Genomic DNA, 102,900 nt, shown 5'->3' with positions numbered 1-102,900 from the left:
CGCTTGTTTGATTTTTCTAGAATCTATCACTCTATGAATCACTAGTTAAGAGCAATTGCATCAAAGCTAATAAACGGTCTAAGTTAATGGGCTTGCTGAGATAATCTGTTGCTCCCGCTTGTAAGATTTTCGCCTTATCTTCCTTCAGCGCTTTCGCAGTCAGCGCAATAATTGGAATTTCCTTCTTTGTTGGTATTTCTCTGATTCGATTGATAGCCTCATAGCCGTTCATTACCGGCATCATGATATCCATAAGAACGATGTCTATGGATGCAGATTGCTCCAGCGCATGTATGCCTCTCTCTCCATCCGCAGCTGTAGTCACTTGCAGTCCACGCTTCCTTAACATGTTAGACAGCGCGAACAGATTCCGCTCATCATCATCCACAATTAGAACATGCTTATGATTTAGCGAGGTGAAATCGCTACTAATATTCTCACTGGTTGCAGCGGCAAGAGCAACCGAACCTTCTTCCTCATGACTAAGATCTACTACTTTCTCAGTGGTTTCTTCAAGACTAGGATTATCCTGAAGCTTCAATGGCAAATACACCGTAAAGACACTACCCATTCCTACCTGACTCTCCACTGTAATTCTACCGCCGAGCAGTATTGCCAGTTCTCTGGATATGGATAACCCAAGCCCAGTTCCACCATATTGACGTTCTGTATTTCCATCCGCCTGTTGAAAAGCTTCGAAAATAATAGACTGCTTCGCATAGGGGATCCCAATTCCAGTATCTTTGATGGCGAAAGCAATAAATAACCCTGTTTCCAAATTGCCTAATTTCACTAACTCGTCTTTAGTCGCTAAGCGTATTTCAAGAATTACTGAGCCTTTAGCTGTAAACTTAAACGCATTGGACAGCAGATTTATAATAATTTGCCGTACCCTTTGAGCATCCGAATAAAATAGTGTAGGCAAGCCCTCCCCGATTTGTATATGGAAAGGAATCTCTTTTTTTCGAGAAAGCCGGTTGAAGCTCTGAAGCATTGCCTCCGGGATCTCCGTTAGATTTATTGCTTCAATTTCAATATTCAGCTTCCCTGCCTCAACCTTGGACAAATCCAAAATATCGTTAATCAGCCTCAGCAGATCTTGTCCAGAAGAATGTATAGCTTGTGAAAATTCAATATCCTCCTCGCTTAAAGCTCCCGACTGATTCTCCATGAGAAATTCGGAGAGTAACAATATGCCGTTAAGCGGGGTTCGGAGTTCATGAGACATATTGGCCAAGAACTCCGATTTATATTGAGAGCTTTGCCGCAATAACTCCGCAGATTGAGCAAGCTCGATTTGAGCTTGTTCAGCCTCAAATGACTTTCGCTCGGCTAAGAGGTTCTTCTCCTCCAACTTTCTATTCGTTGCATGTAGCGACTCTGTCTGGATTTGCAGCTCCTCAGATTGGGTTTGTAATTCTTCGGTATACACCTGAAGTTCTTCATTTAAGCGCTGGGATTGTTCCAGAAGCTGATCAATCCTCATACTGCTGATCGTACTGTTGATTGCAGCGCCGAATGCATCTGAAATAGAATCCAAAAATTCAATCTGCCGCTCCGTAAGAGGAGAGAAGGTCGCAATTTCCACCACAGCAACTACTTCATCTGAAAAAGAAACCGGAAATAATAAAAGAGATTTCGGCGCAGAAACGCCCAGCCCAGACTGAATATTGATATAATTCTCCGGAAGATCCTGTATATGCATCAAGCGCGCCTCTTTAGCGCATTGACCAACCAAACCTTCTCCGATTTGAAATGTCCGATGATCTGTAATGTTGCTGCTTCCACCAAACGTGGAGGTTCTATTTAACAAGTCTTGATCATGTTCTTGTGTCCGTATATATAAGGCACTGTATGGATAATCAATAACTTCTGCCGTTTTACTTAAAAAAATGTCCCCCAGTTGTGAGACAAGTGTGATGCCCTGATACCTTGACAATAAATCGTTAGCATGATCCTGAATCCATATCCGCTCTTGTTGCATATCTATCAGATGATTCGTAGCGACGCTGAGATCCCTGATTTCATCATTCGTGGTAATCTCCACTCTTGTCTTCATATCAACAGAGGAATCTAAGCCAGCAATCGTATGGGTAACCTTGCGAATCGTACTAACGATAGCACGTGAAATGATCCACGAAGCGACCACGGAGGTAATAGCAATAATCGCCCAAGCAATATAAAGGAACTCTAGCAGCAATTTGTTTCGATCTGCCTGTTCAGCTATCAGAGTATTAGTGTTCTCATTCATCGTCTCACGGTAAGTACTGAACTGACTACGAATCTGGTCCATTTGATCCTTGCCATCATCCGAATTGAAATATCGTAAGATTTCCGCTTCCTGTCCCTCTTTTTTCAATTCTATTACATAATCCCCGGATTGCTTGATCCAATGCTGGATACTATTTTCGATGTCCACCAGACGCTGGAGTTGCAAGGAATCATTAGCATTCAGCAAAGAGAGCTTATCATAGCTCGCCTTCCATTGTGCTTTTCCCAAATCATAGGGCTCCAGATATTTGTCATCGCCGGTGATAATATAACCTCGTTGTCCTGTTTCCATATCAAGAATGTTCTTCTCGATCTTGTTAGCCAAACTAGCTATCTCTCGGTCCTGATGGGAAATAAAGCTGGTTTCCCGCTGTAGCGTATTAATTCTATCATGCATGATCATAACAAATCCTAATAGACAGATCACAATCAACACTGTAACGGATAGTATTTTATACTGCAAAGTAAATCGGTGCTTTTTCACAAAGTGCCTCCGTCCTGTCATCTAACTAGCTCTTTGCCTAAATCCTTGTATTAATAGCTCTTTCTCCTGCTCCAATACCCTATCGAGACATCTATGTGAATTTTTACTGCTTGTAAATTAAACACTTTTGGATACCGTTGAAACACTTTTTATTTGCCATAAAAAGCCTCCAAGTTCACTCGCTCCTCAATAGAATATGAGGGGAAATGGAGTGACTACTTGAAGGCGATACTACACTAGCTATATTAACAAATACAAGTCTTCTTCTTCACACCAAGCTTTCCAGCCTGTTCAACCTTAGCAATATAATCTACAGCCAGCGGTACTTTACATGCGGTTTGTCCCATTTGTACCTGGACCTTTCCAATGCTTGCAGCAATCTGCGTTGCCTCATCATGCAGTTCGGTTACGCTGCTGCCGGCAATAATTACAAACATATTCATAGTGTAACGAACTCGATTCTGTTCCTGATGAATGGTAGATTGTATTTGTTGTAGCAGCTCTCTAATCTCAGCAATATCTAGCAGATCATCCGGCGTAACTGAAATGTAATTCCCATAAGTACTCCAGCCACAGGCGGCCACCATTTCATCTGATGAAGAAATCCATTCTCTTGCAAGTTCTAGAGCGTAAGGGCTCTCTGCAGCGACAGACGCTACCGTATATTCCGCCAAAGCATAACAGTAAGCCGCTGACACCCAGTTCTGAAGCTCTTCCTTCGTAAGATGCTTAGGATCAACCGTAATTCCTGCCAGATACATTGCATCATAATTCCCCGTCTGGTACAAAGCCTTAACCAGACTCTGGTCTTTCTTCACGATCTTAACCAGCTTCTTCAGATCGCCTACCTTCACTCCGAATAAAGGCTCCTCAGCACCATGTCGTACGAAGGTGCGTTTCGTCTGCTCTGTACCCATCTCTTCAAGCTTACTCATCACTTCATCAATTGTCAGATTCATTAGAACACCTCTTTATCCCTTCACCGCTTCTCTTAAAATGGGCTCACGACCCAGCGTTACTCTATTCTTGCCCGATTTCTTGGAACGATATAACGCTTCATCCGCTTCCCGATACAAATCCTCGAAAGTCACCTCTCTACGCATTGTAAAAGAAATTCCGATGCTAGCGGTAAGCTGAATGCTATCGTGTTCATTCAAAATTATTTTATAATCACTCATCGTAGTGCGAAAACCCTCTGCTTCCATCAAGGCTGCACGTTTATCCTCAGCAAAAAAGCATACAGCAAACTCCTCGCCCCCGACTCTTCCGGCAATGCCCTTGTTTTGGTACACCTGAAGTATTTTATTCGAGAAATCAACTAATGCCTGATCTCCTGCTAAATGACCATAGGTATCATTAATTAACTTAAAGTCATCGATATCAAATAACAACAGTGCCAGTCCTAGTCCGTCCGGAATCGTTTGATTTTGCACCATTTGCATAAAATGCCTGCGATTATAAAGTCCCGTCAAATCATCTATCGTTGCTTGATAGACCAATTCACGTTCATACCGCTTCTTTTCACTATGATCACTAAAAACAATTAGCATCCCCTTGTTCTCTGTTGCGTGAAGTTCAGTCGCTATCAAGGAAACCCCATAACAAACCTCTCTTATTCCAGTACATACAATCTCAAACTGTCCTTCTGTCCTTTGACTATAATGAGCACCAATGTCCTTGTGAAGCCTCATAAAAAGATCAATATTTTTCCCCATCCAGGTCTCATTCGGTATCCCGGTAATCTCAAATAAAATGGAGGTTGCAGCCTCATTTATACCAATGATTCTATCATTCCGGTCTGTCAAAACTACGCCGTCTTTCATATGCTCCAGGATTTTGATTTTAGTTAAAGGATAGATCGTAGATTTGGAGTCAATGAATAAACACAAATAAGCCGCTATAATTGCGGGTAGATAAGTGAAGGCCGTAAAGCCTGTAAGCGTAATCTTCAACAAGGGAAGTAAAAAAACAGAGATGACCGGAACAAGCAGCCCAGCAAACAGTAAGAAAGCACGTCGTAAAAAAGCTCTCGGTCTATTCATTAAGGAAACAGCTAGCAAGCAGACCGCATAAAGACCAAATAGCTGATCATAAGCAATAAAAGCCATGCTAAGAAGCGTAGGCTTTACAGTAATTCCACTAATACCCGCAACAGTGGCCATGCCCACTTCACTACGCATTAGATGATGATAAGTATCCGTAAAAATAAGCAGTACGTCCAAAGCAATTGGAATCGAGAAAATAGCAAGCTTTACTGGCAGACGCTCCGCGGAAGGAGACACATATTCTTTAACGACAGCATAAGTAAATAACGCACTTAAAAAAAGCGGAGCCTGCTGCATATTCTTCCACCACAGCTTAGCCTGAAAAGAGGATGACAAAATCTCTCCCGCTGTTGCAATAAATATGAGGCTGACCAGCAGCATTAAGATCCATAAATAGCGTCTTCCTGCCGACTTTCGATGTCGATAGGAGCTGATGCCCATGTAAAAGCTTAGAACACTACCCATTAATAAGTAATACGGATATCCTTGAATCCACGGCATGCCATATTTCTCCTATTTTTCAAGTCGCTCCTATCATTATATCCTAATCAATCCTACAAATGAATCAACAAATACCAGTACATCTGTACACCTTACGATTTGAACTTCACTCGATGGGAGAACATATATTTTCTGGCTAAGTCCTTAAACGCTGTTTTATCTTGTACCGACTGAAAGTAACGTTTAGGGATAATCAGTGCTCTATTGGAAGACACAAAAAAAACGAACAAGTTCATTGTTTCACCTATTTTATGTATCTCTTCCCATTTCACTTGCCCGGAACCTGCCTCGGATACGTATTTTATGCCCTCATCTGATATGGAATAACTCTGAGGCTGCTGAGCCAGGCTGTCTGTAGCGAAGGCTTTTTTAGATTTTTTGGTCAAGCTTGATTTGGTCATATACCATAAAACAGCGGCAAGAATCACAGCAGTCCCAGCAAGGATTGAAATACTTGTAGTACTGTAATCCTTAGTAATTAACAGTAAAATCACAAAATAAGCAACCACACTGAAAGAGTTAAGTATAATTCGGCTATTTAAGCTAAACCATAGGTTAAACTCCAGAACGTCCTCGCTCTTCAGGACGGTATCTACTTTTATTTCATTTTCCACTACTGATCGCTCCCCTGCCACTATCGAAATTTATCAATGCCATTTCATTTTAACATGCCTGAACACAAAAAAGGGACATCCCTGAAGCGATCGCTTCTAAATGGGTTGTCCCTTTTTAAACCGTATGAATGCTTATTTCTTTTGTGCAAGACGTTGTTTGAACTTGTCAACACGGCCGCCTTGTTCTGTATCTCTTTGTTTACCAGTGTAAAATGGGTGGGATGCGGAACTTGCGTCCACGCGGATAACAGGATAAGTGTTACCATCTTCCCATTCCATTGTTTCATTGGATGATTTTGTAGATGCACTCAAGAATTTGAAGCCTACGCTTGCATCCATGAAAATAACCTTGTTGAACTTTGGATGTATGCCTTCTCTCATTCTGATCGTCCTCCTTCTGAACAAATTAGTGGAGCCTTTATGGTAAATTAACCAAATGATCTGTAGGTTTATCTATAAGTATAACCTAATAAACGTAGGAAAATTCGTAAATCTTACGATTTAGACCACCACTCCATCATACGTGAAATCGACATGTAAAGTCAACTAATATCCGATATTCCTTATATTCCCTTACGTTCAACTGACTTATACATCATACTCTAATTGTTTTTTAGCCTGAACAATAAAATCTAACGGGTTCTCAATAGTGCTGGCTTGATATTCTACAGCACCTATTTTGAGACCAAGGCTGACTTTATACTTTTTGACAAATTCAGTGTCATTAAGCTCTTGAAGCTTCAATTTAATCCGCTCAATTACAATTTTTGCTCCATCGCTGTCGGTGAACAGCAGAAGGCCCCATGTTGCGTCATCTTTGTCCAGTAAATACAATGCATCATTGGTACGAATGCTGGCCTGACTGAGCTGAGATACGTCATGAATGGCCTCAGCCAGCTTATCTTCGGGAATAATACGTCTAATCTCATTCCAGTATTTCACTTTCACTACAAGCAGTGTGAGCGGAATCTGATATCGAGTCGAAATGCCTGTAAATAAGGCAGCATCCTTCTGAAAAGAAATACTGTTACGCAGATCTGTGTTCTCGTCGATGATGGCCATATTGGCAGTCTTTTTCTCCAAACGCTGATTCTCAGCCTGCAGCTCACGATTACTTAGTGTAAATATCCACAGTACCACTGTTAACAATGGGGTCATAATTAGCCAGAAGTAAGTATTCAGTCCAATTGTCTCTCCCAAAGATATCGTCTGATACATCGTGTAGAAGCCGTAAGTAAATATAAACACCAGGTTCAAGACCAGCCCTGCAGTTACCGTTGTAAAGTAGGTAACAATCGCCAGAATAAAGGCCACATTTAAAATGATAATATTCTGGATATAATCATCGGGTGCCCCTGAAATGAAGACAATACAAATAAAAAGAAGCACCAGGAACGATAAGAGAGCGATATCTGAAACTAACCCGCTGCGATTACGTCTCACGCTTATCACCACGTTTCTTCATATGTTTACGAAGCAGCAGGATCAGCGATAGAATCACCAGTGCCAGAACCAGCATAATTACGATTATGAAACTCAGCACGTCCGTTCGTTCCGTTATTTTTTTGACCACGGAATCCTCTGCTGCTCCAGTAATGATCTTGAAACGGTGCGCATTGACATTACCGTCCTTATCAACGATTACCCCATCGCCAAACACCTTCCATTTGTCCCGCTCTGTTGCAATCAACTTCGACGCCAAATAGTACTCTTCAGAGCCCACTCCCGTAACAGCAAGCAGCCCCCGTCCCGCCTCAAATGGCGATTCAATCAGCTGCAGTGTACCGATTTGAGCACCGTAATGATCTTCAATACTCATCTTCTCATTGGAGCGAATCGCTGTTCCGTTCCCGTTATATTGAAAATAGAGCTTATCATTATGATCACGGATGATCTTATTATTCTTATACGTGCCTATGGCGATAACATTATTATTCTTCAAATGATCCGCGCTAATGTTATCCGTGTAGAACTGAATGTTGCCTATATTTCCGCTAGCGTATTTTCCCAGAAGATTAAATACATTAGCTAAACTCAAATATGCGTAATCATCCATTTCTTGCGGCAGCACAACTGCTACTTGATTGTAAAGCCCGTCGCGTATGAACGGATACGGATAGTTATTAAACAAAAGATCCGTACGATCCTTAGTATTAAGACGCATCACAGAATCTTTACTGATATACGCCCACGGCATTTGTTCCTTATCTAAAGTACATTCGGCTCCCTTCAGCTCCAAATCAAAGGCTACAGTTACCGTGAAATTACCAGAGATATTCAAGCTTTGGGGAACTGGAAGATCCAGCTTATCGCCATTCGCCAGCTCTTTGGTCAGCTTCTTGCTGCCAATGGGTGTGTTGTTGATGCTGACAGTCACTAATGAACGGTCGAAATCTAAATTCTGTGCATAACGGAAATCCAATCTGATTCTGCCTGAATCTGCAACCGAGCGGTTAGAGGGCAGTGAAACAAAGTATGTCTGCTCCTGATGACGTGCCCCAGTGAGTTTATCACCCGTTTCTGTAAACGTAATATTGGAGCTAATCGAAAGGGGGGGTGCAGATACTTCTGTAGCATCATCGACCACCTTTAAATCACTGCTGATTTGACCCAATAACTCTTCATTCGCAACAAAACGGCCTGCTTTAATCAGTAAGTTCTCATCCTTCGAGGTTACGACAAGTGTGGGCTGAGTATCCTTATTCACTAGCTGCAGCAATGCGTGTGTACTTAGATCTTCAGCGGTGCTTAGCTGAGCCTTAAGCTTACTTGGTACTCGATCATACATAGCTACCAGTACAACCGCAGCCTTATTCTTCACCGCGTCTGACCGGTAGGGAAGCATTGGAATCGTTCTATTGTCCAATGTATTCCCCTTCACAAGCCCGGAGAGCGCATAAGTAGCCGACTCCAATTCTGCCCCTGTGCTTTTATCCGGTACGGTCAGAACACTATGATTCTTCGTTAAAGTATCAACGCCAGAGAAGCGCTCGCTAAAGTCACTAATCCCCCCAGTCAAAGGCTTCGGCGTATACATCACATTAATACTGGATGTATTAAACAGATGCAGCCAATTATCAAAATCATAATCGACAGAACAAGATTGTTCATCTGTATAGTTTGACTGCAAATACCCCTGAATCCCAAGCGTATTGGTTCCTTTTTTTAGAAACCCTTTAGGTGCCTGAAGGACCAGCTGTTGTTCCCCATTATCTTTTAGAGAAGGTCTAAATGTGTAGAATGGGCTGCCATTTAGCGTTAAGGTAACGCTAGACATCTGCTCCTTGGTAATTTGCGAAATTTGAAAGTGCAGGTTAATTCTGATCTCATTCACATTCCAATAATCCATGACCTCAAAATATTGCTGCTGGGCACTTGAACCCTTTAACGCAGTATCTGTTCCTGTGAAAGAGGTTGTGTAGGTTAATCTAGTATCCTGAGACGGAGCCTCGGCGGCTGCAACATTCAATTGAATTAGAAAAAGAGAGAGGCAGGTTAACAGTATAACCATTTGTTTTTTCATCATCATGTTCTGTTTCTCCTGTGATCACATATTTCTCATAGTACTTCTTTGTTCGTTATTAATAGCGTTCAGTCTTATACCACTTTGCTTCTCTTTTGAAGATGAGATCTTTGGCGTAAAGATATAATCCGTAAGCCGCGACAACCATCCACAGCTGACAATAAGAGACGTACATCAACATTACGATCCATAAATTGGACAAGCTCATCTCGCCCTTCTCTGTCGTCAGCGTTATGAAAGTACCTACAACGAACAGAATGATGGCGAGCAGCCAGAGAAAATTGCTAAGCCCAGCAATAGTAGTATGTACATAGCCCAAAGCATGCAGGATGAGCAGCACATCCGAGGTGATTAATGACATCAGCAATAAGAAATAAATAGCTAAAAAATAAAGAATATCGAACCGGACTTTTGCGGCGGATTTATCGAACAGCAGGGGGATATTTTTGACAATGACATAAATGTTGCCCTTAGCCCAGCGCGTTCGCTGCTTGAACCAGACTTTTAAGGTCTGTGGCTCTTGCTCCCATGTGACCGATTTCGGCTGGAACTTGATCCGATAACCCATCATATATATTCTGAAGCTGATTTCTGTATCTTCGGCTATCGCTTTAACATCCCAGCCACCGATACTTTCTACGATAGACCTGCGCATAATAAAATTAGTGCCGGGAATGGTGCATAACTTGAACAGCTTCCAGCGTCCCGCTTGTGCCATCCATTGAAAGGACAACGTCTCAATATTAATAAACCGGGTAAGCAGGCTTGCGTTACGGTTACGGGTTCTAAACTTACCGATTACTGCACCTAGGCTAGAATCATTCATGATCTCAGCGACCAGATAACGTAAAGCCGTTTTTTCAGGCGTGTTGTCTGCATCATAAATCGCAATGAACTGCCCTTTGCAATGGGTGAAGCCTATATTCAGCGCATTCGATTTCCCTTTGCCACCAGTAATCGCATCCGTATTAATGACGATCAGCTGACGCCCCGGATTTCGGTTTTGGATACCGGCCAGCAGTTCAGCACTGTTATCAGAGGAATTATCATTAATCACAATAATCTCATATCGATCTTCCGGATAATCAAGCGCTAGCAGAGACTCCACCGTCTTACAGATTACTACCCCCTCATTGTGAGCAGGAACCATAATTGAAACCAAAGGATATTCGCCCTCTATCTCTGGTATGTCCTCATTTTCAGATTTAATGTAATATAAATAGCCTGCGATAATGAGGGTTACATTCACCAGCAATAAAGACCAGATACAGATCACTGCAATTACCATCAGTATGTCTGAAATCGTCATAGGATCCTCCAAATCACGATTAGTTGTCTCATTTCAAATACTTTTTCCTATACATTCGGTATCCGATGATCATTAATCCGCCAAATAGCAACAGAGAAATCATTATCGCAACTATAAAGAACTGATTCTGTATATTAAAAAGCGTCGTAAAGCTCTTCTTCTGCTCTTCTGTATACCGATAATCGCTATTCACTGTTTCTGGCGTATAATTCAGACTCAGGGGTTGTCCATTGATAGAAATCACTCCTTCTGATGAAGTGATCGTATTGACGTCTGTAACAACCTCATGCCTTTCTTGTTTATAATCTGCAAAAGAAACCCAGTATTGTTCCAACGTCTTCAGCAGTGCCTCAAGTTCTTCCTTATCCTTAGGCATATCCACAGTGATTACCGTGTCCATCGGCAGTTCTGGCATCACATTATTGGATGTTTGCAAATCCTGCAAAAAATTAATCGGCACACTATATAAAGAGGATGGAAAGGACTTGGAGGTGTCGCTCTGCTCCATATAATCAACATTTTCATCCGGATACAGGATCACAGAATCGAAAAACCCCATCCCCGCCTCCGAGTATTCCTTGTCATACGCCCAGTGCATTTGTGCTCCGATTCCAAGCGGCCCAATCTTGTTGTGCACCAGCAGATTAATGAACGCGTCCATCTTCGCCTGAAGTGAATGATCCTTATTACTAGTACTCGTTGAATGCATCGCAATAGGGGCATTGACCAGAATGCTGCCATTATTCGATTGCACTCTTTTGATGGCTATCAGATAACGCTGCATGGCCGGATAATCGGTATTGCTGAACACTGGCCGCACACTTGCGAGAAAAGGAACCCCCATTTGATACAGCCGCTCCGCAGTCTCTGTCAGCAATCCCAGATCAGAGAAGGGATAGATCTCTTTGATCGCAAGATACACTTTAGGCGTTGCGTTGATATGAAGCCAATCCTTCAAAACATACCCCATCGCTAGTGCACTGACATTGCCTTGTTCAAAATACGGAACATAAGCAGCACCCTCTTTACTCACTGCATAAGGTGCTTGCAGGCTATCATCCTGGAAGGTCAGCTTTCCAAGGGACTGGGTTCCCTGACTTCCGGCTATATAGAGCATATCCTGTACCTGAACTGAAATTCCCGAGAACTGTCCGATCTGGATAGATGGATTCGCGTCATACATGACATCTGTGGTTAACTGTAGTTTCTTTTTCAGCGAGGCTGGAGGGCTGTACCCGATGTGCAAATACTGTCCCTGATAATGCTCCCAATCCTCATCATAGATTGGATTAGTCATCACAATGTCCGCTGCATTACGGACCATAATCACCTTGGAGTAATGCCCCAGCATCCCTTGCTCATATTGATCCAGACTTCTAAGTGTGACCTTCATGGAATAGGCCGCCAGCAGTCGCTGGAGTTCAATCACATTGCCTTCCTTCGTTGTCCCCTTAGCGAGGCTGTCATAAAGTAGTAGAACCTGCTGTGGAGAAGCAGCAGATTGGACAGGTGTGACGGGAATCAGAAGGGCCGTTAGGGTCAACGTCAGTAGCAATATACCGTTTAATACTCCTCTGATACTCACACACTCACATCCTTTTGAGGCTTTGTATACGGGCTAGAAGGGGTACTTTTTCTAACCTGCTTAACCTGATTACTGTTTTTAGAAACTCTACGCCCAATCACACTGGATAGGGTCAGAAAAGTGACCAAGTCAAAGGATAATGTAAATAAGAACTCATGCTTGGAAATATCGGCATCGCCTGCCCCGATAATCGATACAAAAATACCCGAAAGCCCAATGCCAATCGAAGCGACAATCAATACCATTCGCTGCATACCTCTGAAATCACGGGACTTGATCGCTTTTACAAAGGAAGGCATGTAGAGACCGATGACAAGCACCATCCAGAGAAAGATGAACCCGAATGTTCGCGGGGCCAGCGTTTGTTTCAGTTGGCTGTATCCGGTGAAAAAGTGACTCTGTGCTCGAAACTCCTTACCAACGGAATACTCAAAATTCCCCATAGCCGCAGGCTTAATCGAGAATGCACTTTGAGCAGCTACATTAAGAATCGAATTAAGCTGGTCTGGGTTCGTTAAATAATATTTAAGGATGGATACAAATCCATAACGACTGTAGAAATTCTCCTCGAGAAGTGGTGAATTCACGTCTATAGTCACGTACTTCTCATAGTGAATGCTGTTCTTCAGAATGGCGAATTGCTCATCCATCCCTAACGCTTTTAAAGCTGCTTCTGGATCAGGCGATTCCTTCAGCACCCCTCGGGTCATGGCATGAAACTGGTTAATGTTTACGAACTCGTTTGAGATATTCAAATACGTAAACACACCTGCGAACAGCATTAGAGCAAGAGACGCCATTGTCAGGATCCGAAATATCCTGTCTCTACGAATCCAAAGCAGTGAACATGCCAGAACAGCAATGATCATCCCCACTGGCGCATTCTGCTGCTTAGAAGTAGTCAGGATCAGCGTGCTAATTACGAATATGGCCAGCATCGCGTAGTCATTGAATCTTTTTCGATATAACATCAGCCATGAAGCGAACATGAAGATCGTCGTAATCATCACAACGCTCTCGCCGTAAAAGGAGTTAAAATAAGCCGTATACCCGGTATCTCCGAATATAAAAACGGCAACACCTGCAATGATGAATCCCTGTGTTCGGGACATCTTCCATGTAATAGCCTCTATTAATAAGTAAATTGCGATTACATATAGAATCGTATAAATTGCCGCTTGAAAGCGGATGTCGAATACCTCACTACTGAAGAACAACTTGTTAAGTCCTATAGCCAGCTTGATAAATAAGGACTGAGAGGAAAATAACATTGCACCATTCTCATTAAAATATTGAAAGATCCCATATTGCTTCACAAAATAACCAAAGTACTGACTATCATAATCCGGCAGATTGAAATAGAGTCCATTACTATAAATGCTACGGAAAAAGTCACCGTTATCCGCCACTCCGACATACGGAGCTGTGAACAGCGCGATGATGGTAATAAGCAGCACTCCAAATGCAGCAAGAAATGCAGGAGAAACCGATAAATTAGCAAGAGTTAACTCCTGCCTTAGAGGTGTTTTTACCGTGTTGTCCATCATGCAGGTTCACCTTCAATACATTAAGTTTAAGTTAATAGACATAGGCCAGTAATGCCATCAGGTTGTCAAAAGAATAAGCTTGGCCGCTAGCCACATCACCGAATCCTCCGTACAGTGGGCTATCCACATCTGTTACTCTGAACTCGTTCATTCTTTCAATGCTTTTGTGGTGGAGAGATTCATCGCCGATTTCTGCGCCGATCATAGCCGTAATGGCATAAATGGCTGTGGACCGGATATCGCTCAGTGGCTTACCTTCTCTCGAATATTGCCCATACAACGTTCCAGCTTCGACCTGCCTTTTGATAAAATCAATGCTGGTGGCTTTCTGCTGGCCCACCTCAGCTAAGGCTAGAATGGATAAAAGCGACTCTACTGTATTGATGTTTTCCGAACTATATTTTCCGGTCTCATAATTAAACCGTGTCTCATAAAAGGGGAATTCATCCGATAAATATCCGTTTTCCAATATTACGTTCATATCATTCGTCAGTTTCTTACTAAATTGGCTAGGAATCGACAATTTTCGCAAAGTGCCCAAATTAATATAACACAAAGTGACGAATGTGTTTGTTGAAGAATATTCCATATCGTAGAAATCATAAAGTTTTCCGTCTTTTACATTATAATCATAAAATCTTTGGCCATATTTATCCGCTTCAGCTGTATAGCGTTTATCGCCGAACTTCTCCCCTGCCTCATAAAGAGCTTGAATCATGCGCAAATCATCAACGGCAGCATTCAAGGGGTATAGCTTCTGCTGTTTAGGACTATAACGGTAGCTGAAACCGCTCTTGATATCAAAGGTTTGCTTGGCTAGTTGCCATTGTTCTGCAAATCTCTCTTGTTGGCCGCTACGCACAGCTGCCAGCATCCGGAGAGATGCCGATTCACTCAGAACTTCGTATCCACTCGCCGCTTCCGCCGACTGATCTGTTTCAATATGATTAGTATATAAACCGTGCTCACCTGTGAGTTTCGAGGTAATAAACTGCTCTAAGTCAGTTACTTCCTGCGTCTGGGTTACCTTGGTATCATTTTCTGAATCTACTGGTGCTGGAGAATTAGTATGAGCACTATTGGACGGATTCGGTGCTGCCGTTTTTTCGCATGCCGTTAACCCTATAATGCCTGCAAATATCGCTAGTGCAGCAATGATTATTTTCCTCAAGTGATCACCTCCTTTTAATATTCTCCTATTCTGTTTACTGCCTAGTATTATCTATAACGGTAATATACAACAAAATGTTAAATCAACTGTGAGCGTTATGTATCTATTCTTGGACAAAAAAGAGATATCCTTACGCCTTTGGCGAACGGGATATCCCCTCTGTATCAGTTATTTATTCAATCATACGTTCCCAAAAACGATGGGCAGTAATTGCCGCGACAAGGCTGGCAGCAAACACCTCTCCGCCATCTCCAATGATTACACCCGGACTGCTTCTATGCTCGGCCGTTTCAAGTAGTTTAGCATTCTCAGTAGTCACTGCGATGGGCTTAAAGTGAGAATAGGCTTGGTTCAGGAATTGCGCCGTATCCTTATGGAATTTCTTACGTTCCGAATTTCCACCAGCTGCATAAATCGCATCAAAGAGGACCGAATCTGTCGTGGATAAGGTATGAATGACTTCAAGCTCTGTCCCCTTTGAGCCTTTAATAAATCCAAGCTTATCGCTAATTATTTCCGGCTGGATCCCGGCTCTCATAAGCGTATCCAGGACAGGCATCACCAAGACTTCATCAAATTCGTCGCCTATAATCACCCCTATTTTACGTGTGTTTGGGTGCTTCTTCGTATTTACCTGACTTAGTGCCGGGGAGGCTTGAGTCACCTCGGAACCGCCTGTTATCGGAGGCTTCGCCCCAATAGCCTTTGCTACAGGCACAGCAAGCTCTAACGTAACGTTCCCCAGCATATCTACAACCTGCTGCCGGACTGACTTACTCTTTACCTTCCCGAGCTCGAATGAATAGGCTTCAATAATATGCGTTTTTTCTGGAGTACTCATGCTGTTCCAGAACAGCTTGGCTTGTGAAAAATGGTCTTCAAAGCTTTTGCTCCGGCTACGCACCTTACGACCTTCCACCTTCTCCTGATAATGTACATAACCACCTTCAGCCTCTGTTGCAGGTGCGGGCGTATTGTTAGCAAGCGAATTATTATGATAGCTCACTGAACCCTGATTAATCGTCTGCCGTCCATACCCGTCACGCTGGTTGTTATGGAAAGGACATACCGGTCTATTGATCGGCAACTCATGGAAGTTCGGGCCGCCAAGCCGAATTAGCTGAGTATCCGTATAAGAGAACAATCTGCCCTGAAGCAGTGGATCATTGGTGAAATCGATGCCTGGAACCACATGTCCAGGGTGGAAAGCTACCTGCTCCGTTTCGGCGAAAACATTATCCACGTTGCGGTTCAAGGTCATTTTCCCAACAATCTGTACAGGTACATCTTCCTCTGGCCATAGCTTTGTAGGATCCAGCACGTCAAATTCAAACTTAAATTCATCTTCTTCACTTAGAAGCTGAATGCCCAGCTCATATTCCGGAAAGTTGCCGGCTTCAATCGATTCCCATAAATCACGGCGATGAAAGTCAGGGTCCGCACCCGATATTTTCTGAGCTTCGTCCCACACCAAAGAGTGTACACCGAGCACCGGTTTCCAGTGGAATTTAACAAAATGGGCTTTTCCTTGCTCATTAATCAACCTGAAAGTATGCACCCCAAACCCTTCCATCATTCTGAAGCTACGTGGAATAGCACGGTCCGACATCAGCCACATTGCCATATGGGCCGATTCTTGGTTATTGGCTATGAAATCCCAAAAGGTATCGTGAGCCGATGCGGCCTGAGGCATTTCATTGTGCGGCTCAGGCTTAAGCGCATGTACTAAATCTGGGAACTTGATCGCATCCTGGATAAAAAAGACGGGCATATTATTTCCGACTAGATCGTAATTCCCTTCCTCAGTATAAAATTTGGTAGAGAATCCGCGGGCATCCCGCACTGTCTCAGCTGATCCCCGTGATCCGGCTACCGTCGAGAACCGGACAAACACCGGTGTCTTCACGGAGGGATCTTGAAGGAATTTCGCCTTCGTATATTCTTTCAGTGATTTATATAATTCAAACTCACCATGAGCAGCAAATCCACGTGCATGCACGATTCGCTCAGGGATTCGTTCATGATCGAAATGCGTCATTTTTTCCCGGAAATGAAAGTCTTCCAATAAGGTTGGGCCCCGATCACCCGCTTTTAAGGAGAACTCGTCCTCTGATACTTTTAAACCCTGGTTCGTTGTTAAGGTGTGACCTTCATCCTTACTGCGAAACTGTTCCAATTGCTCATTCTTGCTGTTTCCGTTCACTTTTTGATGTTCACTCATTAACAATGGCTCCTTCCAAAGGTAAAGTAGATATTATCATGTATCTCTTACCCTTAAGGAAAGATTGGCAAACAAAAAAAGACAGAATTCCGCGAAGCCTCAGCTCCCGAAAATCCGCCTATTCCATCTAATTCTGACCTAACCCTTAATCCTACGATACGTCGCTTCATCGGAAACAACATACAATCTAGCATCCTTAGGAATAACCTGATCCAGCTTTCGATTGATACTTAGATCGCTACGATCCGCCAATAAGGTTGCACCTTGCAGAAGCAGGTTCTGAAACGCGTCCCCATAAGTCTTCCACGTAGTATTCACTGGAATCTCATAAATATCATCACCATATTTACGGCTCAGCAGCTGCGTTATCACCTCAGAGTTGCCCTCTTGCAGTGCAGAACGAACAGCCAGTCTGGAGATGGCATCATGCGAAAGAACGAACTCGTTTACCTGAACATGCCTGAAATTCTGTATATTCTTCTCTTGCATTATTTCTACAGTCGTATGTACTTGTGACGCAATGCGCTCAATGCTAGAGGCTATTAATAAAGATTTGCCGTCGATCAGCGATGCTTCATCAATCCTTGTATCCCCGAACACAATGGCCGCTCTTGCTTCATGGATGTTAGCCTTAAGCAGAATGTCATCACTGGAGGCATCACCACTTATAAAGTGGACTTGCTCCATATGCTCCAAGGGATGCGCGCCTACCTCATCAATGATAACAATATGGCATTTCGGCGAATAGCATAGAATCTCCTCTACGGCAGCTTGTGCTTTCTTACTCCAATTAATTAGAATCACATGATCCTTTCCCCGAAAGCTCAACGTTCCCGCTCCTCTCCTTCTCTGCACCTCCGCAATGGAGTCAATGACCTTACCAATAACCAAGCTGAGGAGACCGATACCAAAGATATATAGAAACATGGTAAACAGCTTTCCAACTACGGTCTCTGCAAAATAATCCCCATACCCTACAGTCGCCATCGTTGTCATGACCCAATAAAATGCATTAAACCAACTATGAAACGTACCCGGTTCGATCAGGTAAGCAATCGACGCACTAAGAATTATAAAGATCAGAATGATTAACCCTATCGTCCGTTTACGTAACCGCATCATCTTGGTGGAAATTCTCAGAAACAGATGCATCTGCCACCCCTTCTTCACATCAAGCTAACACGCCTTCGGCGTCCTTCAAGGACTTAAGCAAGCGTTTATGCGAGAAATATAGGCTGCCTCTCGACGGATGGATCGGGGCAACCTATGTCATTATCCCTTTTCAAGTTGAAACTAAACAATCAAACTGCTAATCGCAAATGCAGTCCCAATAAATACCAAGCAAAGCATAGTGCCTACAGCCACATTCCCTTTCTCCAGATGCTCTGAAATCTTAAAGGTTGGGGTTGCCAATTCAAAGATCCAATAAGCCGCTATCAAGCACACATAACCTACCGCAAACCAAATGATCATGTGCAGAATGGAGGTATTCGTATACGCCGCTACACCAATAATAATGGCTGTTGCCAGAAACTTGCCGCCTAAAGCCAAAGCTACAGCCACATTGCCTTTCTTCAGCTCCTCCATATCTTTAAACGGAGTCATCAAACCAAAGATCACCATGCCTAACACTTGCAAAAGAATAATCACAAACACACTCACTACCAAATTAACCACCATCGTCACTTCGCCCACCCCCGAAATTTCGCATACGCCGAATCATAATCGGCAAAATCATGTACTTCCTCAAGGACTACGGAAGCGGTCTTCTTTTTCTCTAATGCAGTATAGCGTTCATCATCAATCGGCTGCTTAATCCGATTACCTGAAGGGAGCTCAAGCACCGCAAAGTTTCTTGTCTTATCCTTATACTTAGTCTTGTATACTCCTACAAGATCAACATCAGTGGTTACCGATACTTTAAGATTAGTAAGATCCTCTGCTGCCGTTTTTTCATCTGCATAAGACTTAATCGTGCTCCATGAAGACAGGCGAACTTCATTCTTCTGATCAGCATCCGTGATTAACTCGGCGTCCATGAACTGAAGTGTCCAAATTTTATCGCCAGTAGCATAATTCCCATCATTCGGGAGCAGTTCATTATCCGGCAAAACCGTCATGTCACTCCCAATTAAATCCCCTACGGTACTCTCTACCACCCGATAGTCCCACGGTACCCGTGCTACACTATCTGAGGTTCCAGCTGTTCCTGAATCAAATACACTGCCCTGATTACTGGAACATGCGCTTAGTAACAGTACCGTCAAAAGCATCATACAGAAGACTCCGATTCGGGCTTTCTTGCTCTTATCCAATTATCTCACTCCCAACGCAATAAAATGACTGGCATTGCCTGTAATCAATCCGCCCGCTCGGCCGAGCAACCCACAAGGCTCCCCGTTAATCACGAACATGCCTGTCAGCAGATGAAATTCACCCTTTGAAGTCGTTATCCGTGCTAAATCGGCTCTTTTTTGATACACAGTGGGGAAGAGCTGACTACTGTCATAACCGTCTTCATCTTCAAGCTCTAGCGCACCGCTATCATCAAACATGCGCACCGAACCCCCTTCACGACCAAAAACAGATTTGGACACAAAGTTCCCTGAGAATACAGGCTTATTATAAGTAGGTAAAATATAGCGCGAGATCGTCTCCCGCTCTTCCTTGTCGAATAACAGGCCCAGCTCATACATTCCCCACACCGCTGCAACCAGCCCCTTGGATTGGAGCAATATACTGTGAGGACCATTAAAGAGCTGAAGATTTCCTTGCTCTACCGCATAGGCGAGGGCATCCCCGCCTTCATCAACAGCCATCCACTCTTTAGGATATAAGGCGAACATCCGCTCAATCACGCGGTCTTCCCCATCCTTGAGAATTCCATTATCGACCCATAAATCAAGGCAATCCACACACTGGATATCGAGACCACTGTGAATCACTAATGCTTCGATCGTACCTGAATCTTCAAGATGAGACCCATAAGCGACACAAGCTGCCGTATCCGGACGTTCCTCCTGCCAGGCTGCCGCAACCTGTTCCTTCATCCCTTGATTAGGACTCTGCATTCCAGCTTGCTCACAGATCCATGGTGTAGCTATCGAGGCTTCCACATAACCTGTTGGGGTATCCGCATTCAGTTCGAGCAACTTAATCGTCCCGTCATGGGCTATGGCAAAGTCGAATCTGGCATACCGACTAATGAATCCTTCTTCTGGCATCGGACAATCGTCAAGCATCTCCCAAAGTACAGGGGGAATCCCAAGCAGTTCATACAAATCGCGCTTTAGATGAACATAGCGAACCGCTTTATCGAGGATATCCCAAAGTTTTGATGAGGCTTCTTCAAGCTCCTTATAAGTGTCCCTGTGCATTAGAGCAATCGCATCCAACCAGTACTCTTCATCCTCAAGATCCGCCCAAGTGAACCCAAGCTCATACAACGCTTTGACCCGCGGACCTCTTTCAAGCTCAGACTGATCTAGAATTTCAAATACACTCTGCTGCTCACTCATCCGCCAAAACCACTCTTACTTGAGCCTGATCTCGAAGAGGACTTCGATCCTGAGCTGGATTTAGAGTTCTTCGATGAGTTTAATCCGCTGGAAGTGCCACCGATTCCATTTTTTGAAGAAGAACCTCTTCTCGTAATGGAGCCTGTGGAGGAAGTCGATGTTTTGGGCTTTACAACAGAACCCGGAACCTTCTTATTCTGGAACTTCTCACTGTTATAGGTAGGTGGCTTATAAGTTGTTCTCGTGCCTCCATAATAAGTTGGGCGGTCCTTAGACCATCCTCTGGAAGAGTAATTGCCACCACTGTTAAACAGCATGTGATACAGCAGCAAGTCATCCCATCCAAAACCTGAATGATATCCACCATAGTTATTCACTACCGTCGTTCCATTATTGGTTACAACACCTTGGCCTTCCTGTTCTACCTCTTGTGCACCTTCCGGATATGGAATATTCCAATCCACATTTTTGTCAAAATAGGCTTTAACCTCTTCGGTAGACCAGGACACTAGCTGTGGTTCATCTCCAGAAGTATTTGCGCTAGCCCCTGCGCCGCCAGGAATAAACATAGCATTCGCTAACAAAGCTATGCCTAGCGAAGTAGATAATACTCGAATGGGCTTACCCTCAGAGGTGAATAATTTGGATACCGCTAATTCCTTATCCTTTTCATCTTTAGACATCGTAAGGTTCTCCTTCCCTTATCTCAATCATTCGTTGTGCATCGGAACAAGTAAAAGCTCCAGCTTACCTTCATCTACATTCAGCCGTCCTTCAACCGTTTCATATTCAACACTGCCAACCACAATATAATTGACATGCTCTAGTGCTGCGATCATATTCATGCTCCACGTGCGTTCCTCAATGACTCGCAGCCCGCCTTCCGGCATTTTTTCAAATAAGATTACATTCATCCCATTGTCCATTATTACCATTCCTTCCTTAGTTCTGCTATAGCATCTGATACGTCTTTATTACCTTTTCGTTTCAGTTCTAGGCGTGCGTAGACTGCCCAGCCTTAATCTTGGCGTTAGAACGTCTATATAAAAGAAGAATTCCTAACGAGCACAAGCTAACGAGGAACAACACGCCGTATACATGCTGATATGCTTTTGCAGGGGAGATATCACGCTGAGCATGCAGTAAAAGCCCGCAGACTGCAACAGATACAGAGCCTCCGAAGAATTGAACCAGTTGTAAAAGCCCCATGCCAGAACCAATCCAAGTCCTCGGAAGAACGATAGAAGCTTCATTATTTAAGGATGCCATCGTAGCTGAGAAGGCGGGAGAGAAACATAGATAACCTAGCAGTAGTACTTTAGGTGATACAGAAAGATTCATAGCAAACACAGCCATAACGACTGCAAGTATACAATGTCCAATCAATAAGAAGCGGATATTACCGTAACGATCAATAAAACGTCCCACATACCGGGTCAGAAATGCAGATAATAGCGCTCCCGGTGCGATATACAAACCAATCATCAGCGCTGATTTACCGAACAGATTAGCGAGCGCTAGCGGCATCAGGAACAGGTTCCCCAGGTTCAGCACCAGAATACAAAAGCCTACGGCAACCAGTTTCAAGTAACCTGGCATGGCAAGCAGCTGCGGATTAATGAATGATTCCTTGGCCTTCTTCAGATGTACGGCATGCACGATAATAGACGCTACACCCACCGCTAGCCATACAAGCGACTGGGTAGTTACAGCTACCAGTAAACTTGCCGCATTTACAACGGTCAGCGCAGCTCCCAGGATGTCAAAGCTTGCAGGCTGTGGCTTTTCCTTAGGCAATAACCGCAGCAGCACCGGCAGCACGATAAGCACTAGGCAAGTAATTCCGAACAATCCATTCCAGCCAAAGTACTGGCTGATCACGCCTCCGACAATAGGACCTAAACCAAAGGCCATTGCACTACCCGCCGAGATCATCGCAATAGCAGCGCCGCGTCTTTCAATCGGAACATAGCGGCTGGCCAGTACAAGCCCCAATCCTGCCATAGATCCGGCGCCTGCAGATTGCACGATTCTCGTAATTAATAGCATATTAAAGTCATGTGCGAACAATCCAAACACTGATGCCGTCCCAAGCGTAATTAAACCAATGGTCAAGAGCTTGCGAACCGGCACCAAGTCGGATAACCGGCTATAAATCACCGTCGACAACGCATATCCAATCGAATAGCTGGAAATGACCCATGAGCCTAGGTCAGCAGAAATTTGGAGATCCTGAATAATAGATGGAAGCGATACATTAAACATCGTTGTGTTCATCACTACAATAAAGAGGCACATCGTCCATAATGGCATGACAATTTTATCATTCATTACTACTTTCTCATTCATTCCTACTCCATCCCTGTCCTAATTTATCTATACCTGCTCAACTAATTTTATGCCTATAAAAAGAGGTTGGCAATTAGAATAGGGGTTTATTTCCGCCACATCATTCCACATACCAGTTCGATTATGATCTCCATTCTCCGCAATATATACTAGTAGTGTTTCAATCAAGCTCATCTTGTGCTAATGATAAGATCTTAAAGGTATATTATATCGCGCATGAAATTAACAAGGACTCGCATAGAGACTTTCTAAATAGGGGGTAGTAGCCATGAGGGGCTTGACCAAAGAAATCGCGATGGAAATTGTTCGACGTACGATGCATGTGATTGGGTACAACGTCAATGTTATGGACAAGCGAGGACGAATTATTGGATCTGGAGATGGTAAGCGATTAGGGCAATCACATGAGGGAGCATTACTCGCGATCGAGCGTCGTGGCAGATTCGAGATTGATCAGGAGAGCGCTGCTAGATTGCAGGGGGTATTGCCTGGAACGAACCTGGTTATTGAGTTTGAGAATGAGATTGTTGGTGTTATCGGGATTACAGGGGACCCCAAAGAAGTGACGAAGTATGGTGAATTGGTGAAGATGACGGCAGAAATGTATCTTGAGCATATGAAGCTGTTAGAGCAGGCACAATGGGACAAACGAATGAAGGAGAATTTCCTGCTCGCGGTGATGAATGGCGCTGAGGCGAACGTGCAGAACTTGCGACATCAAGCACAGCAGATTGATTTTCAAGTGGATAAGCCACATATCGCATGCATCATTGAATTCATTGATCGTAATGAAGAGGAGCTCATGGTGACAATGAAGCGGGTAGCTGATGTATTGGAAGGACGCCCGGCTGTTCAATTGATTACCATTCGTAATGCCAGACAAGTTATTCTGATCAAGGACCATCTCCACGAGCGGAAGCCACATACAGATATATGTGAAGGCATTCACCAGATAAGACGTTGGTTAGATGTAAAGGAGATTTCTCCACTACGTATCGCTGTAGGCAAACCTTTTACAGGGATTCAAGGGATGATGAAGTCCATTCAATCCGCAGAAGATACGATGCGTGCAGGCTATGCAATATATCCGGATGAGCCGGTTTATTATGCAACGGATCTGCAACTGGAGACGATGGCCGTTCCAAGTGTGCAGAATTGGATGTCGGAGGAGCTGCTGCAGCTATGGGCGCATTTTATGGAGGAGGATCGTAGTGGCGAGCTTCAGCAGACATTAGTTCTATTTTACCTCGAAAATGGAGAGCAACAGCATATAGCTGAACGACTGCGTATTCATCGGAATACCTTACGTTACCGACTCCAGCGTATAACCGAGCTCACAGGGAAAGATCCAAGAAATTATCAGGAGCTATTCCTACTCATGAGTGCGCGTTGGTTATATTTGTTGGATCATTCTGGTATGTCCCGTGATGAATAGGAGGTAATATGTTCATTTGCACAAAAAAAGACATTAACCATTGCGAAATGTTTATTTGTCCGCCTAATGAAACGCTTACAAAATATCGCTAAAGTATAGGTATGAGCTCAAACCACATATCTACCTATACATTCTGTGTAAAACTGGGAGGAATTACTCATGACAGTGAGTGTAAGCGTTTTAGGTGCTTTAGCTGCATTGGTTGTGGCAATCGTTCTAATATTGAAAAAAGTACCGCCAGCCTACGGCATGATGATTGGTGCGCTAGTAGGTGGTTTAATCGGCGGTGTGAGTATGGTGGATACCATTACGCTGATGATGGATGGTGCCAAAGGGATGATTCCTGCCGTGCTTCGTATCTTGGCAGCAGGTGTGTTAGCAGGTGTATTGATTGAATCAGGCGCGGCGAAAAAGATTGCAGAAACGCTGGTTCAGAAGGCCGGCGAGACACGAGCATTACTCGCATTAGCCTTAGCAACAATGGTTCTTACAGCGGTCGGTGTATTCGTGGATGTAGCAGTTATTACTGTAGCGCCCATTGCATTAGCTATTGCACAACGTGCAAATCTTTCGAAATTGGCAATCCTGATCGCTATGATTGGTGGCGGGAAGGCCGGTAACATCATGTCACCAAACCCGAATGCAATTGCAGCATCAGATGCACTTCACATTCCATTAACCTCGTTGATGGTAGCAGGTATAATTCCAGCCGTGTTCGGAATTATCGTAACGTACTTCATCGCAAAGCGTTTAAACAATAAAGGTAGTAAGGTCGAAGCCTCTGAGGTGACGAATAATCCGAATGAGCAGCTTCCAAGCTTCTTCACAGCCTTTCTAGCTCCACTTGTAGCCATTATCTTGTTATCCCTTCGTCCAATTGCAGGCATCGTCATCGATCCAGTAATCGCACTTCCAGTTGGAGGTATCATAGGCGCCATTGCAATGGGAAGATTTAAGAAGTTAAATGAGTTTGCTATATTTGGTCTTGGTAAAATGACTGGTGTAGCCATCATGTTAATCGGAACAGGTACACTAGCTGGTATCATTGCGAATTCGCAATTGAAGGATGTTATTATCGATGGTCTTACGGCATCTGGCCTACCGGCATATTTGCTTGCTCCAATCAGTGGTGCATTAATGTCTCTTGCAACAGCATCGACAACAGCAGGTACAGCCGTAGCGAGCTCTGTGTTCGGCTCCACCATCATGGGACTTGGCGTAGCTTCGCTAGGAGCGGGGGCAATGATTCACGCGGGTGCGACTGTATTCGACCATATGCCTCACGGTAGCTTCTTCCATGCAACAGGTGGTAGTGTGAACATGCAGATGAAAGAACGTCTCAAATTGATTCCCTATGAAACTGCAGTTGGTCTAACACTAGCCATCGTATCGACATTAGTATTCGGTGTATTCCAATGGTTTGTATAACAAGTATTGGAGCATGAACAACACAAAAGGAAGTGGAGAGCATGAAGTTTGTATTGGCGCCAGATTCATTTAAAGAAAGTATGACCGCAATGGAAGCCTGTGAGGCCATAGAACGAGGACTCCGCTCCTCTTTTCCCGATGCAGAATATATTAAGGTTCCGATGGCGGATGGCGGCGAAGGTACGGTTCAATCGCTCGTCGATGCGACAGGCGGACGAATTGTACAATGTAACGTAACAGGGCCGCTTGGTCACCCTGTGAATGCATTTTATGGCATTATGGGAGATGGAAAAACCGCGATTATCGAAATGGCAGCTGCTTCTGGACTTGAACTTGTAGCGAAGGAAGATCGTAATCCGTTGATCACCACAACAAAGGGTACCGGGGAGCTCATCGTTCATGCGCTGAATGCAGGCGTACGTTCCATTATTATGGGTCTCGGTGGCAGTGCGACGAATGATGGTGGTGTAGGCATGGCACAAGCACTTGGATTCCGCTTCTTGCGAGAAGATGGAACGGAGATTGGATATGGTGGAGGGTCGCTGAGTGAAGTTACTCGTATTGATAGTGCTCATATAGATCCGAGGCTTCAAGGTCTCCAGGTAGTAGCTGCATGTGATGTGGACAATCCGTTAACTGGGGAGCGTGGAGCATCCGCCATCTTCGGCCCGCAAAAGGGGGCAACACCTGAGATGGTGAAGCAATTGGATGCAAATCTTGCACATTTCGCAAACATCATTGCACGCGATCTCGGTAAAGAAGTGAACGATACAGCAGGTGCCGGTGCAGCAGGTGGACTAGGTGCTGGCGTGATGGCCTTCCTAGGAGCCCAGTTGAAGCGAGGCGTAAACATCGTCGTCGATGCCATGAATCTTGCGGATAAAGTGAAAGATGCGGATTATGTCATCACAGGTGAAGGTGGGATGGATAGCCAAACCGTCTATGGCAAAACACCGATTGGTGTTGCCAAGGTAGCACAAGCCGCTGGTGTACCTGTTATTGCCTTAGCGGGTTCTCTAGGTACTGGCGTAGAAGCTGTGTACGAGCATGGTATTGATATGTTCTTCTCCATCGTTCCAGGGGTTTGTACGCTTGATAAAGCGCTCACCGATGCTTCCTTCAACATGGAGCGCACCGCGCGTAATATAGGGATATTAATCAAACATAGTAACCGTTAATCGTTTCTGGAGAAAATATAAGGATTTTTTTAAGCGTGGAATAATATATTATTATATTTAAAAAAAGATCTGACCCGTGCATGAAGCCGGGTCAGATCTTTTATTTCGTTTTTGCAGGTAGTCTAGGTTTGTACTTCACCTAGTCTGAGCCTTTTCATCAATCCAATAAAGTTTAGGAGACTTGAGACTCCTTAGTAAGAACGGGTACGGTGTTATCCTTTACCTGCACATCATCCTTTGTCTTCGAGAGGAAGATGTTCAGCACAATCGCTGTAAGCGAACCAGAAACGATACCGTTTTGCAGAAGCATCCGAGCGAATTCAGGCAATTGGTCGAACATCGCAGGCACAGTTGCTGAACCCAAACCAACAGCGATACTACAAGCGGCAATTAGCAGATTGCCATCCTTACGCAGATCTACCTCTGACAGAATCGACATACCGGAGACAGCAACCGATCCGAACATCACGATCATCGCTCCACCCAGAACGGCATCAGGGATAACCGTCGTCAGAGCCGCCAATTTAGGCAACAATCCCAGTACAACCATAATCCCGCCAGCGGCAAAAATAACATTACGAGTTTTGACCCGAGTTAGTGAAACCAAACCTACATTTTGCGAAAATGCTGTGTACGGAAATGCATTAAAGATCCCGCCCAGCATAATCGCCAATCCTTCCGAACGCAGGCCGTTTACGATCTGCTTTTGTTCCACTTTCTGATCCGTCACTTTACCAATCGCAAAGTAAACACCTGTGGACTCCACCATACTAACAATATTAACAATGATCATAGTAAAAATAGCCGTAAGATTGAACTGAGGCCATCCGAAGTAGAACGGCTGTGCAACACTTACCCAAGAGGCTCCACCTACTGTAGAGAAACTAACAATGCCCATTCCGTAAGCAATTATTGTGCCGACTAAAAGACCTATCAAAACAGAGACCGAGCGAAGAAATCCTGTAGTAAAACGGTTAACCGCTAGAATGACCAGTAGCGTGATCAGTGCAAGCAACAAATTGCGCGGATTTCCAAAATCAGCATTGCCTTCTCCACCAGCTACGCTATTCATAGCTACTGGAATAAGAGATAACCCAATAATGGTCACGACTGAGCCCGTTACTATCGTTGGGAAGAACCTCAGCAGCTTCCCGTAAAGCGGGGCCGCCAGTACCACGAATAGACCAGATAAAATAATTGCTCCGTACACAGTTGCCAGATTGTTGGCACTGCCAATAGCGATGATCGGGCCTACTGCCGTAAAGGTACATCCAAGAATAACTGGTAACCTGCTGCCAAAATACTTAGTACCCATAATCTGCAGCAAAGTAGCTAACCCGCAAGTAAACAAATCAGCTGCGATAAGATAGGCCATTTGAGTGGCATTCAGGTTCAGTGCGTTCCCTACGATCAGAGGAACAATAACTGCTCCGGCATACATCGCCAATACATGCTGAAATCCTAACGCAAATACTTTTTTCTTGCTTAACATCCCGCACTCTCCTTGATTTTCTCTAATGAGCTTTCATTATCAATGAAGTGAATTTCACCTGGTGACATAGATGCAATACGGGCCAAGGCATGGACTTCTATGCCTCTGTTCTCCAGAAGGCTCCGGCCTTCTTGGAAGCTCTTTTCAATCACACAACCGACACCAAGGAGCTCTGCTCCAGCCTCTTTCACGATATCAACCAGTCCTACAAGTGCAGCACCAGTAGCGAGGAAATCATCCACAATAAGCACTTTGTCATCCGGTCCAAGATATTTCTGAGAGACGCTGACCAGATAGTCCTCTTGGCGTGTAAAGGAATGTACAGGCGCTGAATAGACCGCCTCCGCGAGGGTGACTGCTTTCTTTTTCTTCGCATAAATAAACGGTACACCTAATGCAATCGCAGTAGCCATGGCGAACTGAATTCCACTAGCTTCAATAGTAATTACTTTTGTGATCGGTTGATGACCGAACAATTTTTTGAACTCTTGACCGATTTGCAGCGCAAGCTCCGTATCGACCTGATGATTCAGAAATGAATCTACCTTTAGTACCGTATCTGATAAAATAAGACCCTCTTGTCTAATGCGCTCTTGAAGTACTTTCATCGTGAACTGATCTCTCCTTCTTCATTAAAAAAACAAAAAAAGGACAAATCCCTTGAGTCGTTTCTCTCAAGTGAATCTGTCCTTCTGGGCTTTTGTCCCTTAGTGGTGTAACACTGCATAGTGTCCGCATCGCTCGGTCCAGACCTTTCCTCCAAAGAAGAAAGCGGAACCCTAGATGCGCTATTTCACTCATAGTCGGATAATTACGATGGTTATCCGGTAGAAACTTATGGGCCATATTCCCAAGATTATATGAGTTTGTTGTTAATGTTCGATATGAATACCTTGTATATCTTACACGCTCTGTCGGGTGCTTACAAGCAAAATTTTCAGTATTCCGCATACCATTTTCAGGTTATTTTCACGAAATTCAATGGTTTACATTTAGTAGTGGTTACTCCAAGATCTTCTGCGCCGTCTCTTCAGTTGTTACGAGTACATTCATATACCCGCCATTCAGCGCGCCCAAGATCCCCGAGACTTTCTCTAGCGATTCCGCTACACCAATAGCGTACCTCGCCCGCTTAATCTGCTCCAGCTCTATGGTCAGCGTTCGATCCGATATTGCTGTACGCACAGGCAATCCATTGCCATCATAGAAACGTGAGCAAATATCACCTGCTACTCTCCCGCTCTCCAGCTCATCAATCACAGCATCGCCATAAAATCCACGCCAAGCCTCTTCACCTTTAATTTCCGGTGATCCAATGCCGAATACAGCGATGTCCAGCTGATCCCATGCCTTGGCAATGGTCTGGTAATACTGCGAACGCATCAACTGATCCCGGGTCTCCTTTTGCTCCGTGATAGCTGGGACGTCAATCATTAATGAGCGTGCACCCCACTTTAAAGCTGCTTGATAGCAGATATTATTTACATGGTATCCGCTCTCCATCTTTCCAGATGGACCGCCCACCGTAGGTACACAGGTTACAAAAGGTCTCTGTGCGAGGGTCAGATTCTCTACAACCGCAGCTAAGCTGCTTCCCCAAGAGAAGCCTATCATATCTTTTGGTTGAAGCACTTTCTCCAGCCATTTTGCACAAGCCCGTCCAATAGCTTTGCGTTTGATCACCCCGGATTGGGCTGGATCTACCTCTACAACAATGGCTTCCTTCAGCCCGAATCGTTCTTTCAGTTCCTGCTCCAGTGTACAATGATCGCCGATATCATAATTGATGGTGATCGTAACGATACCTTCTTCACGGACTCTCTTCAGCATCCTACTAATGGTAGTGCGATATATGCCAAGTTTATTCGAAATTTCACTTTGCGTTAAATTCTGCTCATAATACATTTGTGCAATCTTAATGAGCAGCTTCTTGTCCTCTTTTCGATCCATGATAGTACTCCCCGCTTTCTACAAGGATTTGACGGATTCAGAACCCCTCGTTATACTGTAGACGATTATTTTTGCACACTTTTTATTATATTGCACAAATGTGCTATATATCAATTTTTTAATCAAACAATCAAAACAGGAGAGGTGCTATCCATGAACAATCTGAAATGGGCCATCATCGGCCCGGGAAGTATCGCTACTGAATTTGCGGCTGCTCTAAATGACATCGGTGGAACTTTATATGCGGTAGGATCACGGACCTTAGAGAAAGCCCAAGCGTTCGCAAGCCAATATGGAGCGGAGAAGGCTTATGGCAATTACAGCGAAATGCTGCAAGATCCTGAAATTGATGTCGTCTACATCTCAACACCACATAGTAACCACTACGAATACATCATAGAAAGCTTGCAGAATAACAAACATGTCCTCTGTGAAAAGGCGATCACCGTAAATAGCAAACAACTACAGGAAATCGCCGAGCTTGCTAAACAAAAAAGCTTAGTCGTCGCAGAGGCGATGACCATCTACCATATGCCACTGTACAAAAAGCTACGGCTAATCATGGATGAAGGTAAGATCGGACGCCTCAAAATGGTGCAGGTCTCCTTTGGCAGCCATAAAGAATATGATGTGAACAACCGTTTCTTTAGCAAAGATCTGGCGGGCGGAGCACTGCTGGATATTGGGACGTATGCCTTATCCTTCACAAGATTCTTTCTGTCCAAACAGCCATATGAGATTCTTACGACGGTGAAACGTTTCGAGACAGGTGTCGATGAACAATCCGGAATCATTCTGAACAATGATGCGGATGAAATGGCAGTCATCTCCCTTACGATGCGCTCCAAAATGCCTAAACGCGGCATCGTTGCTGGAGAACTTGGCTTTATTACCGTAGACAATTTTCCGCGGGCCTCTACAGCTACAATTCAATATTTAGATGGCACCCTAGAAACGATTGAAGCCGGCGATACTTCCAAAGCGCTGCAATACGAAATCGAGGATATGCAGCGCTATATCACGGCAAACGGCAACCAGGAAACCCTCAAGCTCTCCTTAGATGTCATGGAGATTATGAGTAATGTTAGAGAACAATGGGGAATCAAATACAGCTTCGAATAACAAACTGAACACAATAGATCAATCATCAAAGCGTTGGTACTCCCTTCAACTGAAGGAGACCTAACGCTTTTTTGCGGATAATTTCCCAGGAATGGATGACAATATCCTTAGGTGATTTCTTATAGGTACTTTTTAGTACCTATAGCACTTTAAAGTACGTACTATACTTAAATGACTCATGCCTTCATAATTGCACTTACCGGCCGGTGATTATCAGAGTGTAGGAGTGAGAGACATGTTGTTAAACCAAAAAAGAAGTACCCTGGCACTCCTGGCTTTAGCCATTAGCGCCTTTGCGATCGGAACCACCGAGTTTATCAGTGTAGGGCTGCTGCCTTTAATCGCTGATGACCTGAATATACCGCTGACCACAGCTGGATTAACTGTTACTTTGTACGCTTTAGGGGTAACCTTTGGCGCCCCAATCTTAACGTCGCTGACCACCGCGGTATCGCGCAAAACATTATTGCTTATCATTATGATTGTATTTATTATCGGCAATAGCCTTGCCGCGGCTGCCGACAGTATTACAATTCTGCTAATAGCTAGAGTAATATCTGCCCTTTCGCATGGTCTGTTCATGTCGATTGCTTCGACCACTGCCGCCGACCTCGTGCCTGAGAATCGTAAAGCCAGTGCTATTGCGATCATGTTCACAGGACTTACCGTAGCTACTGTTACTGGTGTGCCACTGGGTACCTTTCTAGGGCAACAGTTAGGCTGGAGGGCTGCATTCATTGCCATTATTGCCATCGGTCTTATAGCGCTCATTGGCAACCTGTTCTTGGTCCCTGCCACAGGACTGCGCAAAGGAACCCGAACACCGCTTCGTGAACAAGTCAAACTCGTGACGAACGGACGGTTACTACTCGCCTTCGCAATCACTGCTTTAGGGTATGGAGGTACCTTTGTAGTCTTTACTTATTTATCTCCACTTCTTAATGAAATCAGCGGTTTCAAAGAGAGTACCGTTGCCATCATTCTTCTTGTCTATGGTATAGCGATCGCCATCGGCAACGTCATTGGAGGCAAATTAGCTAACCGTAACCCTATGAATGCCCTGTTCTACATGTTTGCTATACAAGCTGTTGTACTGTTCGTCTTAACCTTTACCGCTCCCTTTAAAGTGGCTGCACTACTTACGATTTTCTTTATGGGTCTGTTAGCCTTCATGAACGTACCTGGGCTACAAGTACACGTAGTTACACTTGCAGATCGATATGTACCGAGTGCGCGAGATGTAGCATCTGCGCTGAATATTGCTGCTTTTAACGCCGGTATTGCCATTGGGGCCTATCTTGGCGGTATCGTCACGGATCATATGGGACTGATTCATACCACCTGGGTGGGTGCTATAATGGTTCTATCCGCTGTATTCCTAACCGCTTGGAGTCGTGCGCTGGAGAAGAAAGATGAGACTCTTCTCCAGTCGGAGGCTGCTTAATCAACCTTGCATTAACATACCAATCAAACTTTTAAATATCTCAGGAGGTAATTTTATTATGGCTCAACATCTACAGGACACAACTACATTACACAACGGGGTAAATATGCCTTGGCTAGGACTCGGCGTATTTAAAGTTGAAGAAGGCTCTGAGCTGATCCAAGCAGTCAAATCTGCTATTGCACATGGCTACCGCAGCATCGACACAGCAGCGATTTACGACAATGAGACTGGCGTAGGTCAAGCAATCAAAGAAGCTTTGCAGGACAACAACCTGTCCAGAGAAGAGCTCTTCGTAACTTCAAAGGTCTGGACTGCAGATATGGGCTACGAAGAAACCATTGCCGCCTACGAGACTAGCCTAGCTAAGCTTGGACTTGAATACCTTGATCTATATCTTATCCACTGGCCTGTAAAAGGAAAATATAAAGAGACATGGAGAGCACTTGAAACCTTGTATAAAGAGGGACGCGTAAAAGCGATTGGGGTCAGCAATTTCCAGATCCATCATCTTGAAGAGTTGATGAAGAATGCGGAAATTAAGCCGATGGTAAACCAAGTAGAGCTCCACCCTTATTTGAGTCAGCAAGCACTCCTTAGCTTCTGCCAGGAACAAGGAATTCAATTGGAGGCTTGGTCTCCATTAATGCAAGGGCAATTGTTGGATCAGCCTGTACTGAAACAAATAGCAGCTAAACACAGTAAATCCGTAGCTCAAGTGATTATCCGTTGGGACCTGCAGCGTGGAATTATTACTATTCCAAAGTCTATTAAAGAGCACCGGATCATCGAAAACGTAGATGTGTTTGATTTTCTGTTAACAGAAGAGGATATGAATCTAATCAACGCCCTGAACCAAGATCAACGGGTAGGTCCTGACCCTGATAACTTCGACTTCTAAGAGATCAACCACTAGGTTAAGTAACAGTAAGAAAGACCCTATCTTTCATTTCTGAAAGATAGGGTCTTTTTTGTCTTTACGCACCTTGCACTAGCACAATAAGGATCGGCAACACAAGAAACGAAGCAAGCGTCGTCCATAAAATACATTTGGATACCAGCTCTGGAGAGGCTTCAAATCGCTCCGCTAATACCACAGCGTTGACGGCAACTGGCATGGAGGCCAGAATCAGCAGTACAGAGAATAAAATACCATCCATATGCAGAATAGATAATCCGAGGTATGCCACTAGTGGAGCTAAGATTAATCGAATGATCATCCCTGTCCAAAAAACAGACTGGCCCTTGCGTTCAGATGGCATGGTTCGTACTTTGACCATCTGTGCTCCCAGAATCGCCAGTACGACTGGTGAATAACCTCCGGCAACCATGGAGACCCCTGTAGCAAGCTCAGAAGGTAAATGCAGGTCAAATATTCTAAGAAAAAGTGCTAGCATAGCTGCATAGATGGCAGGAAGAGAGAACACGGACTTTACAGCATTTTTCACCGAGAACTGCGATCTAGCCGCAAAATAAATGCCCACAGTATTCACGATAATCATCTGCCCAATCACATACACAGAAGCTTTATCGAGCCCAAGCTGTCCGAAAGCCAGCAACACCAAGGGAAGTCCATAATTCACACTATTCGTAAATGTCGAGACCAGAGTCAATCCCGATATTTCAGAGGGGCCGAGCTTCAATAATTTCCCGATGATATTTGCAATCGCCCATAAAAAGCACAGATTTAGCAGCGAAAAGGCTAGCGTCTTGTAAATATCATCCATAGAAATTTCGGCCGTAGCCAGTGTATTAAGAATAATAGCCGGCGTTAAAAAGTATAAATAGAGCGTCAATAACGGCTTGGTATCCAGATTCTTAAACCGTCCAAGCAGTGCACCGACAATGACTGGAATGGATAATGGCACGATGACTTGATACAACGTTGTTAACACGCTCTGGATCATGAACAGTACTCCTCTGCTCTAAGTTAATCTAAACTATAAGCGCACCTTAGCAAGACGTCTAAGATATGAAATCAATATACACAATAGCCATTACCTATAATTAAAAAAATCCCAACCCCTGAGACGGAGTTGAGACTTTTTTATCAAGTGTTACATCATTTTGATTTCAAGCAATTCATATTTGATGATACCCATCGGTGCGTTTACACTAACGATATCCCCGACTTTTTTACCCAGCAATTCCTTGCCCAGCGGACTTTCATAGGAAATCTTGTTGTTTAGGACATCTGCTTCAGCGGCCCCTACAATTCTATATTCAATCTTCTCGGAGTATTCGATATCGTTCAGGGTAACGATACAACCCATACTAACCTTTGACAGATCCATCTGACTCTCATCTACGATCTTGGCTTTGGTCAGCATTTTCTCCAAAATCATAATACGAGTCTCCATGAACGATTGGTCGTCCTTGGCCGAATGGTACTCGCTATTTTCCTTCAAGTCTCCATAGCTGATCGCCAATTTGAGCCGTGCTGCCAATTCCTTGCGCCCTGGGCCCTTCAATTCCTTCAGTTCTTCCTCTAATTGAGCCAATCCTTCTTTGGTCAAGAACACTTCTTCATTAGACATGTATACAACTCCTATTTTGGATGCTTTATAATAGTTTAACCTATATTTCACATTCATGCGACAAGCATAAACGCCTTCGGCGTCCTTGTAAGGACAGCAAGCGTTTAAGCGAGAAATATAAAAATTAAAGTATAGGTGCAAAACCTATACTTTCTTATATTTAAATAAAAATCCCTGCCACAATTGAACATTGGGCAAGGATGTCAATGCTGCATCATTATTCTGGCAAATGCTCTTTACAGAAAAGGAGTAATGCTGCTTCCTCGTCCTCTTCCATATCAAAATCAAGCAACTGACCTGTTGTTGTCTCTTGTAGATCATAACTCACGATGCTTACTTGATCTTCATCCACTTTAATAATCGCCCTAGCAGAAACTCCATTCTCTATAAAGAGCTCATCATCTTCTGGAACATCTAGTTGAACCACGAATTCATACCGTTTACCGGTTAGTATACCAAAAGGATCTTTAACATTCTCCACGTTGTAGCTTGTAAATGTCAACATTGCTCATTCAACCTCTTTTCCTAATACCTGCCACGTCATTGTATCACAAAAAGCTGCGTGAAGGGGTCGCCCCGTCCCTCAAGCCATAGCTTTCGATTTCTTGATCTGTTTGCTTCGCAATTGTCCGCAGGCAGCATCAATATCCACACCATGCTCCAGACGAGTCCTTACGCTGACGCCCTGCTTCTTCAAGGTATCAAAAAAGGCTCGTACGGTCTCCCGCTCACTTCTTTGATATTGACTGTGCTCATCGACTGGATTATAAGGAATCAAGTTCACATTAACGAGCTGGCGCCGGTCGCCGATTAGCTCGGTCAGCTCAAGCGCGTGCTCCTTGCCGTCATTTACATCCTTCATCAGAATGTATTCTAACGTAATTCTGCGATTTGTTTTTTCCAAATAATAATCTATGGACTCCATAAGCTTCTCAATAGGAATGGCCTTGTTAATCTTCATAATCTTCGTCCGCAGCTCATTATTAGGCGCGTGAAGCGAAACTGCCAAGTTCACCTGGGTATTCGCATCGGCAAATTCAACGATTTTGTTAGCAAGCCCACTCGTCGATACAGTAATACCTCTTCCTGCAATGGCTAATCCCTTGTGATCCTTAATAATCGATAAGAAATTGAGCAGGTTCTTGAAGTTGTCGAACGGTTCGCCAATTCCCATGACTACAACGTGACTAACCTTTTGTTCGAGGTTTGCTGCATCCAAATGCTGCTGAACCTTCATAATCTGCTCTACAATCTCACCGCTGCTAAGATCGCGACTCTTCGCTAACAGTCCACTAGCGCAAAAGCTGCAGCCGATATTACATCCAACCTGAGTAGTGACACATACGGACAAACCGTATTTCTGTCTCATGAGTACCGTCTCAATCAGGTTGCCATCCTTCAAACGGAACAGGAACTTAATCGTCCCATCCGCAGACTCCTGCTTCACATGTTCCTCCAACGTGTGGATCACATAGTGCTGCCCCAATAATTCTACACACTCTTTATTTACATCGAGCATTTCCGTGAATTCTGTAATCCGCTTCCGATAAAGCCAATCCCAGACCTGCGTAGCTCGAAATTTTTTATGTCCACGTTCTAACATCCATGCCGCCAGTTGATCAAAAGTTAATCCATAAATGGATTCCATATTCATTCGTTATCCTCTTTTCAAAACATTAAAGTTCAGTCCATCACTACTCATTGTCTCAAATTTTTTTTATTTAAACAAGGGGAGTTGTGGCGAAGCGTCGAAGTTTACATCATTAGAAGTCCGTTCTATGAAATCACATCTGAGGAGAGATCGAATTAAATGAGCTCAACCACAATAAAAATCATCGGTTTTGCCCTTCTAGCTGCCGTCTTAATCTTTGGTGGCTTTTTACTGTATATTACCATTACCGATTATAAGCCGAAGGAGACTACTCCACTAACGGTTAACCATAATCAGGAACAAATGATGAAGCAGGGAGAGCCTTTTGTAATAACAACCTTTAATATTGGCTATGCCGGGCTGGATAGGGGGCAGGATTTCTTTATGGATGGCGGGACCCATTCACGTTCAAGCAGCGAGGAACAAACGAAGACAAATCTTGAGGCAATAGCCTCTCTAATGACCACTTCAGGCTCGGATCTATTCATGTTGCAGGAGGTGGACATCAATTCTTCTCGTAGCAACCACATAGATGAGGTCTCCTTGTTATCGAATACCTTCTCTGATTACAGCAACGTATTCGCAACGAACTACAAGGTGCCTTGGGTACCGATTCCCGTTCTTGATCCGATGGGCTCAGTAAATAGCGGTTTATTAACCTTATCTAAATTCAGTAGCACAAGTAACGTTAGATATGATCTTCCGGGAAAAGAAAGCTGGCCTCGTCAACTGTTTGAACTTGACCGCGCCTTTATGGAGAGCAGATTCCCCGTCGATAACGGGAAAGAACTGATCCTGATCAATCTTCATTTATCAGCCTTTGATCAAGGGGGAACGATTCGTAAGCAGCAATTAGAATATCTTTCTACTTATATTCAGAGAGAGAATGATAAAGGCAATTACCTCATCTTAGGCGGAGACTGGAATCATTCTTTACCGGGCACAACCCCTGAGGCCTTTGAGACTACACAAGCTTGGCCAGAATGGCTACAGCAGTTCCCTGAAGATTTCAAACCGGAGGGCTTTCAATGGGCTGTCGATGCTCAAGTGCCGTCCGTCCGGACACTTGATGTAGCTTATTCAGAAGGTGTAAATTTCCGGGCTGTAATTGATGGCTTCCTAGTTTCACCGAATATCACAATAAGTGGCGTACAAGGCCATGACCTATCCTTTGAACACAGCGATCATAACCCTGTAACAGCTACTCTTATTCTAAAATAAGTCCCAATCATGGATCATTGATGTTATTTAAAAATGGCGAATTTCATGTTTTTCCCTTTTAGATACTGAATGATAGCAGGCAATGCCTCCACGGTAATCTTCTTTTCGTGAAAGAGATAGACTGCACCGGACGGATCAGTATGATGAACAAATTGAATGACGTCTTCTGGGGTCTTTCGTTTCCAATCCTCAGAATCACGATTCCATAACAATACCTTCATCTGCTGTTCTGTCACATTGGCTGCTAACTTATCATTAATCGCGCCGTATGGCGGCCGAAAAACAGTAATCGGCGATTGAGTGATTTGCTCCAATGCCTGATTAGCCTTCGCCAAATTATTCTGATTCTCCTTAACCCCATTGTCGGTCATCTTGCTATGATCCCACGAATGACTTCCAATCGACATCTGATGCTCGCTCGCATACTTAACCGCTTCCACATTACGAGAGACCTTATTCCCTACAAATAAAAAGGTGGCTGCCACCTCATGCTCTACTAGAATATCTACGATTTCTTTCGTATATTTCGACGGGCCATCATCAAATGACAAGGCTACGTAACCCTTCGGCAGGCTATAGGTGTATTTATCCCCGGTTAATTTAATCTCCTCATACCGCTTCATCTGCTCTTGAGGAGGCTCTGAAGGTTCTGGTGAAGGCTTAGAAGTTTCTGGCGTAGGCGCAGGTTCCTCTTGCTGACTAGGGGTCGTTTCTATCTTACCAATAGGGGGAATGAACGGTAGAGAGACCATTTTCTCGATCCCCTCAGCGCTGGTGCCTAGTGAGGGACCTTTCAACCCTTCTGCACGATCCATAACTTGACCACCCATTCGAAGAGACAATACAACTACTAAACAAGAAGCGAGCACAATACTCTGCAGTCCAAGTCTTCCAAACCGTTTTTTGTTTTTCTTTCTTAGCCTACGTGCTGGAGGTATAGAGGGTGATGTCGTTTCAACAGCAATCTCTTCATGTACATGGGGATCGTCTAATTCCTTTAACTGAAGAAGCTGCGATACATAATATTCAGAGCAAGCAAAATACAGGGTTTCGCTGAAGGTCTGGTTCATAATGACCAGTGTGCTGTAGTAACTATTACGAAAAGGATCCCACTTCGGATACAATGACAATCTCATTCTTTCCCCAAAATAGGGAGCCAACGCGTTTAGTTGTTCATATGTAAATTCATCTATGGTTAGCATGCGTCTGGCATACCCGATATCACGGGTTAAACCTATCTCAATCTGATAACCAGCCTGTTCATGCTCAAGCGACAGCAACTCAATCATTAGAACAGCGCTCGGTTCATTCATTGCCATGAATCTTATGTATCTCCGTTGTCTTCATTTCTTCCCGCCAGCGTGCTTCCATTCCCAAAAGGGACGGTCATACGATTGGTAAAATCGCTGATCATACCGGAGAGGTAGGCTTTTTCTTGGCGGATCGTATCGTATTTCTGTCTTAAATGCGCATTCTCAGTTTCAATCCGTCCGAGCTTCTCTTCCAGATCATTCATCTTTTTAAGCTTCTCTGCATGAGCTTCGTTATGCTTTTGGATCAGATTTACATACTTTTGATGCTCCAGATCGATCGTACTTTTTAATTCTTCAATCTCTGCGGTGAGGGTGGTCTGAAGCTCCCGATAATCTTCCAGCACTTGATCGACCTTTAGATTCTTCTCAATCAATTTATGCTCAAGCTCTCGAACGTTCTTCTCTCTTTCCTCAATCACTTTATTGAGATTCTTCATGTCCCGGTTCAAACGTTCAACATGGCTGCTGGAATGCGTCAACCGATCCTGAAGTTCATTAATATTTGTCTCGGCATGCTGTCTGGCCTGAATAATCTGCTCCACGGAGAAGATTAGATCGAGTGATTTTTTATCAAGCGGAGCTTTTCCCGTAGTTACCACTCCTGCTAAAGTCTCGCCAGCGATCTGTTCCTCTACTTCCTCGCCCTGCTCTTCTGATAATTGCACCTTTTGAACCATACCCGGTTTGGACTGCTTATCCACGGAATCTTTCTTTTTAAAAAAGGGAGAAATCATTGATCTTATCACCTCAATTATAAAAAAATGTCAAAAAATGTCGAGTGCCCACGAGTCTATTATAGTTTACTTGCCTTGTCTGTAAGTGAGCCTTTATATCTAACTTTTTGAATTGGATCAAAAGACCTAAATGGTTGCCTATAACAAGAAAAAAGCACCCTTGCGGGTGCTCTGGTTCTAATTGAATTTATCAGGGAATTGTTTAACAATACCCACGGTTAGTAGATCTCCAAACATATTTATATGCTCAAGCCCTTTATCGAAGGCGACGACTTCGGCATCCCAATCCTTTTTAACTCTAGCTGTCACATCATCCGTTATTAGCTCCAAATGTTCATGAAGCATCTCTTTCAATTGTTCATACGAATATTTGGGATTCTGTGCGCTAAGGAACTTTGCAATGTCGTCAGCGTTGTCGTACCACTCTTTATTGTATTTCTCCAAGTCTGACTGATTACCTGCTAGTGCAGCAGCAACTACCTTTCCGGCAATCAGGATATGCTCCCGCAATAATTGAGCTAGCTTATCCCCTACTGCCTTACCGTAATACGGCTTATAAACATCCCCTATCTCCTGCTGATTCTGTAGCAACCTTGCCAGTACCTTCTCTTTATCCTCGGAATTCGCAAAAGCGCTAACTATGTAGTTTTTTGTCCATATCACATGATCGCTCCATAGTTTCCTGAGATTATCCTTAAGCTCTATTACAGAGGGCGTAAAGCATAGCTTGTGTGAGCTCTTTTTCTCTTTAGCTGCAGCATCGGCAGTTACTGGCATTACACTAACCACAAGAAACATACACAGTAAGGTTAGCTTCAATATCAAAAACTTAGTCTTCAATATGACCGATCTCCCTTTAAGGATATTAACTATCTTTTATAGTGTGTTCCGATGCTCTTATTTCATTCCTAGCTTTCTTCAAGCATAAAAAAAGCACCGTCATTAGACGGCGCCTCTTCTTTATATTTATCTGAACATTACTTTGTCTACATTGTATTTAGATTTCAGCTCATTAATGATATAGGTTTCGTATATCTCTCTATGAACTGGACTTTCGATTAAACATACATCAATTCTGGTGACCTCGTCCCGATGCAGCTTGATATCAGATACGGTATCTTCAAAATGTTTTTTGATTCTGGGTCTTAGCTTTCTCGCTTTACCTACAAACAACAACTCATCTTGGTCATTGTAGAACATGAAGATGCCGCCGTAATCTCTTGGAATCAGATGGAAATCAGTGAATCCGTAAATATTGCTTAGCTGCGGGTTGATTTGTTTAGTAATTCGAACATCCACATTGGGCATAGTTATGTTGATCATTTTAGCTCACGTCCTCTTTCTATATAGGAGTAAATAGTATCATAAGTTTGCCTTTTATTCTATCTTTCACAATGACCGTTGTTCTTTATTCTCCCCTGACCTGACGACTCATCAGAGCAAGCACCGTCTCAGTTATCCCTTGCTCAAAAGGAGTAGTGGGAATTGGACCCACATTACGCTCATATTTACCACCGCTTAGGATCACTGGTTCCTGGGTTAAATACAGCATCTCCACGATCTCTTTTATGACTGGAACGAATGTGCCGAGCAGCGATAATCCAATCCTTCCTACAGAGATAACGGGCTTCTTGGAACCTTGTGCTACTTGCGCTATTTTAACGATATCTCGACCTGAAATTGTGCCTGTCCCCGGAATATTCCAATTCTGACCATAAGCCTCTTCTCTGCAAGCGAGCTCAACAATCATGACAGCCGCATCCGGCAAATATACATACTCACGGGGAACGTTCATATTGCCAATGAACATTGCAGGTTTACCCGCAGCGATGGACTCTAGGGTCGATCCTAAATAAGAAGCCTCATTGGCAGTAGGTCCATAATAATCCGGTAATCGGACAATGAGTCCCTGTGTATTACTCCAACGCCGGCTAAAAAACATTCGTTCAAACTCAAGTTTCACTTTTCCTTTTTTTGTATGCGGATTCTTCGGATATTCCTCGTTGATCGGCTTGTCATTCTGTCTTCTCCCATAAGGATAAATGCCATCCACTGCGACAACCTTTATTCCCAGCGTATTAGCCGCCTCCATGACCGCCTCTCCCATGGGTAACAGTCGCGTGCTCATCTCATTATATGGAACAGATGCACTATGAAAAATAACATCCACATCCTGTGCAGCTGCTAATATATCCTGCACATTAAATACGTCTCCTGCCATTAGCTTAAGCGCGGCGGGATTACCCAGCTTTGTTGCAAGCTTCTCCAGCTTTGGAATCGATCGTCCAAAGGCCACCGTTTCTATCCCTCTCTTTAACAATTCAGCGATAATAACAGTCCCTGTTCCCCCGGTTGCACCAAGCACGAGCGCTTTTGTTAACATAAATCATTCCTCCTATTATTGTTATTGATCAATCACTACCTTATAATCATACATCTAGGAGCCTAAGCTCTTAGATGTTACAACGAATCTTCTTCTCTACACCTATTTCCGATGTTTCGGCTTCAGCTCAGGCATTCCAAGGGCCATAGAAATATTGCACAGCATACCATTGGCCATAAAGGTGCTTACCTCTACTTCAGGCTGCTCGATCCCGGCGGCGACAAACTTCTCGTGCACAAGGTTGATAATTTCCAGCATTCCCTTTTGCATGGTTTCACGAATGACTTCATCGCGAATCCCTAACCCCTGAATTTGCAAAATAATCTCATTCGGATGCGTCTCCATCAACAACTCATATACCTTAATACTTTCCTTCAACACTTGATCTGCTGGGGCTTCTACTCCTTTAAATGAATGAATAATCCGCTCAAAAGCCCGTTCTAAGGAAGCGACAAACAATTCTTCTTTGTTCTTGAACACCTTGAATACATAGGGCTGAGAAATACCTACCTTTTCCGCAACCTGTGCTGTTGTAGCTCGGTAGTATCCATTCTCGGCGAACACAATAACCGCTGCCTCCAAGATTTGTTCCCGGCGGTTTACAGTGACCGATTCATCCGATTTCTTGCGACCGGAACTAGATTCTGTTGTCATGATAATCTCCTTACGTAACCTAATCTCATTAGGTTATTGATCAATCACTTTCTTGTTCAGAGTATATGCTCATCTCCGAAATAATGCAACTCCAAACAATATAATTTTCAAAACTCAATTGTTTTGGATGACATTCACAATAAAAGTTAATTCATAATCTACGCTGGAAATATTACTAAAAAATATGACATTATTCAGAACCTTCTTACCAAAGGGTTGTGATTTTCCTCATGAGGGTATTATAAATATTAAGGTAGTGTAGAGTTGTGTTAACTTCATGAAAAGAGCAATTAGCATCTAGGAGGATTTGATTCATGTCAGCAACAGACAGGCAAAAAATTGTAGATAGTGTCCCGCAAACCGGATTTTTTGGACATCCTAAGGGACTATTCACACTCTTCTTTACAGAATTTTGGGAACGTTTTTCCTATTATGGCATGAGAGCGATCCTTGTTTACTACATGTATTATGAGGTAAGCAAAGGTGGACTCGGATTTCCAGAGGATATGGCCCTTTCGATTATGTCTATCTACGGATCACTTGTATATATGTCTGGAATTATAGGTGGATGGCTTGCGGATCGAATTTTCGGGACTTCCAAGGCTGTCTTTTACGGCGGCGTTCTAATTATGTTCGGGCATATTTTACTGGCGATACCGGGAAATGCCACCCTATTCTTTGCTTCGATGATTATGATCGTGCTCGGAACCGGACTTCTTAAGCCCAATGTATCAAGTATTGTAGGCGAAATCTACAGCGAACAAGATAACCGCCGCGACGCTGCTTTCAGCATTTTTTATATGGGTATTAACCTCGGCGGATTTATCTCTCCACTAATTGTAGGCGCGGTAGGTATGAATAATTTCCATCTAGGATTCTCGATTGCCGCAATCGGAATGTTTATCGGACTAGTTGTTTACGTAATGACTCGCACCAAAAATCTAGGTCTGGCGGGAACGATTGTACACAACCCGATTCCAGCCGAACAAAAGAAAAAATTGTTTACTTGGATTGGGATTGGATTAGTTGTGCTTGCTGTATTAGCTACGATAGGCATTCTTACTGGAGCACTTACTTTTGAGACATTCATTAAAATTGTAGGGGTCTTAGGACTGCTTATTCCTACCATGTACTTTATTGTGATGTACCGCAGTCCCAAGACAACTGCTGTAGAGCGATCACGGATTCTCGCATACATCCCTTTATTTATGGCTTCGATTATGTTCTGGGCGATTCAGGAACAGACTTCAACGGTTCTAGCAAGCTTTGCTGATAAGCGCACCCAGTTGGATTTTGCAGGCATACACATTTCTCCTGCTTGGTTCCAGTCGCTTAACCCACTGTTTATTATCGCCCTTGCACCTGCATTTGCCTGGATTTGGTTAAAGCTCGGTAACCGCCAACCAACGATTCCCCAAAAGTTCTCGCTTGGTTTATTGTTTGCCGGTCTGTCCTTCCTAGTGATTCTGGTACCGGCTTACTTCGGTGGAGCCCATTCATTGGTGAATCCATTATGGCTGGTTCTCAGCTACTTTATCGTCGTCATTGGGGAACTATGCTTGTCACCTGTTGGCCTCTCGGCAACAACCAAACTGGCACCCGCTGCTTTTACAGCTCAGATGATGAGCATGTGGTTCTTGTCCAATGCTGCTGCGCAAGCTATCAATGCTCAGATTGTGAAGTTCTATACCCCGGATACTGAAATGCTGTACTTCGGAGTCATCGGCGGAGTCGCCATTGTGCTCGCGTTAATTCTCTTCCTGTTCTCTTCGAAGATTCAGAATTTCATGAAGGGTATACGATAAACATATAAGGCTGCCGGGAATATTCTCGGCAGCTTTTTTTTGAATTCCATCATGTTTTAAGCTGGGTCTACACCAGAAACATAGCAACAATTGTAGTAACTATCAGTCCAATTAGTACCGGTTTAACATTGCGTCTAGCGAGCTCAAACGGGCTTACACCGCAGATCGCAGCGGCTGGGATCAATGCCCATGGGATTAACGTACCCCCACCCACCCAAATGGCAGATACTTGACCAAGTGCAGTTAAAGTAGCTGCGTCAGAATGAGTGGCGACCGCGAACAATTTTCCGATGGACCCCGCAAGTGAGATTCCGGAAAACCCTGAACCGTCAAGACCCGTAATGGCGCCTGTGATGGTGGCGGTCACAGCACCTACAGCACCATTCAGTGGCACATTATGCGCTAGTGCAACCCCAAGATCATTAACAATCCCCTGAGATGCAGCAGGTAAAACTTTTCCAAACAATTCAGCAAAGGCCGAATCACCCAAATAGAAGAATGCAGCAATCGGAATCACTGGACCGAACACTTTAAAACCAAATGTAAGTCCATCGATTAGATAGGAGGTAACTTGCTCCAATCCTTTATTACGATGTGCGAGCAATGTTACTACGACCAAGATAAATACAGCAGTCCCGCCAACTAAAGCAGTTGCGTCTCCCCCCTGTAAATCCAGCAGAAACATGCCCGCTACATCAGCTAGAAACAAGAGTGGGATCAAGATAGCCAACCATTTCTTCAGTGTGGGCGGAATGACGGCTAGATCTTCTACCGCATCACTCTCTGCAGCTAGCGCATTCCCGGCATTTTTCCCCGAGATAAGTCCATCCCGCCAAGTACCATTCTTCTGATCCCGCCGCATCATCCAATAAGCTGTTACCGTAGTGACTACACCCATCACGATCACAAGTGGAATACTCGCTTCCATGACACTGCTTACCGGCAGCCCTGCCGCATCTGCCGTCAATTTAGGTGCCCCTTGAATAATATAATCACTCGACAACGCAATCCCATGACCGAATAGATTCATCGCAATTGCTGCTCCAAGTGCAGGCAATCCCACACGAATAGCAACGGGCAGTAGCACAACCCCTATCAAGGCAACGGCTGGCGAAGGCCAGAAGAACCATGATGTTACCATCATAATGAAGCCAATGCCCCAAAATGCCATAAACGGCGTACGTAAAAAACGGGTAAGCGGAGCAACCATCGTCTCGTTTATTCCGGTACGTGTTAATACTCTGCTCATGGCTACAATGATCGAAATAATCATAATCGTACCCATTAGCTCCTTAGTTGCATATACAAAAGAGTTAAATACGCCTGTGACCGAACCACTAATCGTTTCTGTCGCGAGCCAGCCTAGTACAAAGATGCCTGCAATACAGATCATCGTTGTATCCCGCCGCTTAATCAGAAGTGCCATAATGAACACGATGAATGCCAGATATACATAATGGAGCGCTGTTAACTGGATGCCCATCTCCGAACCACACCCTTCTCCTACTTACAAGTGCTATATGTTATGCAGGGTTGTAGGCTAATGTTCGGTAGAAATGGGTGCAAAAAAGCCGCCCTACGTATAGACAGATTCTACGCATGAGACGGCTTTCTTAGTGTTTCCTATTTATAAATTTATTATTTAGCTACCACTCCGCCATCAACTGGCAGCTCAACACCTGTAATGTATGAAGCTTCATCAGAAGCCAAGAACAATACAGCTTCAGCTACTTCAGAAGCACGTCCAACGCGTGGCAATGCAGTCTGGGACATAAAGAAGCTATGCATTCTTTCGTCATTTACAAATTCAGCACTCATTGGGGTTTCGATAAAGCCTGGGTGAACAGAGTTCACGCGGATGTTATCTTTACCAAAGTCTACAGCTGCTGCTTTACTCAGCATACGAACGGCACCTTTAGAAGCTGTATAAGCGCCAGCACCGCTGCTGCCCGTCAAACCTGCGATGGAGGAAATATTGACGATGGAACCGCCTTTATTGTTCTGCATTTGAGGAACAACATGCTTCATGCCTAAGAATACGCTGCTCACGTTAATGTTCATTACTTTGTTCCATTGATCAACAGTGGATTCAAGCAATTGAACGGGGAAAGAGATCCCTGCGTTATTTACCAGGATATCAATTTTACCAAACTTGCTAACCACATCTTCTACAACCTTAATCCAATCTTCTTCAGAAGCTACATTATGTGCATAAGCTGCTGCTTGTCCACCATTGGCTTCGATTTCCTTCACAACCGCTTGTACGGCAGCTTCGTTAATATCTGTTGCTACAACTGTAGCGCCCTCTTTGGACATCAAAAGCGCTTCTTCACGACCCATACCGCTGCCTGCACCTGTAATGATTGCTACTTTATTAGTTAGACGATTCATAATTAAGTCTCCTCTATAATCGTATTGTGATATAATAATTCGAGTGATGATAGTCACACTATCACTGTGATATACATCATATCATTATTATGAAACAACTACAACTACTCCTTGCTTAATCCAATAAACGGTGGATATAATACTAATAATTAAAGAACCTAATCAAAAAATGGAAGGGTCTATCCCTCATGAATCCTAAAACACGCTACGAAAAAGAAAGATCCGACGGTAAGCAGCAACGATTATTTGCGATTCTCGAAGCGGCAGAACAGGTATTTTCGCAAAAAGGAATTGAAAAATCGACGATGCAGGATGTCGCGAGTGAAGCAAATATAGGGATTGCGACGTTGTTTCGATATTTTCCTAGAAAAGAAAAGCTCATCGTGGCTGTGGCCACCCGAATGCTGGAGCCTATGCTCGATTATTTTAAATATGTGGCCGACTTGCCACTTACCTGTCTTGAAAAGATTGAGAAATTATTTGATTTCTTTATACTGGATCAGAATCATCTAAGTATTATCTTTATGGTCAATTTCGAAAGCTACGCCTCACACTCGAGTGAGCCTGTGGAGGATGTGCTGAATTTCAATGCACTCAATCGTAAGATCTGGCATGAATACTCCAGAATCATTCAAAATGGAGTGGAAGACGGTTCTATTCGTGCCGGTCTCCCTGTGAAAGAGACCTTGATCACTCTTATGAATAGCTTTGCCCTCTTTTCCAGGAAACTAACGATGAAAAAGAATATTCTCCTGCTAGAATCGGACCTAGACTCCGACGATCAGCTTGAGCTTCTCAAACGAATTTTCCTGGATCATTTAAAAGCCTAAAAAGCGCCAGTTTCCTTATAAGGGGAACTTGGCGCTTTTTTGATCATAAATTCGATGGCTAGTGAAAAGGGCAGGTGGCCACAGGTGATCGCTGATAAAGGAAACGAGGGCTGTAATCATATTCTTTCAGCTTACTGTCATGCCAAATCGGTGTAGACGACGGAGACATAGGGGGGATCAGCCATGACCAGCGTCCCGAAACCTGACGTTCATGTCCCTGCTCCTGCTCTTGGAATCTCACAAATTGATCGGCTGCTGTATGGTGATCAACGATACTGACCCCAGCTTGCTTAAAGGAATGCAGTACTGCACGATTCAACTCAAGAAGCACCCGATCCTTCCAAAGCGTTGTGTTACTGGAGCGGTCAAGTCCCATCAGATCAGCTACAGCCGGCAAAGTGTTATATCGTCCAGTATCCCCTAAGTTACGTGAGCCTATTTCAGTCTCCATGTACCAGCCGTTAAAAGGAGCCGCGGGGTATAGAATTCCCCCAATCTCCAACTGCATGTCCGAAATGATCGGTACAGAATACCAGCGAAGCTGAAGCTCTGCAAAACGTTCAATTTCGGGATGCGTTAACGGTACCTCCTGAATGAGGTATTGAGGAATAGGAAATACATGGGGATGCCCATTACCTATGCTGATCACTAGCGGCAATACATCAAAATCGCCCCTTGTTCCCTGCCAGCCTAGTTGTTGGCACAATTTCGTAAATTCATCCGATGCCGGATCACCAGCGCGTTCATGTTCAGCATCACCAGGATATCCCGCGTAACGAATCAATTGATGGTTCCAAATCCGGATTCTCCGGTCAGGATCTACCCCGCTGCGGAAGACCGTGATAAGTGGACGAATGCGTCCTCCATTACTCGCCTTTTCCAGATGTCGCAGCAAAGCTTCAGCAATATCCTCCTCGGTCTCTGCCAGACGTTCATCCATCAGCTCAATGGATTGCCAGAAGAGGCGGCCAATGCAGCGGCTATTATTTCGCCAAGCCATTCTTGCCCCATGAGCCAACTCTTCCGTTGTATGTGTGTAACTCCCGGATTGATTAATTTCTTCTCGTACGGCTTGGATGCGATGATCCATATCAGCTTCAGTCTTATCAAGTTCAGCGTAACATTGTCGAACGAAAGCCTCCGCCTGCCGGGTTAACTCTTCAATGTCCTTACCATTCATATCGTTTATCCCCCATCCAAGCTCTTGCCAGAACCTTCAATCCAGTATACCATCCTCAATCCTAAGCTACACCCTTAAAGAAACAGTGCATGAGAACAACCCGTGAAGCTTAGTCGCCTCACGGGTTGTAGCAGGAACATCTAGCGTTCTGAACGTTTCCCTTGCGTCTTCAATGCAGCAAGCCTGCTCTTATCCTCGGCCAGCAGTTCTTCAGCCAACTCCACACCTTGGGGGCCTAACCAGGCCTGAGCTTGCTCCACCGCCTGTTCGGTATGCGCCAAACGGTTCTCAGCCTGTGCCAAAGTCTGTTCTGTTGGATGACTAAGCGCCTGAGAGACAGAGAAATGAAGTTTGCCTAAAGCATTTTTGGCTTGAGTTACATTGTCGTTCGCTTGCAGACTGGAATCGGGTTGTTTCATAAATGAAATTCGCTCCCTTCTGAAATGCGCCTGTCTCTTCTAGCATGGTTTAGGATAAGTAACTTTATGCATACACCCTACTGGATGATGGATTGCATGAAAGTAGTCATTTCTTTGCTGGCCTTATTCAAGCGTTCAATTACCCCGCTGAATTCGGTGACAAGTTCTGCTTGTGCGTGTGAAGAAGCGGAGATCGCTTCAATTTCCAGCTCCATTTGTTTAATGGACTTTTGAACATCACTGAGTGATTTTTCAATATTATGGGTTGCTTCTTTGGTATTTACAGACAGTTTGCGTACTTCCTTAGCCACAACGCCAAAGCCCGCCCCCTGCTCTCCTACACGCGCAGCTTCGATGGCCGCATTTAGTCCTAGCAGATTCGTCTGCTCAGAAATTTCACGAATGAAGCTAGTAACCTTATTTACTTCTTGAGACTCCGTTACCGCTCTACGTGTATTATCTAATATTTGTTGAGAGGTGGCCGATAATTCTTCAGATTGGGCAGCTACGCTCTGAACCATATCCATTAGGTGATTGCTTATCCCATTAATCTCTTCTGTAAATACCTCAAGCTTATTCTCGTTCTCCAGTGTGTAAGCAATTGCGAACACGCCCACTACCTCGTTATCTGTTCCATATATAGGAACACATGTTGAAATCACAGGAGATCCATATATTTCTGCTGGAATGCGGTTAAAGCTAACCTCACCTTTCAATCCATTTGAAATGGTTAAGTCTTCAGGTGGAATAGGACTTCCTTTAACCAATCCAAGATTAATGGCATTACTAGGAGTATAATACTGGAAGATTTCCCTGTCCGTGATTCCAATCATAATATCCTGCGAGTGAATCTTTTTGAAATAAGGTGCTGCGAGGACTAAGGCATCGATAATACTCATCTGTTCATCTCCCATTAAGTAAATGTATATGTAAGTTTATCGACACAATGGGTGACATAATGAATATTGTCATATTAAAGTAACAATTCTACCGTAGGATGGATTCATGAATACTAAACCTATTAGCAGACGCCAATTTCTGAAGAAAAGTGCTCAAGTGTCGCTCGGGCTGCTTGGAACCGCTAGTGCGACCGGCATTTATTCTCACTGGGTCGAGCCCTACTGGCTTGAAGTTAAACATATAGATATAAAGCTTCCTCTACTCCCTCCAACATTCGATAGATTTCGTATCGTTCATTTCAGTGATTTACACTTAGGCGTGTATACGAAGTCCGAAGCCTTAACAGAGTTAGTACAGCAAATTCAACATGTAAGTCCAGATCTGATCTGCTTCACTGGGGATCTACTCGATCATTCAACCGAATATATTTCTGAGGCTGTAGACTTATGTTCACAGTTGCGGGCACCCTTTGGACAATATGCTGTATTAGGTAACCACGATGCTTTTGGTACTAGGAAAGCTGTAACGAAAGGGTTAGCGCAATCTGGCTTCCACGTGCTTCATAATGAACATATTGTCTTAAAAAAAGATGCGGAGGCGCTTTATCTAGCTGGAGTAGATGATCCGTGGGTCGGCAAAGCAGATATTCATCAGGCGCTACGCCATATCCCTGATAAGGCATGTACCCTACTCCTTGCTCACGAGCCTGATTTTGCTGATGAATATAGTGATCTTCCCATAGATCTGCAATTGTCCGGCCATAGTCACGGAGGACAGGTGCGTCTCCCCTTTGTAGGTGCCTTGTATACTCCGCCTCACGGCAGTAAATATTCAAGCGGACTATACCAGCTCCCAGATAGTCGACTCCAGATCTATACCACACGCGGGATTGGAGTGACTCGTATGCCTATACGTTTTAATTGCCGCCCCGAGCTTACCGTAATTACTTTAAAGTCCTTATGATTGTGTCAAAAATTAATAAATGGTTAAAAAGTATATACCTTTTGCACGTCTATGCAACAACACTGTAACCCTGTTTGTAATCAAATCTATTGGGGGCCTAGGTATAATTGTAGGAGTGATAGACAACATCAAAAATCATAATGAACTACATAAGCCCATCATTGGAGAGGAGAAATTAAATCATGAACAAAACTATGAAATGGACGTCTGCTGTATTAGCAACTGGAGTATTACTTGGAGGTACTGGACTCATCGGAGGGAATTCTGTTCAGGCTGCAACGACCACGAAAACGGTTAAACAAGCCGTTCAGCAGCCTTCTGTGGTGCTTAAATATAAAGGCCAAGTCTTAACGCAGCAAGGAAAAATCGTAGATGGAAATACCATGATCCCTTTAACCGTATTGCGTGATGCCTTCGGCCTTGCTATTCAATACAATTCAACCACAAAGACTTACAGTGTAGGTAGTGACTCGGCGAAGCTGAACATGGAGGTCTCTGACTATGGCGTCAGTACCGATTTAAACGGATATTACATTTATAGCATGACCGGAAATCATGAAGTGAAGATGATCAATGACCGCTTATATGTTCCTTTCAAACTGTTAAATGATTATTTAGGTGTTCAAGGCGTATATAATCCAGCTCAGAAATCGCTTGAGCTTAGCAATAAGGTGATGAATGACATCAAGATCACCTCTGTTGCCTTAGACAAGAGCAATAAGAATGCTAGTATTAAAGTACAATATCCAAAAATCAGCGGTCTAACCGATGAAGTGCAAAATACGATTAATGCTACCTTCAAAAAAGAGGCTGAACTATTCGTGTCAGAGGCTGAGAAAGAGTCTAGCCGTAGAGATGGTACGATAGAGAATAAATATGACTATTCTCAAAATTATGTTGTCACCTTTAACCGCGAAGGCATACTTAGTATTGTAGTCGATCAATATGGTTACAGCGGTGGAGCACACGGCGGTACCATGCGCGAGGGACATACCTTCTCGCTGAAGGATGGTAAGAAGATAGAGCTTAAAGACCTGCTAAAGGCAGAACCAAACTACAAACAAAAGCTAGATAAAATGTTGAAGGCAAGCACTAAGGATATTGCTTTTCCGGAGTCAACGGGTGGACTCACAGATAAACCAGCCTTCTACGTCAGTGAAAGTGGCTTAGCTATCTTCTATCAACAATATGAAATCGCACCTTATGCAGCTGGAATTCCTACCTACACCTTTAATTTCAGTTCAATATTGCCTAAAGGCACCGATCCATTTGCTTCTTTCAAATAAATACTAACGCAAAACAAAAAGCGCTTCAGCCAATCGGCTGAAGCGCTTTTTGTTATATATTATTCTTCTAAACTGCCGGCAGGGCCAAAAAATTCAAAATGAATTCTGTCATCAGGTACCCTCCATTCCTTGAGCGCCTTATATATGACCTTCATAAAAGGGGTCGGCCCACAGAAATAGAATTCAGAGTTCACATCTGCTATTTCTTGAAGCCAAGAAAGATCAATATAACCAGATCTATTGTACTGTTCTCCTTCGTTTGGAGATTCATAACATACATAGGACCGAAGAGAAGAATGAGATTGCGCTAAATCTGCCACCCTATCTTTCATAGCATGCAAACTTCCATTGATGGCTGCATGAATATAGGTTACCTCGCGTTCTGGCTGTGCAGCAATTATTGTCTCCAGCATACTTACCATTGGGGTTAAGCCCACACCCCCACTGATTAGAACCACCGGAGTATCACTACGCTGATCCAGTACAAAATCGCCCGCTGGAGAACCCACTTCTAAAATAGAGCCCACTTGGACGAAATCATGCAGATAAGTAGATACGACGCCTGCGGGTCTGTCTAACCCTTCGCCTTCCCGTTTAACAGTGATACGGTAATACATCTGTCCCGGAGCACTGGACAAACTGTAGTGGCGAATATGGGAATATTCCTCGCCCTTAGGCTGAACACGTACCGTGATGTACTGACCCGGGGCATAAGAGGAGATCTCCCCTCCGTCCTCAGGAGACAGGTAAAAAGAAGTAATAAGCTCACTTTCTCTAACCTTCCGAGTGACGACAAAGTTTCTGAATCCACTCCAGCCCCCCGGAGCTTCCGCAGCTTCACGATACTTTTGCGCTTCCACACCAATGAAAGCATCTGCGATCACACCATAGGCCTTGGCCCATGCATCTATAATTTCCGGTGTTGCCGCATCGCCAAGCACTTGCCCAATCGCAGCTAACAAGGTCTCACCCACAATCGGATAATGCTCAGGCAATACACCTAGCGCGCGATGCTTCTCAGCAATCTGTTTCACCACTGGTAAGATATTCTCTAGTTGATCAATATTCATAGCCGCTGCTAGGACTGCGTTAGCAAGCGCTGTCTGCTGTCTGCCTTGCCGCTGATTGGCATGATTAAATATATTTAATAGCTCTGGATGGTTTTCAAATAACATGCCATAGAACGTCGTAGTAATGGTTGTTCCATGAACCTGTAATACAGGAACTGTTGATTTTATAATAGCAATCGTTTGTTGATCTAACATATGAATAACCCTCTCTCCTGCAATTAGATAATGCCTCTATAACAAGCATATAGAAGCTGCAAATGAGCGAGTGTGCGCTGAATCACTTTAAAATTTAATAAAATGTGAACAAACAGAAAACGCAATGATATCTATCACATTCGAATGCCCAACCCAAAAAAAAAGCCGCCCAAGCAGCTCAGGTAGCTACCGGACAGCACTTTAGCTCTTATTTTGCCAGTTCCACAAAGCCTTCCCCGAACACATCTCTTACATCGTGAATGGCGATAAAAGCCTCTTTATCAATCGATCTTACAATTTTCTTAAGCATGGTCACTTCCTGTTTGCTAATGACAATGTAAAGCAGCTCTTTGGGTTCTTTAGTATAATATCCCCGGCCATAAATGACTGTGACCCCTCTATCCATGATTCGATTCACTTGTTCAGCAATTTTGTCCTGCTCCTTGGATACAATCGTAATGGCCTTCTTAGGATTCACTCCCTCAATAATGAAGTCCATCACCTTAGTCGCTATATAGAGCATCACAATCGTAAACATCAGACTTTGAACACCAATGATGAAATACGAAGCAAATACCACAACTAAATCGACCAGAAGAAGAGCGTAGCTAACGTTCCAATCCAAAAATTTATGCAAGATTCTGGCGATAATGGTTGAACCTGCGGTCGTCCCACCCACGCGTATGATCATTCCGATACCCACACCAGACAAGATGCCTCCAAATATTGCATTGATGATCAACTCATCGCTGGCGATATGCCAATTCTTCGTAAGAATCAAGAATAACGAGTTAAAAAACACCGCAATAATCGTGTATACCGTCGTCGTTTTGTCCAAAAATTTATAACCCATAATCAATAATAAAGCATTAAGAATTAAGCTAACAATACCCGGTGACCATTGATACAAATAGTATGTAATCATAGTCAGTCCCGTTACCCCGCCTTCACCGAATTCGTTCGGAATCACAAACAAGTTAACGGCCAAGGAGAACAGCAATGCTCCTACAATGATGGAAACAATATCCGAAATACGTTTTTTCATACCATGCCCCTTCTATTTCCTGTCTATATCTACCATCCACAAATACTAACACCGCTTCGATATAGTTGTAAACAATCCAGAAGAAACCAGCATTCTATACATGGCGTAACCGACTACCCCACCGCAAGTATTTAAGATCAGATCATCTACGTCAAAGGTGCCGATATACAATACTAATTGTGTAGCTTCAAAGCTCAGACTCAGCGCAAAAGAGAGCATGAAGACCTTTTGGAATAACCTTTCTTTTTGCGATAACAGCATAGGTACAATGACTCCAAAAGGAATAAACGCCAGAAGATTGCCCACTAAATTAAGTGATGAAAAAGGATCTGAAAGTGACAGATGTTCTATCCCCCGCGAGATCTCTTTAAAAGGTATATAGTTGCCCTGTCGATTAAAAATTCTGTCGGGATGTTCAAGCATACGCCCAGCCTGTTCCCAAAGTGATGGCAAGCTAAAAGGTGCACCTTTAAATACAATAATTCGGATCAAGAAATACATATAGACAATAAATACGGCTGCCAGCAATAATTTCATAGTAGACTCGCTCTTAGGCTTCGTACTCATCAAAATGTAGTGACAATTACGCCGTCCATATTATCGCCCGACGTTTTATATTGCCCTTCCTTTGGAATCTTAATACTTGTATATCCTGATACTGGATAATAGTTCACCGTATATGTTTTGCCGTCTACAACCGTTGAAATTTCTCTATTCTCCTTCAAAAGATCTAAATATTGTTCCAGCACAATTCCCTTCTCATAAATGATCGCACTATGCGGTAAGCCGACATAACGGAAGTGCCAAGGTTCATATTTTATCCCCGTAATCTCCGTTTTGTCTTTCGGATAGCGTAGAATAAAGCCGTATTTCCACGCATTCTTTTCCAACCATTTGCCTTCAGGTGCTTTGCTCATTTCCGATTGGGACGACCCGATGTCCAGCGATAATCCTAGATTATGTTCGCTATATTGTGCTGGCAGAGCATAGTCTGAACCTTTTTCCTTATACAATTCCTCTTGCTCCTCAAAGTCTCTGTACCCGCTGCTAATTAAAAAATGATTCACGCCATCCTTCTCAGCAGCCTTAATCATCTTAATAAATTTATGGGTTACACTTTCAGACAACCGAATCGAGGTATCTAGTAATCCGTAGCCCTGAACCAGTTCCTTCTGATCAGATAAGGTTACAATATCGGACTTCACACTGTTCTCATGTACCGGATATTGTTTGTTCACCAGCAATAAATCTCCTTGATATACCTGATCTTGCGTAACTACCTTTAAACTATCGCTATTTCTAATCGATCCTTTTTGAATCTTATCATTCTTATCAGCTAAATTACCCGTATCTGGTAAATAACGAGCTGCAGCGTAACCAAGAAATAACACAACAATCACCAAAAAGCCCCACTTTTTCATCCGTAATGTCCTCCCATTTCCTTAAAGCGTTTATGCTTGATAGGAATAGAATAACGAAGACACTTTAAAGAAAAGGCAGGACAATTATAAAGTTTTTCTTAAAATGTATAAGAGTTCAGTGGTCTTACCCAGTAAAGGTATATCCTACGCCCCAGATCGTCTTAATAAATTTGTTCTTATTGATGTCTTCTCCAAGTTTTTTACGCAAAGTGCGGATATGTACCATGACTGTGTTGCCACTCTCATAATAGGCCTCTCCCCATACCTGTTGGAAAATACTCTCTGCGCTAAACACCTGCTTCGGATGACTGGCTAATAAATGCAGAATATCAAACTCTTTCGGAGTTAGGTCTATTATCTCGCCGTAAAGAGTGACGGTATGCTCATCTGGTGAAATCGTCAGCCCACCTACTTCAAGGACCGATTTAAGAATGGCCGCGGGCTGACTGAATTGTATAGAGCGCCGTAGTTGAGAATTAACGCGGGCTACTAGCTCCATGGGATTAAACGGTTTGGTCATATAATCATCTGCGCCCATGACAAGTCCAGTGATCTTATCGAGATCAGAAGTTTTCGCACTTAAAAAGATAATCGGCAGATGATGCTGCTCCCGGATGTGACGGGTTACCTCATAGCCATCCAGCCCTGGCATCATAATATCGAGAATCGCCAAATCTATCGTTTGGGAGTCAATAGCTTGCACCGCTGCCCGCCCATCGGATACTTTAATGATATGATACCCTTCTTTTTGCAAATGCAAAGCCACAAGATCCGCAATCTCCGCCTCATCATCCGCAATCAAAATCGTAATGCGCTTCATCTATATTTCACCCCTGTAGGTTTATACTATATGATCTACATCCATTATACCCCAAATTTAAAAACCACTCCTAGGATGGAGTGGTTTCGATGAAATCTATGAGGAATAAATAGAACTGTTTGCTTCATTGTGATCATTATAGCTTAATCGCTACCCAATCAAAACATTCTACGGGCCGTCACAAAACGCTTCTTCCACTTCTCACTCAGGGCTTCATAATGGACGCCTTGTTCCTTCGAATACGTATGCAATATCTGATTATTCCCCGCATACATGGCAACATGACCAATGTCGAGGCCACGTGCACTAAAGAATAACAAATCACCTTTACGCAGTTCGGTGATCCCAACTTCCTTCCCTTCTTTGGCTTGATTATAAGAGGCACGTGGCAGATCCACCGACAACACGTTCTCAAATAAATGCCCTACGAAAGAAGAACAGTCAAAGGTAGACGTCTGGTTTGTTGCTGCACCAAATTCATAAGGGGTTCCCAGATACTTCTCTCCGTATGCAAGCAGTTCGTTTCCCTGCTTCTCAGCGAGCGACTCACTAGTATAATCGCTATATTTCGGTTTAGCAGATATGTATCCCGTCTTGTTGTCTTGCGTCCGCACTTCTAACCAGAGAGCATCCACTTCTCTAACGATATGGACTTTATCACCTACGGACAACATTTGCTGGACACCTGATTGATCCGATGAATTCGGCGAACTGCGGAGGTTAACCCCATAACGAATCGTTGTATCGTAATTCATCGCTGAGTAGATGCGGACGGTCCGAGTGTTGGCCTCCCACTTCACTGTGCTGCCTAGAGCCTCGCTGACAAAACGCAGCGGCATCATCGTATTTCCACCGACAACCTGACCCGGAACGGTTAAGCTTAAGACTTGTCCATTTTTGTTCGCAGTTAAATCTCCTATTTGATAAGTCAGCAGCAGCGTTCCCTTAGTGGCCTTAACTGTTTTGGTATCGTTGTTCCATGAAATCTTTGCTCCCTGTTCTTCAAACAGCTTGCGCATGGGAATAAGCGTTGTACCGTTTATGAGCAAGGGCTGAACCTCTAATTCAAGCTGCCGATCATCCAGAAAAACGCCCGTAACCTGATTCTGAGGCGTCACCGCCGCATGGGCTGGAACTGTATAGAGTATAGATGTAAGTAGTACAAGTAGTGTTGCTTTCTTATGAATCCTCATGATGTCATCACCTCGTTGATTGATATGTTCAATTATTATTACTAAAAAAAAGGGTAATTAGTTCTGTTACAATTATTGGTGGAAGCCCACAAAAGCAACTGGAAGCGTTACTTACCTTTCATGCTTCGCTAGTTGCGACTAGCGCTTCTATATATATTAATTTATGATATTCTATTGATTGGATGAAGCGAAAGATCCAGGAAAGGCAGGCACCTGTCATGAGGCTTATGTTTTCACACGTGAATACAGCAGAAGAAACCGCTGAGGTTGCGCGATTGGCGGCAGAAATATGGCGCGAATATTATGTTTCCATTATTACAATCGAGCAGATTGATTACATGATTGACAAGTACCAATCGGTTCCAGCGATTACGGATCAGATCCAGCATCAGGGCTACGAATATTACTTGCTCCATAACGATGGCTCCGCAGTCGGATATATTTCGGCCAGACAAGAAGAGGGAAAGCTCTTCTTGAGCAAGTTTTATATCGGCAAGGAGTACAGGGGACGCAGCTATGCCAGCCAAGCGTTGGCATTCCTTGAGAAGCTGTGCAAAGATCGAAACCTAAGCCATATTTGGCTGACGGTCAATCGTCATAACGAATCGAGTATAGCGGTATATGAGAAAAAAGGCTTCCGGACCGTACGAGAGCAAATTGCGGATATCGGGCATGGATTCGTCATGGATGATTTTGTTATGGAAAAAGAAATCCCGGTCCCACATTAAGATTTAACATAGCCTATATTTTTTAAAAAAGAGGACTGCGGTCACCTTTCGGTGCCACAGCCCTCTTGTTATTCCACTTCAAAAATAGAATCGATAATAATGGGAAGATTATCCCTTACAGAAACAGCGCCCAATACCGAACGAGCATGACTGCCCTTGTCTCCGAATACCTCCAGCATTAAATCCGAACAGCCATTGAGCACTTTATGATGTTCTTCGAATAAGGGATCTGCATTCACGAATCCTTGAATTTTGACCACTCTCTTCACTTTATCCAAGGAACCTAAAGCTGACTCAAGGACGGCAAGGATCTCTATACCAGTCTGACGTGCAAAATGATAACCTTCTTCGGTGGTGAAGTCTTGTCCCAGCTTGCCTTTGGGGTGCCCGGCAGGGCCTTTTCCCGATACAAAACATAATCCATTAACAATGACGTAGTTAGCATATTTTGCCGCCGGTTCACTGGCACTAGGTAGAACAATACCTAATTCCTCAAGCCTGTCCGCTATGATTCGATCCGCCACTTCAGTCCCCTCCTCCCATCAGTACAATAATTGGTAAGATCATACTGGTTAATCTAGAAAGGGTCAATCCTATTTTGCTTCGACCTCTGCTTCCCATCTCGATATCTCAGCTCGAACAATGGGTGCTACTTCAGTCCCCAATAGCTCAATGGCTCTCATTACTTCCTTATGAGGCATCGTACCTAGCGGCACATGCAGCATAAAGCGTGTAATTCCTACGTGTTTGCGCAGGTGGATAATCTTCTCTGCAACGGTGTCTGGATCTCCTACATATAAAGCACCTTCAAATCTACGTGCCGCATCAAAGCTCGCCCGACTATAATGACCCCAGCCACGTTCACGACCAATCACATTCATGCTAGCCTGCGTAGAGGGGAAGAACATATCGGCCGCAAGCTGATTATCCTCTGCAATAAAGCCGTGCGAGTGTGAGGCAACCGGAAGCTTCGACACATCATGTCCTGCTTGGGCCGCCGCTTTCTTATAGAGCTTCACCAGTGGAGCAAACTGCAACGGACTTCCTCCGATAATCGCGAGCACAAGTGGTAGCCCGAGCAGGCCAGCACGAATTACAGATTCTGTATTGCCTCCACTGCCAATCCATACGGGCAATGGATTCTGAACAGGGCGCGGATAAATCCCCAGATTATTAATGGCTGGACGGTGATTTCCACTCCATGTTACTTTTTCGGATGCCGTTATTTTTAACAACAGGTCCAGCTTCTCATCGAATAACTCATCATAGTCATTTAAATCGTATCCAAAGAGCGGGAAAGATTCGATAAAAGAACCCCGGCCTGCCATGATTTCTGCCCGTCCATTTGAGATTCCATCAAGTGTTGCAAAATCCTGAAATACACGTACTGGATCAGCAGAGGACAGCACAGTTACCGCGCTGGTCAGCCGAATTCGTGTCGTCTGGGAGGCAGCCGCAGCCAGCAATACTGCTGGAGAAGATGCAGCATAATCCTTTCGATGATGCTCACCCACACCGAATATATCTAAGCCCACCTTATCTGCAAGAACAATCTCCTCTACTACCTCGCGCAATCGCTGTGCATGACTTATTAACTCCCCTGATTGAACATCCGGTGTTGTTTCTACGAACGTACTGATACCTATTTCCACTTACGATTCCCCCCTAACTATAGTTTTCTCTTCGAGTTGTTTGTTTGATTATAACACAAGTTACGTTCAAGCATAGCTAGGCATTAATGCCTAGCCTCAGCTTGTCCAAAAACTCATTCTTAAAATTTGCAGAACCTCGCTGACAAATAGAGGATTTTGATGAAATATGTTGAAATGATCTAAAACAAGTAGCTCTCGTGCATCTCATGCTTAATATAGGAGGGACATATGCTTCAAAGAAATAAACACAAAAATTCCATATCCAAACAATCCTTCAATCCTGTTCGGGGTTCCTTAAAAATCGCCGTAATATATTTTATTATAGGGTGCTTATGGATCCCTTTAACAGATAAAGCCGTTTCCGCTTTTACACGAGATCCGGAGTGGATAAGACTTAGTAATATAATTAAAGGCTGGTTCTTTGTCCTCATAACAGCTTTGCTTATCTTTGCGTTAATTCTAGGTACTCTGAAACGGATTAAACGGATCGAAAAAAAACTGGATCTTGCCTATAGGGATAAGGTGAGTGCCCACGAAAATCTAGAGGCCGCCTATGAGGAAATCACAGCTACGGAAGAAGAACTCAGACAACAATATGATCAGCTCATTGAGAATCAAGAGAAGCTAGCCATGAATGAAGAAAGGATGCATTATCTGGCGTATCATGATCTATTAACCGGCTTGCCCAACAAATTAGCATTTTATGAGAATGGGCCTCACATTTTGGAAAGGAATAACATTGCAGCCTTAATGTTTATCGACATTGATTACTTCAAATATGTAAATGATACAATGGGCCATGAATTTGGTGACCGGCTAATTGTTAAGGTTAGTGAGAGATTGGTGACCCTGGTTGGGAGTAGTGGGGAAGTGTATCGTTTCGCCGGGGATGAGTTCATCATTCTTTTATATTCTATTGAGAACAGTCAGTGTATAACTAGCGTAGCCACCCACATTATTGCCGGTTTTAAAGATGCGATTGAGATGGATGACAGTCTGCTGCATGTTAGCCTAAGCATCGGAATCAGTGCTCACCCCGAACATGGAAGTAATATTATGGAACTCCTTAAATGCGCAGACATCGCTATGTATAAAGCCAAAGACGCTGGTAAGGGGCAAATTATTGTCTTTGATCAACTGCTCAACGATACCTTCACTGAGCGAATGAACATTGAGAAGCAGTTATATAATGCTTTAGAGAAAAATGAGCTGGAAGTATTCTATCAACCCCAGATTGATCTGACTCAGAACAGGGTGACGGGACTAGAGGCTCTTATGCGCTGGAATAACCCTATACTAGGCATGGTCCCTCCGGATAAGTTCATCAAAATAGCAGAAGATTCCCATCTCATTATTCCTCTTGGAGCGTGGGTGCTCAGAACGGCCTGTGCCTTTTTAAAAAGTCTTCATGAGCAAGGATTATCACATCTGACCATGTCTGTTAATATTTCAATGCTGCAGCTCCTGCAAAGCGATTTCAATGAGTTAGTGCTAGACACCTTGCAAGCCTACGAGCTAGACCCTGAATTCTTAGAGCTAGAAATCACTGAAAGTGTTCTGGTTGAATCTTACGAATATGTGAGCAGCAAACTGACTGAACTCAGAGCTCACAACATCAAAATTGCCTTGGATGACTTTGGTACAGGTTATTCCTCCTTAAGCTATCTTACTCATATGCCGATCTCGACATTAAAAATAGACAAGTCCTTCATTGATTCCATTCGAACAGGGACACATCAAGCCGTTCTCGTCGAACAAATTATTATGATTGGTAAACGCATGAATATGTGTGTTATTGCAGAAGGTGTAGAGCGAACTGTACAACTCGATTACCTACAGGAGCAAGGCTGCGATAAAATTCAAGGTTACTTATTCAGTAAGCCACAGTCCGCACAGAGTGTACAAGAGCTGCTAACCGAGTGGGAGAAGGTTTCGAGCATAAATGAATAAAGATGAACCTATTTTTTTATATAAGAAGGTGTTACCAAATTGAATATCATGACATGGATTGACTTATCATTATTCTTCGTTCTTTTCGTTCTATTCATCTACATATTTGTTACTGTAACCATCACTAACTTACATAAGGTTTACTTGACTTTCCATTTCACGATGATGTTATGGCCCTTCTGTCAATTCGCTCTCAAAACTACAGCTGATCCCGATGTTCAATTGTTTTATGTGAAGCTCGCTTTTATTGACTCGATACTGTTAACGATTGGATGGCTTCTTTTTACGATATTTCTAACTGGAAAATCATACCTTCTCCGAAAAAAGAAAACGCTGCTCCTATACATTGTCGCAGCATTGATCTTAATAGGCGTGATCGTCAATCCAAAGCAAAGCTTTGTACTGCCTATGCATGGTGGATATGTTGAAAGATCTTATGGTCCGCTTTTTTGGCTGTTTATTCTCTTCTTGATCTGCACTATTATTATTTCTCTGTATATCATCTATTCAGCGCTTATATCGAACGCCACACAGCGGATCAAAAAACAGGTTACGCATGTACTTAAGGGTGTGCTAGTGCTGACTGTATTTGTATTACTGGATGTCTTTCTTAATGTAGTACTGTTTAAATCTCAGCCGGTGATTCCGGGGATGACCTCTCTGGGAATACTAATCTCTGCGATCTTTTTCGTCATTGCCATCCATCGTGATAAAATATTTGATCTCGTAACCATTGCCCATCAGGATATCATTGACACACTCACAGTAGGTATTCTTGTACTTGATGATAACGAGACTGTGGTAGAGATCAATCGATCGCTTTTGCCAAAAATCAACCTACAGATCGGTGACCGCTTCGACTTATCGACGCTAACACCCCTGGAGCAGACTGCCAGCGCTTTCCGATTGTTTCAACATACATATCTTAAACAGCCCATGGAGAGAACCGAAGTTGAAGTCTTCTACACCTCGCTCCAAGCATACATCAATATTACAGCGGCACCCATTGTCGTAGGCGAGATCATGGTTGGACGGATTCTCACCTTTCAGGATAGAAGTGAACTGCATCGCCTCATTGCTGAGACTAATCAGCAGAACGAGATCCTGCAAGAGCGTAATCTGGCATTAATTGAAATCCAGAATAAGCTTTCTCAGACCAACCAAAAACTCAAGCAGATGGCCATAACCGACAGCTTAACTGGTTGTTATAACCGTCATTACTTAACGCAGTACTTAGAAAAAGAGATTATAGAAAATATGATATTGAAGCAGCCTTTTGCCATCATTCTACTGGATATCGACTTTTTCAAAACGGTGAATGACAATTACGGCCACTTAGTCGGCGATGTTGTAATTTGCAGCACGGTGGAGGTCATTAAGCATTCACTAAGGGAGACGGATATTCTGGCACGCTATGGTGGGGAAGAGTTTATCGTCTATTTACCAAATACGAACCACAAACAAGCAAACCTCTGGGCAGAGCATATCAAATTCATGATAGAGGCCAATAAAGTACATGTGGATGAGATTCCTCATTCTGTATCCATCACTGTAAGCATGGGACTACTCTCTATTAATAATTTTGCAGAGCAGTATGCCGAAAGCCCGACCAATCAGCTAAATGATTTATTCGAATCAGTGGACAAAGCTTTATATCAAGCCAAAAATGCAGGACGAAACCAAATTGTCGAGATCATAAGATGACACGCCTTTAAACATTACCTAAAAAAAGAAAGAATCAGCCCTGCTTTTATAGAAGGTAGGCTGATTCTTTCTTTTATATTTTTTATATCTTTTTAACAAATTCGGATTTTAATTTCATAGCTCCAAACCCATCGATTTTGCAATCAATATCATGATCTCCGTCCACTAAACGGATGTTTTTGACTTTGGTGCCTATCTTCAGAACGGATGAGCTTCCTTTTACCTTAAGGTCTTTGATTACAGTTACTGAGTCGCCGTCGTTTAGTACGTTGCCGTTGGCATCTTTGATAACCTTTTGACTTTCACTATTCTCAGACTCTGATTCTAATGTCCACTCATGTGCACATTCCGGGCAGACTAGTAGACTTCCATCTTCATAAGTGTACTCAGAATTACATTTCGGGCAGTTCGGTAAATTAGACATTGTTTCATTTTCTCCAATCGTAGTTCAAATTCTAGCTGTCTTGCGGCTAATCTTTAAAAGTATATTTCATATGGAGTAATGATTCCACTATATCCAGATAGTAAGTTTGTTCCACGTTTCCTGATTTTCTCCTAGAAAACAAACTACCAAATATTATCTTGTATATGTTTTCACAATTGACTATGATAATACTGTAAAATTTTCATATAAATACATAGGAGAGTGAACAATGATTAGTCAAAGAAGTGTCGCATTTTCCATTATATTATCATTAATTACATGTGGAATATACGGAATATTTTGGTTTATCGTTCTAACGAATGACGTAGGCAAGTTAAGTGGGGACTACACATTTACTGGAGGAAAGCATTTTCTTCTGACATTGATTACTTGCGGGATATGGAGCCTGGTTTGGGCCTACCAGATCGGTAAACATGTTGCAGAAGCTCAAAGACAACGCGGCCAACTCGTGTCCGATAATTCAGCTCTTTATGTGATCCTCACAATCTTTAGTTTTGGTATTGTTACATACGCTTTGGTGCAATCAGATGTTAATAAATTGGTATAATTTTACGATTAATAAGAGGACACAGCCCAAACTATTCTGGAGTGTGTCCTTAAGTCTCCTTGGCTTACTGTATTTCACTGTATGGCTGCCCTTAACCCATATGGGTATTCCTTGTCTGTTTCATGAATGGACCGGATTTTATTGTCCGGGATGTGGAATTACAAGAGCTATCTTATCCTTATTAAAGTTCGACTTCATTCAGTCGTTTAGATTTAACCCGTTACTATTTATTCTAGCACCTTTGTATATGTTGTACTTGATTACTGAAAAGAAGCGTATTCAACCACTTAGCTATTGTATTATGGCTGTAATGTTGATCCTGACCGTTACATTTGGAATACTGAGAAATTTTCCAATGTTTTATTACTTGGCTCCAACAGTAATTGGCTAGCATCAATCACGTTTACATAATAGCTTGAAGTCGCACAATCGCTTGAGCCCGGTCAACCACCTCTAATTTGCTATAAAGATTACTAATATAGTTACGGGCTGTCCCCTCCGCAATATGCAGTGTATCGGCAATTTCGCGATTGTTAAGCCCCCGGATAATGAGCTGCGCCAGCTCCTCCTCCCGTTCTGTCAGACTGATGCGATCTAGGCTAGATCTTTGCCAATGCTCATACTCCTCTGTTAGCCTATTCATCCTTGCTGCCAGTTTAGCTGCTACAGGAGCTGGAAGAATAAACTGACCGGATAACGTATCATGAATCGATGCGATCATTTTATCTGCGTCCATATCCTTCAGCATATAGCCGCTCGCTCCGTAGGCCATCCCCTCAACAATATAATCAGTCTCTATAAAAGTAGTCAGAATCAAAATAAAGATGTCTGGCCGAATCTGCTTTATTCGTTTCAAGGCGCTAATTCCATCCATAACCGGCATTTGAATATCAAGAAGTACTAGATCAGGCTGGAATGCTTCCACCATCTCGCAGGCCTCTTCCCCATTCTTAGCAGCACCAACCACTTCCATATCATCTTCCAGATCTAGAATGGTGCGAAGTCCCTCACGCGTAAACAATTGATCATCGGCAATTACAATCTTAATCTTACTCATTTCTATCCACGACCCTTCGCATTGGCAGATCGATCTCCAGTAAACAGCCCTCATTCATTTCTGAATCGATGGATAAGCTGCCCCCAAGTTGCTCAACCCGTTCTTTCATCGTTCTTAGACCAAATCCCATCACAATAGGACTAGCCCCTAGCCCACTATCTTTTAGCCTAAACTGCAAATTCGCTCCAACAGACTCCAGGCTAAAATGGAACTGTGTACTTTTCCCGTGTCTAATTCCATTCGTTAATCCCTCCTGTAGAGCATGATACAGTGCCTTCTTATAGGCTGTTGACATGGCTTCCGGCAGATCATAAATAACTGCATGGATAACAACGCCTGTATTGCGCTCTGTATCTCTAATCAGCTGCTTCAGCATAACGGTTAAATCAGAATACCGGTCCTCCTTCAGCATATGGACGGAGCCGCGAATTTCATTCAGGCTATGCCGCACAAGATCCTGGGCCTCAGCCAGACGCTGAAATCCACTGTCAATGTCCTTCTTATGGAGTAGCCGCTTTCCAGCCTCAATCTGCAGGATCGTCGACGTAAGTGTATGCCCGACAATATCATGAATCTCTTGGGCAATACGATTACGTTCCTCAAAGACGGTAGCTTCAGCCAAAGCTGCAGACGTTTCACGCATTGAACGCTCCAGACTACGGGTTCTTTCTATGACTTGGTCCTCTAGATTTTTCTTAAGATATTGAATTCCTGAATAAAGCTTAGCATTGGCGATAGAAATGGCGCACTGAGAGCCAAGCAGCTTGAGCACATCAAGCCTGCTCGGAGTAAATACACCTGGTGATAGATTATTCTCCAAATAGAGCAGGCAAACCAATTTATTCTGATTCATGATCGGAAGACAAAGAACGGATTTCAGTTTATGATTCCTAACGTAAGTATTACGCGTAAATATTCCCTCACTGAGTGCATCATGTAATACAACCTGCTCATGTGTTCTTGCCGCATAAGCTATAATTGCTGCCGGAACCAGCGACGATTCTTCCCCAAGCGGTACAGATTCTATATGCTGAGCTTCCGAGGTACCATAAGCCTCAACCATCCATTTGCCATCATGATCAAAAATAACGGCTCCATATTCAGCCCCAGCATTATGGAGCATGATTCGCATCAATGTGGCCAATAATCGACTCATCTCCATCTCACCCGACAAAGCTTGGGCAGACATTACCACGGAAAGAGAATCCACACGATCGAGCCCAGGCTCGCGTTTAATATGCAGCAAATAGCTGTGCTGCTTCTCCAGTTCATCCGCTTTAGCCTTTGCGCCCCATTGCAGATAAGCCTCGTAGGCCTCCGTCATATAGATTCTTGCCAGATGTAATTTGCCATGGCGAAGCCCATATTTGCCATAGCACTCCGCTGCCAATGCTAAATCATGGATATGTCCGTAAATACGAGCGGTCTCAATGGATTGTTCATAGAAGACTTCAGCTTGGCGAGGATCTCGTGATAGACGAGTAAGCTCAGCTTTCATCAATAAATATTTATGCTGATAATTCTCCGGGCTACGCCTAGCAAGCTTTTTCATTTTCTCCAGGCAACCGCGCATTTTTCTCCGATATATGCGCTGCTCTTCAGCATCATATTCCTCATACAACTGCGCCCAAACTAAACCTTCGTACATGGTCTGTGTAGGAGTGTCTAACCCATCCTCACGTGATTTTATAATGGCTGCTGATTTGGCTAATGCCTCACTGGCTTCTCTGTACTCCCCAAATATATAACCTGTCAAATACTGATAGATCCAGACCATTTCCTGTATAAAATCAAAGGTGTCGCCATGAACCGACTGTGCAAAATCAGATTCGCTAATCTCTGTGATGTTAAATGGATCATCCACAGAGCGATACCCTGTCAATCGAACAAGAATGGCCACTGCTATGATAGCCTGCTTACAATGGAGGCTGTTGTTATGGCGCAGCAAAGCTCCAGAATGAGTAATTAACCGATTATAGATATCACCGAGTGGGTGACCAAATTGTAAAAGGGAAGCACAATTGATCAGTATACTCTGGTTACCCTTCCATAGATCGCCCGATTCCAAACCGACTTTACCTGCATGCTCAGTAAATGTTTGGAGCATAGCTGGATCATATTTCCGCCAGCTATCATAGCACATGGCGAATGCAGACAGGGTTGTCACATGAAGTTTCGGATAAGGTTCTGATAAGCTGCAAGCCAGCATGGCCCATTTGAATGTCTCTTCATCATTACGGAAGTAATAGTATTGAAACATGGCGTAGCCTATGAATCCAAGAGAAGCCTCCGGAGTCATCCCATAGTCGAGCGTTAACTCAATCATAGTGAGAGAAGAAGCGAGCCAACCTTCTCGATTAACATAGAAGCAGGAATTGCTCGAATGATCTAAAGTAGACATGGCGATTCTACGTGCTTCATCGGTCATTGGAGGTAAAAGTTTAAGCGACTCGATAGAAACCTTCTTTAGCCTACGCCGCAATCGTAACCACTGGAGCGTCAATTGAACATAACTCGGATCAAATTGATGTTTCACTTTCAGTAACGATAATGTATGCCTCCCTAAAGAGATAACCTCTTTATGGTTATCATTACTTGCTTCCAGTTGAACCCTCATCGCGTAGACATAAGCCTTATCCATATCTGTTGTAGCTTTATGGATTAACAAATGGAATAATTCATTAGTCGTGCCGAAATGGGAACATAAGTATTCGAGCTCAGCCCTTTCCCGAAATACCCGAAAGGTTAGCACATAATGCTGCTCCCAGCTCTGCTCCTCTAATAACGCCGTCGCTTGAAGCAGATATTGTAAGGCTGTCTCATGTGCGGTTGTTTGTTTGGCTTTTATCCCTGCCTCTAAATTCAGCTCTACCAGTTGAAGCCTCTGTTCAGGGTTATCTATCCAGGTAAGTACCTGATTCAAATGATGGACAGCTTCAAATAGGACTGTTCCCTCACTATCAGGGTGACGACCCAGCAATAGTGATCCAATCCTCCAATGCAACTCTGGGAGCTCCTCTTCGGGAACAAGCGCATAAGCCGCCCGATGAATGTGGTTGTGCTGGAATTTAAAATGCGTATATTTCTCCCCGCTAACAGGTTGTAGCAAGCGTCCATTTACAGCTACTGCCAACGCTTCGGTCAATATTTCTATCGGAATCTCCGTTATTTCGGCAAGCGTACCCACATCAAATATGCTGCCTAGTAAAGCGGCTCTACTAAGTGCATATACCGTCTGCTCAGGAAATTGCTGTAATTTACTTGTTAGATATGCTGCTACATTATCAGGAACATTCAATTCAGTAATACGCTGGAGATCCCATTTCCAGCTTCGCATATTTTCATCAAATTCCACCCGCTGATCATCAATTAAATCTTGAAGGAATTGCTTAATAAATAACGGATTTCCATCAGTCTTATGTAGCAGCACCCGCGCCAGCTCGTCCAAGTCTGCAGCTTCATAACGCATCACATCAAGTAGCAGTTGTTTTATATCCGTGAGTTCAAGCGCTTGTAAATTGATTCGGCTCATCGCTGCGTTACGGTCGATCAGATGCTTTTCCAATCTACTAAGCGGATGCAGCCTCGTAATTTCCCGATCACGATAGGATAGAACGATTAGCAGATGACTCGTGGCCGTGTCTTCTATAAGCGAAATGAGATATTGCAGCGATGTTTCATCCGCCCATTGCAGATTGTCCAATATCAAGATCAAAGGATGATCTTCATGAGGAAAGAGTTGAATAAATCGGCTCATGATTAATCGAAATCGATGCTGAGCTTCCAACGGAGGCAACGGAGGTACGGAAGGCTGTGGGCCAATCAAGAGTTCAAGCTTAGGAACAAACTGGATCAGCAGCTGCCCGTAATTCTCCACCGCTTGTAAAATACGCAGCTTCCAAACCTCCAGCTGCAGCTTCGTTTCCATCAGCAGTTGACTGACCAATTCCTCTATCACTTGATGCCAGATGCCATAAGGAAGTGAGGTATGTAGAGATTCAAATTTGCCTCTGGCGAAAAAAACATCCAAAGAAATCGTATTTTTAAGCGTTTCTTTTAGAAAGGTTGTTTTGCCGATACCACTCTCCCCACTAAGCCAGACCGTCTTTACAGCACCTTGTGATGCTCGTTTCAGCGCTTCTCGTAAGCTAAGTTTCTCAAAATGTCTTCCGTAGAATTTTTCCGATACCATCCAGTGCTCCGGAATATCCCAGCTTCCTAACAAGAAGGGCTCGATGTACCCGAATTGTTCTAGGTGAGTTAGACATTCCTCAAGATCCGACTTAATTCCAAAGGCGCTGGCATATCTCGCACTAGGCATTTTCTCCATGCATTTGCCAACAATGTCTGAGACAGATAGAGGGATAGTGGGAAACCTGCGATGTATAGACTCCGGTGTATCTGCAAGATGACGATATACAATATCAACCACATCATGAAGTTCGAAGGGAAGACTACCTGACAGGCACTCATACATGATAACGCCAAGCGAATAAAAGTCAGAACGGTAGTCCGGGTTCACCCCTGTTCTGCCCGTTTGTTCTGGCGATATATAAGGAAGCAAAGCATCCGGTCGGCCACTTAATGATAACAAAGGACTGGAAACACTTTCGGTACAGGACATACGGATATCAATAAATTTCACTTCAAAGGTGCTAGGATTTACGATTAGATGAGCGGGGGTTAGTTCATTTAGTGTTATTTTCTCACGATGAATTTGCATAAGACAATCGGCTATAGCTATGGCAATACGAAGTAGCGCTGGAAGCTCCAGTGAATCAGGTGTATGCAGTATCTGATCCAGCGTCACCCCCTCTATATTTTTCAAGAGAAGGACTGGCCGTTCCGGTGTGAGTTCCAGACTATACGCCTCGACTGCTCCACGACCGTTAAGTCGCTTAAGTATGTCATACTCATAACGAAAAGCATCAACCATAGTAGACCCTGGATACTCGCCTGTAGTTGTCTTGGCGATAAACTTAAGGCCATCTTCTTGACGTAGCAGTCTGTACAGCTTGATATCTGAGGTAGTCTCTATAAAATCTAAAGTTTGGTATCCTGGCAACTCAAACATTAACAGCACTCCCTAGTTACAATTAGGTAGACAGAATACACAATATCGAAAAGTAGTTATACTCATTATATCATCTGATCTCGCCATAGAATCCTATGTTGTAATTAACTTTGTCATCTATTTTGTCATATGACATCTATAAAATTTCATTGTGATAATATAGAAAAAAACACTCAATCATCCCAGAATACGGAGGATTCAAATTGTATCTTTTCTACATAGACTACCCTACGCAATTGGTGATCTGCCTACTGTAGAAGCTATAGGAGCTAGTTCTAGCGATTATTCCCGTGCTTGATATGATATGCATATGGGGAGAGGAAAACATCGTATCCGATGTTAAGTCGGAGACAGAGCCGCTCCAAATTTAACATGAAAAGAAGCAGCATTTCCTTTGATAGAAATGCTGCTTCTTTTTGTTACATTAAAGCTTGTCAAGAAACTCCACGTACCCCTGCGCGCTGCGGTCCAAAATAAGTGGCAAATCACTGTTATCTGCTAAATAGTGTTCAGCGCCATAAAAGACAAAGAAAGAGCGGTAATTAGTTTTGCAGTACGACAAAGTCGTTTCAAAGGGAACCAGGTACTGTTCAAGAGTCTTTCCTAAGGTTCCTTCCACGCTAAGATCATGCTCCGTTCCCCCGGCTGTTACGGCCAGAGCCGTTTTTTTGTTTATTAATGCTTTGGCCTTCGATCCATACGCCCATCCGTGTGTGAATACTTCATCGAACCATTGTTTTAGCAGCGGCGGGGAACTCCACCAGTAGAGGGGAAACTGTAAGACCAGCTTGTCATGAGCTTCAACCAGCTGTTGTTCTTTTTCCACGTCGATCTTTCCATCCGGGTAGGCTTTATAAAGCTCGTGAACCGTATATTTTTCCGGGTATTTGCGGAGCTCCTCTATCCAGCGTTTATTGACGATGGACGTGTCCATGTTTGGATGCGTGACGATAATAAGTGTTTTCATATGTTTTTCCCTCCTTGAGCGGTATCTGTTTCTGAAACTGAGTGTAACCCACATCAAGGAATTGCGTAAGTACGCACATTTAGTTCATGTACTTACCTAAAGGTGAGTACTCACTGAACTGGACTTAAACGAATCAGCTTTAAGGATGCGGAGGACTACATAGCCGCTTCCTAAATACATTACATACAAAAAAGAAAAATTCAGGAGGTGCCCCAGGAGCTATGAACTGGCTGCTGAGACACCTCCTCGTATATAATGCTGATGACATATTTTACTCATAAGACATTTCATATTTCGTTAGCCCTATCGCGTTTGCGTACAATGCCGCCTGTGTCCGATCATTAACCTGCAGCTTCGCTAAAATCTGGCTGACATGCTTCTTCACCGTAAATTCACTGATAAAGAGACGTGTAGCAATCGTTCTGTTGCAAGCACCTTGTCCAAGTTCAATCAGTACTTCCTTCTCTTTCGATGTCAATTCATCCGCCGGGCTGCTGCCGCTAATACGCATCTTTTCTTCCATTAGACCAGGATCATAGTACTTTCTCCCTTTATGCACTAACTGGATAGCAAAGAGTAACTCTTCCGGCAGTGCCTCTTTTAGGACATATCCGTTTACTTGTGCTTCTTCAGCCCTCAAAAAATCCTCTCTGCTTGCAGAGGAAGTCAGCAGAATGAACTTACTAACCATGCCGCGAGCACGTGCTGTCTTAATGACATCCAAGCCCGATTCATCAACAAGCTTTAGATCAATGAGAACAATATCCGGCTTTGTCGCTTCAATCACATCAAATGCTTCTTGACCATTCGTAGCTTCACCAGCGAATTGCACACCTGGCTGCATTGAAATGACAGATGCCAGCCCTCTTCTAACTAACGGATGATCATCCACAATAACGATTTTCATAGAAACCACTCCCTCAAACAATCATGCATTCTTTAATTTTTCAGAGCAAAGCGTCTTAGGATACCTTCCAATTAACCTCTGACCGCTTGGCTCCCTCCATTTTGAGTAAGATTTCTGATTTAAACCCAGCAGCTCTTGCAAATAAACGATAAGGCAAGGTGCTAATTATCGTATTGTAGCTTGTCACATTTGTATTATAGATCCGTCTACTGGCTGATAATTTTTCCTCTAAAATATTTATACTTCGTTGCAATTTAATATACTCATCACCAGCCTTTAGCTCGGGATAATTGTCCACCTGAACATTTATGGTATGAAGATACTTCTCCATTTCCACGTATCTAGTTAGTTTCTCAACAGGTAGCTGATGATCCTTTAAGCCCGCACGCATTCTATTCACTAACGCCAATGTCTCACGATCATTTACGGCATAAAAGATAACCATTTCCGATACTTCCGTCAGCGCCTCAAATCGTTGCTGTAAATAGGCTTCAATGGTAGCAAAGGACTCTTTCGCACGATTACGCATCATGATCAATTGGTTGCAAGCAACGATTAAATAGGCTCCAGCTATAATAACGATGATCAACCCGATTCCTAACATTTGCATCACCTCTAGATATTTATATTTTTGATACCGTTTAATAGCAGAAATAGAAATTTAATTTAATTTCATACACTTCTGATTAAGTATAGTGAAAAGAATAGTCTGCTTATAGTGAGCGTTGTCATTTCTTTTGTCATATGACAAATTGGATTTTTTTGCAAAACAAACTTTAAAAAGGTCTTCCTGATAGGCTACTGTTTTGGAGTCAACCCACATAATCTAAGTAAATAATCTAATCAAGGATGTGTTTGCCATGAGTGGCGCTACAGGATCATCACGCCGTTTAGAGAGGCCCAATTTTCTTGTTATTCTCGTAGATGAGGAGCGATATGCCCCCATATATGAACATCCCGAAATCAGAGAATGGCGACGTCAGAATCTAGTCACACAGCAATTATTAAAATCCCATAGCCTTGAGTTCCACAGACACTACATCGGAACTACGGCCTGCTGTCCCAGCCGGGCAACCCTGTTTACAGGTCACTATCCCTCGCTCCATGGTGTCAGTCAAACAGTAGGAATTGCCAAAGAATCCTTTGATTCCAATATGTTTTGGCTGGATAGTAACACTGTACCTACAATGGGTGACTACTTCCGGGAAGCCGGTTACCAAACCCACTATAAAGGGAAGTGGCATATCTCCAATGAGGATATTATCATTCCCGGTACCCATGACAGCTTGCCCAGCTATAATTCGGTGACTGGCGTCCCTGACAGGCAGCTTGAAGAAATTTATTTACGAGCGAACCGTTTAGATAACTTTGGGTTCTCTGGTTGGGTGGGACCTGATCCGATTGGAAAAAATCCGCGAAACTCTGCTTCCTCAGCCGCGATCGGATTAAGTGGACGCGACGAGGTATATGGTGCAGAAACTGTAGAAATCATTCAAGCACTGGATCGCCAAAAAAACCAGAACAACAACGCTCCACCCTGGCTTCTCGTCTCTTCCCTTGTAAATCCACATGATATTGTTCTATACGGAGCCCTCACTGCACATTTGCCTAATTTTAGGTTTGAGGTCGAGCCTATGCCTGAGGTTGCTCCCTCTCCGACGCAAAATGAATCATTAGCTACCAAGCCGCGCTGCCAAGCCAGCTACCGGGACCTCTATCCAAAAGCCTTGCAGCCTATTATTGACCAGCCTTTTTATCGCCAACTGTATTATCAACTTCAAAAAAACGCGGACCTTCAAATGCGAAAGATCTTCGAGACTCTAACTCGCTCTTCTTTCTATGACAATACCATCGTCATCTTTACCTCCGATCACGGAGATTTATTAGGAGCTCATGGCGATCTCCATCAAAAATGGTACTCTGCCTACGAAGAATTTCTACATGTCCCTTTTCTCATCCATAATAGACGCTTATTTCCCAAATCTCAGGATGCCCATGCCCTAACAAGCCATGTAGATCTGATTCCTACTATGCTGGGGCTCGCCAATCTGGACATCACAAACCTTCAGAGCCGTATGCAAAATAGATTCAGTGATGCCCGCCCTTTTGTGGGCCGTAATCTTGCGCCTCAGATACTGGGGCACGATTCCTCTGCGATTGCTGATGCCCCCGTCTATTTCATGACCGACGATGATGTGACTCGCGGCCAGCATCAGACGAATCCCTTGGGAGAACCCTATTCCTCCGTCGTTCAGCCGAACCATATTGAAACGATTCTAACGTATCTCCAAAGAAAGGGTCGGACAGAGCTATGGAAATTTTCCCGCTATTTCGATAATCCTAAGTTTTGGAGTGAGCCCGGGGTACAGGATGTCACGCTCCAGCCTGTGGAGGGAAAACCCGGTGAATGGACTACAAAAGTTAAAACAGTACCCGTACCTGAGGAGTTTGAGCTCTACAACTTAACTGAAGATCCTTTAGAAGCTCGCAACCTTGCTCACACCACCCTAGCAACAGTGCAGAGCAGAAGTATTCAGCAATGGATGAACCATCTACTAGCAGAGCAGCGGAGCCAAAAGCGCTTAACGCCTACCCAGACGGCCACCAAATAAAAGTGAGGCTTATTAGATAAGCTCAATAAAAAACAGGCGAGTCATGGTTGAATACACCACAATTCGCCTGTTTTCCTGTGCCTATGAATTTAAGGATTATTAATAAAAGAAATCAATTGCACGAGATTACCTGCAACTTGATAAGTTACCCCTAGCATGTAAGTTCCCTTCTTTTCGTTCGATAGGTCTAGGGTGAACACCTCTGGATTAGCTGCCCATTCATTCATATCAAACATAATTTCTTTAAATGTCCCAGTGTTTCTAACCCCTGCTGAACTAGGAATTACTTTACTGCCATCGAGCCCTTTCACCAGATTGGTCAATTCAACTACAGGACCCTCTAATTGTGCTATCTCAATCACTTGTGGGTCGGCCAATAAGCTAGTCAGTTTAGTCAATCCTTGTAGTGGAGAGAAATCCGTAATTTCATTCCCAGCAATATTAAGTGTTTCTAAGTTCTTAGCATACTGAAGACCTTCCAAAGATTTAGCTCTTCCAGTTACGCTCGTTAACGTCGTAAGTTTATACATGTCCCCTAGCGTTAGCTGTCCAGATACGCCTAGTGCGGCCTTGATTGAGGCACTTAAATATGGGTCTGCAATCGTGATTTCTTGCGTAAGGTCTATTTCGGTCAGACCCTCTTCTGCCTGTTGTAACGCCGCTACGGCTGCATCTACCTCACTTTGTGTGACCGAAGGATTAGCCAAAGCTGCTTCTGCACCCGAGAGACTGGCCGTAAACACCGCAATACTCTCGGCTGTGAAACCTTCAAGAGAAATTGCTTTCGCCACAGCAATCGCTTGTTCCAGATCTCCAGTGAATAGGTGATCTCCATTCGCGAAATGTAGTTTGGTCCCCCCCCATGTAGCATGGTCAGATCCGTTGCCATTTCCACCGTCTGTAACGACTAACTTCAGCTCTTGGGCTCCATTAACATCTAACTCGATAAATTTCTGTGGATCTCTGGAGCTCATAAGTCCACTATCAAACTTCTTCTCTCCATCGACGAACACTTCGAAGCTCACCGAACCAACCGTACCGTACATTTGCCGATCTACACCCACATAGGAAGTGAAGTAGTCCGCGTTCTTATCGCTTAGATCGTATACAATCGTCGAGTTGGAGTGCGTTCCAATCCCTCTCTCGTAAGACACCACTTGATTGCCCTTATCTGTTAATCTCAGCGTATTGGCACTAACAGATTTGTCCTTCAAAGGTGCGGTATAGCTGTTCTGAGTAGAGTTCCAGTCGTAATCCGTCAGATACGTAAAATCCGTCATGTCTACTACGGCTATAGTTCTAGTCTTCGTGGTCGTATTTCCATCACTATCAGTTACCATATAAGTGATCGGATACTTTCCAGCTTTGTTGAATTTAACCTGATCTTCACCCGTAACCTTTACTTGAGCCGTTAAGTCGCCATCTTCTGAATCCGTTGCCGAATAGCTTTCGTTTATGGCTATGGCTTGCCCCACTTTGGTGGATACAGGTTTAGGGATCGTAAGCTCCGGTGTACTGTTCAGAATCATAAACTTCGCATCCGCAAAATCACCGTGATCTGATGCATTTCCGTTACCTGCATTATCTAATACCAATTTCAATTCATTTACACCCTTCACAGGGATTCGAGCTATTTTAGCTTCCGTGCCAAATTTCATCAGTCCGCTATTATATACTTCTGCCCCATCGGCAAAGATTTTGAAGATCACACTAGAATTATTTTGCTCTAGGATATTTCGGTCAACCCCTACATATGTTTCAAAATATTCGAAATTAGCACCCGCCAGATTATACACAATTTCAGAGTTAGCATGCGTTCCTAAGCCCTTCGTAAATTCTTTGGTTACGCCATTTACAAGTAGTTTAATCGGATTGTTAGAACTTGCCTTATCCTTACGAACCACATTATAATCCGTTCTTGCCGACTGCCAAGCTGTATCACTCAAGTATTTACTAGCGCTGTACACAACGATCTTTCGGGTCTGCACAGCTGTATTCCCATCCCGGTCTGTAACTGACAGTTCGACGGTGTAAGTGCCTGTTTTACTTGAAGTGAAACCATTCGGGTTTACCTCAACGGCTCCAATCAAGTTACCATCTTCCTTATCAACGGCTGTGACATCAGTCAAAATATCAAATTCACTATTCAACTTAACGAAAGTTGTCTCTTCCGGCACTGTGATGGTCGGCTTACTTGAAGTATTCGTAAACTTCGCATCGGCCCATACCGTATGATCTGAAGCATTGCCATCTGTAGCATCTGTGGTAACCAGCTTCACTTCGTGCGCACCTGTCACAGGTATTTTCACCAATTCATGCTCTGTCCCTGCCCGGAAAACATCACTCGCGAATTTCTTCTCTCCATCTACATACACTTCAAAGGTTGCAGAGGATGGCTTTCCTTTCATCGCTTGATCGATCCCGATGTAGCTTTCAAAGAAGTCATAACCTATACCCTCAATATCATAAACAACTTCAGAGTTCGCATGTACACCGATTCCCTTGGCATAGGTTGCAGCTAGCCCTTGTCGAACAAGGCTGATGATTCCACCAGAAACGGCTTTATCTTTCTTTAATTCACCCCAACCAACAACGACTGACTTGGCATTAAGATCCGAAAGATAAGCATAGTCACTCGTTACCGTAACCAGTGTTTTTTTGGTTTCTGTAACCCCTTCGTTCTTCACTTCATATACCACTTCGTAGTCGCCTTTTTGCGTTACATCAACGGTATTTGCTTTCAGGGTGACATTAGCTGTAATATCGTTTCCTTGATAGTTAGTCGCTTTTACATAGTTCATCGGATCAAAAGCTTGATTAAGCTTTAACGTGATTTGATCTTCAACAGATAACGCTGGCTTGAAGGCTTTAACCTGTACCGGCTTCAGTGGGTTCAGCTTCTTATCATAACCAACGATCTTGTACGTATAATTGATGCTGTTATCTACATTCGTATCCACGAACTGGTCAGTCCCTGTAAACCCTACTAACTTATCGTCTCTATACACCTCATAACCTAAGAAATCTTTCTTAAGATCCGTATCCATACTGAAGCTTAGTGTGTTCGATTTAGCAGTAGTGTTAGGCGTGATATTAACCTTTACCGCAACATTCTTATCTGCTATTCCTGTTCCTTCATAATGAACCACTGAATTGTTTAAATACCAGAGCTTTTTCGGTGCTGGATATTTAGCTAACTTCTCTTTTGTTTCAGGATTCACAGTGAAGCCATGTCTGGCAAAATAGCTACTTAAGTCTAACCCCAGCACTTCAGAGGAGAACTCCACCAAATACTGCTGCTTGGAATTGTCGCCGTTCGGAAGGGAGACCTTCCGCTCGCGGTACAGCTTGGTCAGTTCTGTCCAGTAACCCGGATGCGCCAATTCTAACTGCCAATAGGCACCAAGCTGTGCAAATAAGCCCTGCTGATTCATAGCCACTTTATTTTCTTCGATTACATATTTATATATATCACTTTCAAAAGGAATACGAGTATCCATCGAGTCCGCATAGACTGACATCAGCATAGACACCATATTATTGGTTACTTCACCATATTCTCGTTCGCCCATCGCCAAGCGATGCCCTATTTCATGATTCAATCCCCAGCCTGGATAGACTTTGTTAAAATCACCTAACATTGTCCCCACGGTTCCAAGTTGTATCCCTGTATGGTCCCCCGCTGCATACATCGCACCATAAGGCTGCATCAATCGGATATTCTCACGAATTAGCTTGGCATCATGAATCACACTACTGCCATCCAAGCCATAGAAGTCAAAGATCGTCTTCATCCAAGTATCATAGCCGGTTACGGTACCCAGCGGATCATTTCCTTGCGTAATAAACATGTTATAAGCTTCTGTCGCAGTGCCTGTGAAAATAACATGATCGCTGACCATTTCCACCACATCAATGAGCTTGCGATCTTGAACATTCGGATGCGCTGCCTTATCTTCATCTATTTTTTGTTTATAGGTGGTTAAGAAGGCTTTGAATTGTTCAGGATCTGTAGTCTTGGTCATCATAGGGATCTTGGTAAGCCCCTCGAACCGGATCATAGGTGCTTTACCTTGTTCCTCCGCTGTATATGGATTGACGATATACACTGTACCGCCCTTAGTCACTTCATGTGCATAATAACTATTCGTCGCAAATTCAGGAACGGTTATTGTGTTTTTACCTGGACGCAATTTCACACTGCTAGCCCAAACGTTCCAAGCCGCCTCTTGTTGAGAAAAGATTAAAGAAGGCAATTTATCGCTCGAAGCTGCGTCCACATAAACGTTGATCGTATCTCCAGGCATTGCAACGAGACCTGTAGGCTGGTTGTTCGTACCGAAACCAATTCTCAGGTTTTCTTGCGCATGCTTTTTCATATCTCCACGTTGTTCCGCCTCAATGATGGTGCCTTCGGTTTGAATTTCACCATTCACTAGCTTCTTAGCTAAATCCAAAGAATCTTTCAGGATGGGATAGAGCGGATGTACTTTTGCCGCTTCTTCTAATTCGTTGATTGCTTCGACGCTATTATAAGCAGGAAAAACCGCACTCATCGTACCATCTGTGAAAATACCATTTACAGCTTCACTTACTTTATCCTCTGTATAAAATCTGAATTCGGCTGCAAAGGGTCTGTTGATATTGGCTTTTGTGAACTTGAATTTCAATCTTTTAAACTTCGTAGGTTCAAATTTAAACTCCAGAAAGTCATTCGTACTAGTCGCGGTTCCGCTAGATACGAGCTGGAAGGTCTCTCCCTTACTTGTTTCTGATGCATAAATTTGAAAAGCCTCTGGGAAGCCTTTGCGGTTATCTCTAGCCAGGAAAGCCACTCTATCTAATACTTTCGCTTGCGCTAACTCAAACACAACTTCATTCGTGAAGCTGTCGTCATTGTTTTTATTGGTTTCCCAGTGTGTATTCGGTTGGTCATCGAGCATGTATTCCGGTTTCGTACCTGGGTAGCTTCCGCCGTTCACCGCTACTTTTGATACGTTTGAGTTGGGCATTCTATAAGCTTCGCTATAGGCATTTTCATATGCTGTACCATAGCCTTTTAGCTTCGAAACCTTAGCCGTTGTTGCCTCTATTTGATGATTCTCCAGAAGTACTTTTGCATTCTCTATATCTGCTTGAAACTGCGCGTACAGTGGATGTGTCTGAACTTCTTGTTCTAAAGCCGTTAATTTCTCCATCGTATTAAATGCTGCGCTAACTTGACTCAAGCTGTCATCTGTGAATAAATTTTTCATTTTAGCGGATACGGCATCTTCTTTGTAAAAAGAAAACTCAGCCGCACTCGCCCAATCTTGGTTAGCTTTTTTGAAGACAAATTTAAGTCTCTTAAAGGTTGCCCTGTCAAACTGCACCTCTACTACGTCACCTGCTGAGCCTTTATATTCTCCAGAGGATACTAGCGTATAATCGCCTGCATCCGTTGTTGAGCCATAAATATCAAATTCCTGGGCAAACCCCTTACCCTTTGTGCTGGATTGTCTTGCAGCGTATACAATTCTATTTAATTCAGTGGACTCATTGAATACAAAGACAATCTCATTCGTAAACGTTGAACTATTCGGTTTGCCCGTTTCCCAATGTGTATTCATATCGCCATCAATAGCCTTAGCTATAGGTGAACCTGAGTAGTTACCACCGTTATTGGTAATGGATTTAATATTTGCAGGATTCATTCTAAAAACATCATTATAAGCGCCTAGGATAGCCTTGCCGTACAGATCAAACGGAATAACTGACGCATTGCTTATTAGGTCAGCCTTGCTTTGTACTACAGTGTTCACTACAGTTACCTTGCTTACATCACTTGCTAAAGCATAACCTGCCTCACTCGAAAAGCTAGCTAACATGGCTGCCGATGTAGCGATTGCAATCATTTTTTTCATCTTTTCTACCCCCCAGATGTAATATGAATCTCTTCAATGCCTAAAAATGGGCACAAAAAAAACTACCCCGAAAGAGTAGCTTGATTGCAGCTAAAGTTGCATAAAAATTAAGACTTAATTTTTATTAAACCTTAAAAACAAAAAGCGTTATACACTCTTTGGCAGCTGGCTGACAATAGTCGTGATAACCTTAGTCCCTATAGCTTTGCGTCCCTACATTTCCATAGGTTTGCCTATGAAGTTTCGATTACATTACAAAGGTTAACATAACTATGCATCTTATTGCATGATTATTTGGTATGAGATTGATATTTGATTGACATAGGTAATTGCAATCAATTTCCTCTAACTGATCGATATTATTTATCAACTATCCCAGACGAAGCGTGATACTTTAGGACTGGAGGAGCATTCAACCTCCAAATAGTCGCCGAAACCAATTCCACACATCACCTGTGATCGGAATTAACCCAAAGCCATGCTCGCCAACCGCGATTAGACCATATGCCCATTGTCCAATAGCTACGGCTCCCCCAGCAATCCGTCCTATGGCTACCGCTCCAAATGCCGTATCCCCTATGGCGACAGCACCCAACGCTTTTTCGGCTATCGCGATCGCTCCTACAGCCACTCCTGCAATAGCAATCGCCCCAGCTGCGAAGCCAAGCCAGCTAAGTGCTATCGCTCCAAGGGCTAACCACATTCCTAGTGATATTGCACCCACGGATAGAACCCCTACGCTTATCGCACCTATGGAAATCAAGCCTACAGCTATATCTCCAATAGCAATTAATCCAACAGCTGTCTTCACACGAGGTCTGCCGCCATAACCCTGACCAGAGTAGCGACCTAAATTGCTGCGAATACTTACCACTGGAAATGAGGGAGAAGGCCACTGATAATCAATCTCTCGCCCTTCCCAGCCCCTGGAATCTGCCCAACGTGTGATGTATTTATGCCATTCCATATTCATCCGACCCCCTTCTCAATTACCTAAATTGTACAGCCCCGGGGCTCACCTGTAATCAGACTCTGACCTGAATTCATCTCATCCTCTAGACGGAGATCTACTCATTAGGATCACTGTTTGGGAATAGGGTCAGGTTTTCCAAATAAATATCCCTGAAACAACTGATAACCACTCTGCTTAAGCCATTCAAAGTCCTCTCTAAATTCCACTCCTTCTGCTAAGGGAACGGATTGGATTTCTAATGCCTTTTCTAAAAACTGTTCTGCTACTTTCTGTTTGTTCGGATCACTAGACACACCCTGAACATATTTCATATCCAGCTTCATGTAATGGGGTTTAAGTGCCAATAACATCTCGATTGTGCTGAAGCCTTCGCCAACATCATCTAGAGCGTATTCAAATCCCCGATCCTTGTAATATGTCAAAATAGCTTTCAAATGAGCAAGGTCATCCACTTTCTCCGTCTCAACAACTTCAAAGACAAAAAGAGAGGGATCTACGCCTAATTGATTGGCCAATTCAACTGTTGATCTTAGGCAGAACTCTGGAGCGTAGATCGACGTTGGGATAAAGTTAATAAACGTTTTTTTATTTAAGGGTGCAGCACATTTTACAGCAGTCATTCTACATAACCGGTCTAAAGCATATAAACGGCCACGATTTCGTGCCGCCGTAAAGATCTCATTAGGATAAATAATGGCTCCATCTTCTTTTTTAAATCTGGATAAGACCTCATATGCAAAAATCTCTTCCTTTGCATTCACGATTGGCTGGAAGTGACAAATCACTAACCCCTTAGTGATAACCTCATCAATCCACTCCATATCAAGTACAGTGGGCATCTCAGATAGAGGTCTCCATGTTTGGTCATCTATACGGAATTCAATCTGCTTCGACGCCATATGATCATTACAGAAATCCAGAAAATCCCGCGCCCCAGCCTCTTTAATCGTAATCACATTTTCTTCTACCTTATGTATCGTATTGCTTCTACTCAAATGATGAATAACCTCAGGTAACATCCTTAGATTAAGCTCGCCATGAGCCATAATTTCAAAATTCAGCTCTCTTACTACACAATGATTACAAGCCACATTCATAACCCCTTTCATCTTCGATTCTCTTAAAAAGATCCCAGAACTACTATTCTTAATCAAAATCCGTTTACTACAGTAAGTACGACAGGTCTAACACGGTTAACTGTTGATGTTGAATCTCAATAATCTTTTGCTCTTGCAGATCTTTAAGCACAAGGGTAGCCGTCTCCCGGAGCGTTCCGATTATATCCGCGAACTGCTGATGGGTCAGCCGGAGATTAATCCTCATCTCGCCTTGCTCCTCTATCCCGAATATTTGGTATAGTCTTCTTAGAGTAAAAATTGCACGCGCTCTCGCAGCATGAAATTTCATTTCGGGTTAACCGATTCGATAAAAATAAACGGTCCATTTGCAGCAGCATCAATTGTTCCTTAACTAACGGGTTGTGTATCGTTCATCGCCACCGCTGATATCACTCTTGCATTGGAGGGACGGATCACTTCCAGATCGCCAAAGAAATCCCCTTTTCCAAAAAGAAGCTTCCATCTCATTATTCCTTTCTAAAACACGCCATAGTTTTGTATGCCAACATACAGATAATAAATCATTATCCTGTTATATTCTATCGTAACGATTGCCCATACCAATAACAAAGGAGAACCTTCTATGAGATATAATTTTGACGGAAAAGGACTTACAGAAACGCCAGAGATCGTATTTGAGAGCAATCCTCTACTAGAACTGAGCATGTACAACAACCATATTAAAGAGATTCCCGATCAACTCTTCCTTCATGATGAATTAGAGGTACTAAATTATGCGGGTAATGACATCGAACGGTTATCCGAGAACATCGGTCGTTTAGTTCACTTAAGAATGCTTGATTTAGGCCATAATCAACTCAAGGTATTGCCGGAGAGTATTGGAGAACTACGGGGGTTGGATTCTTTTCTATACCTAAGTAATAATCAGTTCGAGCAGCTGCCGGAGCAGCTTTGTAATCTCCAGAAACTCAAGTATCTGAATGTAACAGATAATAATCTCAAGCAACTGCCTACTCTTTTAGGCGCAATGAGCAGTCTAATTGAATTGCGGCTATATTACAATCAGCTAGAAAGTCTGCCAGATTCAATCACACAAATAAAAGGGCTAAGAGAGATCCATCTGTATGGTAATCAACTGGTCTTGTTACCCGAGCATTTGGGTGCTATAGAAGAACTTCGGATACTTGATTTAAATGATAATCGAATCACTGAACTACCTTCATCCATCGGTAAACTAAGCAAGTTAAGAAAACTGAACCTTCGAAAAAATAAACTGAATCAGCTGCCTGAGCAAATAGGTCAATTAAGCAGCCTTGTTGAGCTTGACCTAAGAGACAATAACCTGCAAGAAATTCCGAATTCCCTTCTACAACTAGAACGATTAGAGAAACTGGATCTCAGATGGAATCACAGCTTGAAGGAAACAGACATTTTAGAGCAATTAGAGCAAAGAGGATGTATCGTTTATAAATAACAAAAAAGCCCCCTGTTAAAGAAGCTTTTCATTCAAATCTATGAAGTGGGTAACGCGGTTTCTCCCCTGTTCTTTAGAGGCATAGAGCGCTTGATCAGCTTTTTGCAGCAGGGTGTTTTCTGAATCGGCTGGAATAAATGTAGCTACACCAATGCTCACCGTTATCCGGCCCATTTCCCAAGTTGAATACGCGATAGACTGCCGTAAATTCTCAGCTATAGTCCTTGACTCCGAGATGTCTGTATTAGGTAAAAGAAGTATGAATTCCTCACCGCCATATCTAGCCGCAATATCCTCTTTACGAGATTGCAGTTTCAAGATACTCGCCATTTTCTCCAGCACATAGTCACCTGTCTGATGCCCATAGGTGTCGTTCACTTTTTTAAAATGATCAATATCTATAATACACAGCGAAAATGCTGTTTGAACTTGGCCGTACCCTACAATTTGCTCTTCCAGCTTCTCTTGAAGAAACCTTCTATTCTTCAGCCCAGTCAGCTTATCTGTATTAGATAACTCTACTAAAACGGCATTCATCTCCAGCAGCTCGGCTTGTTTCTGTTCAATTTCTAAATGAATTCGCTTGAGCTCGGCAAGCGCCTGATCCTTTTCCCAATAAGCCACTTCTATTTGCTTCTTGGCAGACCGAAGCTCCAGCTCATAGTCAATACGTTTTCCCATCTGTACCAGGATACAATCAATGACCTCTACACCTTCACACTCGAGCCTTCTGCCATTCAATAAATAGGGAACCGCTTTACCATCACTATCTTTCAGATTTATAAATAACTCTTCCACCTGTCCATTAAGATTAATAAAAGGATAGAAGTATGAATGAAAAATAAGCTTGTTTGCCGTAGACATGATAGATTCAAAATGCTTATGCACCAAATCAACCTGTTTATACCCCATACGGTCCAAAAACGTCTGATTTACATCCTTGATTATTCCTTCATGGGTAATAGAAACATAGCCACAAGGCGCATATCTTAATCGGTCATCCATGATCTAAATATCCTTTCAACACAGCATAATCTCATCTAGCTTACGTAAGATATTCATTAATTAAAGTGATGGTCTCCTCAGGATGGCTAATGTGTGGGTAATGCCCTTTAGCCTCCATTAAACGGAAGGTACTATTATTCAAGTGTTTATGTAAATATTCTCCAGCCGCTATAGGTACGATACTGTCATCCGAGCATTGTAGAATAAGTGTAGGGATTGTAGCCTTAGGTAGATCTTCCCTATGATCTGAAAAGAACGTAACTTCTGCAAATTCCCTTGCAATAACAGGATCTGCCGAGATAAAGCTGCGCTCCAGCTCTTTCGTTAACACCGGGTCAGGGTTGTTCATAGCAAGAGGTGCCATAAAGCTAGCCCAGCCAGCGAAATTCATCTCCATCATCTCCAGAAGCTCGGTAATATCACTCTTCTCGAAGCCTCCGAAATAAGTATTCCCCTCATTTAAATAACATGAAGAAGGACCTATCATAATCATTTTATCAAAATAATCCGGCCGCTCAATCGAAGCAAGCATCCCGATCATAGAGCTAATCGAATGACCTATAAAAATAATATCTTTGAGTTCCAACGTTTCGATGACATCCAATACATCCTGTACATAGCCGTGGAGCGATTGATATTTATCTGTTGTATATGCACTTAAATCAGAGTTACCTGAGCCTACATAATCAAATAGAACGATTCGATACTTCTTCTCAAAAGAGGGCGTAATAAACTGCCACATGCTCTGGTCACACCCAAATCCATGTGCAAAAACAATGGTTCGTTCTCCTTCTCCAATCACTTTCACGTGATTCCGCGCCCTAACATCGTTCATTTCATATAACTCCCTTTATAGTTAGCATTCTCTCTATTTTGAAGGGTTGCCCTGGAAATATCAAGCGCATAAAAAACTCCGCTAGAGTAATCTCTAGCGGAGTTTTTATGCTATCTAATTTTAGAATGCAGAAGTCCATCCCGCATCGGCAGCGAGGACTGCTCCGTTTACAAAACTGGAGTCATCGGAAGCCAGGAACAACGCAACTTGTGCGATTTCTTCAGGTGAACCCACCCGAGGAATTACAGCCTGTGTAAGTTGAGTACGGCTCATGCCGAACTCATTAATATTTTTCATAGAAGCACTAATGTTAGTGGCAGTAGCTCCTGGTGCGATGGCATTACAACGAATGCCTTTGTTGGCATACATAAAAGCTGTATTTTTTGTCAAGCCTACTACTGCATGTTTGGAGGCAGTATAAGTTGCTCCAGCATGAGCACCACTTACGCCACCTGTAGAAGCGGTATTCACAATAACGCCCTTTCCTTTTTCGAGGAAAATAGGTAGCGCTTTACGTGTGGACCGCATTACACTTTTGGTATTGATGTCAAAGATAAGATCCCATCTCTCATCATTAATATCACCAACTGGCTCAAATCCATCCATAATACCCGCATTATTCACTAGTATATCTAGCGTTCCATATTCATTTACTGCGGTATCAATCATGTTATTGATATCTTCGACTAGAGCAACATTTACTTTTAACGCCTTAGCTACTCCACCATTACTAACGATTCCTGCTGCGACTTGTTCCGCACCTTCCAGGTTAAGATCGGCTACTATTACTTTAGCACCTTCTTTAGCGTACAACTCTGCGATAGATTTCCCCATACCCGATGCTGCTCCGGTAACAACTGCAACTCTGTCTTGAAGTTTCATGTTGGAAGTCTCCTTTACGTTTATCTATAATGTAAGTATTAATATATAAAATCTCTAAAACGATTAAAATTTATTCTACTTAAGTTTAATCATCTGCAATTTAACTATCAATATACAAACGGGACACCAAATGTTCATAAATAAATATAAAGCAGGATTGTGTTGAAATAGGGTTAGAAAATAGACAGATAGGTGGTCTTCTGTTGCTTAAAAATCGAAGAACAAGTAAATCGAGGAAAGAACTAAAAAATGCATTGATATTACTCATGGAAAAAAAGAATTTCCGCACCATTACGATAACCGATATTGTTACCCTAGCCGATTTAAACCGTGGAACCTTCTATAAGCATTATCAAACCAAAGAAGAACTTCTTAATGAGTTAATTGATGATGTGCTGGAGGATTTAATTAAGGCTTATAAAGATCCCTATCTCCATACCGATAAATTTATGGTGAGTGAGCTTACTACCTCTAGCATCAAAATTTTTGAGCATGTCGTTTCCTATTCTAATTTTTATACCATCATTGTAAATTCCAATGTTCTGCCTGGGTTTCAAAATAAGATTTGTGACATCTTAAAGGAGCTAACGAAGCAGGACTTAGTCGCGGTTAATCATACTAATAACAATATAAATATCGAATTATTTTCTAGCTATACGGCCTATGCTCTATTTGGATTAATCATGGAATGGGTAAAAGGAGGGTTCAAATATACTGCGAACCATATGGCCGAGCAGCTGATTCAAATTCTGTCTTTTAATTCACATAATGTGATCATAAAGACTTCAAATCAACCCATTAAGCAGAATTTGCTCTCTATTAATAGCGACTAATTATCTCAACCACCAAAAAGCCACTCCAATGTGCTGGAGTGGCTTTTAATATGCATTTTATAGATTATGGTCTTCCTTTTCCACCACCACCGCCACCTGGGCCTTGATTGGTGTTCGCGGTGGTTACTCCGGATTCATTCAGCCAAGTTACACTACTGGTGATTTCAAACGTTACTACTTTCGTTCCTCCAGTATACTCGCCATCCGTATACAATCCATTTGCTTCACTGCCAGTCGAGGTACCTCCCGAGTAGAGGGTGTATGATCCACCGTCTTTCAAATCAGGGGAACTCATCACGAGCGACTGATAATCTTTCGATGGAGCAAAGGTTAGGATTGTGTTTCCTTCGCTATCCTCCAGATGGACCAATGCTCCGGCCTTCTGGATCTGAGGAAACGTCATGCTGACTGCATGTTGGCTGGAGGTGTCAGACGTTGCCTGAGCCATACCCGAGCTTCCCGCGGCTATTAGAGTACCGCCACTCTGTTCAAAGCTGCCATCGTAATCGAGAGCGCCGTTTCCACTATTAGTAGGTCCGTTAACAATTACTGTACCACCGGACATCACGATAGAGCCGTTCGAATCCAATCCGTCACCTGTGGCATCGACCGTTAATGTTCCTCCGCTAATCGTGAGTACATTAGCTGCAGCATCGCTGAACTGATCCTGCTCCTGAGGGCCACCTCCTACAGTCACTTCATCATTACCTCCTGCAACATTCACTCCATCATCAGAAGAGACTACGTGAGCTTCGCCTCCGGACATCGCGATGTTCGCTCCTTCAATCCCTTCGTAGCTCTTCGTAATATCAATTTTGCCACCGGATATCGCCACCAAGGCATCCGCATGAATTCCATCGTCGCCAGTTTTGATGTTAAATTCTCCAGCGGCTATCGCAATGTTGCTATTGCTGTGCACTGCATCATCAGCAGAATCAATGTTAAATGTTCCGTTGTTTACGCTAATATCTCCTCCAGCCTTCAACCCTTTAGTGCTTACTGTTTCGGATTCTGCCGTTGTTGATGTAGTTGACGCTTCCTGCTGTGACGCCTCCGGCATTGTCTCTGGCTTTGCTTCTGATGTCGATGTATCTGTTGTTCCTGGTGCTTGGCCACCTGTTCCTTGTCCACGATTACCTCTCATGCCCATGCCTGCCCCTGGATCACCTGTCTTCACTTCACCATTCTCGTTGCCTCCGCCTGTAACCAAGGTGTACGTTCCGCCATCGATTACAAGTGCAGTTTCCGCCTGAATTCCGTCATTGCCAGCCTGAATATCAAACGTTCCTGCTGTGATACCAATAAAGCCTTTATCCGTTTCGGTATCATTGGTCGATTTGATTCCGTCACCTTCAGCTGTAATGCTGATACTTCCATCCTGCACAGCAACTAGATCTTTACCGACAATCCCGTCATCAGCAGCCTGAATTTCAAGGATGCCACTCATGATTTTGAGATCATCCTTGCTTGTAATCCCATCATTATAATTAGCAGAAACAGACAGCTTCCCTGTGCCATTGATTGTTAAGTCTGCTTTACTAAAGATAGCTGCACTAGGCTCATCTGTAGTGTCATCAGCATAGACATAAGTTGCCCCATCCGATACGGAGTTCTCTGTTCCGTCCTCCAAGGTAATGATTACTTTACCCGCTTCTTTAATATAAATTGCAGCGCTGTCACTGTCCGTAATGTTCACACCGTTCAGCACCAGATGTACAATTCCGTCATCCTGATTATTAACTACGATCTGCCCATCACTCAGCTTACCCGAAAGCACATAGGTTCCTGCTGCAATAATCGCCACTGACCCATCTTTGGATTCAGCTCCCGCACCTTCGACAACAGCGCTCGTGCCAGCCAGGGCAATATCCGTGGATTGGTCCGCCGTCCAACTTGTATTAGAATCGTCTTCATCGAACGTTACCAAGTCCGACAGCTTAGCACCTGCCAATTGTACTTCAGTAGCAGCTCCACTCTGGCTCAACGTTAATTCACTCGACGTAGCTTCAGACTGTGCTGTTGTATTATTATTGCTGCAAGCCGACATGAGTCCCGCACACAATAACAAAATCCCTATTTTACTGACTGTTATATAATTTTTCATATTCCATCCATCCTTTCGGTCATTTTAATAGTCATTTACAGTGGGAGTCATGGTTAACGAGAGATCTAGATTCCCATTTCGAGTACGGATCGCATCCAGGAACTCCTTCTGGTTCACAGCCTCACTCAGCGTAACGGAGTAGACCAGTTCATATAAACTGCCAAGCTCAGTCGTTCTAATCTTCTTAAGCTCATACCCTACATTAAATGTATTGAAAACTTCTGCGAAGGCTTCTTCATACCCCAGACTCTCTGGAATAGTTACCTTTAGTGTTTTTTGCGATGTTGTTCTTACCCCAAAATTAGTCCGATTAAGAATAAACATCAGGGCGCACAGAATAAGGGTAAACAACACCGCGTATCCGAAAGAACCTACCCCGCAGGCAAGTCCTGATGCCATGGTGAACAATACAAAGGTGATATCCTTCGGATCGCCAGGCGCACTTCTGAACCGAATGATGGAGAATGCTCCGGCAAGACTGAAGGCTCTGGCAACATTACTGCCAATAAGCAGAATGATGATGGCCACAATTACGGGCAGCAGTACCATCGTGAGTGTGAAGCTTTGCGAATACCCGCCGGAATTTGTCTTCATATAGGTGTAGCTAATGATCCCGCCAAGGGCGATAGCTATAAAAATAGTTAGAATTGCGTTGGTAAACGTTAGCTCTGTACTCGTTGCTACGGTAAATAATGAATCAAGCATAAAGAGCACTCCCCCGATCTGTTTTACTGTTCTTCAGCATTTTTTTATATTCATTACCGTATTTGGAGAAGCTTGTACGGTACATTTGATGCTCTGAGAGCATTTTTGCTAACCAGACCGGAATCGTATTTTCAGCCTTTACTTCCATCAGCCACTGACCCGGCTCTAGTAATGGTTCGCCATAAACGCCATGCTCCATCTTGAGATCGTACCGCCGACTTCGGATATTCGTATCGAACGTGATTCTTAAATCACGATTATTTTTACAAAACAACGCTTTGCGGTCATAAGACAGATACACTTTAGGCTGCAATTCATATCGCGTTAAAAAGTATTTAATCTCTTCAATCACCTGTTTGTTCATGTAGTCCTCGAATTCTGGCTCCCTGCCTGTGGCAACAAAAGCATAAGCCTCGTCCAATTTGAGCGACGTTCTTCTTTTATTCACCAGCCCGAACACCTTCTTCTTGATTTCCAGATAAACCTTTGTATCTTGATTTGGCACACCGTAAGCTCTTAAACGCAGCTTCTCTTTGTACTTCGGCTTCGCAAGACTGTTACGAATCAGCGTATTGTGCGCAGTATCATAATATAAGTTGGTTATGGAATAAAACTCATGCTGCTTGTTGAAATCGTCTAGCTCCATGTATTCAAGTAATTGGTTATAAAATTTATAGTAGGCTTCGTTATCCAGTAAATATTTGTTCTCATAACGGTTGAATACCTCAATCGCCATATGGGATCATTCCTTTCTGCTTATCGTTGTCTCTTGTGCTTATGAATGTATCTTAGATCCCAAACCTTTAATGAATCTTAAATGGTTTTACATCCCACTAACAGAGGTGTAAATCGTAACTGCGGTGAATGTTGGACTTTCGCAGACAAAGGCGGACGCTATTGCTCCTACAGTTCCAAAATTCCCCTCCGTTACTTGCCACCTGTTCAATTTTCACAATACAGTTCTATACCAACCTTCATTAAGGTTCAGTAAAGGTAATACTGATATAATGACCTCAATAACAAATACTCGTTTTATGTAGGGGATGGCAGAACCATGAGAATATTAATCGTAGAAGACGAGCTTCATCTCGCCGAAGCCTTAACTCAAATATTAAAAAAACATAATTATTCGGTGGACGCAGTCCATGACGGTAGATCGGGTCTGGATTATGCACTGAGCGGAATTTATGATTTGCTGCTGCTCGATATTATGCTGCCTGAGATGGATGGGGTTAGCGTCCTCAAGTCGCTGCGTAAGAAGGGGGTATCCACTCCCGTTATCCTGCTTACAGCAAAGGGTGAGATAACAGATATGGTCACTGGACTAGACTATGGGGCTGATGATTATATCGCCAAACCTTTTTCCTCGGAGATCTTACTGGCACGAATAAGGGCTGTACTAAGACGTAAAAACGAGGTTATTCCAGATGATGCTTTAAAGTTCGGGGATATTGAATTGAATACATCGACTCTGAAGCTTACCGTAGGTGGCAAAGAGATCAAGCTGAATCTTAAGGAAAGTGAATTATTGGAGCTTCTGATTCTGAGGAAACAAGCCGTAACCTCCAAGGAACAAATTATTGAGAAGTTATGGGGGTTTGATTCGGAGGCAGAGCACAACAATGTAGAAGTGTATATTTCTTTTTTGAGAAAAAAATTGACCTTCTTAAATTCCACTGTACGCATTAGTACGATCAGAAATGTAGGGTATGTATTAGAGGTGACAGCCTAATGTTCACGAAGCTCAGAAATCGATTTCTTATTGTTAACCTAGTAACTATATCCGTAATAATGCTGGTGGCTTTCATCTCGATTTATGTCATTACGTACCAAGATGTCCAAAACAATATTCAGATGGATCTTCACAGAATTATGGAGAACTACAAGTCTCCCGGCGGTGATACAGGACGAATGGGCTCAACTAAGGGAAGTTCCCAGTTACCCCATGCTGATAATAAACGTATCGATAACGGAACTCCACCTCCGGAACGGTCTGTCTCATTTATGCTGAAGATAGATACAGCGTCGAACCTCATCGGGAAAGATTCCAAATTTACGATGGATGATGATTTTTATACTACAGCTCTGCAAGAGGCTCTAAGTGCTGATAAAGATACCGGAAGGTTCACCTTGGACAGCAGCAAATGGATCTTCAACATCCAGCATACGAATGATGGAGCGATGCTTGTATTTCTGGACATCACTGCCCAGCAGAAAATCCTCACCAATCTAATCTATACCTTCTCTGTAGTTGGCTCGGTGATGCTAATTATTTTATACTTCACAAGCCGGTTTTTCGCTAATCGGTCTATCGCACCGGTGAAGGAGGCTTTTAATAAACAGAAGCAGTTTATTGCCGATGCTTCCCATGAATTGAAGACGCCGTTGACCATTATTAACACCAATGCGGATGTTCTTCTCTCCAACAGTGATGATACTATTCACAATCAATCGAAGTGGCTGCACTATATCAAGTCGGAAACAGAGAGAATGACCCGTCTGACCAATGATCTGCTATACCTAACCGAGATGGACGATTCCAGATCGACCCTGATCTATTCGAAATTCAATTTGAGCGAAGCGGTTGAGAATATTATTTTAACAATGGAAGCTGTTATCTTCGAAAAGCATATTTCGCTTGAATATGACATTGAACCTAACCTGATCGTGCTAGGGAATAGTGAACAAATTAAACAAGTGATTATGATCCTTTTAGACAACGCTGTAAAATATACGAATCCTAAAGGCTCAGTCACTTTATCCCTTAAAAACCACCATAATGATATGGTGTTATCGGTCACCAATACGGGTGAGGGCATTGCACCGGAGCACTTAGCGAGAATCTTTGACCGTTTCTACCGTACGAATGCTTCCCGAGCGCGTACACAAGGGGGTTATGGCCTAGGGCTGGCGATTGCCAAATCCATCATTGAACAACATAAAGGAAAAATTTACGCCAAAAGCACGGTCGGCGAATCCACCACCTTTTACGTTCATCTTTCATAACTAAAAGTAAAAAAAGACTCAATCCCTGTTATCACTAGGATTTGAGTCTTTTTAATATGCTGATCATATACTATACTTCGCCCCAATAGACCTCGGTCTCATATTCAAAAAATACTTTATCATCCTGTTTATTTCGTTCAAATAGGTTCCTCAGCTCCGTCATCATACTCTCGAAATGTGGATCTCCGGGGGCTGGAATGTAGGAAGATGATCTCGCCCGTCCGCTTAATCCCTCGAAATCAAACACCTGCTGATTGCTAAAGTGCGCTACTTGCATCTGCCCTGCCTTAAAAAAGGAGCTAAGGATTTCAGGAGTAATGTTCTTATGATTAACCCCAGTGTAGTCGGTGCCGAAGGTTTGCACAAGCTGCTCATATTCCTCCAGGAATGGGGTACCGTAAGTACGCCGAGAATTCCATATCAGAACTGCCTTTCCACCCGGTTTAAGAATCCGCTTGAATTCTAATTGCGCTGCGTCCCTATCAAACCAGTGAAACGCCTGGGCACATACGATAAAGTCTACAGACTGGTCTGGCAATTCTGTCTTCTCGGCAGACCCAGGCAATGCGCGAAAATGGTTATCCTTTGCGAGCATCTCCTCCGCAGCTGTACGCATTTCCGGATTTGGTTCAACGGCAGTCACACGACTCCCGCGCTCCAGAAGCAGTGCCGAAAATATTCCTGTTCCTGCGCCAATATCCGCAATATCACAATTCGGTTTTAGCCCAATCGTATTGTATAAATAATCAATGGCTTCTTTAGGGTAACTCGGGCGATATTTCACATACGAATCTACCCGATTTGAGAAACGTTCTTTGTTATTCATCCCAATACTCTCCCTTAGCTTTTAGGTTCGTACTCACTTAATTTGCCTCGATAAATCAGCTTCAGCCGATCGCTTTGCCGAAAATCATCGGGCGTTACGAGCGCGGGCAGCTTGTTCCATAGCTTAATGCCAGACCTCTCCAGAATTTCCGCTACAAACTGTGAGCAGAAGTAGGAGTTGCTGAATTCGACAGGTTCTTTCAGTGCGATACCAATCACGCCGAGAATATTATAGAGGTACTTTTGCCGGCTTCGGATAAAGACTTTGAGTACCCGCTCCATTTTCTCCACTTCACGGGCTGTAACTTGAAGTTCATATAGAACACACGTCGTATTTGGATATTTGCTGAACGTGCCTGTCTTAATATTCTCCTTCACGAACCCTCCGTTTAGAGGGTTGCTTGGGTGCTTTCTGCCAAAGCTATATAACTCGGAAAGCTCCCGATTAAAGGAGATCGAGGCATGATTATAAGGAGCTCTCGTGTAGCCTTGGATAAGCTTCGTAAAGAGCGTTCCGGTGTTCGTAAGCAAGATAAAGACCGATGGATCATCTGCCATTTACAATTTTCCCCTTATCAAGATTGAACGTTTCCTTCATAATAACATATGAACCCATTAATGGAATCTACTCTACGACAAGTTGGTGATTAGCTATCGACCGCTCTCTATTAACGGTAATCCTGATTTTTGCGGCCTTATCGGCCATTCACTTGATGTATGTAGTTATAGGCAAATTACAGCCCAGTAAAGACTATACGGGTATCGGCTTCCGCATCAAAACCTGGTGGGGCATGCTTTTTATCTTTTGTTTAGCTACTCTCTTTAATCCAGTCGTCTCACTGTTGGCACTAATGGTGCTGACCTTCTTCGCACTCAAAGAATATTTCTCCATGATAAAGTCACGAAAATCCGACCGCAGATTATTTCTGTGGGCGTACTTATCCATTCCTCTACAGTTCTACTGGATTTATATCGAGTGGTACGGGATGTTTATTGTGTTTATTCCAGTCTATGTTTTCTTACTCCTACCGCTACCTAGGCTTATTAATAAAGGGACCGTTGGCTTCCTGCGTAGTGTTAGTTCAACCCAGTGGGGATTAATGCTGATGGTTTTCGGACTTAGTCACTTAGCCTATTTTCAATTTGCTACACCGGAGTATGGGGCGGGGCTTGTATTATTCCTAGTAGTGCTGACACAGCTGAATGATGTGGTCCACTATCTCGCATCCCTCTATATGGGAAAGCGCAAAGTGGTCCCAACTGCCAACCCGTATTTGACCTGGGAAGGTTTTGCCTGTGCATTTGTCGTAACAACCGGGGTCTCCTATTTGATCTATCCCTACCTGACGCCGCTCAACCCAATTTTCGGTTTCCTGTCAGGCATGTTAATCAGTTTGAGCGGCTTCTTGGGTAGCTTAACGGTTTCCGTGCTGAAGCGAGATTTGCTCATCGGTGATGGTGATAAATTCGTAGCTTTAAAAGAAAGCTATTTAAGCCGTGTAGACAGCTTGACCTACACCTCGCCGGTCTTTTTCCATGTCATCCGTTATTTCTTCGATTTCATGTAAATTAGTTTTCTACAACGATTTTGGTCGCTTGGCCGATAGGTGGCAAGCTCTTGGTTAACATCGGACCGTAGAACGCATACACTTTGTCACCTTTTTTCAGCTCACTTGTGGCAATCTTCTGATTATCTTTCGTGCCGAGAATAGTCGTAGTGTCTGTAGTATTTAGAACAATCGTCTCGAAGGAAGAATCACTGAGCTTATCGCCTTTAATTACAACGCGGGTCATGCCATTATCTGAAGAAGTAACCTCTTCGATCACGCCAACCGTTCCCAGGGTCTGCTGATCCGGAGCTTGGTCTTTCACAACAATCTTGATCGCGCCCGCCAATGGCGGCATGCTCATAGCCATGACCATACTGTGCTCAACCTCGATGGACATGCCTAGCTGCAGATCAGCAAAGGTTAGCTTCTTATTATCAGCAGATACGATTTCCGTTTCATCAGAAATGCCTAAGCGAACGCCATGACCATAGCCGTTGAGGCCGATTTCAGCATTTTTCTCGCCCTTATAGATACTAGTGATTGATCCTTGCTTGATCGTGTCTGAGGCAGTCTCTCCATTTCCTTGTTCCTTGGAATTAATCGATATGGTTCCAGTTGGTCCTGCGACTACTTCAAGCTCCAATACTTTTTCGAAGAAAGATAATGGAACATAGGTTTTACCGTTCTTTAGCTCTGGTACAGCACCTAGCGAATGAATTGATGTGCCATTACGGTAAGCATCTTTTGCAATTTGAAAGGATATCGACTGGCTTTCTTTCTCAAGGCCTAGCGATTGAAGGCTTTGAGTCCATGTTAACTTATATCCAAGCGCTTCCGTTGCTGTACGGATAGGGATCATAACTTCCTTACTTGAACCTACGTATAGCGGAACATCGACTGGGGAGAAGCCGTTACCATCAATGACTAGCACATATTTCAGACCACCATAAGAATCCTGCGGCGCTGAGGAATTAGCCGCTGGTGTGACTGGAGCTGGCTGGATTGGGGCAGCAGAGATGACGTTCGATGCTATGAGCGTGCCAGCCAGAACCGCTCCGATTACTTTGAATGTTTTCATAGTGAATTATACCTCCTGAGATGAATGAAATTGTGTTACTCTATCATTCTTGACGGAAGGTCCAGAACAAATGTTGCGATAAGATTGATCACTCAGCCGTTCCATAAATGATCTTGGAGCGTCTTTGTCATGTTATCTCGCTGGCTGGCAAACTGTTTAAATCTATGTCCGTTCGCTCCAGAAGGATGAGGAAATCCCCATAAACAGCGGTGATCATCGAGCTTATCCTCAGATACCAACAGCTGAAGCATTTCCTCCACCGTTTTTCCTAAAGGAATAATTAAAGCTTGGCTCAGGATGCCCAGCTCCTGCTCTAACGACAATAATGCACATTCTCTAAGGAATGAATCTGATCGCAGCTTAGGATGTGCCCCACTATAATTTTTCTTCTCTACAAATACAGGAAAACGCAGTAAAGAGGTGGTATGCAAATTCGTTTGCTGCTCCTGAAACAATTGGTCACAAGAGGTAAGGTTCAAATACTGATGAAGGCCAAGTATATCTAGCATGCGAATTAACGTCCTCCTCATGGAGCCTGCGAATCTCGCCGCTTCTTTTGCTTTTCTGCATACCTCTTCATCTGAAAACCCGGCTTTCAACCCAATGACTGCTTCTTGTATGGCTATTCTCATTTGTGTAAAACCGGGTGTTAGCCCGATAATAATCACCTTTGCAGAGGGATTGATGTATTCATTGTGGGGTGCATAGTACATTTCAAGCTTCCCGCATCGCTTCATTAGAAGCTCATCCACCTGCAGATCGTCTTTCGATAGCGCGGTTCCCTTCGGAAGAGAGAGCATCGCTGCTTTATACTGTTGTAAATGGTTAGAGATGAGCATGTCATCCACCTCTCATATCCCTATAATGATCCACTCACGAGACGCCCTTCGAACCATACCGCTTGACGGTCCGCTCTTCTTGCTACTGCTTCGGCCGAGCAGCTGGCATGCAGTAACACAAAGCTTGCAGTGTTTCCTACTTTTGGCCATACCTGTTCACCCTTAAGATTAAGAGGCGTTATCCCTCCTGTTATGAATCTAAGGGATTGCGATAGTGACCGTTCATCACTACACCCATATAACTCTGCGTACCGTCCCGCCTTCTCCAATGGATCTCCATTTCCAAAAGGAGACCAGTGATCCGTAAGGCTGTCTGTTGCCAGTTTCACTTGTACACCTTGGCTGTGCAGCATCGGTAATGGCATCATCATTCTTCCAATAGGAACTGTGGATGCAATACCCATACCAAGTGATGCCATCCGTGTAGCCATTTCTTCTGTTTCCTGCTGCGGAGCACCTGCGAACCAGAATGCGTGACTAACGGTCACCTTGCCCTGTAAGCCAGCTTCTTCTGTGAGATCAGCCAAACGCGACAATGTCTGTTTTCCTGCTTCTTTTCCATCATGTAAGTGAAGATCAATGCCAGCATTATTCATTACCGCTAGCTCGACCATGGTCCGGAGTGACTTCTCGATATCTCCATCCACGGAGTATGGATCGACACCACCTACATAGGTTGCCCCCTCTGCCAGAGATTGCTTTACTAATTCAACAGAATTAGAGCGAAGCAGACCATGCTGCGGAAAAGCTACAATTTCAGATGAAATTTTTCCGGAGAAGGTATCCAAAGCTTGCAGGGTTGCTTCTAAACGCTTCAGACCGCTGACAGGCTCAATATTACAATGACTACGCACATGTGTCGCACCGAAACGCTGTATAAGCGTCAAGATGCTCTCCGCTTGTTGTCTCGCCATAGGCAGCAGCTTAGGCAATAATACCTTCTCTTCCTCAATGCGTTCGAAGACACCGGCCGCAGGCTTTGCCGCTTTCCAGGGTCCAGCGAAATATGTTTTATCTAAATGGATATGCGCCTCCTCAAAAGAAGGAAGCATCAATAACCCTTTGCAGTCATATTTAGGTAGATGACTCTGAAGCTCTACGTCCGCTCCAACCACTTCTGAAATCTTATCTCCGTCAATTCGGATATGACAAACCTCCGTATCCGTACCAACCACTTGTCCATCCTCAATAACATAACCCTGCTCTAATCTTATATTGGTTAACCAGTAAGAAGCATTCAACATGCTACCCCATCCTTTTCTCAACGATTTAATATAGGTGCGAACCACTTTATCCTAAATGGTACCATAGCCCTTCCTATATAAAAATGTTTGAAAGGTTTTTAGCATAAGACTATATCGTAAATATCCCAACTTCTAACTTTAAAAATACAGATAACTCGCTGAGTTCTCTAAGTCTGGTCGTCATCTCATCGATAGTCGCAAGTTGCTCCTCCGTGGAAGCCGCTACTTCCTGTGAGGAAGATGCCGACTGATCAATGAGCTGCGAAGATTGCACTAGCGCCTTCAATGATTGATGTGACATGGTAGATAACTCACCAAATATGCCTTGAATGCGCAGCGTGCTTTGGGTCGTTAGATCAACCTTCTGTACGATCTCCTCTAGGGATTGTTGCCCTTGTAATACTAAGTCATTCTGTTGATTGACCACTTGTTGACTTGATTCCATCGTTTTGACCGCTGCATTCGTATCCGCTTGAATCGCGCCAACAAGCTTGGCAATCTGCTCGGCTGCTCTTTCGGAACCTTCAGCAAGCTTACGGATCTCTCCTGCAACTACTGCAAAACCTTTCCCTTGCTCTCCAGCGCGGGCCGCTTCAATGGCTGCATTAAGCGCGAGTAGATTCGTCTGACTGGCTAATTCGGAAATCACGAGAATAATCTCACCGATTTGGCTGGATCGGTTGTTCAGCTGTGCAATGGTTTCTGTTGAGTTTTCAATGGAACTAACCATAGTTTCCAAATGATCTACAGATGCCTGGTTTGCACGCTGGCCAGTTTGCACGGCTTTTATTAAATGATTGGAATCGTGAACTGTATTTACCGTCTCCTGCATAATTTCCTCGGAGATTTCAACTGTCCGTTCCATCATCGTGAGTACTTGCCGCACATGTTCTGCTTGCTCCGTCGACCTCACAGCCATATCCGTAATAATCGTTGTGATTTGCTTGGATGTCTCATTTGTCTGCTCTGCTGAAACTTGAAGTATCCCTGCATTTTCATTCAGATGATTGGCCTGTGACGTGACATTCCTGACGATGGCCCGAATGTTATCCAGAAACTGATTCATAGAATACGCCAACATCCCAATCTCATCATTTCGCTTCATGTCCAGCTTCTTAGTCAGATCGCCTCCGTGTTCAACAAGCTCCATTACATGCTCATTGATTCTGCGAAGCGGTCCTACAATAAGGCGGGTTAAGATAATGAAGAGTAAGACAATAAAAATAATCAGAGCGATAACAAAACCGCTTATAATTAAATATTGGTTATCCATCATAGGCTCCAAAATCTGTTTTACAGGCATCACCAGCACTAACTTATAATCTGTATCGCCGATTCTTGTAAAGGCATAGACATTCTTCGAGTTCTCCGTACCACTAGTTCCCGTAGATTGTGCTATGACCTGACCGACCTTTTGCAGCTGTATGTCCGGTTCATCAGATATAGCTTTGCCTATAACGTGCTTAGGGTTCTGGCTTGCTACATATCGACCAGCTTTATCTATGACAAAATAATAACCTGCATCCTCCCTCATTCCAGCCAAGCTCTTCTCGAAATCATTCGAGAATCGACTATTTAGTTTAGTAGAAGTAAGCTCCACCTTATAGTTAAGCTTTTGTTCAACTTCATGACTGAGAATTTCATTAAACTCAGAAAATGTATACATACATAGACCTGCAAAAATCAACACCATGTATACTACAGCAACGGTCATAACGATAGTT

General features: G+C 43.4%; 88 protein-coding genes, 1 pseudogene and 2 riboswitches (1 of these 91 cut by a window edge). Of the genes and pseudogenes, 22 read left to right on the top strand and 67 right to left on the bottom strand.

Annotated features, from left to right (window positions below):
• Window positions 1-31: 31 nt before the first annotated feature.
• The 19 genes from CA598_RS03525 to CA598_RS03435 all read right to left on the bottom strand — a co-directional run bounded on the left by CA598_RS03525 (window position 32) and on the right by CA598_RS03435 (window position 23,138).
• Window positions 32-2,755, bottom strand: a complete 2,724-nt coding sequence (locus CA598_RS03525) for a CHASE3 domain-containing protein (RefSeq protein WP_179283575.1) — start codon at window positions 2,753-2,755, stop codon at window positions 32-34.
• 245 nt (window positions 2,756-3,000) lie between these two features.
• Window positions 3,001-3,708 (bottom strand): DNA alkylation repair protein, encoded by a 708-nt coding sequence (locus tag CA598_RS03520; protein ID WP_094875420.1) that lies wholly within the window; start codon window positions 3,706-3,708, stop codon window positions 3,001-3,003.
• Window positions 3,709-3,726: 18 nt separating this feature from the next.
• Window positions 3,727-5,301 carry a sensor domain-containing diguanylate cyclase gene (locus tag CA598_RS03515; RefSeq protein WP_094875405.1) on the bottom strand — a complete coding sequence of 525 codons (1,575 nt, stop codon included), beginning with the start codon at window positions 5,299-5,301 and terminating at the stop codon, window positions 3,727-3,729.
• A gap of 92 nt (window positions 5,302-5,393) precedes the next feature.
• Window positions 5,394-5,915 carry a YcxB family protein gene (locus CA598_RS03510; RefSeq protein ID WP_094868371.1) on the bottom strand — a complete coding sequence of 174 codons (522 nt, stop codon included), beginning with the start codon at window positions 5,913-5,915 and terminating at the stop codon, window positions 5,394-5,396.
• 132 nt (window positions 5,916-6,047) lie between these two features.
• Entirely contained in the window at window positions 6,048-6,296 is a 249-nt protein-coding gene (locus tag CA598_RS03505; RefSeq protein WP_094868372.1) for a type B 50S ribosomal protein L31, read from the bottom strand.
• Window positions 6,297-6,503: 207 nt separating this feature from the next.
• Window positions 6,504-7,358 carry a diguanylate cyclase domain-containing protein gene (locus CA598_RS03500; protein WP_094868373.1) on the bottom strand — a complete coding sequence of 285 codons (855 nt, stop codon included), beginning with the start codon at window positions 7,356-7,358 and terminating at the stop codon, window positions 6,504-6,506.
• Window positions 7,348-9,444 (bottom strand): cellulose biosynthesis cyclic di-GMP-binding regulatory protein BcsB, encoded by a 2,097-nt coding sequence (locus tag CA598_RS03495; protein ID WP_094875404.1) that lies wholly within the window; start codon window positions 9,442-9,444, stop codon window positions 7,348-7,350. Before CA598_RS03495 ends, CA598_RS03500 begins: the two co-directional genes overlap by 11 nt.
• Before the next feature lie 52 nt (window positions 9,445-9,496).
• Complete coding sequence (locus CA598_RS03490; RefSeq protein ID WP_094875402.1) at window positions 9,497-10,747, bottom strand: glycosyltransferase family 2 protein; 1,251 nt, start codon at window positions 10,745-10,747, stop codon at window positions 9,497-9,499.
• Window positions 10,748-10,775: 28 nt separating this feature from the next.
• Window positions 10,776-12,332, bottom strand: coding sequence for a hypothetical protein (locus CA598_RS03485; protein WP_094875401.1), 1,557 nt, complete (start codon window positions 12,330-12,332; stop codon window positions 10,776-10,778).
• Window positions 12,329-13,879, bottom strand: coding sequence for a glycan biosynthesis hexose transferase WsfD (gene wsfD / locus CA598_RS03480; protein ID WP_179283574.1), 1,551 nt, complete (start codon window positions 13,877-13,879; stop codon window positions 12,329-12,331). The genes CA598_RS03485 and wsfD overlap by 4 nt, the downstream gene beginning before the upstream one ends.
• Before the next feature lie 31 nt (window positions 13,880-13,910).
• On the bottom strand, window positions 13,911-15,050 hold the full coding sequence (locus CA598_RS03475) for a glycosyl hydrolase family 8 (protein WP_094875399.1): 1,140 nt from the start codon (window positions 15,048-15,050) through the stop codon (window positions 13,911-13,913).
• A 172-nt stretch (window positions 15,051-15,222) separates the two neighbouring features.
• The gene (locus CA598_RS03470) at window positions 15,223-17,271 is read right to left on the bottom strand and encodes a catalase (protein WP_094875398.1); all 2,049 of its coding nucleotides are present in this window, start codon (window positions 17,269-17,271) and stop codon (window positions 15,223-15,225) included.
• 138 nt (window positions 17,272-17,409) lie between these two features.
• Window positions 17,410-18,423 (bottom strand): potassium channel family protein, encoded by a 1,014-nt coding sequence (locus CA598_RS03465; RefSeq protein WP_094875397.1) that lies wholly within the window; start codon window positions 18,421-18,423, stop codon window positions 17,410-17,412.
• Between the two features lie 141 nt (window positions 18,424-18,564).
• Window positions 18,565-18,957 (bottom strand): DUF350 domain-containing protein, encoded by a 393-nt coding sequence (locus tag CA598_RS03460; RefSeq protein WP_042192771.1) that lies wholly within the window; start codon window positions 18,955-18,957, stop codon window positions 18,565-18,567.
• Window positions 18,954-19,547: a hypothetical protein gene (locus tag CA598_RS03455; protein WP_179283576.1), complete on the bottom strand. Its 594-nt coding sequence runs from the start codon at window positions 19,545-19,547 to the stop codon at window positions 18,954-18,956. Before CA598_RS03455 ends, CA598_RS03460 begins: the two co-directional genes overlap by 4 nt.
• 39 nt (window positions 19,548-19,586) lie before the next feature.
• On the bottom strand, window positions 19,587-20,789 hold the full coding sequence (locus tag CA598_RS03450; RefSeq protein WP_094875394.1) for a glutathionylspermidine synthase family protein: 1,203 nt from the start codon (window positions 20,787-20,789) through the stop codon (window positions 19,587-19,589).
• Window positions 20,786-21,472, bottom strand: coding sequence for a hypothetical protein (locus CA598_RS03445; RefSeq protein WP_094875393.1), 687 nt, complete (start codon window positions 21,470-21,472; stop codon window positions 20,786-20,788). The genes CA598_RS03450 and CA598_RS03445 overlap by 4 nt, the downstream gene beginning before the upstream one ends.
• A gap of 27 nt (window positions 21,473-21,499) precedes the next feature.
• Window positions 21,500-21,715: a hypothetical protein gene (locus tag CA598_RS03440; protein ID WP_042192779.1), complete on the bottom strand. Its 216-nt coding sequence runs from the start codon at window positions 21,713-21,715 to the stop codon at window positions 21,500-21,502.
• Between the two features lie 67 nt (window positions 21,716-21,782).
• Window positions 21,783-23,138: an MFS transporter gene (locus CA598_RS03435; protein WP_256990335.1), complete on the bottom strand. Its 1,356-nt coding sequence runs from the start codon at window positions 23,136-23,138 to the stop codon at window positions 21,783-21,785.
• Window positions 23,139-23,406: 268 nt separating this feature from the next.
• On the opposite strand from CA598_RS03435, the gene CA598_RS03430 reads away from it, so the two are divergent.
• From CA598_RS03430 to CA598_RS03420, 3 genes are all read left to right on the top strand, one after another.
• A complete protein-coding gene (locus tag CA598_RS03430) occupies window positions 23,407-24,573 on the top strand; it encodes a sugar diacid recognition domain-containing protein (protein WP_094868382.1) in 1,167 nt (388 codons plus the stop codon).
• A gap of 159 nt (window positions 24,574-24,732) precedes the next feature.
• Window positions 24,733-26,001 (top strand): GntP family permease, encoded by a 1,269-nt coding sequence (locus CA598_RS03425; RefSeq protein ID WP_094868383.1) that lies wholly within the window; start codon window positions 24,733-24,735, stop codon window positions 25,999-26,001.
• A gap of 41 nt (window positions 26,002-26,042) precedes the next feature.
• Window positions 26,043-27,179, top strand: a complete 1,137-nt coding sequence (locus CA598_RS03420) for a glycerate kinase (RefSeq protein WP_094875392.1) — start codon at window positions 26,043-26,045, stop codon at window positions 27,177-27,179.
• A gap of 172 nt (window positions 27,180-27,351) precedes the next feature.
• Here CA598_RS03420 and CA598_RS03415 read toward each other — a convergent pair whose 3' ends face one another.
• The 3 genes from CA598_RS03415 to CA598_RS03405 all read right to left on the bottom strand — a co-directional run bounded on the left by CA598_RS03415 (window position 27,352) and on the right by CA598_RS03405 (window position 30,621).
• Window positions 27,352-28,671, bottom strand: a complete 1,320-nt coding sequence (locus CA598_RS03415; RefSeq protein ID WP_094875391.1) for a nucleobase:cation symporter-2 family protein — start codon at window positions 28,669-28,671, stop codon at window positions 27,352-27,354.
• The gene (locus CA598_RS03410; protein WP_094868386.1) at window positions 28,665-29,279 is read right to left on the bottom strand and encodes a xanthine phosphoribosyltransferase; all 615 of its coding nucleotides are present in this window, start codon (window positions 29,277-29,279) and stop codon (window positions 28,665-28,667) included. The genes CA598_RS03415 and CA598_RS03410 overlap by 7 nt, the downstream gene beginning before the upstream one ends.
• A gap of 172 nt (window positions 29,280-29,451) precedes the next feature.
• Window positions 29,452-29,555: riboswitch (purine riboswitch) on the bottom strand.
• A gap of 118 nt (window positions 29,556-29,673) precedes the next feature.
• Complete coding sequence (locus CA598_RS03405; protein WP_094875389.1) at window positions 29,674-30,621, bottom strand: sugar-binding transcriptional regulator; 948 nt, start codon at window positions 30,619-30,621, stop codon at window positions 29,674-29,676.
• A gap of 153 nt (window positions 30,622-30,774) precedes the next feature.
• Between CA598_RS03405 and CA598_RS03400 the strand changes: the two genes are divergently transcribed.
• The 3 genes from CA598_RS03400 to CA598_RS03390 all read left to right on the top strand — a co-directional run bounded on the left by CA598_RS03400 (window position 30,775) and on the right by CA598_RS03390 (window position 34,088).
• Window positions 30,775-31,743, top strand: a complete 969-nt coding sequence (locus CA598_RS03400) for a Gfo/Idh/MocA family protein (RefSeq protein WP_094875388.1) — start codon at window positions 30,775-30,777, stop codon at window positions 31,741-31,743.
• Window positions 31,744-31,978: 235 nt separating this feature from the next.
• Window positions 31,979-33,187, top strand: a complete 1,209-nt coding sequence (locus CA598_RS03395) for an MFS transporter (protein ID WP_094868389.1) — start codon at window positions 31,979-31,981, stop codon at window positions 33,185-33,187.
• 58 nt (window positions 33,188-33,245) lie between these two features.
• Window positions 33,246-34,088: an aldo/keto reductase gene (locus CA598_RS03390; protein WP_094875387.1), complete on the top strand. Its 843-nt coding sequence runs from the start codon at window positions 33,246-33,248 to the stop codon at window positions 34,086-34,088.
• A 76-nt stretch (window positions 34,089-34,164) separates the two neighbouring features.
• Here CA598_RS03390 and CA598_RS03385 read toward each other — a convergent pair whose 3' ends face one another.
• The 4 genes from CA598_RS03385 to rlmN all read right to left on the bottom strand — a co-directional run bounded on the left by CA598_RS03385 (window position 34,165) and on the right by rlmN (window position 37,378).
• Entirely contained in the window at window positions 34,165-35,094 is a 930-nt protein-coding gene (locus CA598_RS03385; RefSeq protein WP_094875386.1) for an AEC family transporter, read from the bottom strand.
• 150 nt (window positions 35,095-35,244) lie between these two features.
• A complete protein-coding gene (gene greA / locus CA598_RS03380) occupies window positions 35,245-35,724 on the bottom strand; it encodes a transcription elongation factor GreA (RefSeq protein ID WP_042131553.1) in 480 nt (159 codons plus the stop codon).
• 217 nt (window positions 35,725-35,941) lie between these two features.
• Window positions 35,942-36,229 (bottom strand): DUF6509 family protein, encoded by a 288-nt coding sequence (locus tag CA598_RS03375; protein ID WP_094875385.1) that lies wholly within the window; start codon window positions 36,227-36,229, stop codon window positions 35,942-35,944.
• A 78-nt stretch (window positions 36,230-36,307) separates the two neighbouring features.
• Window positions 36,308-37,378, bottom strand: coding sequence for a dual-specificity RNA methyltransferase RlmN (gene rlmN / locus CA598_RS03370; RefSeq protein ID WP_094875384.1), 1,071 nt, complete (start codon window positions 37,376-37,378; stop codon window positions 36,308-36,310).
• 156 nt (window positions 37,379-37,534) lie between these two features.
• On the opposite strand from rlmN, the gene CA598_RS03365 reads away from it, so the two are divergent.
• On the top strand, window positions 37,535-38,596 hold the full coding sequence (locus CA598_RS03365) for an endonuclease/exonuclease/phosphatase family protein (RefSeq protein WP_094875382.1): 1,062 nt from the start codon (window positions 37,535-37,537) through the stop codon (window positions 38,594-38,596).
• A 23-nt stretch (window positions 38,597-38,619) separates the two neighbouring features.
• Here the strand turns inward: CA598_RS03365 and CA598_RS03360 are convergent, their stop codons facing one another.
• From CA598_RS03360 to CA598_RS03335, 6 genes are all read right to left on the bottom strand, one after another.
• Window positions 38,620-39,915: a polysaccharide deacetylase family protein gene (locus tag CA598_RS03360; RefSeq protein WP_094875380.1), complete on the bottom strand. Its 1,296-nt coding sequence runs from the start codon at window positions 39,913-39,915 to the stop codon at window positions 38,620-38,622.
• Window positions 39,916-39,920: 5 nt separating this feature from the next.
• Window positions 39,921-40,643, bottom strand: a complete 723-nt coding sequence (locus CA598_RS03355; protein ID WP_094868396.1) for a hypothetical protein — start codon at window positions 40,641-40,643, stop codon at window positions 39,921-39,923.
• Between the two features lie 177 nt (window positions 40,644-40,820).
• A complete protein-coding gene (locus CA598_RS03350; protein WP_094868397.1) occupies window positions 40,821-41,483 on the bottom strand; it encodes a glycosyltransferase in 663 nt (220 codons plus the stop codon).
• 126 nt (window positions 41,484-41,609) lie between these two features.
• Complete coding sequence (locus CA598_RS03345; protein WP_094868398.1) at window positions 41,610-41,966, bottom strand: nucleotide excision repair endonuclease; 357 nt, start codon at window positions 41,964-41,966, stop codon at window positions 41,610-41,612.
• An 85-nt stretch (window positions 41,967-42,051) separates the two neighbouring features.
• Complete coding sequence (locus CA598_RS03340; protein WP_094875379.1) at window positions 42,052-43,026, bottom strand: NAD-dependent epimerase/dehydratase family protein; 975 nt, start codon at window positions 43,024-43,026, stop codon at window positions 42,052-42,054.
• A gap of 102 nt (window positions 43,027-43,128) precedes the next feature.
• Window positions 43,129-43,680 carry a TetR/AcrR family transcriptional regulator gene (locus tag CA598_RS03335; RefSeq protein WP_094875377.1) on the bottom strand — a complete coding sequence of 184 codons (552 nt, stop codon included), beginning with the start codon at window positions 43,678-43,680 and terminating at the stop codon, window positions 43,129-43,131.
• Window positions 43,681-43,994: 314 nt separating this feature from the next.
• On the opposite strand from CA598_RS03335, the gene CA598_RS03330 reads away from it, so the two are divergent.
• Window positions 43,995-45,485 (top strand): peptide MFS transporter, encoded by a 1,491-nt coding sequence (locus CA598_RS03330; RefSeq protein WP_094875376.1) that lies wholly within the window; start codon window positions 43,995-43,997, stop codon window positions 45,483-45,485.
• A gap of 67 nt (window positions 45,486-45,552) precedes the next feature.
• Here the strand turns inward: CA598_RS03330 and CA598_RS03325 are convergent, their stop codons facing one another.
• A complete protein-coding gene (locus CA598_RS03325) occupies window positions 45,553-46,968 on the bottom strand; it encodes a hypothetical protein (RefSeq protein ID WP_094875375.1) in 1,416 nt (471 codons plus the stop codon).
• Between the two features lie 155 nt (window positions 46,969-47,123).
• The gene (locus CA598_RS03320) at window positions 47,124-47,876 is read right to left on the bottom strand and encodes an SDR family NAD(P)-dependent oxidoreductase (protein ID WP_094868403.1); all 753 of its coding nucleotides are present in this window, start codon (window positions 47,874-47,876) and stop codon (window positions 47,124-47,126) included.
• A 188-nt stretch (window positions 47,877-48,064) separates the two neighbouring features.
• Between CA598_RS03320 and CA598_RS03315 the strand changes: the two genes are divergently transcribed.
• The gene (locus CA598_RS03315; RefSeq protein WP_094875374.1) at window positions 48,065-48,706 is read left to right on the top strand and encodes a TetR/AcrR family transcriptional regulator; all 642 of its coding nucleotides are present in this window, start codon (window positions 48,065-48,067) and stop codon (window positions 48,704-48,706) included.
• A gap of 58 nt (window positions 48,707-48,764) precedes the next feature.
• Here CA598_RS03315 and CA598_RS03310 read toward each other — a convergent pair whose 3' ends face one another.
• From CA598_RS03310 to CA598_RS03300, 3 genes are all read right to left on the bottom strand, one after another.
• The gene (locus CA598_RS03310) at window positions 48,765-49,886 is read right to left on the bottom strand and encodes a nitric oxide synthase oxygenase (protein WP_094875372.1); all 1,122 of its coding nucleotides are present in this window, start codon (window positions 49,884-49,886) and stop codon (window positions 48,765-48,767) included.
• 140 nt (window positions 49,887-50,026) lie between these two features.
• Complete coding sequence (locus tag CA598_RS03305; RefSeq protein WP_094868406.1) at window positions 50,027-50,305, bottom strand: hypothetical protein; 279 nt, start codon at window positions 50,303-50,305, stop codon at window positions 50,027-50,029.
• A gap of 77 nt (window positions 50,306-50,382) precedes the next feature.
• Window positions 50,383-51,204, bottom strand: coding sequence for a methyl-accepting chemotaxis protein (locus CA598_RS03300; RefSeq protein WP_094875371.1), 822 nt, complete (start codon window positions 51,202-51,204; stop codon window positions 50,383-50,385).
• Between the two features lie 106 nt (window positions 51,205-51,310).
• Between CA598_RS03300 and CA598_RS03295 the strand changes: the two genes are divergently transcribed.
• Window positions 51,311-52,168 carry a metallophosphoesterase gene (locus CA598_RS03295; protein WP_094868408.1) on the top strand — a complete coding sequence of 286 codons (858 nt, stop codon included), beginning with the start codon at window positions 51,311-51,313 and terminating at the stop codon, window positions 52,166-52,168.
• Window positions 52,169-52,350: 182 nt separating this feature from the next.
• Window positions 52,351-53,454 carry a PdaC/SigV domain-containing protein gene (locus CA598_RS03290; RefSeq protein WP_094875370.1) on the top strand — a complete coding sequence of 368 codons (1,104 nt, stop codon included), beginning with the start codon at window positions 52,351-52,353 and terminating at the stop codon, window positions 53,452-53,454.
• A gap of 59 nt (window positions 53,455-53,513) precedes the next feature.
• On the opposite strand, the gene hmpA is transcribed toward CA598_RS03290, so the two are convergent.
• From hmpA to CA598_RS03260, 6 genes and pseudogenes are all read right to left on the bottom strand, one after another.
• Complete coding sequence (hmpA, locus tag CA598_RS03285) at window positions 53,514-54,719, bottom strand: NO-inducible flavohemoprotein (protein ID WP_094875368.1); 1,206 nt, start codon at window positions 54,717-54,719, stop codon at window positions 53,514-53,516.
• Between the two features lie 208 nt (window positions 54,720-54,927).
• Window positions 54,928-55,764: a YitT family protein gene (locus tag CA598_RS03280; RefSeq protein WP_094868411.1), complete on the bottom strand. Its 837-nt coding sequence runs from the start codon at window positions 55,762-55,764 to the stop codon at window positions 54,928-54,930.
• 45 nt (window positions 55,765-55,809) lie between these two features.
• A complete protein-coding gene (locus tag CA598_RS03275; protein ID WP_179283573.1) occupies window positions 55,810-56,301 on the bottom strand; it encodes a VanZ family protein in 492 nt (163 codons plus the stop codon).
• Between the two features lie 226 nt (window positions 56,302-56,527).
• Window positions 56,528-56,858: pseudogene (locus CA598_RS33425) on the bottom strand (M15 family metallopeptidase); the annotation flags it as partial.
• 451 nt (window positions 56,859-57,309) lie between these two features.
• Window positions 57,310-58,005: a response regulator transcription factor gene (locus CA598_RS03265; protein WP_094875365.1), complete on the bottom strand. Its 696-nt coding sequence runs from the start codon at window positions 58,003-58,005 to the stop codon at window positions 57,310-57,312.
• A gap of 158 nt (window positions 58,006-58,163) precedes the next feature.
• On the bottom strand, window positions 58,164-59,198 hold the full coding sequence (locus tag CA598_RS03260; protein WP_094875364.1) for a C40 family peptidase: 1,035 nt from the start codon (window positions 59,196-59,198) through the stop codon (window positions 58,164-58,166).
• A 218-nt stretch (window positions 59,199-59,416) separates the two neighbouring features.
• On the opposite strand from CA598_RS03260, the gene CA598_RS03255 reads away from it, so the two are divergent.
• Window positions 59,417-59,926: a GNAT family N-acetyltransferase gene (locus CA598_RS03255; protein WP_094875362.1), complete on the top strand. Its 510-nt coding sequence runs from the start codon at window positions 59,417-59,419 to the stop codon at window positions 59,924-59,926.
• A 68-nt stretch (window positions 59,927-59,994) separates the two neighbouring features.
• Here the strand turns inward: CA598_RS03255 and CA598_RS03250 are convergent, their stop codons facing one another.
• Both CA598_RS03250 and CA598_RS03245 read right to left on the bottom strand, forming a co-directional pair.
• The gene (locus CA598_RS03250) at window positions 59,995-60,450 is read right to left on the bottom strand and encodes a RidA family protein (RefSeq protein WP_256989668.1); all 456 of its coding nucleotides are present in this window, start codon (window positions 60,448-60,450) and stop codon (window positions 59,995-59,997) included.
• 69 nt (window positions 60,451-60,519) lie between these two features.
• A complete protein-coding gene (locus CA598_RS03245) occupies window positions 60,520-61,578 on the bottom strand; it encodes an LLM class flavin-dependent oxidoreductase (protein WP_094875361.1) in 1,059 nt (352 codons plus the stop codon).
• Between the two features lie 228 nt (window positions 61,579-61,806).
• Here CA598_RS03245 and CA598_RS03240 point away from each other — a divergent pair, with 228 nt between their 5' ends.
• Window positions 61,807-63,528: a putative bifunctional diguanylate cyclase/phosphodiesterase gene (locus CA598_RS03240; RefSeq protein ID WP_094875360.1), complete on the top strand. Its 1,722-nt coding sequence runs from the start codon at window positions 61,807-61,809 to the stop codon at window positions 63,526-63,528.
• Between the two features lie 48 nt (window positions 63,529-63,576).
• Window positions 63,577-65,232, top strand: coding sequence for a histidine kinase N-terminal 7TM domain-containing diguanylate cyclase (locus CA598_RS03235; RefSeq protein WP_094875417.1), 1,656 nt, complete (start codon window positions 63,577-63,579; stop codon window positions 65,230-65,232).
• Window positions 65,233-65,314: 82 nt separating this feature from the next.
• Here CA598_RS03235 and CA598_RS03230 read toward each other — a convergent pair whose 3' ends face one another.
• Window positions 65,315-65,656: a zinc ribbon domain-containing protein YjdM gene (locus CA598_RS03230; protein WP_094868417.1), complete on the bottom strand. Its 342-nt coding sequence runs from the start codon at window positions 65,654-65,656 to the stop codon at window positions 65,315-65,317.
• Between the two features lie 229 nt (window positions 65,657-65,885).
• On the opposite strand from CA598_RS03230, the gene CA598_RS03225 reads away from it, so the two are divergent.
• Both CA598_RS03225 and CA598_RS03220 read left to right on the top strand, forming a co-directional pair.
• Window positions 65,886-66,224, top strand: coding sequence for a DUF4234 domain-containing protein (locus CA598_RS03225; protein ID WP_094875359.1), 339 nt, complete (start codon window positions 65,886-65,888; stop codon window positions 66,222-66,224).
• The gene (locus CA598_RS03220) at window positions 66,205-66,615 is read left to right on the top strand and encodes a DUF2752 domain-containing protein (protein WP_094875358.1); all 411 of its coding nucleotides are present in this window, start codon (window positions 66,205-66,207) and stop codon (window positions 66,613-66,615) included. The genes CA598_RS03225 and CA598_RS03220 overlap by 20 nt, the downstream gene beginning before the upstream one ends.
• 12 nt (window positions 66,616-66,627) lie before the next feature.
• Here CA598_RS03220 and CA598_RS03215 read toward each other — a convergent pair whose 3' ends face one another.
• The 5 genes from CA598_RS03215 to CA598_RS03195 form a co-directional block, all read right to left on the bottom strand.
• Complete coding sequence (locus CA598_RS03215; protein WP_094868420.1) at window positions 66,628-67,281, bottom strand: response regulator; 654 nt, start codon at window positions 67,279-67,281, stop codon at window positions 66,628-66,630.
• The gene (locus tag CA598_RS03210) at window positions 67,274-72,355 is read right to left on the bottom strand and encodes an AAA family ATPase (protein WP_094875356.1); all 5,082 of its coding nucleotides are present in this window, start codon (window positions 72,353-72,355) and stop codon (window positions 67,274-67,276) included. The genes CA598_RS03215 and CA598_RS03210 overlap by 8 nt, the downstream gene beginning before the upstream one ends.
• Before the next feature lie 424 nt (window positions 72,356-72,779).
• Complete coding sequence (locus CA598_RS03205) at window positions 72,780-73,322, bottom strand: NAD(P)H-dependent oxidoreductase (RefSeq protein ID WP_094875355.1); 543 nt, start codon at window positions 73,320-73,322, stop codon at window positions 72,780-72,782.
• A gap of 271 nt (window positions 73,323-73,593) precedes the next feature.
• The gene (locus tag CA598_RS03200) at window positions 73,594-74,229 is read right to left on the bottom strand and encodes a response regulator (RefSeq protein WP_094875353.1); all 636 of its coding nucleotides are present in this window, start codon (window positions 74,227-74,229) and stop codon (window positions 73,594-73,596) included.
• 55 nt (window positions 74,230-74,284) lie between these two features.
• Window positions 74,285-74,833, bottom strand: coding sequence for a LemA family protein (locus CA598_RS03195; RefSeq protein ID WP_179283572.1), 549 nt, complete (start codon window positions 74,831-74,833; stop codon window positions 74,285-74,287).
• Window positions 74,834-75,089: 256 nt separating this feature from the next.
• Between CA598_RS03195 and CA598_RS03190 the strand changes: the two genes are divergently transcribed.
• The gene (locus CA598_RS03190; protein ID WP_094875350.1) at window positions 75,090-76,841 is read left to right on the top strand and encodes a sulfatase family protein; all 1,752 of its coding nucleotides are present in this window, start codon (window positions 75,090-75,092) and stop codon (window positions 76,839-76,841) included.
• A gap of 89 nt (window positions 76,842-76,930) precedes the next feature.
• Here CA598_RS03190 and CA598_RS03185 read toward each other — a convergent pair whose 3' ends face one another.
• From CA598_RS03185 to CA598_RS03170, 4 genes are all read right to left on the bottom strand, one after another.
• Window positions 76,931-82,744: an NPCBM/NEW2 domain-containing protein gene (locus CA598_RS03185; protein WP_094875349.1), complete on the bottom strand. Its 5,814-nt coding sequence runs from the start codon at window positions 82,742-82,744 to the stop codon at window positions 76,931-76,933.
• Between the two features lie 157 nt (window positions 82,745-82,901).
• Window positions 82,902-82,988: riboswitch (cyclic di-GMP riboswitch) on the bottom strand.
• Window positions 82,989-83,156: 168 nt separating this feature from the next.
• On the bottom strand, window positions 83,157-83,711 hold the full coding sequence (locus CA598_RS03180) for a hypothetical protein (RefSeq protein ID WP_094875347.1): 555 nt from the start codon (window positions 83,709-83,711) through the stop codon (window positions 83,157-83,159).
• A 113-nt stretch (window positions 83,712-83,824) separates the two neighbouring features.
• Window positions 83,825-84,826 (bottom strand): EAL domain-containing protein, encoded by a 1,002-nt coding sequence (locus tag CA598_RS03175; RefSeq protein ID WP_306440450.1) that lies wholly within the window; start codon window positions 84,824-84,826, stop codon window positions 83,825-83,827.
• A gap of 55 nt (window positions 84,827-84,881) precedes the next feature.
• A complete protein-coding gene (locus tag CA598_RS03170; RefSeq protein ID WP_094875346.1) occupies window positions 84,882-85,124 on the bottom strand; it encodes a helix-turn-helix domain-containing protein in 243 nt (80 codons plus the stop codon).
• A 294-nt stretch (window positions 85,125-85,418) separates the two neighbouring features.
• Between CA598_RS03170 and CA598_RS03165 the strand changes: the two genes are divergently transcribed.
• Entirely contained in the window at window positions 85,419-86,270 is an 852-nt protein-coding gene (locus CA598_RS03165; RefSeq protein ID WP_094868429.1) for a leucine-rich repeat domain-containing protein, read from the top strand.
• Between the two features lie 15 nt (window positions 86,271-86,285).
• Here the strand turns inward: CA598_RS03165 and CA598_RS03160 are convergent, their stop codons facing one another.
• The 3 genes from CA598_RS03160 to CA598_RS03150 all read right to left on the bottom strand — a co-directional run bounded on the left by CA598_RS03160 (window position 86,286) and on the right by CA598_RS03150 (window position 88,992).
• The gene (locus CA598_RS03160) at window positions 86,286-87,275 is read right to left on the bottom strand and encodes a sensor domain-containing diguanylate cyclase (RefSeq protein WP_094868430.1); all 990 of its coding nucleotides are present in this window, start codon (window positions 87,273-87,275) and stop codon (window positions 86,286-86,288) included.
• 40 nt (window positions 87,276-87,315) lie between these two features.
• Window positions 87,316-88,110 carry an alpha/beta fold hydrolase gene (locus tag CA598_RS03155; RefSeq protein WP_094875344.1) on the bottom strand — a complete coding sequence of 265 codons (795 nt, stop codon included), beginning with the start codon at window positions 88,108-88,110 and terminating at the stop codon, window positions 87,316-87,318.
• A gap of 120 nt (window positions 88,111-88,230) precedes the next feature.
• A complete protein-coding gene (locus CA598_RS03150) occupies window positions 88,231-88,992 on the bottom strand; it encodes an SDR family oxidoreductase (RefSeq protein ID WP_042131593.1) in 762 nt (253 codons plus the stop codon).
• Between the two features lie 203 nt (window positions 88,993-89,195).
• Here CA598_RS03150 and CA598_RS03145 point away from each other — a divergent pair, with 203 nt between their 5' ends.
• Window positions 89,196-89,825: a TetR/AcrR family transcriptional regulator gene (locus CA598_RS03145; RefSeq protein ID WP_256989669.1), complete on the top strand. Its 630-nt coding sequence runs from the start codon at window positions 89,196-89,198 to the stop codon at window positions 89,823-89,825.
• A 64-nt stretch (window positions 89,826-89,889) separates the two neighbouring features.
• Here the strand turns inward: CA598_RS03145 and CA598_RS03140 are convergent, their stop codons facing one another.
• Genes CA598_RS03140 through CA598_RS03130 form a run of 3 tightly spaced genes read right to left on the bottom strand, consistent with a single transcriptional unit; the run spans window position 89,890 to window position 93,370 of the window.
• Entirely contained in the window at window positions 89,890-91,929 is a 2,040-nt protein-coding gene (locus CA598_RS03140) for a carbohydrate-binding domain-containing protein (protein WP_094875343.1), read from the bottom strand.
• A 24-nt stretch (window positions 91,930-91,953) separates the two neighbouring features.
• The gene (locus tag CA598_RS03135; protein WP_094875342.1) at window positions 91,954-92,634 is read right to left on the bottom strand and encodes a DUF4956 domain-containing protein; all 681 of its coding nucleotides are present in this window, start codon (window positions 92,632-92,634) and stop codon (window positions 91,954-91,956) included.
• On the bottom strand, window positions 92,627-93,370 hold the full coding sequence (locus CA598_RS03130) for a polyphosphate polymerase domain-containing protein (RefSeq protein ID WP_094868434.1): 744 nt from the start codon (window positions 93,368-93,370) through the stop codon (window positions 92,627-92,629). Before CA598_RS03130 ends, CA598_RS03135 begins: the two co-directional genes overlap by 8 nt.
• A gap of 318 nt (window positions 93,371-93,688) precedes the next feature.
• On the opposite strand from CA598_RS03130, the gene CA598_RS03125 reads away from it, so the two are divergent.
• Both CA598_RS03125 and CA598_RS03120 read left to right on the top strand, forming a co-directional pair.
• Window positions 93,689-94,366: a response regulator transcription factor gene (locus CA598_RS03125; protein WP_094868435.1), complete on the top strand. Its 678-nt coding sequence runs from the start codon at window positions 93,689-93,691 to the stop codon at window positions 94,364-94,366.
• A complete protein-coding gene (locus CA598_RS03120) occupies window positions 94,366-95,640 on the top strand; it encodes a sensor histidine kinase (protein WP_094875341.1) in 1,275 nt (424 codons plus the stop codon). Before CA598_RS03125 ends, CA598_RS03120 begins: the two co-directional genes overlap by 1 nt.
• Window positions 95,641-95,710: 70 nt before the next feature.
• Here the strand turns inward: CA598_RS03120 and CA598_RS03115 are convergent, their stop codons facing one another.
• Both CA598_RS03115 and CA598_RS03110 read right to left on the bottom strand, forming a co-directional pair.
• Window positions 95,711-96,466: a class I SAM-dependent methyltransferase gene (locus CA598_RS03115; RefSeq protein WP_094875340.1), complete on the bottom strand. Its 756-nt coding sequence runs from the start codon at window positions 96,464-96,466 to the stop codon at window positions 95,711-95,713.
• Between the two features lie 14 nt (window positions 96,467-96,480).
• The gene (locus CA598_RS03110) at window positions 96,481-97,023 is read right to left on the bottom strand and encodes a hypothetical protein (RefSeq protein WP_094868438.1); all 543 of its coding nucleotides are present in this window, start codon (window positions 97,021-97,023) and stop codon (window positions 96,481-96,483) included.
• A 95-nt stretch (window positions 97,024-97,118) separates the two neighbouring features.
• Between CA598_RS03110 and CA598_RS03105 the strand changes: the two genes are divergently transcribed.
• Window positions 97,119-98,033, top strand: coding sequence for a phosphatidate cytidylyltransferase (locus CA598_RS03105; RefSeq protein WP_042192888.1), 915 nt, complete (start codon window positions 97,119-97,121; stop codon window positions 98,031-98,033).
• Between the two features lies 1 nt (window position 98,034).
• Here the strand turns inward: CA598_RS03105 and CA598_RS03100 are convergent, their stop codons facing one another.
• From CA598_RS03100 to CA598_RS03085, 4 genes are all read right to left on the bottom strand, one after another.
• Window positions 98,035-99,093 carry a copper amine oxidase N-terminal domain-containing protein gene (locus CA598_RS03100; protein WP_094875338.1) on the bottom strand — a complete coding sequence of 353 codons (1,059 nt, stop codon included), beginning with the start codon at window positions 99,091-99,093 and terminating at the stop codon, window positions 98,035-98,037.
• A gap of 92 nt (window positions 99,094-99,185) precedes the next feature.
• The gene (locus tag CA598_RS03095; RefSeq protein WP_094875337.1) at window positions 99,186-99,932 is read right to left on the bottom strand and encodes a uracil-DNA glycosylase family protein; all 747 of its coding nucleotides are present in this window, start codon (window positions 99,930-99,932) and stop codon (window positions 99,186-99,188) included.
• Between the two features lie 20 nt (window positions 99,933-99,952).
• Complete coding sequence (locus CA598_RS03090; protein ID WP_143812377.1) at window positions 99,953-101,176, bottom strand: amidohydrolase; 1,224 nt, start codon at window positions 101,174-101,176, stop codon at window positions 99,953-99,955.
• A gap of 109 nt (window positions 101,177-101,285) precedes the next feature.
• Window positions 101,286-102,900: the 3' portion of a methyl-accepting chemotaxis protein gene (locus tag CA598_RS03085; RefSeq protein WP_179283570.1), read on the bottom strand. Its footprint extends 20 nt past the window's final position; only the last 1,615 of its 1,635 coding nucleotides appear in the window; its start codon lies off the right edge, out of view — the gene reads right to left on this strand; its stop codon occupies window positions 101,286-101,288.

The organism is Paenibacillus sp. VTT E-133291 (assembly GCF_002264395.1).
Lineage (GTDB): Bacteria > Bacillota > Bacilli > Paenibacillales > Paenibacillaceae > Paenibacillus_AQ > Paenibacillus_AQ nitricinens.
This window is presented reverse-complemented; position numbering and strand designations above follow the sequence as displayed.

Coding starts and splice junctions, on each gene's coding strand:
- CA598_RS03515 (WP_094875405.1), bottom strand. CDS start 5,301: ATGCCGTGGATTCAAGGATATCCGTATTACTTATTAATGGGTAGTGTT.
- CA598_RS03505 (WP_094868372.1), bottom strand. CDS start 6,296: ATGAGAGAAGGCATACATCCAAAGTTCAACAAGGTTATTTTCATGGAT.
- CA598_RS03495 (WP_094875404.1), bottom strand. CDS start 9,444: ATGATGATGAAAAAACAAATGGTTATACTGTTAACCTGCCTCTCTCTT.
- CA598_RS03490 (WP_094875402.1), bottom strand. CDS start 10,747: ATGACGATTTCAGACATACTGATGGTAATTGCAGTGATCTGTATCTGG.
- wsfD (WP_179283574.1), bottom strand. CDS start 13,879: ATGATGGACAACACGGTAAAAACACCTCTAAGGCAGGAGTTAACTCTT.
- CA598_RS03470 (WP_094875398.1), bottom strand. CDS start 17,271: ATGAGTGAACATCAAAAAGTGAACGGAAACAGCAAGAATGAGCAATTG.
- CA598_RS03465 (WP_094875397.1), bottom strand. CDS start 18,423: ATGCATCTGTTTCTGAGAATTTCCACCAAGATGATGCGGTTACGTAAA.
- CA598_RS03455 (WP_179283576.1), bottom strand. CDS start 19,547: ATGATGCTTTTGACGGTACTGTTACTAAGCGCATGTTCCAGTAATCAG.
- CA598_RS03450 (WP_094875394.1), bottom strand. CDS start 20,789: ATGAGTGAGCAGCAGAGTGTATTTGAAATTCTAGATCAGTCTGAGCTT.
- CA598_RS03445 (WP_094875393.1), bottom strand. CDS start 21,472: ATGTCTAAAGATGAAAAGGATAAGGAATTAGCGGTATCCAAATTATTC.
- CA598_RS03440 (WP_042192779.1), bottom strand. CDS start 21,715: ATGGACAATGGGATGAATGTAATCTTATTTGAAAAAATGCCGGAAGGC.
- CA598_RS03435 (WP_256990335.1), bottom strand. CDS start 23,138: ATGAATGAGAAAGTAGTAATGAATGATAAAATTGTCATGCCATTATGG.
- CA598_RS03430 (WP_094868382.1), top strand. CDS start 23,407: ATGAGGGGCTTGACCAAAGAAATCGCGATGGAAATTGTTCGACGTACG.
- CA598_RS03425 (WP_094868383.1), top strand. CDS start 24,733: ATGACAGTGAGTGTAAGCGTTTTAGGTGCTTTAGCTGCATTGGTTGTG.
- CA598_RS03420 (WP_094875392.1), top strand. CDS start 26,043: ATGAAGTTTGTATTGGCGCCAGATTCATTTAAAGAAAGTATGACCGCA.
- CA598_RS03415 (WP_094875391.1), bottom strand. CDS start 28,671: ATGTTAAGCAAGAAAAAAGTATTTGCGTTAGGATTTCAGCATGTATTG.
- CA598_RS03410 (WP_094868386.1), bottom strand. CDS start 29,279: ATGAAAGTACTTCAAGAGCGCATTAGACAAGAGGGTCTTATTTTATCA.
- CA598_RS03405 (WP_094875389.1), bottom strand. CDS start 30,621: ATGGATCGAAAAGAGGACAAGAAGCTGCTCATTAAGATTGCACAAATG.
- CA598_RS03400 (WP_094875388.1), top strand. CDS start 30,775: ATGAACAATCTGAAATGGGCCATCATCGGCCCGGGAAGTATCGCTACT.
- CA598_RS03395 (WP_094868389.1), top strand. CDS start 31,979: ATGTTGTTAAACCAAAAAAGAAGTACCCTGGCACTCCTGGCTTTAGCC.
- CA598_RS03390 (WP_094875387.1), top strand. CDS start 33,246: ATGGCTCAACATCTACAGGACACAACTACATTACACAACGGGGTAAAT.
- CA598_RS03385 (WP_094875386.1), bottom strand. CDS start 35,094: ATGATCCAGAGCGTGTTAACAACGTTGTATCAAGTCATCGTGCCATTA.
- greA (WP_042131553.1), bottom strand. CDS start 35,724: ATGTCTAATGAAGAAGTGTTCTTGACCAAAGAAGGATTGGCTCAATTA.
- CA598_RS03375 (WP_094875385.1), bottom strand. CDS start 36,229: ATGTTGACATTTACAAGCTACAACGTGGAGAATGTTAAAGATCCTTTT.
- rlmN (WP_094875384.1), bottom strand. CDS start 37,378: ATGAATATGGAATCCATTTATGGATTAACTTTTGATCAACTGGCGGCA.
- CA598_RS03365 (WP_094875382.1), top strand. CDS start 37,535: ATGAGCTCAACCACAATAAAAATCATCGGTTTTGCCCTTCTAGCTGCC.
- CA598_RS03360 (WP_094875380.1), bottom strand. CDS start 39,915: ATGGCAATGAATGAACCGAGCGCTGTTCTAATGATTGAGTTGCTGTCG.
- CA598_RS03355 (WP_094868396.1), bottom strand. CDS start 40,643: ATGATTTCTCCCTTTTTTAAAAAGAAAGATTCCGTGGATAAGCAGTCC.
- CA598_RS03345 (WP_094868398.1), bottom strand. CDS start 41,966: ATGATCAACATAACTATGCCCAATGTGGATGTTCGAATTACTAAACAA.
- CA598_RS03340 (WP_094875379.1), bottom strand. CDS start 43,026: ATGTTAACAAAAGCGCTCGTGCTTGGTGCAACCGGGGGAACAGGGACT.
- CA598_RS03335 (WP_094875377.1), bottom strand. CDS start 43,680: ATGACAACAGAATCTAGTTCCGGTCGCAAGAAATCGGATGAATCGGTC.
- CA598_RS03330 (WP_094875376.1), top strand. CDS start 43,995: ATGTCAGCAACAGACAGGCAAAAAATTGTAGATAGTGTCCCGCAAACC.
- CA598_RS03325 (WP_094875375.1), bottom strand. CDS start 46,968: ATGGGCATCCAGTTAACAGCGCTCCATTATGTATATCTGGCATTCATC.
- CA598_RS03320 (WP_094868403.1), bottom strand. CDS start 47,876: ATGAATCGTCTAACTAATAAAGTAGCAATCATTACAGGTGCAGGCAGC.
- CA598_RS03315 (WP_094875374.1), top strand. CDS start 48,065: ATGAATCCTAAAACACGCTACGAAAAAGAAAGATCCGACGGTAAGCAG.
- CA598_RS03310 (WP_094875372.1), bottom strand. CDS start 49,886: ATGAATGGTAAGGACATTGAAGAGTTAACCCGGCAGGCGGAGGCTTTC.
- CA598_RS03305 (WP_094868406.1), bottom strand. CDS start 50,305: ATGAAACAACCCGATTCCAGTCTGCAAGCGAACGACAATGTAACTCAA.
- CA598_RS03300 (WP_094875371.1), bottom strand. CDS start 51,204: ATGAGTATTATCGATGCCTTAGTCCTCGCAGCACCTTATTTCAAAAAG.
- CA598_RS03295 (WP_094868408.1), top strand. CDS start 51,311: ATGAATACTAAACCTATTAGCAGACGCCAATTTCTGAAGAAAAGTGCT.
- CA598_RS03290 (WP_094875370.1), top strand. CDS start 52,351: ATGAACAAAACTATGAAATGGACGTCTGCTGTATTAGCAACTGGAGTA.
- hmpA (WP_094875368.1), bottom strand. CDS start 54,719: ATGTTAGATCAACAAACGATTGCTATTATAAAATCAACAGTTCCTGTA.
- CA598_RS03280 (WP_094868411.1), bottom strand. CDS start 55,764: ATGAAAAAACGTATTTCGGATATTGTTTCCATCATTGTAGGAGCATTG.
- CA598_RS03275 (WP_179283573.1), bottom strand. CDS start 56,301: ATGAAATTATTGCTGGCAGCCGTATTTATTGTCTATATGTATTTCTTG.
- CA598_RS03265 (WP_094875365.1), bottom strand. CDS start 58,005: ATGAAGCGCATTACGATTTTGATTGCGGATGATGAGGCGGAGATTGCG.
- CA598_RS03260 (WP_094875364.1), bottom strand. CDS start 59,198: ATGAGGATTCATAAGAAAGCAACACTACTTGTACTACTTACATCTATA.
- CA598_RS03255 (WP_094875362.1), top strand. CDS start 59,417: ATGAGGCTTATGTTTTCACACGTGAATACAGCAGAAGAAACCGCTGAG.
- CA598_RS03240 (WP_094875360.1), top strand. CDS start 61,807: ATGCTTCAAAGAAATAAACACAAAAATTCCATATCCAAACAATCCTTC.
- CA598_RS03235 (WP_094875417.1), top strand. CDS start 63,577: ATGACATGGATTGACTTATCATTATTCTTCGTTCTTTTCGTTCTATTC.
- CA598_RS03230 (WP_094868417.1), bottom strand. CDS start 65,656: ATGTCTAATTTACCGAACTGCCCGAAATGTAATTCTGAGTACACTTAT.
- CA598_RS03225 (WP_094875359.1), top strand. CDS start 65,886: ATGATTAGTCAAAGAAGTGTCGCATTTTCCATTATATTATCATTAATT.
- CA598_RS03220 (WP_094875358.1), top strand. CDS start 66,205: ATGTTAATAAATTGGTATAATTTTACGATTAATAAGAGGACACAGCCC.
- CA598_RS03215 (WP_094868420.1), bottom strand. CDS start 67,281: ATGAGTAAGATTAAGATTGTAATTGCCGATGATCAATTGTTTACGCGT.
- CA598_RS03210 (WP_094875356.1), bottom strand. CDS start 72,355: ATGTTTGAGTTGCCAGGATACCAAACTTTAGATTTTATAGAGACTACC.
- CA598_RS03205 (WP_094875355.1), bottom strand. CDS start 73,322: ATGAAAACACTTATTATCGTCACGCATCCAAACATGGACACGTCCATC.
- CA598_RS03200 (WP_094875353.1), bottom strand. CDS start 74,229: ATGAAAATCGTTATTGTGGATGATCATCCGTTAGTTAGAAGAGGGCTG.
- CA598_RS03195 (WP_179283572.1), bottom strand. CDS start 74,833: ATGTTAGGAATCGGGTTGATCATCGTTATTATAGCTGGAGCCTATTTA.
- CA598_RS03190 (WP_094875350.1), top strand. CDS start 75,090: ATGAGTGGCGCTACAGGATCATCACGCCGTTTAGAGAGGCCCAATTTT.
- CA598_RS03185 (WP_094875349.1), bottom strand. CDS start 82,744: ATGAAAAAAATGATTGCAATCGCTACATCGGCAGCCATGTTAGCTAGC.
- CA598_RS03180 (WP_094875347.1), bottom strand. CDS start 83,711: ATGGAATGGCATAAATACATCACACGTTGGGCAGATTCCAGGGGCTGG.
- CA598_RS03175 (WP_306440450.1), bottom strand. CDS start 84,826: ATGAAAGGGGTTATGAATGTGGCTTGTAATCATTGTGTAGTAAGAGAG.
- CA598_RS03170 (WP_094875346.1), bottom strand. CDS start 85,124: ATGAAATTTCATGCTGCGAGAGCGCGTGCAATTTTTACTCTAAGAAGA.
- CA598_RS03165 (WP_094868429.1), top strand. CDS start 85,419: ATGAGATATAATTTTGACGGAAAAGGACTTACAGAAACGCCAGAGATC.
- CA598_RS03160 (WP_094868430.1), bottom strand. CDS start 87,275: ATGGATGACCGATTAAGATATGCGCCTTGTGGCTATGTTTCTATTACC.
- CA598_RS03155 (WP_094875344.1), bottom strand. CDS start 88,110: ATGAACGATGTTAGGGCGCGGAATCACGTGAAAGTGATTGGAGAAGGA.
- CA598_RS03150 (WP_042131593.1), bottom strand. CDS start 88,992: ATGAAACTTCAAGACAGAGTTGCAGTTGTTACCGGAGCAGCATCGGGT.
- CA598_RS03140 (WP_094875343.1), bottom strand. CDS start 91,929: ATGAAAAATTATATAACAGTCAGTAAAATAGGGATTTTGTTATTGTGT.
- CA598_RS03135 (WP_094875342.1), bottom strand. CDS start 92,634: ATGCTTGATTCATTATTTACCGTAGCAACGAGTACAGAGCTAACGTTT.
- CA598_RS03130 (WP_094868434.1), bottom strand. CDS start 93,370: ATGGCGATTGAGGTATTCAACCGTTATGAGAACAAATATTTACTGGAT.
- CA598_RS03125 (WP_094868435.1), top strand. CDS start 93,689: ATGAGAATATTAATCGTAGAAGACGAGCTTCATCTCGCCGAAGCCTTA.
- CA598_RS03120 (WP_094875341.1), top strand. CDS start 94,366: ATGTTCACGAAGCTCAGAAATCGATTTCTTATTGTTAACCTAGTAACT.
- CA598_RS03115 (WP_094875340.1), bottom strand. CDS start 96,466: ATGAATAACAAAGAACGTTTCTCAAATCGGGTAGATTCGTATGTGAAA.
- CA598_RS03110 (WP_094868438.1), bottom strand. CDS start 97,023: ATGGCAGATGATCCATCGGTCTTTATCTTGCTTACGAACACCGGAACG.
- CA598_RS03100 (WP_094875338.1), bottom strand. CDS start 99,093: ATGAAAACATTCAAAGTAATCGGAGCGGTTCTGGCTGGCACGCTCATA.
- CA598_RS03095 (WP_094875337.1), bottom strand. CDS start 99,932: ATGCTCATCTCTAACCATTTACAACAGTATAAAGCAGCGATGCTCTCT.
- CA598_RS03090 (WP_143812377.1), bottom strand. CDS start 101,176: ATGTTGAATGCTTCTTACTGGTTAACCAATATAAGATTAGAGCAGGGT.